Annotated in this window: 107 protein-coding genes (1 of these 107 cut by a window edge); 48 read left to right on the top strand and 59 right to left on the bottom strand. The window is 62.1% G+C overall.

Annotated features, from left to right (window positions below; translation table 11 throughout):
* Positions 1-112 precede the first annotated feature (112 nt).
* The 5 genes from VVD49_RS01425 to VVD49_RS01405 all read left to right on the top strand — a co-directional run bounded on the left by VVD49_RS01425 (position 113) and on the right by VVD49_RS01405 (position 5,444).
* A complete protein-coding gene (locus VVD49_RS01425; RefSeq protein WP_327597340.1) occupies positions 113-1,126 on the top strand; it encodes a trypsin-like peptidase domain-containing protein in 1,014 nt (337 codons plus the stop codon).
* A 52-nt stretch (positions 1,127-1,178) separates the two neighbouring features.
* The gene (locus VVD49_RS01420) at positions 1,179-2,189 is read left to right on the top strand and encodes an AAA family ATPase (RefSeq protein ID WP_327597339.1); all 1,011 of its coding nucleotides are present in this window, start codon (positions 1,179-1,181) and stop codon (positions 2,187-2,189) included.
* Complete coding sequence (locus VVD49_RS01415; protein WP_327597338.1) at positions 2,164-3,156, top strand: DUF58 domain-containing protein; 993 nt, start codon at positions 2,164-2,166, stop codon at positions 3,154-3,156. Before VVD49_RS01420 ends, VVD49_RS01415 begins: the two co-directional genes overlap by 26 nt.
* A complete protein-coding gene (locus VVD49_RS01410) occupies positions 3,153-4,232 on the top strand; it encodes a VWA domain-containing protein (protein ID WP_327597337.1) in 1,080 nt (359 codons plus the stop codon). The genes VVD49_RS01415 and VVD49_RS01410 overlap by 4 nt, the downstream gene beginning before the upstream one ends.
* A 150-nt stretch (positions 4,233-4,382) precedes the next feature.
* Entirely contained in the window at positions 4,383-5,444 is a 1,062-nt protein-coding gene (locus VVD49_RS01405) for an NAD(P)-dependent alcohol dehydrogenase (protein WP_327597336.1), read from the top strand.
* Between the two features lie 57 nt (positions 5,445-5,501).
* Here VVD49_RS01405 and VVD49_RS01400 read toward each other — a convergent pair whose 3' ends face one another.
* From VVD49_RS01400 to atzD, 6 genes are all read right to left on the bottom strand, one after another.
* Positions 5,502-7,532, bottom strand: coding sequence for a BCCT family transporter (locus tag VVD49_RS01400; protein ID WP_327597335.1), 2,031 nt, complete (start codon positions 7,530-7,532; stop codon positions 5,502-5,504).
* Between the two features lie 135 nt (positions 7,533-7,667).
* Positions 7,668-7,961: a hypothetical protein gene (locus VVD49_RS01395; protein ID WP_327597334.1), complete on the bottom strand. Its 294-nt coding sequence runs from the start codon at positions 7,959-7,961 to the stop codon at positions 7,668-7,670.
* Positions 7,962-7,979: 18 nt separating this feature from the next.
* Positions 7,980-8,336: a DUF1304 domain-containing protein gene (locus VVD49_RS01390; protein ID WP_327597333.1), complete on the bottom strand. Its 357-nt coding sequence runs from the start codon at positions 8,334-8,336 to the stop codon at positions 7,980-7,982.
* Between the two features lie 205 nt (positions 8,337-8,541).
* Positions 8,542-10,014, bottom strand: coding sequence for an amidohydrolase family protein (locus tag VVD49_RS01385; protein WP_327597332.1), 1,473 nt, complete (start codon positions 10,012-10,014; stop codon positions 8,542-8,544).
* Positions 10,015-10,135: 121 nt separating this feature from the next.
* Positions 10,136-11,170, bottom strand: coding sequence for an ABC transporter substrate-binding protein (locus VVD49_RS01380; RefSeq protein WP_327597331.1), 1,035 nt, complete (start codon positions 11,168-11,170; stop codon positions 10,136-10,138).
* Positions 11,171-11,220: 50 nt separating this feature from the next.
* Positions 11,221-12,330: a cyanuric acid amidohydrolase gene (gene atzD / locus VVD49_RS01375; protein ID WP_327597330.1), complete on the bottom strand. Its 1,110-nt coding sequence runs from the start codon at positions 12,328-12,330 to the stop codon at positions 11,221-11,223.
* 151 nt (positions 12,331-12,481) lie between these two features.
* On the opposite strand from atzD, the gene VVD49_RS01370 reads away from it, so the two are divergent.
* From VVD49_RS01370 to VVD49_RS01330, 9 genes are all read left to right on the top strand, one after another.
* Entirely contained in the window at positions 12,482-13,390 is a 909-nt protein-coding gene (locus VVD49_RS01370) for a LysR family transcriptional regulator (protein ID WP_327597329.1), read from the top strand.
* Between the two features lie 128 nt (positions 13,391-13,518).
* The gene (locus tag VVD49_RS01365) at positions 13,519-14,358 is read left to right on the top strand and encodes a cysteine hydrolase family protein (protein WP_327597328.1); all 840 of its coding nucleotides are present in this window, start codon (positions 13,519-13,521) and stop codon (positions 14,356-14,358) included.
* 11 nt (positions 14,359-14,369) lie between these two features.
* Positions 14,370-15,401, top strand: coding sequence for an ABC transporter substrate-binding protein (locus tag VVD49_RS01360; protein WP_327597327.1), 1,032 nt, complete (start codon positions 14,370-14,372; stop codon positions 15,399-15,401).
* 35 nt (positions 15,402-15,436) lie between these two features.
* Positions 15,437-16,228, top strand: a complete 792-nt coding sequence (locus tag VVD49_RS01355; RefSeq protein ID WP_327597326.1) for an SDR family NAD(P)-dependent oxidoreductase — start codon at positions 15,437-15,439, stop codon at positions 16,226-16,228.
* A gap of 127 nt (positions 16,229-16,355) precedes the next feature.
* The gene (locus tag VVD49_RS01350; RefSeq protein WP_327597325.1) at positions 16,356-17,831 is read left to right on the top strand and encodes a dihydroorotase; all 1,476 of its coding nucleotides are present in this window, start codon (positions 16,356-16,358) and stop codon (positions 17,829-17,831) included.
* A 20-nt stretch (positions 17,832-17,851) separates the two neighbouring features.
* Positions 17,852-18,712 carry an ABC transporter ATP-binding protein gene (locus VVD49_RS01345; RefSeq protein WP_327597324.1) on the top strand — a complete coding sequence of 287 codons (861 nt, stop codon included), beginning with the start codon at positions 17,852-17,854 and terminating at the stop codon, positions 18,710-18,712.
* The gene (locus VVD49_RS01340) at positions 18,712-19,506 is read left to right on the top strand and encodes an ABC transporter permease (protein ID WP_327597323.1); all 795 of its coding nucleotides are present in this window, start codon (positions 18,712-18,714) and stop codon (positions 19,504-19,506) included. The genes VVD49_RS01345 and VVD49_RS01340 overlap by 1 nt, the downstream gene beginning before the upstream one ends.
* A 63-nt stretch (positions 19,507-19,569) precedes the next feature.
* Positions 19,570-20,166, top strand: a complete 597-nt coding sequence (locus VVD49_RS01335) for an LOG family protein (RefSeq protein WP_327597322.1) — start codon at positions 19,570-19,572, stop codon at positions 20,164-20,166.
* Positions 20,167-20,294: 128 nt separating this feature from the next.
* On the top strand, positions 20,295-20,705 hold the full coding sequence (locus VVD49_RS01330) for a DUF3830 family protein (RefSeq protein WP_327597321.1): 411 nt from the start codon (positions 20,295-20,297) through the stop codon (positions 20,703-20,705).
* Between the two features lie 167 nt (positions 20,706-20,872).
* On the opposite strand, the gene VVD49_RS01325 is transcribed toward VVD49_RS01330, so the two are convergent.
* The 5 genes from VVD49_RS01325 to VVD49_RS01305 all read right to left on the bottom strand — a co-directional run bounded on the left by VVD49_RS01325 (position 20,873) and on the right by VVD49_RS01305 (position 24,726).
* Positions 20,873-21,619, bottom strand: coding sequence for an amino acid ABC transporter ATP-binding protein (locus tag VVD49_RS01325; protein WP_327597320.1), 747 nt, complete (start codon positions 21,617-21,619; stop codon positions 20,873-20,875).
* Positions 21,620-21,646: 27 nt separating this feature from the next.
* Positions 21,647-22,300, bottom strand: coding sequence for an amino acid ABC transporter permease (locus VVD49_RS01320; protein WP_327597319.1), 654 nt, complete (start codon positions 22,298-22,300; stop codon positions 21,647-21,649).
* Positions 22,297-22,980 carry an amino acid ABC transporter permease gene (locus VVD49_RS01315; RefSeq protein WP_327597318.1) on the bottom strand — a complete coding sequence of 228 codons (684 nt, stop codon included), beginning with the start codon at positions 22,978-22,980 and terminating at the stop codon, positions 22,297-22,299. Before VVD49_RS01315 ends, VVD49_RS01320 begins: the two co-directional genes overlap by 4 nt.
* 268 nt (positions 22,981-23,248) lie before the next feature.
* A complete protein-coding gene (locus VVD49_RS01310; RefSeq protein ID WP_327597317.1) occupies positions 23,249-24,025 on the bottom strand; it encodes a transporter substrate-binding domain-containing protein in 777 nt (258 codons plus the stop codon).
* 26 nt (positions 24,026-24,051) lie between these two features.
* A complete protein-coding gene (locus tag VVD49_RS01305) occupies positions 24,052-24,726 on the bottom strand; it encodes a FadR/GntR family transcriptional regulator (RefSeq protein WP_327597316.1) in 675 nt (224 codons plus the stop codon).
* Between the two features lie 800 nt (positions 24,727-25,526).
* Here VVD49_RS01305 and VVD49_RS01300 point away from each other — a divergent pair.
* From VVD49_RS01300 to VVD49_RS01275, 6 genes are read left to right on the top strand one after another with little or no spacing between them, the layout of a single operon-like run.
* Positions 25,527-26,018 (top strand): GspH/FimT family protein, encoded by a 492-nt coding sequence (locus tag VVD49_RS01300; RefSeq protein WP_327597315.1) that lies wholly within the window; start codon positions 25,527-25,529, stop codon positions 26,016-26,018.
* A complete protein-coding gene (gene pilV / locus VVD49_RS01295; protein ID WP_327597314.1) occupies positions 26,008-26,514 on the top strand; it encodes a type IV pilus modification protein PilV in 507 nt (168 codons plus the stop codon). Before VVD49_RS01300 ends, pilV begins: the two co-directional genes overlap by 11 nt.
* 14 nt (positions 26,515-26,528) lie before the next feature.
* Positions 26,529-27,605: a PilW family protein gene (locus VVD49_RS01290; RefSeq protein WP_327597313.1), complete on the top strand. Its 1,077-nt coding sequence runs from the start codon at positions 26,529-26,531 to the stop codon at positions 27,603-27,605.
* A 59-nt stretch (positions 27,606-27,664) separates the two neighbouring features.
* Positions 27,665-28,201 (top strand): pilus assembly PilX family protein, encoded by a 537-nt coding sequence (locus tag VVD49_RS01285; RefSeq protein WP_327597312.1) that lies wholly within the window; start codon positions 27,665-27,667, stop codon positions 28,199-28,201.
* A gap of 12 nt (positions 28,202-28,213) precedes the next feature.
* Positions 28,214-30,994 (top strand): hypothetical protein, encoded by a 2,781-nt coding sequence (locus tag VVD49_RS01280; RefSeq protein ID WP_327597311.1) that lies wholly within the window; start codon positions 28,214-28,216, stop codon positions 30,992-30,994.
* A gap of 8 nt (positions 30,995-31,002) precedes the next feature.
* Positions 31,003-31,431 (top strand): type IV pilin protein, encoded by a 429-nt coding sequence (locus VVD49_RS01275; RefSeq protein WP_327597310.1) that lies wholly within the window; start codon positions 31,003-31,005, stop codon positions 31,429-31,431.
* 1 nt (position 31,432) lies between these two features.
* On the opposite strand, the gene VVD49_RS01270 is transcribed toward VVD49_RS01275, so the two are convergent.
* Positions 31,433-31,834: a hypothetical protein gene (locus VVD49_RS01270; RefSeq protein ID WP_327597309.1), complete on the bottom strand. Its 402-nt coding sequence runs from the start codon at positions 31,832-31,834 to the stop codon at positions 31,433-31,435.
* A gap of 186 nt (positions 31,835-32,020) precedes the next feature.
* Between VVD49_RS01270 and VVD49_RS01265 the strand changes: the two genes are divergently transcribed.
* Positions 32,021-33,469 carry an aminotransferase-like domain-containing protein gene (locus VVD49_RS01265; protein WP_327597308.1) on the top strand — a complete coding sequence of 483 codons (1,449 nt, stop codon included), beginning with the start codon at positions 32,021-32,023 and terminating at the stop codon, positions 33,467-33,469.
* A 110-nt stretch (positions 33,470-33,579) separates the two neighbouring features.
* Here the strand turns inward: VVD49_RS01265 and VVD49_RS01260 are convergent, their stop codons facing one another.
* Positions 33,580-35,022, bottom strand: coding sequence for an MFS transporter (locus tag VVD49_RS01260; protein WP_327597307.1), 1,443 nt, complete (start codon positions 35,020-35,022; stop codon positions 33,580-33,582).
* Between the two features lie 476 nt (positions 35,023-35,498).
* Here VVD49_RS01260 and VVD49_RS01255 point away from each other — a divergent pair, with 476 nt between their 5' ends.
* On the top strand, positions 35,499-36,491 hold the full coding sequence (locus VVD49_RS01255; RefSeq protein WP_327597306.1) for a PDR/VanB family oxidoreductase: 993 nt from the start codon (positions 35,499-35,501) through the stop codon (positions 36,489-36,491).
* A 331-nt stretch (positions 36,492-36,822) separates the two neighbouring features.
* Here the strand turns inward: VVD49_RS01255 and VVD49_RS01250 are convergent, their stop codons facing one another.
* The 6 genes from VVD49_RS01250 to VVD49_RS01225 all read right to left on the bottom strand — a co-directional run bounded on the left by VVD49_RS01250 (position 36,823) and on the right by VVD49_RS01225 (position 41,755).
* Entirely contained in the window at positions 36,823-37,347 is a 525-nt protein-coding gene (locus tag VVD49_RS01250; protein WP_327597305.1) for a tetratricopeptide repeat protein, read from the bottom strand.
* A gap of 158 nt (positions 37,348-37,505) precedes the next feature.
* Entirely contained in the window at positions 37,506-38,084 is a 579-nt protein-coding gene (locus VVD49_RS01245; RefSeq protein WP_327597304.1) for a hypothetical protein, read from the bottom strand.
* A gap of 109 nt (positions 38,085-38,193) precedes the next feature.
* Entirely contained in the window at positions 38,194-38,574 is a 381-nt protein-coding gene (locus VVD49_RS01240) for a tetratricopeptide repeat protein (RefSeq protein WP_327597303.1), read from the bottom strand.
* A 612-nt stretch (positions 38,575-39,186) separates the two neighbouring features.
* Complete coding sequence (locus tag VVD49_RS01235; protein WP_327597302.1) at positions 39,187-39,699, bottom strand: hypothetical protein; 513 nt, start codon at positions 39,697-39,699, stop codon at positions 39,187-39,189.
* Between the two features lie 177 nt (positions 39,700-39,876).
* Entirely contained in the window at positions 39,877-40,263 is a 387-nt protein-coding gene (locus tag VVD49_RS01230; protein ID WP_327597301.1) for a VOC family protein, read from the bottom strand.
* Positions 40,264-40,456: 193 nt separating this feature from the next.
* Positions 40,457-41,755 (bottom strand): alginate lyase family protein, encoded by a 1,299-nt coding sequence (locus VVD49_RS01225; RefSeq protein WP_327597300.1) that lies wholly within the window; start codon positions 41,753-41,755, stop codon positions 40,457-40,459.
* Positions 41,756-41,989: 234 nt separating this feature from the next.
* On the opposite strand from VVD49_RS01225, the gene VVD49_RS01220 reads away from it, so the two are divergent.
* Positions 41,990-43,936, top strand: a complete 1,947-nt coding sequence (locus tag VVD49_RS01220) for an ABC transporter substrate-binding protein (protein ID WP_327597299.1) — start codon at positions 41,990-41,992, stop codon at positions 43,934-43,936.
* A 108-nt stretch (positions 43,937-44,044) separates the two neighbouring features.
* Entirely contained in the window at positions 44,045-45,841 is a 1,797-nt protein-coding gene (locus VVD49_RS01215) for a hypothetical protein (RefSeq protein WP_327597298.1), read from the top strand.
* Between the two features lie 15 nt (positions 45,842-45,856).
* Here VVD49_RS01215 and VVD49_RS01210 read toward each other — a convergent pair whose 3' ends face one another.
* Positions 45,857-46,549 carry a MarC family protein gene (locus VVD49_RS01210; protein WP_327597297.1) on the bottom strand — a complete coding sequence of 231 codons (693 nt, stop codon included), beginning with the start codon at positions 46,547-46,549 and terminating at the stop codon, positions 45,857-45,859.
* Positions 46,550-46,705: 156 nt separating this feature from the next.
* Between VVD49_RS01210 and VVD49_RS01205 the strand changes: the two genes are divergently transcribed.
* Positions 46,706-47,329 (top strand): HAD hydrolase-like protein, encoded by a 624-nt coding sequence (locus VVD49_RS01205; protein WP_327597296.1) that lies wholly within the window; start codon positions 46,706-46,708, stop codon positions 47,327-47,329.
* A 4-nt stretch (positions 47,330-47,333) separates the two neighbouring features.
* Here VVD49_RS01205 and VVD49_RS01200 read toward each other — a convergent pair whose 3' ends face one another.
* From VVD49_RS01200 to VVD49_RS01190, 3 genes are all read right to left on the bottom strand, one after another.
* Positions 47,334-47,681 (bottom strand): hypothetical protein, encoded by a 348-nt coding sequence (locus VVD49_RS01200; protein WP_327597295.1) that lies wholly within the window; start codon positions 47,679-47,681, stop codon positions 47,334-47,336.
* Between the two features lie 55 nt (positions 47,682-47,736).
* Positions 47,737-48,252, bottom strand: a complete 516-nt coding sequence (locus VVD49_RS01195; protein ID WP_327597294.1) for a TspO/MBR family protein — start codon at positions 48,250-48,252, stop codon at positions 47,737-47,739.
* A gap of 63 nt (positions 48,253-48,315) precedes the next feature.
* Positions 48,316-48,891: a type 1 glutamine amidotransferase domain-containing protein gene (locus VVD49_RS01190; protein WP_327597293.1), complete on the bottom strand. Its 576-nt coding sequence runs from the start codon at positions 48,889-48,891 to the stop codon at positions 48,316-48,318.
* Between the two features lie 136 nt (positions 48,892-49,027).
* Between VVD49_RS01190 and VVD49_RS01185 the strand changes: the two genes are divergently transcribed.
* Complete coding sequence (locus tag VVD49_RS01185; RefSeq protein WP_327597292.1) at positions 49,028-49,897, top strand: helix-turn-helix transcriptional regulator; 870 nt, start codon at positions 49,028-49,030, stop codon at positions 49,895-49,897.
* Between the two features lie 210 nt (positions 49,898-50,107).
* The gene (locus VVD49_RS01180; protein ID WP_327597291.1) at positions 50,108-50,959 is read left to right on the top strand and encodes an N-acyl homoserine lactonase family protein; all 852 of its coding nucleotides are present in this window, start codon (positions 50,108-50,110) and stop codon (positions 50,957-50,959) included.
* Between the two features lie 52 nt (positions 50,960-51,011).
* On the opposite strand, the gene VVD49_RS01175 is transcribed toward VVD49_RS01180, so the two are convergent.
* The 3 genes from VVD49_RS01175 to VVD49_RS01165 all read right to left on the bottom strand — a co-directional run bounded on the left by VVD49_RS01175 (position 51,012) and on the right by VVD49_RS01165 (position 52,797).
* A complete protein-coding gene (locus VVD49_RS01175) occupies positions 51,012-51,392 on the bottom strand; it encodes a glyoxalase superfamily protein (RefSeq protein ID WP_327597290.1) in 381 nt (126 codons plus the stop codon).
* A 40-nt stretch (positions 51,393-51,432) separates the two neighbouring features.
* Positions 51,433-51,891 carry a PaaI family thioesterase gene (locus VVD49_RS01170; protein WP_327597289.1) on the bottom strand — a complete coding sequence of 153 codons (459 nt, stop codon included), beginning with the start codon at positions 51,889-51,891 and terminating at the stop codon, positions 51,433-51,435.
* A gap of 84 nt (positions 51,892-51,975) precedes the next feature.
* Positions 51,976-52,797, bottom strand: coding sequence for a M90 family metallopeptidase (locus VVD49_RS01165; RefSeq protein WP_327597288.1), 822 nt, complete (start codon positions 52,795-52,797; stop codon positions 51,976-51,978).
* Positions 52,798-53,032: 235 nt separating this feature from the next.
* Here VVD49_RS01165 and glgX point away from each other — a divergent pair, with 235 nt between their 5' ends.
* A complete protein-coding gene (gene glgX, locus VVD49_RS01160) occupies positions 53,033-55,219 on the top strand; it encodes a glycogen debranching protein GlgX (protein ID WP_327597287.1) in 2,187 nt (728 codons plus the stop codon).
* A 22-nt stretch (positions 55,220-55,241) separates the two neighbouring features.
* Here the strand turns inward: glgX and tam are convergent, their stop codons facing one another.
* The 10 genes from tam to VVD49_RS01110 all read right to left on the bottom strand — a co-directional run bounded on the left by tam (position 55,242) and on the right by VVD49_RS01110 (position 64,916).
* Complete coding sequence (tam, locus tag VVD49_RS01155) at positions 55,242-56,003, bottom strand: trans-aconitate 2-methyltransferase (RefSeq protein WP_327597286.1); 762 nt, start codon at positions 56,001-56,003, stop codon at positions 55,242-55,244.
* Positions 56,004-56,066: 63 nt separating this feature from the next.
* Positions 56,067-56,987: an allantoinase PuuE gene (gene puuE, locus VVD49_RS01150; protein WP_327597285.1), complete on the bottom strand. Its 921-nt coding sequence runs from the start codon at positions 56,985-56,987 to the stop codon at positions 56,067-56,069.
* 247 nt (positions 56,988-57,234) lie between these two features.
* Positions 57,235-58,437 (bottom strand): urate hydroxylase PuuD, encoded by a 1,203-nt coding sequence (locus tag VVD49_RS01145; RefSeq protein WP_327597284.1) that lies wholly within the window; start codon positions 58,435-58,437, stop codon positions 57,235-57,237.
* A gap of 120 nt (positions 58,438-58,557) precedes the next feature.
* Positions 58,558-58,905 (bottom strand): hydroxyisourate hydrolase, encoded by a 348-nt coding sequence (gene uraH, locus VVD49_RS01140; RefSeq protein WP_327597283.1) that lies wholly within the window; start codon positions 58,903-58,905, stop codon positions 58,558-58,560.
* Positions 58,906-59,043: 138 nt separating this feature from the next.
* Complete coding sequence (locus VVD49_RS01135; protein ID WP_327597282.1) at positions 59,044-59,787, bottom strand: aspartate/glutamate racemase family protein; 744 nt, start codon at positions 59,785-59,787, stop codon at positions 59,044-59,046.
* Between the two features lie 6 nt (positions 59,788-59,793).
* Complete coding sequence (locus VVD49_RS01130) at positions 59,794-60,501, bottom strand: GntR family transcriptional regulator (RefSeq protein ID WP_327597281.1); 708 nt, start codon at positions 60,499-60,501, stop codon at positions 59,794-59,796.
* A gap of 50 nt (positions 60,502-60,551) precedes the next feature.
* Positions 60,552-61,436: an ABC transporter permease gene (locus VVD49_RS01125; RefSeq protein ID WP_327597280.1), complete on the bottom strand. Its 885-nt coding sequence runs from the start codon at positions 61,434-61,436 to the stop codon at positions 60,552-60,554.
* 3 nt (positions 61,437-61,439) lie between these two features.
* Positions 61,440-62,369: an ABC transporter permease gene (locus VVD49_RS01120; protein ID WP_327597279.1), complete on the bottom strand. Its 930-nt coding sequence runs from the start codon at positions 62,367-62,369 to the stop codon at positions 61,440-61,442.
* 119 nt (positions 62,370-62,488) lie between these two features.
* Positions 62,489-63,799, bottom strand: a complete 1,311-nt coding sequence (locus tag VVD49_RS01115; protein WP_327597278.1) for an ABC transporter substrate-binding protein — start codon at positions 63,797-63,799, stop codon at positions 62,489-62,491.
* Between the two features lie 112 nt (positions 63,800-63,911).
* On the bottom strand, positions 63,912-64,916 hold the full coding sequence (locus tag VVD49_RS01110; RefSeq protein ID WP_327597277.1) for an ABC transporter ATP-binding protein: 1,005 nt from the start codon (positions 64,914-64,916) through the stop codon (positions 63,912-63,914).
* Between the two features lie 489 nt (positions 64,917-65,405).
* Here VVD49_RS01110 and uraD point away from each other — a divergent pair, with 489 nt between their 5' ends.
* Positions 65,406-65,936: a 2-oxo-4-hydroxy-4-carboxy-5-ureidoimidazoline decarboxylase gene (uraD, locus tag VVD49_RS01105; RefSeq protein ID WP_327597276.1), complete on the top strand. Its 531-nt coding sequence runs from the start codon at positions 65,406-65,408 to the stop codon at positions 65,934-65,936.
* 23 nt (positions 65,937-65,959) lie between these two features.
* Here uraD and VVD49_RS01100 read toward each other — a convergent pair whose 3' ends face one another.
* Positions 65,960-66,949 carry a LysR substrate-binding domain-containing protein gene (locus VVD49_RS01100; RefSeq protein ID WP_327597275.1) on the bottom strand — a complete coding sequence of 330 codons (990 nt, stop codon included), beginning with the start codon at positions 66,947-66,949 and terminating at the stop codon, positions 65,960-65,962.
* Between the two features lie 190 nt (positions 66,950-67,139).
* On the opposite strand from VVD49_RS01100, the gene grxD reads away from it, so the two are divergent.
* Positions 67,140-67,457, top strand: a complete 318-nt coding sequence (grxD, locus tag VVD49_RS01095; protein ID WP_327597274.1) for a Grx4 family monothiol glutaredoxin — start codon at positions 67,140-67,142, stop codon at positions 67,455-67,457.
* Between the two features lie 74 nt (positions 67,458-67,531).
* Here the strand turns inward: grxD and VVD49_RS01090 are convergent, their stop codons facing one another.
* From VVD49_RS01090 to argH, 6 genes are all read right to left on the bottom strand, one after another.
* Positions 67,532-68,641 (bottom strand): nucleotidyltransferase domain-containing protein, encoded by a 1,110-nt coding sequence (locus tag VVD49_RS01090; RefSeq protein ID WP_327597273.1) that lies wholly within the window; start codon positions 68,639-68,641, stop codon positions 67,532-67,534.
* Entirely contained in the window at positions 68,638-69,636 is a 999-nt protein-coding gene (locus VVD49_RS01085; protein ID WP_327597272.1) for an HprK-related kinase A, read from the bottom strand. Before VVD49_RS01085 ends, VVD49_RS01090 begins: the two co-directional genes overlap by 4 nt.
* Positions 69,633-69,887, bottom strand: coding sequence for a hypothetical protein (locus tag VVD49_RS01080; RefSeq protein ID WP_327597271.1), 255 nt, complete (start codon positions 69,885-69,887; stop codon positions 69,633-69,635). The genes VVD49_RS01085 and VVD49_RS01080 overlap by 4 nt, the downstream gene beginning before the upstream one ends.
* 13 nt (positions 69,888-69,900) lie before the next feature.
* Positions 69,901-70,542 carry a hypothetical protein gene (locus VVD49_RS01075; protein ID WP_327597270.1) on the bottom strand — a complete coding sequence of 214 codons (642 nt, stop codon included), beginning with the start codon at positions 70,540-70,542 and terminating at the stop codon, positions 69,901-69,903.
* A gap of 272 nt (positions 70,543-70,814) precedes the next feature.
* Positions 70,815-72,095, bottom strand: coding sequence for a protein kinase domain-containing protein (locus VVD49_RS01070; RefSeq protein ID WP_327597269.1), 1,281 nt, complete (start codon positions 72,093-72,095; stop codon positions 70,815-70,817).
* A 165-nt stretch (positions 72,096-72,260) separates the two neighbouring features.
* Positions 72,261-73,688, bottom strand: coding sequence for an argininosuccinate lyase (gene argH / locus VVD49_RS01065; protein WP_327597268.1), 1,428 nt, complete (start codon positions 73,686-73,688; stop codon positions 72,261-72,263).
* Positions 73,689-73,906: 218 nt separating this feature from the next.
* Here argH and VVD49_RS01060 point away from each other — a divergent pair, with 218 nt between their 5' ends.
* From VVD49_RS01060 to VVD49_RS01030, 7 genes are all read left to right on the top strand, one after another.
* Positions 73,907-75,001 carry a sensor histidine kinase gene (locus VVD49_RS01060; protein ID WP_327597267.1) on the top strand — a complete coding sequence of 365 codons (1,095 nt, stop codon included), beginning with the start codon at positions 73,907-73,909 and terminating at the stop codon, positions 74,999-75,001.
* Entirely contained in the window at positions 75,001-75,765 is a 765-nt protein-coding gene (locus tag VVD49_RS01055; protein WP_327597266.1) for a LytR/AlgR family response regulator transcription factor, read from the top strand. Before VVD49_RS01060 ends, VVD49_RS01055 begins: the two co-directional genes overlap by 1 nt.
* Before the next feature lie 82 nt (positions 75,766-75,847).
* Positions 75,848-76,117, top strand: coding sequence for a hypothetical protein (locus tag VVD49_RS01050; protein WP_327597265.1), 270 nt, complete (start codon positions 75,848-75,850; stop codon positions 76,115-76,117).
* Between the two features lie 111 nt (positions 76,118-76,228).
* Entirely contained in the window at positions 76,229-76,531 is a 303-nt protein-coding gene (locus VVD49_RS01045) for an antibiotic biosynthesis monooxygenase family protein (protein ID WP_327597264.1), read from the top strand.
* 12 nt (positions 76,532-76,543) lie between these two features.
* Positions 76,544-76,933, top strand: coding sequence for a hypothetical protein (locus VVD49_RS01040; protein ID WP_327597263.1), 390 nt, complete (start codon positions 76,544-76,546; stop codon positions 76,931-76,933).
* A gap of 17 nt (positions 76,934-76,950) precedes the next feature.
* Entirely contained in the window at positions 76,951-79,293 is a 2,343-nt protein-coding gene (locus tag VVD49_RS01035) for an NB-ARC domain-containing protein (RefSeq protein ID WP_327597262.1), read from the top strand.
* Between the two features lie 37 nt (positions 79,294-79,330).
* Positions 79,331-80,116 carry a glycosyltransferase family 25 protein gene (locus VVD49_RS01030; RefSeq protein ID WP_327597261.1) on the top strand — a complete coding sequence of 262 codons (786 nt, stop codon included), beginning with the start codon at positions 79,331-79,333 and terminating at the stop codon, positions 80,114-80,116.
* A gap of 26 nt (positions 80,117-80,142) precedes the next feature.
* Here VVD49_RS01030 and VVD49_RS01025 read toward each other — a convergent pair whose 3' ends face one another.
* A complete protein-coding gene (locus VVD49_RS01025) occupies positions 80,143-81,153 on the bottom strand; it encodes a transporter (RefSeq protein ID WP_327597260.1) in 1,011 nt (336 codons plus the stop codon).
* A 135-nt stretch (positions 81,154-81,288) separates the two neighbouring features.
* Positions 81,289-84,075: a phosphoenolpyruvate carboxylase gene (gene ppc / locus VVD49_RS01020; RefSeq protein ID WP_327597259.1), complete on the bottom strand. Its 2,787-nt coding sequence runs from the start codon at positions 84,073-84,075 to the stop codon at positions 81,289-81,291.
* A gap of 355 nt (positions 84,076-84,430) precedes the next feature.
* On the opposite strand from ppc, the gene hemC reads away from it, so the two are divergent.
* The 8 genes from hemC to VVD49_RS00980 all read left to right on the top strand — a co-directional run bounded on the left by hemC (position 84,431) and on the right by VVD49_RS00980 (position 92,247).
* Positions 84,431-85,369 carry a hydroxymethylbilane synthase gene (gene hemC, locus VVD49_RS01015; protein WP_327597258.1) on the top strand — a complete coding sequence of 313 codons (939 nt, stop codon included), beginning with the start codon at positions 84,431-84,433 and terminating at the stop codon, positions 85,367-85,369.
* On the top strand, positions 85,362-86,168 hold the full coding sequence (locus VVD49_RS01010; RefSeq protein ID WP_327597257.1) for a uroporphyrinogen-III synthase: 807 nt from the start codon (positions 85,362-85,364) through the stop codon (positions 86,166-86,168). The genes hemC and VVD49_RS01010 overlap by 8 nt, the downstream gene beginning before the upstream one ends.
* Positions 86,169-86,254: 86 nt before the next feature.
* Positions 86,255-87,409: a uroporphyrinogen-III C-methyltransferase gene (locus VVD49_RS01005; RefSeq protein WP_327597256.1), complete on the top strand. Its 1,155-nt coding sequence runs from the start codon at positions 86,255-86,257 to the stop codon at positions 87,407-87,409.
* An 8-nt stretch (positions 87,410-87,417) separates the two neighbouring features.
* Complete coding sequence (locus VVD49_RS01000; RefSeq protein WP_327597255.1) at positions 87,418-88,593, top strand: heme biosynthesis HemY N-terminal domain-containing protein; 1,176 nt, start codon at positions 87,418-87,420, stop codon at positions 88,591-88,593.
* Between the two features lie 130 nt (positions 88,594-88,723).
* Positions 88,724-89,335, top strand: coding sequence for a hypothetical protein (locus VVD49_RS00995; protein ID WP_327597254.1), 612 nt, complete (start codon positions 88,724-88,726; stop codon positions 89,333-89,335).
* Entirely contained in the window at positions 89,332-90,018 is a 687-nt protein-coding gene (locus tag VVD49_RS00990; RefSeq protein ID WP_327597253.1) for a S1C family serine protease, read from the top strand. Before VVD49_RS00995 ends, VVD49_RS00990 begins: the two co-directional genes overlap by 4 nt.
* A gap of 116 nt (positions 90,019-90,134) precedes the next feature.
* On the top strand, positions 90,135-91,220 hold the full coding sequence (locus VVD49_RS00985; RefSeq protein WP_327597252.1) for a YjgN family protein: 1,086 nt from the start codon (positions 90,135-90,137) through the stop codon (positions 91,218-91,220).
* Positions 91,210-92,247, top strand: a complete 1,038-nt coding sequence (locus tag VVD49_RS00980) for a M48 family metallopeptidase (protein ID WP_327597251.1) — start codon at positions 91,210-91,212, stop codon at positions 92,245-92,247. Before VVD49_RS00985 ends, VVD49_RS00980 begins: the two co-directional genes overlap by 11 nt.
* 26 nt (positions 92,248-92,273) lie before the next feature.
* On the opposite strand, the gene hemF is transcribed toward VVD49_RS00980, so the two are convergent.
* The 12 genes from hemF to VVD49_RS00920 form a co-directional block, all read right to left on the bottom strand.
* Entirely contained in the window at positions 92,274-93,287 is a 1,014-nt protein-coding gene (hemF, locus tag VVD49_RS00975) for an oxygen-dependent coproporphyrinogen oxidase (RefSeq protein ID WP_327597250.1), read from the bottom strand.
* A 131-nt stretch (positions 93,288-93,418) separates the two neighbouring features.
* Positions 93,419-94,699, bottom strand: a complete 1,281-nt coding sequence (purD, locus tag VVD49_RS00970) for a phosphoribosylamine--glycine ligase (protein WP_327597249.1) — start codon at positions 94,697-94,699, stop codon at positions 93,419-93,421.
* 15 nt (positions 94,700-94,714) lie between these two features.
* The gene (locus VVD49_RS00965; protein ID WP_327597248.1) at positions 94,715-95,296 is read right to left on the bottom strand and encodes a hypothetical protein; all 582 of its coding nucleotides are present in this window, start codon (positions 95,294-95,296) and stop codon (positions 94,715-94,717) included.
* Between the two features lie 50 nt (positions 95,297-95,346).
* Positions 95,347-96,942: a bifunctional phosphoribosylaminoimidazolecarboxamide formyltransferase/IMP cyclohydrolase gene (purH, locus tag VVD49_RS00960; protein WP_327597247.1), complete on the bottom strand. Its 1,596-nt coding sequence runs from the start codon at positions 96,940-96,942 to the stop codon at positions 95,347-95,349.
* 92 nt (positions 96,943-97,034) lie between these two features.
* Positions 97,035-97,295, bottom strand: a complete 261-nt coding sequence (locus VVD49_RS00955) for a helix-turn-helix domain-containing protein (protein ID WP_327597246.1) — start codon at positions 97,293-97,295, stop codon at positions 97,035-97,037.
* On the bottom strand, positions 97,292-98,317 hold the full coding sequence (gene dusB / locus VVD49_RS00950; protein ID WP_327597245.1) for a tRNA dihydrouridine synthase DusB: 1,026 nt from the start codon (positions 98,315-98,317) through the stop codon (positions 97,292-97,294). Before dusB ends, VVD49_RS00955 begins: the two co-directional genes overlap by 4 nt.
* Before the next feature lie 247 nt (positions 98,318-98,564).
* The gene (locus tag VVD49_RS00945; protein ID WP_327597244.1) at positions 98,565-104,936 is read right to left on the bottom strand and encodes a hybrid sensor histidine kinase/response regulator; all 6,372 of its coding nucleotides are present in this window, start codon (positions 104,934-104,936) and stop codon (positions 98,565-98,567) included.
* Between the two features lie 100 nt (positions 104,937-105,036).
* Entirely contained in the window at positions 105,037-107,250 is a 2,214-nt protein-coding gene (locus VVD49_RS00940; RefSeq protein ID WP_327597243.1) for a methyl-accepting chemotaxis protein, read from the bottom strand.
* A gap of 136 nt (positions 107,251-107,386) precedes the next feature.
* The gene (locus tag VVD49_RS00935) at positions 107,387-107,911 is read right to left on the bottom strand and encodes a chemotaxis protein CheW (RefSeq protein WP_327597242.1); all 525 of its coding nucleotides are present in this window, start codon (positions 107,909-107,911) and stop codon (positions 107,387-107,389) included.
* Positions 107,912-107,955: 44 nt separating this feature from the next.
* The gene (locus tag VVD49_RS00930) at positions 107,956-108,321 is read right to left on the bottom strand and encodes a response regulator transcription factor (protein ID WP_327597241.1); all 366 of its coding nucleotides are present in this window, start codon (positions 108,319-108,321) and stop codon (positions 107,956-107,958) included.
* Between the two features lie 29 nt (positions 108,322-108,350).
* Positions 108,351-108,716 carry a twitching motility response regulator PilG gene (pilG, locus tag VVD49_RS00925; protein WP_327598927.1) on the bottom strand — a complete coding sequence of 122 codons (366 nt, stop codon included), beginning with the start codon at positions 108,714-108,716 and terminating at the stop codon, positions 108,351-108,353.
* A gap of 219 nt (positions 108,717-108,935) precedes the next feature.
* The gene (locus VVD49_RS00920) at positions 108,936-109,088 is read right to left on the bottom strand and encodes a rubredoxin (protein WP_416384888.1); all 153 of its coding nucleotides are present in this window, start codon (positions 109,086-109,088) and stop codon (positions 108,936-108,938) included.
* A 197-nt stretch (positions 109,089-109,285) separates the two neighbouring features.
* On the opposite strand from VVD49_RS00920, the gene thiD reads away from it, so the two are divergent.
* The 3 genes from thiD (at position 109,286) to hemL (ending at position 112,134) form a co-directional block, all read left to right on the top strand.
* On the top strand, positions 109,286-110,113 hold the full coding sequence (thiD, locus tag VVD49_RS00915) for a bifunctional hydroxymethylpyrimidine kinase/phosphomethylpyrimidine kinase (protein WP_327597239.1): 828 nt from the start codon (positions 109,286-109,288) through the stop codon (positions 110,111-110,113).
* A 12-nt stretch (positions 110,114-110,125) separates the two neighbouring features.
* Positions 110,126-110,749, top strand: coding sequence for a thiamine phosphate synthase (gene thiE, locus VVD49_RS00910; protein WP_327597238.1), 624 nt, complete (start codon positions 110,126-110,128; stop codon positions 110,747-110,749).
* 104 nt (positions 110,750-110,853) lie between these two features.
* On the top strand, positions 110,854-112,134 hold the full coding sequence (hemL, locus tag VVD49_RS00905) for a glutamate-1-semialdehyde 2,1-aminomutase (RefSeq protein WP_327597237.1): 1,281 nt from the start codon (positions 110,854-110,856) through the stop codon (positions 112,132-112,134).
* Between the two features lie 84 nt (positions 112,135-112,218).
* Here hemL and VVD49_RS00900 read toward each other — a convergent pair whose 3' ends face one another.
* The gene (locus VVD49_RS00900) at positions 112,219-113,406 is read right to left on the bottom strand and encodes an SdiA-regulated domain-containing protein (RefSeq protein ID WP_327597236.1); all 1,188 of its coding nucleotides are present in this window, start codon (positions 113,404-113,406) and stop codon (positions 112,219-112,221) included.
* A 163-nt stretch (positions 113,407-113,569) separates the two neighbouring features.
* Positions 113,570-113,943 carry the 3' portion of a magnesium transporter gene (gene mgtE / locus VVD49_RS00895; RefSeq protein WP_327597235.1) on the bottom strand. The gene runs 1,081 nt beyond the window's last position, so the window shows 374 of its 1,455 coding nt (coding positions 1,082-1,455); its start codon lies beyond the right edge, outside the window; it ends in the stop codon at positions 113,570-113,572.

Raw genomic sequence — 113,943 nt, 5'->3', positions numbered from 1 at the left:
GCTGGTCGTACCGCCCGGGCTTGCCCACCCGGCGGCGCAGGAGGAAACTAGCCAAAACTCATCGGGCCTGATCCTGCTTGTGCGGGATTGCAGCAGCGACAGGGGGTGCGGCATGAAGCGAGTGACGCTCTACAGCAGTTCCGGCCGGTCGCGTGCGACCGCGGGTTCTGCGCAGGCAACAGGTTCGCGGGGTGGGGCGCATGCGCCTGCCAGCCCGACCGCTCCATCGCCCGAGCCACCGGAATCGCGGGCCGCTGCGGCCAATCCCGCCGATCCTTCTCTTGTTCCCTCCCCCTCCCCGCGCAAGACACGCCGCCTGTCCGCGCTGTATCACCGTCATCCAACGATTTCCCTGCTGACCCTGAGTGCCGTGATCGCCCTGTGCGTGGTGCTGGCGCATGCGCACTGGACGCCCGCGCCGCAGCTGCTGACGCAGGGCGATATCGATACCGCCGTGCGGCGTTCGCTGGAGAAGAAGCCACTGCCCTCGAATGCCGCGCGGGCGTACGAGAAGGTTCGTCCCTCGGTCGTGCGTGTCCGCGGTTACGCGCGCGGCAAGAACCCCAAGACCGGTGAGGTGGGCGAGTTCGAGCGCGGTGTCGGTACGGGCGTGGTGGTGGTGGACAAGGGGCTCATCCTGACCAATCTGCACGTGGTGTCCGGCAATGAGCGCATCAACCTCGTCTTCGCCGATGGCACTGAGTCCGACGCGATTGTCGTAGGCCTGCAACCGCAGCATGACCTCGCCGTACTGCAGGCGAAGACGGTTCCAGACGATCTGGTTGCGGCCACGCTCAGATCGACGGCCGATCTCAAGCCCGGTGACGACGTCGTCGCTGTCGGCTTCCCCTTCGGCTTCGGTCCGTCGGCCTCGGCCGGCGTCATCTCCGGACTCAAGCGCGAATTCCGCACGCCCAAGGGCGAGCGTCCGCTGAGCAACCTGATCCAGTTCGATGCGGCGGCCAATCCGGGTAATTCCGGTGGGCCGCTGGTGAATCTGCGGGGCGAGGTCGTCGGCATCGTCACGGCCATCCTGAACCCGCACAACGAGGGCTTCTTTGTCGGGCTGGGTTTCGCCGTACCGATCGAGGAGGCAGCGGGCGCCGTGGGGGTTTCACCGTTCTAGCTTGTGGGTAGCAGGGCCATGTTTGCAGTTCCACTGTGAGGAGGCGAAGTGCATGAGCAACGAGATCGACGCTGAAGTGAAATCGCTCATGGAGCGCATCCTCTACGAAGTGAAAAAGGTCGTCGTCGGCCAGGATCACTTTCTCGAACGCGTGCTGGTGGCGATTCTCGCCAAGGGCCATCTGCTTGTTGAAGGCATGCCGGGCCTGGCCAAGACGCTGACCGTCAAGACGCTGGCCAATACCATTCGCGGCGATTTCAAGCGCATCCAGTTCACGCCCGACCTCGTGCCAGCCGATCTGGTCGGCACGCGCATCTACAACCAGCGCACGGGCGATTTCTCCACGGTGCTCGGGCCGGTGTTCACCAATCTACTGCTGGCCGATGAAATCAATCGCGCGCCAGCGAAAGTACAGAGCGCGCTGCTCGAAGTGATGCAGGAAGGGCAGGTCACGATTGCTGGCGAAACGCACAAGGTGCCGTCGCCTTTCCTTGTCATGGCGACGCAGAACCCCATCGAAACCGAGGGCACCTATCCGCTGCCCGAGGCGCAGGTCGACCGCTTCATGATGAAGGTGCTGGTCGGCTATCCGACGGACGAGGAGGAGTTCGTCATCGTGCAGCGCGTGACCGGCGCTGCCACGCTGGTCGCTGCCGTGGCATCGACCGGGCAACTCGCTGAATTGCAACAGGTGTGTCGCGCAAGCTTCGTCGAACCGGCGCTCATGCAGTATGCCGTGCGGCTGGTATCGGCCACGCGTGATCCGGCGCGACATGGCCTGGCTGATCTCGCGCCGTACATCTCTTTCGGTGCCAGCCCGCGCGCCACCATTCACCTCGTCGAAGGCGCGCGTGCGCTGGCCTTCCTGCGCGGGCGTGATTACGCCTTGCCGGAGGACATGCAGGACATCGTGCCCGACGTGCTGCGCCACCGCCTCGTGCTGTCGTATCAGGCGCTCTCGGAAGGGCTCAGCGCCGATCAGATCATCCTCAAGGTCATGCAGAAGATCCCCGCGCCGGACAAACCTCTGGAGAGCCATGTCAGTGTCCCTGCAAAAGCCTGAGCGCGCTGCTGCGGGGCCGGGTGAGGTCGCGCAGAGCGCCGAGACCATCCTGCGGCGTCTGGAGTGGACCGTCATCCGGCGGCTCGACGGGCTGCTGCACGGCGACTACCGCACGCTGTTCCGTGGCTTCGGGCTGGACCTCGCCGACCTGCGCGAGTACCAGTACCACGACGATGTGCGCCACATCGACTGGAACGTCACCGCGCGGCTGCAGACGCCCTACGTGCGCGACTTCCATGAAGATCGCGAAGTCACCGCCTGGTTCCTGCTCGACCTCAGCCCCTCGGTGGATTTCGGCTCGCAGGACACGCACAAGCGCGCCGTCTCTGCCGAGTTCGTCACGGTGCTGGCGCGCCTGCTGACGCGACATGGCAATCGCATAGGCGCGCTGCTCTATGGCAGCGAGGTCGACACGGTCATTCCGGCGGGGGCGGGGCGGCGCCACATCCTGCATATCCTGCACAGCATGCTCAATCGTCCCAAGGCCAAGCCCTCGGCGGCTACCGACCTGCAGACCCTGCTGCGCAGTGCGGCACAGATCATCCCGCGGCGCTCGCTGGTTTTCGTGGTGTCCGACTTCATCAGTACGCCTGGCTGGGACAAGCCGCTGGCGCAGCTCGTCCAGCGGCACGAAGTCGTCGCGGTACGTCTCTACGATCCGCTGGAGATGGACATGCCTGATCTTGGCATGGTCGTCATGCAGGACGCCGAGACCGGGGAGCAGCTCTTCGTCGATACCAGTGATGCCGGCTTCCGCAGACGTTTCGCCGCTGCCGCCGAGCGGCGCGAGAACACGCTGCGCGACAACTTCGCCAAGGTCGGCGTGGACGCGCTGGAGCTATGCACCGACGACGATCTGGCCGACGCCCTGCTGCGCTTTGCCGACCTGCGCAAACGCCGCAGCCAGCTTGCTGCGGGCGGCAGCCTGCCTGCACACCTCACAGCGACCCGGGGGGTACGTCAATGAAATTCATGTGGCCCGAAGCCCTGTGGCTGATGCTGCTCGTGCCCGCTCTGATCGCGCTGTACGTCTTCCTGCTACGGCGAAAGAAGAAGGTCGCGCTGCGCTACGCCAGCCTGAGCATGGTCAGGGAAGTCATCGGTGTCGGCAGCAAAGTCCGTCGGCATATTCCGCCCGTGCTGTTCCTGCTGGCGATCGCACTCATGATCTTCGCCATCTCGCGGCCGACGGCCGTGGTGCGCATGCCCTCACAACAGGAGACCATCATCCTGGCGATGGATGTCTCGGGCAGCATGCGCGCGCCCGACGTCAAGCCGACGCGCATCGTTGCCGCGCAGGAAGCGGCACGCGCCTTCGTCAATGCGCAGCCGGCACGCACGCGCATCGGCATCGTTTCCTTCGCCGCCACCGCCTCGGTCGTGCAGGCCCCCACGCAGAATCGTGAAGACCTGCTCGCCGCCATCGACCGTTTCCAGCTGCAGCGCGGCACCGCCATTGGCAGCGGCCTCATCCTGTCGCTGGCAACCCTGTTTCCGGAAGAAGGTATCGACGTCAGCGCACTGAGCTATGGGCGCGACACTGATCCCAATATCGACCACAACGAAAACAATGAAGGGCAGAACACGCCGCTTGGTCAGCGCCCCGGCGGCGCAGGGAAGAAGGAGTTCAAGCCTGTGCCGCCAGGCTCCTTTACCTCGGCAGCCATCATCCTGCTGTCTGATGGCCAGCGCACCGTCGGCCCCGATCCGCTCGATGCTGCCAAGATGGCTGCCGACCGTGGCGTGCGTGTCTTCACGGTAGGGGTGGGAACCGTTGAAGGCGAGACCATCGGCATAGAGGGTTGGTCGATGCGCGTGCGCCTCGACGAGGAAACCCTCAAGGCTGTCGCCAAGAAAACCGAGGCGGAGTACTTCTATGCGGGCAATGCAGTCGACCTGAAGAAGATCTACGAATCGCTCAACGCGCGCTTCGTGCTGCAGACCAAGGAGATGGAGATCACCGCTTTCTTCTCCGCTGCAGCCGCGCTGCTGTCAGTGCTCTCTGCGGTGCTGAGCTTGTTGTGGTTCAACCGGATACTGTAGGTTTTCCGCCATTGGGCAATCTGCGTGGCATGACCGGCGGCGCGACGGGCGCCCGGTTCAGGGATGAACTTTTTGCGACGACATCTATCTTCAAGAGTCGTAGCGTATCTTCATGCCTTCCTTCTCCCACCCTCTTGATCGGAGTTCATCATGACCCAGTACAAGCCCCAGACCCGTGCCTACGCTGCCTTGAAAGCAACCGATCCGCTTGCGCCATACAGTTTCGAGCGCCGCATGCCGGGAGCCAGCGATGTCGCCATCGAGATCCTCTTCTGCGGTGTGTGTCACTCCGACCTGCACACCGCGCGTAACGAGTGGCATAACACGATCTATCCCTCGGTGCCTGGCCACGAGATCGTTGGCAAGGTCGTTGCCGTCGGTTCGGCCGTCAAGAAATTCAAGGAAGGCGACACGGTTGGTGTCGGCTGCATGGTCGACAGTTGCCAGACCTGCGCATCGTGTGCCGAAGGCCTCGAGCAGTATTGCGAGAAGGGCTTCACCGGCACTTACAACGGGCCGCTGTATGGCGGCGGCGAGAACACTTACGGCGGTTATTCCAGCAGCATCGTGGTGGACGAGAAATTCGTGCTTAGCGTCTCGCACAAGGATCAACTCGCCGCCGTGGCGCCCTTGCTGTGTGCAGGCATCACCACCTACTCGCCACTGCACCAGTGGAAAGTCGGCAAGGGGCACAAGGTCGGCATCGTCGGCCTCGGCGGACTCGGCCATATGGGCGTGAAGATCGCTGCGGCCATGGGCGCGCACGTGGTGTTGTTCACCACGTCGCCCGGCAAGAAAGAAGATGCCTTGCGCCTCGGTGCCCACGAAGTCGTGATCTCGAAGAACGAAGCCGAGATGGCCGCGCATGCCAGCAGCTTCGACTTCATCCTCAATACGGTCGCAGCGCCACACAACCTGGATGCCTTCATCGCTTTGCTCAAGCGTGATGGCACGATGACCCTGGTGGGGGCGCCGGATTCGCCACACCCTTCACCGAACGTCTTCGGTCTCATCATGGGGCGTCGCCGTCTTGCCGGTTCGCTGATCGGTGGCATTGCCGAGACGCAGGAGATGCTCGACTTCTGTGCGAAGCACGGCATCGTCTCCGATATCGAGATGATCCGCATGGACGAGATCAATGGCGCCTACGAGCGCATGTTGAAGAGCGATGTGAAGTATCGCTTCGTCATTGACATGGCGTCGCTGGCGTAATTTCCGGACACGAAAAAGGCGGCCTGCGGGCCGCCTTTTTTCATTCACGGGCAGGGTTCAGGCGCTGTCGCCATCCGGCGCGCGACGATGGGCGGGCGCGGTGTTGAGCAGGTGCGTCTGCAAGCCGTGACTGAGCGAGAGGTAGCGCTCGTACTGGCCCAGCACGTCGGCAATGATTTCTTCGCTGCGCAGATAGTCGATGGCGTAGCCGCCACGCCCGTCGGCGAAGAAGCTCATTGCCTCCCAGGTGTGGTGGCGTTCGCTGGCGGGCAGCTGCACCTCATTGAGGGCGAAGGCGGGCAACTGGCGTGCACGCGGCCGGACACCGTAGATGAAATCGCGCAGATTGGGCTGCGGGATCACCAGCAAGATGGCGCCATCTGCCTCCTGCCGTACCTCGGCCGATACGGATTTCTGGCGCATTGCCAGGGCTACCTCGTCGAGCGCCGGCCTGACCGTGGTCGCGATGAAACTGCGCACCTCGGATTCAGTGGGCTGTTGCAGGATGTTCTCCAGCCGCTCGCGCCAGTGCTGACCCGACCAGAAGCGCGTGGCAGGGGCGAGCATGCGTTGCGAGTGGCGCTTGTCGGCCGCCAGCCCGCGACATAGCGAGAAGATCAGCAACACCATGATGAGCGAGAACGGCAGGGCTGCGACGAGGGCCATGGTCATCAGCGCACTCTGCCCGCCGGTGGCCAGCAGCACGGCCGCCGTCACGCCCAGTAGCGCAGCCCAGAAGATGCGTTGCCAGAGCGGCGAGGGCTGGTCATCGCGCGACGCGAGCAGGTCCAGCATCAGCGAGCCGGAGTCCGCAGAAGTCACGAAGAACACGGCGATCAGCAAGACGGAGACACCCGCCATGAGGCTGGAGAACGGCAGGAAGTCGAAGAAGCGGAACAGCAGCGCATCGACATTGCTGGCCATGCTGGAGAGCGCACCCTGCGCCGTGTGCAGATCGAGCCAGATGACGGTGTTGCCGAAGACGGTCATCCACAGGAAGGTGAACAGGCTGGGCACGAGGATCACGCCCGTGACGAACTCGCGGATCGTGCGGCCGCGCGAGATGCGCGCGATGAACAAGCCCACGAAAGGCGACCACGAAATCCACCATGCCCAGTAGAGAATCGTCCAGCCGGAGAACCAGCTGGCAGTGCGCTCGGGGGTGTAGGTGAAGTTGCGCAGCGTCAGCATCGGGAACTGCGCGAGATAGCTGCCGAGGTTGTCCGCGAATGCACCGAGCAGATAACGCGTCGGACCCGCGAACAGCACGAACAGCATCAGCAACACGGCGAGTGACAGGTTCAATTCGGAGAGGCGCCGCACGCCCTTGCCGACGCCCGTTGCGGCGGAGATCGCCGCCAGCGAGATCACGACGAAGATGAGCCCCAGCTGCACGGAGAGGCTGCTGGTGTCCCACCCCGTCAGGCGCTGGATGCCCGCCGCCAGCTGCACCACCCCCAGCCCGACCGAAGGCGCCAGGCCGAACAAGGTGCAGCACAGGGCGAACACATCCACCGCATGGCCCCAGGGGCCTTTGATGCGTTCGCGCAAGATGGGGTAGAGGCCCGAGCGCAAGGACAGCGGCAGGTTGTAGCGATAACCGAAATAGGCAAGCACGAGGCCGACGACGCCATAGATCGCCCAGGGCTGGAAGCCCCAGTGCAGAAAGGTGCTGGTCATTGCCTCGCCGGCCGCGGCGAGGGTGCGCCCCTCCGTCAGCGGGGGTGACACGAAGTGCTGCAGCGGTTCGCCCACGCCGTAGTACATGAGGCCGATGCCCATGCCGGCTGCAAACAGCATCGCCAGCCAGGAGAGCACGCTGAACTCCGGCTCGGCATCGTCGGCGCCAAGCCGGATCTTGCCGTAGCTGCTGCACGCCAGCCCGATCAGGAACACCAGGAACACCGATACGACCAGCGTGTAGTACCAAGAGAAGTTCTCGGAGATTACGTGCTGCAATGACTTCAGGGATTTGCCCGCCGCAGTGGGATCGCTGGCGCAGAAAATGATCAGCACGCAGATGATGGCGAGACTGGGGATCAGCACCGGCAGGCGGAAGGTGTGCAGGGCTTTCTTCTGTTCGGACATGGGCTTCCCGGATCGAAGATGGTGAAACTGCGATCAGCAAAAGCCCCGAGCTGCTGCAGGCCGTCGCTCTGTGCGTGAATGCTTCCCGGCGCGCCCGGCAAGCCCCTCTACATCATATGACGCACGCCGCCACAATCAAGAGGGGTCCAGCGGGGCGTCCCAGTCATTGCTGGTGAGGCCGTCCTGCAGTGCCTCCATCGTCTCAACCGGCTCGATGTCTTCCGCATATCCGCCGGCGGAAGGGGCCGGCTTGTCATGGGTCAGGTGCAGGACAAGCAGCGTACCCAGCAAGGGTAGTGTCCACACCAGAAGGGTCTGGCCGAGCTTCTCGGCCGGCAAGGCCAGAGGGTCATGCCTAATCCGCCAGGTGACCCATGCGTTCATCGCGAACAGTGCAAGCAGCAACGCCGCTGCAATGACGATGTGCATCGCGTCTCTTCCTCCGGTTCAGGCGAGCAGCGACAGGATGAGGGCGATGGCGCCCGGCAAGCCCTGCACCCACAGGATCTTGCGACTTGCCGTCAGAGCACCGAACACACCCGCGACGAGCACACAGGCGCTGAAGAAGATCGCAATCGCACGCCCCTCCGCGCCGAGCCGCAAGGCCCACAACAGCCCTGCGGCGAGAAAGCCGTTGTAGAGCCCCTGGTTCATCGCAAGCGTCTTCGTTGCCCGTGCCTGCTCCGGGCTCATGCGGAAGGCTTTCAGGCCAGGGGGCTTGTCCCACATGAACATCTCCAGCACGAGGATGTAGACATGCAGCAGGGCGAGGAGTGCGATGGCGATGCTGGCGACGGTGCTCATGATGCAGGCCTCCGGTGTGCGATGCCCGCATCATACGCGTGCAGCGGCCCGTCGTTCCTGCGAGCGTAGGTCGGAAAAGCAAAGCGCCTTCCGACATTCCGGTCATACGCGAATGCTCGTGCTTCGTTTGACGCCCTGATGTCGGAAGGCGCTTTGCTTTTCCGACCTGCACGCACCCCATCATCATGGCGCAGAAAATGACGCATCAACAACACATCGGCCCACCATGCTGGTGATAAAGCTGCGCCAGTTCGCCATCGAGGGCGCGCACGCTGGCGCGCCACTTGTCAGCGGGGTCGAGGGCGGAGCGCAGCCTTGCCATCAGGTCTGTCATCAGGGCAGGGTAGTCGACGCCGAGCACGTGGCCGTTGTCGACGATGGTCTTGCCGCTGACGATGACGCGCTTGATGTGGGTGGCCGTGGCGCGCGCGAGAACGTAATCCAGAATCTCTACGTCGTCGAAGAGGCGGTCTTCCATCAGGCTGTGGCCGTCGAGCACGAGCATGTCAGCAAGGCCGCCGACGCTGATCGCATCGCTGGTCTCGACGCCGCTGATGGAATGCCTGCCTTGCTCGCTGGCGATGCGCCAAGCCTGCGCATGCGAGAGTTTCGTTTCATAGCCCCAGCCTTTGTGCAGGTGATGCAGCAGGCGCAGTTCGCGCAGCGCGTCGTCGTCTTCGTCGAGCGACAGGCCGTCGAGCCCCATCGCTACATTGCAGCCCGCGGAGAGCATCTGCGCGACCGGTGCGATGCCGGAACGCAGGCCGAGGTTGGAGCCGGTGTTGACGGCGATGCGTGCGCCGCTTTGCGCGATGAGATCCAGCTCTTCTGGCGTGCAGTAGGTGCAGTGCGCCAGCGTGAGGCGCGGCGAGAGCAGGCCGATGTCATGCAGGTAGCGGATGATGCCTTGCGGCAGATGATGGTCCGCCCACTCGCGCTGGTAGCGGGTCTCCAGCATGTGCATGTGCACCTGGCGATTGTGTTGCGCCGAGGCTTCGGCGATGGCACGCAGCAGGGCGTCGCTGCACCACTGCACGCCAGTCGGGCCGTATTGCACGTTGAAGCCGGGGCCGTGACAGGACTCGGCAATGGCGTCGGCAAGCGCGAGCTGTTCAGCCGCGGGCAGCGGCGGCTTGCCGAAGCGCGGGCTGACGCGTGCGCGCAGATCGGCGGGGAGTGCGGCGAGCACGCTTGCGTCGTCGCCGTAGGCGATGTTGTTGCGGTCGCGCATGGCGACGGCAAAGCCGACCTGCACGCCGACATCGCGTGCAGCCTTCGCGACCTGTTGTGCTTCCATGAGTGGATCGACGAGGCCTTGCTGGCGCGTGTAGTGGACCATTACGCGACCGGCACCGCGCAGGGCCGAGCGTGCCAGTGACGAGGCGGCGCAGACGTAGGCATCCACGCCTGGAATGACGCCCAGATAGGCGAGCCAGGATTCGAGCGGCTTGTCGAAGCCGCCCAATGCCGTGGCGCGTACGGCGCGTGCATGGTCGTGCGCGTTGCAGAGGCCGGGCAGGGCGATGAGGCCGTTGCCGGTCGGCGTTGTCGACGCCAGTGATGCGATGCGTTCGCCGGCAATGGCGATGTGCGCGCTGTGTTGCGTGGGCTGCACACCGGGTTGGGCGAGTAGCCAGTCGACTTCGAAAGCATGACTGTCTGCATTGACGGTGCTCATGAGCCGACGTTCCTTCGAGTAGATGTGTTGAGCCAATAACCAAACATCGTCATCCCGGCGAAGGCCGGGATCCAGACAGTCGCGTGGAGCTGGATCCCGGCCTTCGCTGGGATGACAAAAGTTAAAACGGTGACTTCACGATACGCTCGCTCTTCGCAGGCAGGAAGCTGCGATTGAACACTTCGCCCGGCGCCGGGCTGCGTGGCAGGCCGTAGCTTTCGTCGAGCTGGGTGATGGCGCGTGCCATGCGGTCGTCCTTGATGTCCCCCAGTCCGATTTCGGCGACTTCCGGCGTCAGCATCAACGACTTCACCGTATAGATCAGACGGCGTTTTTCGATGTCTTTGTTGATGAGCGGTTCGTTCTTCGCGAGGTTGTCGATGCAGGCATCAGGTGTGGCAATGCATTCCTTCACCGCGCGGTTGATGGCGCGCACTAGGCCGCTGACAGCTTGCGGTTTCTCCTTCACGAGTTGCTGCGAGACGAGCACGCCGTTGCTGTAGAGGTCCAGCCCGTGATCGTTGTAGAAGATCCAGCGGATGTCCTTGTCCGGATCGATTTGCATCGCGGCGAGGTTCATGTAGCTGGTGGCGGAGAAGACGGCAGAAGCATCGACCTGCCCACGCAACAGCATCTGCTCCTGCAGGTTGGGCGCCATGTTGAGCCATTCGACTTTCTTCTCATCGACGCCGTTCTTCTTCGCCAGTGCGGTGAATACCTTCAGCGCCGCAGCGCCAGCTGGCGAGCCGAGCTTCTTGCCTTCGACATCTTTCAGCGTCTTGATCGGGCTGTCGGCCTTGGTGATGAGTGCGAAGGGCGCGCGGTTGTAGAACATGTAGACCATGACCGGCGTTTCGGCGGGGCGTGTCGCTGCATTCTGGACGATGGCGTTGATGTCGCCGAAGCCTGCCTGATATACACCTGCCATCACGCGGGTGACGCTGGCAGCAGAGCCTTCGCCCTGGTCGATGGTGACGTCGAGCTTCTCGTTCTTGAAGTAGCCCTTGTCTTGTGCCCAGTAGAACCAGGCGTGCACGCCCTGAATCTTCCAGTCCAGCGTGAATTTGATCTTCGTGGCTTCCTGCGCCATGGCAGGCGTTGCGCACAGGCTGAGTGTTGCCATGCAGGCGGCGGTGAGGCGTTTCAGGGTGTTCATGTTGGGGTACCGGTGGTGTTGTGAGTGGGGTTACGTGCCTGCTTGCAAATTCATGCACGCAGGATGAGAGCGAAGGGGCCGCCGCCTGCCGGCCCCTGGTGTTCGGCGCCACCTGACACGTACAGCGCGGTGTCGCCAAGTACGGAGGCGAGCGCTGCGCCGACAGCTGCGCGTGCGTGGCGGGTGGAGTTGATGTCGGAGTCGTTGAGCATGGTGTGGCGTGCGCCGCGCACCTTGCCGTCGGGTGCGGCCTCTGCCTTGGCGAGCACGTTCACCACACGCTGGCGAAGGGCCTCGCTCTGCGTGTCGGGGTCGATGCCGAAGTCCTCGCGCAGGCATCTGCGCACGCCGGCCACGTCGATGGCGTCGCGCATCACGCCGTGGGCGATCAGGTAGTCGCTGTCGGCCTGTGCGCTCATGCCCATGACGATGATGACGTTATGGTCGAGCTCGATGCCGGCCGAGGTGGAGGCCACGCTGGAGTAGAGCGACCAGTCGCTGCGGATGTCTTCGTCCTGCACTTGTGCCGTGTCGATCTCGCCAAGCGCGACGGCCACGCCGAGGGCCGATGCGCCGCGTGACGCGCCCATCGATTCATAGGTGTCGTGCGTCACGGGTGGCGCGCCGCGCTGTAGGGCTTCGTCGATCTTCTGCGCGGTCAGCAGCGGGCATTTGATCTGCACGAAATGCACGTCGCCGGCGTCGTCGATGCCGGCGTCGCGCATCGCCTGCGTCACCGCTTCGGCCGTGGCATTCACCTGCGCGCGGCGGCCGAGCTCTTCGGGCTTGAATTCACGCGTGAAGGCGATGCCGATGGCGAGGCGTTTGTCGGTGCGCGGGGCGTCTGTCGTCGACGCCCGCCGGGCGAACACGGTGAAGTGCGGCGACAGCACTCCTTCGGTGCCGCCCGACATGACGAGCGCCACGCGCGCATGCACCGCTTCGGGCGTCGTGCCCAGAAGTGGCGCCAGCAGATCGCACCAGGCGCGGCTCGCCAGCTCACGTGTGAAGTCATTGACGCAGCCGTTTCCCTCGGTCTTGCCCATCACGGCCACGATGTCCTGCGCGCGCAACGCGCCCGATTGCAGCAGGGCTTTGGCGGCGCGCAGGTCGGCCGGGCCGCCGCAGGGAATCTTGAAGACATCGACGATCTGGTTCATCGGCTGGGCCCATGAAAGCGAGGAAGAGGCACCAATCTTGCCTTGGCGGAGTGATGCATTTCCATTGCCAAGTTCGCATGTGTCCGTTCGATTTTTTGCAACGCTCAGCGCACTGGCTTCGCACCGACCCCGTGTTCGATAAAGGGCTTCCATGTCTTCGCTTCAATACCTGCGCATCTTCAGCTACATCGACGCCATCGCCCGCAGCGGCTCCATCCGCAAGGCTGCGGAATCGCTCTACATCACCGCCTCGGCACTAGACCGGCGCCTGCAGGACCTCGAGGAGGACATGGGCGCTGAGCTGTTCGAGCGCCACGCGCGCGGCATGCGGCCGACGGCGGCGGGCGAGTTGTTCCTGCAGCACGCGCGCGCGCAGCAGGCCGACTTCGACCGCCTGCGTGGCGACATCGCCCAGCTCAAGGGCATGCATCGCGGCAAGGTCAGCATCGCGGCCAGCCAGGCGCTGGTGTTCTCGGTGTTCCCCGAGGTCATTGCGAAATTCCGCATGGCCAATCCGGGCATCTCCTTCTCCGTGCTGATCTGCGACCACAACAGCGTGCTGCGTTCGCTGCGCGAGTTCGAGGCCGATCTGGGGCTCGTCTACAACGTACAGCCGTCGGCCGACATCACGCCGATGCTGGAGGTGGAGCAGCGCCTGTGCGCGGTGATGGCAGCCGACCACCCGCTGGCGCAGGCAGGCAGTCTGCGCATGCGCGACTGCCTCAACTACCCGCTGGCCCTGCCCGACGCCAGCCTCGGCGGCCGCGTGCTGCTCGATTCTTTTTTCGCGCGCAGCTCGCTGGCGCCCAACGTGGTGTTGGAGTCCAACTCCTTCGAGATGCTGCGCAACTTCGTGCGTGGCACCGACGCGATCTCCTTCCAGATCCAGGTGGGCGCCGCGCTCGGCCGCGAGCAGGACGGCGTGACCGCCCGCGCCATCGAAGACCGTGGCCTCGCTTCACGTGCGCTCACGCTGGCCCAGCTCAAGGGTCGCCACTTGCCCATGCCGGCGATGCGCTTTGCGGAAGCCCTGCGCGAGGCGCTGACGCTTGCCGAGTGAGCTTGAGTAGCGCGTTGCCCGCGGTTATGCGGCTCGCCATTCGAGCGTTGCGTTTTTCGCAACGCCTCATTGAAAAATGACCGGCAGACAGGATCAGTCTGCCTGCTTACGCTGAGGACATGTCGAACATGAACACACCCTTCGAACCAGGCTCTACCGCCACCCAGGCCGATGCGCGCTTCGGCGCGCCCTGCAACGCCTGGCAAGGCAATCCGCAACAGGTGAGCCTCGTGCGTCGCACGCCGGAACCCGTTGTCTGCACGCTCGCCGCCGAGCCCGCTCGGGTCGAAATCGATCTGACGCGCAGCGCATTGGTCGTGATCGATATGCAGAACGACTTCTGCCACCCGCAGGGCTGGTTCGGCCAGCGCGGTCTCGACATCGCGCCCTGCCGCCAGCCGATTCCCGTCATATCCGAGCTGCTGCCGGCATGGCGCGCTGCGGGTGGCCGCGTGCTGTGGCTCAACTGGGGCATCCGCGCCGATGGCGCCAACCTGCCACCGTCGATCCACTACAAAGCCAAAGGCGGCAACGCACACGCCGTCGGTTACGGCGAGGTCTCGCCGGAAGATCACGGCCCGTCGCTGGTGCGCGGCAGCTGGGGCGCGGCCCTCGTCGATGAGTTGCAAGCGGCTTCAAACGACCTGCTGGTCGACAAGCATCGCCTGTCCGGCTTCTTCGACAGCGAGCTCGACGGCGTGTTGCGCGCGCAGGGCATCACCACCTTGTTGTTTGCCGGCATCAATACCGACCGCTGCGTGTTCTCGACGCTGCAGGACGCGGGCTTCCTCGGCTACGACTGCCTGCTGGTCGGCGATGCCTGCAGCACGCCTTCGCCAGTACATGTCAGCGACGCCATCCATTTTCTCGTGCGCCTGCTGCACGGTTTCGTCACCACCAGTGCGGCCGTGCATGCCGCGCTCACTACCACTCACTCACCAGATCCCTCCCCAACGCCTCAACCTTGAAGGAATCCATCATGAAGCTCGCCCGCTCCTGTTCCGTATTGTTGTTCGCGCTCGTCGCCGCCACTGCCTTGCTACCCGTCGGCGCCCAGGCGCAGACCAAGCTCAAGATGGTGCTCAACTGGAAGTTCGAAGGCCCACAGGCCTGGTTCTTTCTGGCGCAGGAAAAGGGCTACTTCAAGGCCGAGGGTCTCGACGTGACGATCGACCAGGGCGAAGGCTCGGCCGCTTCGATTCCAAAAGTGGCTAGCGGCACGTATGACGTTGGCTTCGGCGACATGTCGGCCCTCATCGACATGGCGGCCAAGTATCCGGACTCGGCGCCGGTCGCCGCTTACATGATGTACAACGTCACGCCCTTCGTCATCGCCGTGAAGAAGGACAGCCCCATCAAGACCATGAAGGACCTGGCCGGCAAGACCATCGGCGGCCCCGTGAATGACGGCGCGCTAAAGCTCTTCCCCGATGCAGCGAAGGCGGCTGGCATCGATGCCAGCAAGGTCAGCATCACCAATATGGCTCCCAACCTGCGTGAGCAGATGCTCACCCGCGGCCAGGTCGACGGCGTGTTCGGTTACATGCTCACCGTGGCCTTCAGCGCCAAGGCCATCGGCATGAATCCCGACAAGGATCTGCGCTTCATCCCTTACTCGGACTACGGCGTCGATTCCTATTCGAACACCGTGTTCTTCTCGCGCAAGCTGGTGAAGGAGAACCCCAAGGTGGTGGAAGGCTTCGTGCGCGCCCTCAATCGCGCCGTGAAGGAAGTCGTGGCGAATCCCGATGCCGGTCTCGAATACGTCATGAAGCGTGAGCCGCTGCTCAACCGCGAGATCGAACGCGAACGCCTGATCGCCACTTTCAGCACGCAGATGAGCAACCCCGAGATCGGCAAGATCGGCTTCGGCGACGTGGATGATGTCCGCATGAAACGCAACATCGATCTCGTCGTCGATGGCGACGCCTCGGCGCGCAAGCCCGCTGTGTCGGACGTATTCGACCGCCGCTTCCTGCCACCGCGTGCCGATCGTCTCTCGAAGATGTAAGCGCAAAACCAGACTGAGAACAAACAGGAAACATCATGGATCTCGCACTCAAAGACAAAGTCGTCCTCATCACCGGCCCGGCCAAGGGCATGGGGCGCGCCGTGAGCCTGGCCTTCGCCAAGGAAGGCGCGAAACTGGTGCTGACCGGACGCGACACGGCGGCCATCGAACCGGTGGCCGAGGAAGCGCGCACTCTCGGCGTCGATGCCATCGTGCTGGCCTGCGACATCACGAAGGACACGCAGGTGGCGACGATGGCGCGCCACGCCCTCGAGCACTTCGGCCACATCGACGTGCTGGTGAATGTCGCCGGTGGTTCCGGCACGGTCGGCAAGCCGGGCTGGGAAAACACCCAGGCCGAGTTCGAGGAGATCGTGCAGCTCAACATGACCGGCTGCTTCAACACCATGCAGGCCGTGCTGCCGGGAATGATCGAGCGGCGTAGCGGCAAAGTGGTGAATGTCGGCGGTACCTTCGGCATGCGCGGTCGTGCCGGACGCATGGCGTACTCCGCCAGCAAGTGGGGCCTGCGCGGCATCACCAAGAGCTTCGCGCTCGAAGCCGGCCCGCACGGCATAAATGTCAACTGCGTGGCGCCCGGCATGGTCGACGGCCCGCGCTTTCGCGACAAGGTCTGCGCCACGATGGCGAAGCAACATGGCATCAGCATCGAGGAAGCCATGCAGCGCCATGCCGAGGACTACGCGCTGCGCCGCGTATCCACCGACGAAGACGTCGCCAACGCCTGCCTGTTCCTCGCCAGCGATGTGTCGCGCCAGATCACCGGAGTAGACCTGCCAGTCGATGGTGGTTGGGCCATGTTGTAGAGGCTGACCGCACATACCAACGCTCGTCATCCCGGCGAAGGCCGGGATCCAGAGACTCTCATCGCACATACCCAAGACGCTGGATCCCGGCCTTCGCCGGGATGACGGCCAGAAAAGAGAATTGAACATGCCTACAGTTGATCTCGTCATTCGCGGCGGCAAAGTCGTCTCGCCGGATGCCATCATCGAAGCCTCCGTCGCTATCGATGGCGGCAAGATCGTCGCCGTCGGTCACGACGACATCATGCCAACCGGTCGCGAAGAATTCCGCGTCGACGGCCAGTACATCCTGCCCGGCGCCATCGACAGCCACGTGCATTTCCGCGACCCCGGCTATCCGCACAAGGAAACCTGGAAGACCGGCTCCGCTGCCGCGGCGATGGGTGGCGTCACCACCGTCTTCGACATGCCGAACACCAAGCCCGCCACCGGCACGGTCGAAGCGCTGCAGATAAAGCTGCGTGCGGCTGAAGCCTCCTACGTCGATTTCGGCATACACGCGCTGCTCGGTGACGACACGGTGGATGTGCTGGAAGACCTGCTCGACAACGGCGCTACCAGCTTCAAGGCCTTCGTCGGCAATACCTTCGGCAATCTGCCGGCGCCTTCCGACGGCGCGCTGCTGGAGGCTTTCGAGATCCTCGCGCCGCTGGGCATCCGCACGGTCGTGCATGCCGAGAATTCATCCATCATGGCGCGCCGCCAGCAGCGCATGCAGGCCGCTGGCCGCATCGACACGCAGGCGCATCTCGCCGCACGCCCCGAGGTGTGCGAGATCGAGGCGGTGAGCCGCATCATCCACTTCTCGGAATGGACCGGCGCACGGGTGCATATCGCGCACAAGAGCTCGGCCGATGCACTGTGGCTGGTGCGCGACGCCAAGGCGCGCGGTGTCGACATCACAGTTGAGACCTGCCCGCAGTACGTGCTGCTCAACACGGCCGACATGATCCGCATGGGCGGCGTGCTGCGCGTCAATCCGCCTGTGCGCGATGCACGCCACAACCAGCCACTGTGGGACGCGCTGCTCGACGGCACGGTGGACATGATCGCCACCGATCACGCACCGCACTCCATCGAAGAAAACACGCGCGCCAATATCTGGGAATGCGATTGCGGCTTCCCCGGCGTCGAAACACAGATGGCATTGATGCTGACCGAAGTGAACAAGGGCCGCGCCACGCTGATGGACTACGTGCGCTGGAGTGCCGTCGCACCGGCCAAGGCCTGGGGGCTGTATGGCACGAAGGGTGTCATCGCGGCTGGCGCGCATGCCGACATCGTCATCGTCGACATGAACCGGAGCGGCATGCTGTCGCACGGCAAGCTGCAGTCGATCAGCAAGATCTCGCCGTGGAATGGTCGCTCAGTGAAGGGCTACCCGGTGCACACCCTGGTGCGTGGCCGCTTCGTGATGCGCGATGGACGTCTCGTCGAAGACGCAGTGGGCTGGGGCAAGTCGGTGAAGGGCATCCAGAAGATGCCGACGCCGGATGTGCGCAACGACTGGAGCACCATGAAGAACATCGTGAAGGTGCCGGAAGGTTTCCCCAACAACGCGTTGCCACAGGTAGACGTCGTCACGCCTGCCGACGAGCGCTGACCCCCTTTCGAGAGCACATCATGAGCCAGCCATTCATCGACCTCCGCGACGTCACCGTGCGCTTCGGCGCGGCCGACAGCGAGACTTCCACGCTCGCACTGGACCGCACCAACCTGCGTATCGACACGGGTGATTTCGTCGCCCTCGTCGGTCCCAGTGGCTGCGGCAAATCCACCATCCTCAAACTCATCGGCGGACTCTTGTCGCCATGCTCCGGCGGCGTGATCGTCGATGGCCGCGAAGTCGGTGGCCCGCATCGCACGCGCATCGGCCTGGCCTTCCAGAATCCGACCATGCTGCCGTGGCTGACGATTCGCGAGAACGTCATGATGCCGCTCAAGATCGTCGAACCTTTTCGTCAGGACTATCAGGCGAAGAAGAAGGGCGAGTATGCCGAGCGTGCGGATGCGCTGCTCGCGCAGGTCGGCCTCAAGGGCATGGGCGACAAGCGCCCGTGGCAATTGTCGGGCGGCATGTTGCAACGTGCTTCGCTGTGCCGGGCACTGATCCACGAACCGCAACTGCTGCTGCTCGACGAGCCTTTCGGCGCGCTCGACCAATTCACCCGTGAAGAGCTGTGGGCCACGATGCAGAACCTGTGGATGACGCAACGACCTACGGTGTTGCTGGTCACACATGACTTGCGCGAGGCCGCTTATCTCGCCACGCGCATCTGCGTGATGAGTGCGCGCCCGGGCCGCATCCTCGAAGAGCGCAGCGTGGATTTCGCCCGCCCGCGCACCGTCGAGATGAGCTACGCGCCCGACTGTTCCGAACTCGTGCAGGCGCTGCGTCTGCGCATTGCCGAAGCGCGCAGCGATCTCGCCTCGGCGGAGCGCACCGGACAGGCAGAAACCGATTCCATGATGGAGACCGTGTGATGAAAACCGCATCCCCGCGCCTGTCGCGCCAGACCCGCCAACGGCTGATGTCCGGCCTCGCCATCGCTGCCATGTTCCTGCTGTGGGAGCTGGCCTGTGTGGCCTTCAACATCTCCGGCCTCGTGCTGCCACGGCCCAGTGCCGTGTTCACGACCTTGCTGCTGAAGATGCCACTGCTGTGGCCGCATGCGCTGCAGACGCTCTACACCACGCTGGTCGGTTTCGCACTCGGCGTGCTCGGTGGTGTCCTGCTCGGCATGCTGATCGGCGCGAGCCGTCTCGCCTATGACGTGGCTTATCCCATCCTCGTCGGCTTCTCGTCGATTCCCAAGGTGGCAGTGGTGCCGATCTTCGTCGTGTGGTTCGGCGCGGGCACGGTGCCAGCCGTGCTCACCTCGATGGTGATCTGCATGTTCCCGGTGGTCGTGAATGTCGCGACGGGCCTGGCGCACACCGAGCCCGAGCTGCAGGACGTGCTCAAGGTGCTCGGTGCACGCAAGCTCGACATCCTGTGGAACGTCGGCCTGCCACGCGCACTGCCGTATCTCTTCGCATCGCTGAAGATCGCCATCACGCTGGCCTTCGTCGGCACGGTGCTGGCCGAGACGATCGCGGCCAACAAGGGCATCGGTAATGTGATGATCATCGCCAGCGGCAATTTCGACGTGCCGCTCGTGTTCGCCGGCCTGTTCATTCTTGCGGCGATGGGCGTGGTGCTCTACGTCGTTTCCTCGCTGATCGAACAGCGCGTGACGGGCTGGGCGACGCGTAGCAATGAGGCCATCACGACCTGAGAGCAGGTCTAACTGCAGACGTAAAATGATTGCCATCGGATTCTCAATGAAAGTACTCAAATCATGAGCAGTGAAATCAAAAGCATCGCCGTCTTCTGCGGCTCCAACTTCGGCATCTCCGATGCCTACGCCGAAGGCGCACGTGCGCTCGGCCGAACCCTGGCCGAACGCAAGATCACGCTGGTGTATGGCGGTACGCACAAGGGCCTGATGGGCGTCGTTGCCGATGCGGTGCTGGCAGCAGGCGGCACCGCGCACGGCATCATCAGCCAGCGCCTTTTCGATCGTGGCCACCTGCATGCCTCGCTGACGCTCCACGAGATCACACCCGACATGAAGAGCCGCAAGGCGCGCATGGCCGAGCTGGCCGATGCCTTTGTTGCCTTGCCCGGGGGACTGGGGACGTATGAAGAGTTGTTCGAGGTCGCGACGCTCACGCAGTTAGGCGATCACGTGAAAGCCTGCGGCGCGCTCAACATCCGCAACTTCTTCGAACCGATGCGCGCGATGTTGCAGAACGCAGTGAACGAGGAGTTCATGAAGCAGGAGCACTGTGACTCGATGATCATCGAGGCCGAGCCGGATGCCCTGATCGACAAGCTCACCGCCTGGCGCATGCCGACCGTGGAGAAGTGGTTTGCGCCACGCACTCCCAGCTAGAAAAAATAGACCGTCATTCCCGCGAAAGCGGGAATCCACTTCTACGCGACAAGCCAGATTTGTGGGGCACGTGGATTCCCGCTTTCGCGGGAATGACGATGTGTAAGATTTTTGATTGGAAAGAAATCATGGCTCGCATACTCATCACCGCCGGCGGCTTCCGCTTCGTCGCCGAAACACACCCAGACGCACCACTCACTGTCGCCGCGTTCGAGAAATTATTGCCGTACCGTCAGAAGCTCATCCACGTGCGCTGGAGCGGCGAGGGCTGCTGGATTCCGATGGGTGACTTCAAGCTCGGCGTCGACTTCGAGAATCACACCAGTCACCCCTCGGTCGGCGACGTGCTGTTCTACCCCGGCCCGTACAGCGAGACAGAAATCATCATGGCCTATGGCGCGTGCTCGTTCTCGAGCAAGCTGGGGCAGCTCGCGGGCAATCACTTCCTGACGATTGTGGAGGGCAAGGAGAATCTGCGAGCGCTGGGTGTGAAATGCCTTTGGGAAGGTGCGCAGGAAATTTCGTTCGAGGCGATGTAGTACGAGAGCCAGAATGAACCGTCATCCCGGCGAAGGCCGGGAGGAGGGGCCGGATGTAGGTCGGAAAAGCAAAGCGCCTTCCGACATCGTGGCGTCAAACAAGGCTCGAACCTCGATTCAAGGCCAGGATGTCGGAAGGCGCTTTGCTTTTCCGACCTACAACGGCGTCAGTTGATTGCGCCGATGAAGCTCTGCAACTCCGGTGTCTGCGGATTCGCAAACAATTCCTTCGGATCGCCGCTCTCATGCACCTTGCCCTGGTACATGAACACCAGCTTGTTGCCGACGTCGCGGGCGAAGCGCATTTCGTGCGTGACCATGATCAGTGTCATGCCCTCTGCTGCCAGTTGCTTCACGACGGCGAGCACTTCATTGACCAGCTCCGGGTCGAGCGCCGATGTGATCTCGTCACACAACAGGACTTTCGGTTGCATGGCGAGTGCGCGCGCGATCGCCACGCGTTGCTGCTGGCCGCCTGACAACTGGTCGGGATAGGCATCGAACTTCTCTGCGAGGCCAACCTTCGCCAGCATGGCGCGGGCAATGGGTTCGCAATCGATCTTGCTCATCTTCTTCACGACCTGTGGTGCGAGCATGACGTTCTCGCCTACCTTCAGATGCGGGAAGAGATTGAACTGCTGGAACACCATGCCGACTTTCTGGCGCAGCGCGCGCAGATCGGTCTGGCCAGCGTGCAGCTTTTCGCCGTCGACTTCGATGAGACCGTCATCGATTGTTTCGAGCCCGTTGATGGAGCGCAGCAGGGTGCTCTTGCCCGAACCGCTGCGGCCGATGATGGCAACCACTTCGCCCGCGCCGATGCGCATGTCGATGCCCTTGAGCACGTGGTTGCTACCGAAGTGTTTGTGTACCGCGTCGATGCGGACGAGGGAAGTTGTAGTGACGTCGTTCATGGCAGGGCCTCGGGAAGCAGTTGAATATCAGTGCGCGCTGCCATGGAACTTGCGTTCCAGCCGTGCTGCGAAATGCGACAGCGGATAGCAGAGAATGAAATAGCCGATGGCGACGAGGCCAAAGACGAGGAAGGGTTTGAAGGTTGCGTTGGCGAGCATGCCGCCGGTCTTGGTGAGCTCGGCGAAGCCGATGATGGAAGCGACCGACGTGCCCTTCACCACTTGCACGGAGAAGCCCACCGTCGGTGCAATGGCGATGCGCAACGCTTGCGGCAGCACCACGTAGCGCATTTGCTCCACCCAGGTCATGGCGAGACTCGATGAGGCTTCCCACTGGCCTTTCGGAATCGCTTCGACACAGCCGCGCCAGATCTCGGCGAGATAGGCGCTGGTGAATAGCGTCAGACCGATGGCCGCGGCGAGCCAGGCAGGTACGTCGACGCCCAGCAGCGAGATGCCGAAGAACACGAGGAACAGTTGCATCAGCAGCGGCGTGCCCTGGAACAGCTCGATGTAGCCCTTCATTGCTTTCTGTAGCCACGGGAAGCGACCGATACGCGCCGCCAGTACGAGCAGGCCGACGATGCCGCCGAGCAGGAAGGCGGTGAGCGACAGGCCAACCGTCCACTGCAGGCCGGTGATGAGGTTGCGGACGATGTCCCACAGGGAGAACTCCATCATGATGCTGTCCTTTCCTGCCTGCGTACGACGACGAAGCGGTTGCCGAACCTGTTGAGCAGCCAGCGCACACCGAAGGCCAGCAGCAGGTACATCAGCGCGACGGTGATGTAGGTCTCGAAGGCGCGGAAGTTGCGAGACTGGATGAAGTTGGCCGCGTAGGTCAGCTCCGTCGCCGAGATCTGCGAACACACTGACGAGCCGAGCATGACGATGACTACCTGACTGGTCAGCGCTGGCCACACCTTCTGCAGGGCAGGGCGCAGCACGATGTGGCGGAAGATCTGCGTGCGCGTCATGGCCAGCGAAGACGCAGCCTCGATCTGCCCGCGTGGAATTGCCTGGATGCCGGAGCGGATGATCTCGGTGGAGTACGCGCCGAGGTTTACCACCATGGCGATGATCGCCGCCGTCCATTCATCCAGCTTCACGCCGAGTGCCGGCAGACCGAAGAAGATGAAGAACAGCTGCACCAGAAAGGGCGTGTTGCGTATGAGTTCGACATAGACCGTGAACTGCTTGTCGAAGGGCTTGATCTTCCAGGCGCGCGATACCGCGCCCAGCGTGCCGAGGCTCAAGCCAAGGCTGGCGCCGACGGTGATCAGGCCAAGCGTGTGCAGCGCACCGGTAGCGAGTTGCTCGCGGTACTCCCAGACTGCTGCGAAGTCGAATGTGTAGGCCATGGTTTCTCCCTGATGGCTTTGCTTGTGTTGCGGGTGAAAAACTTATTTCGCGTGACGCTCGCAGCAGTTCCCTCTCCCTAAGGGAGAGGGTGCCCCGTCAGGGGCGGGAGAGGGGGAAGGGTGCAATCGTTGACTATCCACGACTCCCCCTCTCCCGCCGCACTGCGGCACCCTCCCCCTCAGGGGGAGGGAACTGCAACGTACGGCGGGCTTGCGACCAACCCTCTCCCCCAGCCCCTCTCCCGCAAGCGGGAGAGGGGAGCGAAAATCACAACCCCGCCGTCAGCGGATGCTTCAGCCACTTCACCGAAACCTTGTTCAGGTCACCACTCTTCTTGGCCTTGCCGATGATTTCATTCACCTTGGCGAGCAGCGCTGCCTCACCCTTGTTAACACCCACATAGCATGGCGAATTCTTGATGATGAATTTCGTCAGCACGTCGCGCTTGTCGGTGCGCTCATCCACGGCCGAGGCGACGACGTTGCCTGTAGCGATCAATTGCGTCTGGCCCGACAGGTAAGCGGAGATCGTCGAGTTGTTGTCTTCGAAGCGCTTCAGCACGGCGGTGGGCGGCGCGATCTTGGTCAGTTCGAGGTCTTCCACTGAGCCGCGCGTCACGGCGATGGTCTTGCCAGCCAGGTCGGCAGCGGCTTCGACCTTGATGTCAGCCGGGCCGAACACGCCGTTGAAGAACGGTGCGTAGGCTTCGGAGAAGTCGATGACCTTCTCGCGATCCGGATTCTTGCCGAGGCTGGAGATCACCAGATCGGCCTTGCCGGTGGTGATGTAGGGGATGCGGTTGGTGCTGGTGACGGGGATCAGTTCCAGCTTCACGCCGAGGTCCTTGGCGATCAGTGCTGCTGTGTCGATGTCATAACCCTGCGGCTTCATGTCGGTGCCGACCGTGCCGAATGGCGGGAAGTCTTGCGGTACGGCGACGCGGATGACGCCGCTTTTCTTGATGTTTTCCAGTACGTCGGCGTGGGCGGCCGAGGCGAGCAGGCCGAGCGACAGGATGGCGGTGGAAAGCGTGCGGATGATCATTTGAAAAACTCCTTGCAACGGTGCCCTCAGGGCGTTTCGAAGTCGATGCTGATGCGCGCGGCCGCCCGCACCAGGTGAGTACGCATCGCGGCGTGGGCCGCGTCGGGATCGCGTCGGGTGATGGCGTCGAGTACGACGCGGTGTTCGTCGGCCGGCTCCCAGATCTCCGCGGGGTTCGCAAAGGGCAGGCGCAGGCTGTAGCCGATCGGCGCTTCGAGCGCGGTGATGGCTGCGGTGAGCATCGGATTGGCCGAGGACTCCGCAATGGCCAGATGGAATTCGAGATCGGCATCGGCCGCCGTGACGAGATCCATCTCGTGCAACGCGGTCTGCATGCGGTCCTGGGTGGCCTGCAATGCGGCGATTTCCGCGTCGCCTGCATTGCGTGCCATGAGGGCGGCGGCAGCCGGCTCGATGATGCTGCGGAACTGGAAGACGGCATGCGGCGGCATGTCGAGCGGCCCCATCGGCAATTCGCCATTCGATGAGCGACCGGTCGTGACGAAGACGCCCTTGCCGGGTTGCGAGTGCACCAGGCCCAGTGCTTCCAGCATCGACACCGCTTCGCGCAGCACGGTGCGGCTGATGCCCAGTGCCGATGACAACTCGCGCTGTCCCGGCAGGGACGAGCCCGGCTGGTACTGGCCTTCGTGGATCTGCCGCTGCAGCGTCTGCGCGGCGAAACTGGAGAGTCGTGTCATCTGTGCACCAGGCGCATCGTTGCGCTTGCTTGCGGCTCGCCAGCATTGGCGGGCCGCGACTGGCTGGTCTAGCCGGTCAGACCAGCTAGAGCGAGATGCATGCCATGCCGTAAGAGCAGATCGATAAATTCATGCAATTCGAAGCAGGGCGCGGCTTCGCGCGGAGCTGAAATGCCGAGGGGGTAAGGCGGGCGTGGCGAGTGCGCACGCCGTGGGTGCGTGTGCGGACGACGGCGGGGCCGTCACGACCGTGGCAAGCACTTTCCTTGTGCTTGCGCTGATCGGGCTGGGAGCTCACTTCTGTAAATCAAGGTGACATGCCCGAAGAATAGCAATTTCGATCAAACGCCGAGGTCGATCAGCCTCTATGCTGCGCCCCGCTTGCAGTGAGAACGGGAAGATTCAAACCGACAGGCAGTGGGGGAGTGGAACCCCGGCGGCGGCCCCGAGAAGAACGCAGTAGATGGCGCGCGATGCGCAGCGGGACCTCGAGTGGACGGCACTAGAACGATGTGACCAGGCCTGATGCCTGGTCTTTTTTTGTGCTGCGCGCTTGCGGCGCATGTGTCTGCCATCAATCCGCATGGCCCGGCATGATTCTATAATTTTGTTGGTTGTGACATTTTTGTCATTGCTGGGCTTGATTTTGAGTGCAACATGCCGATAGCAGGAATGATGTCCAATGCGGGCCATCGAACGGCGTCCGACTGATCGCGCGCCGCAGGCTCAATTTTCATGACGTGCATGTCAGAAGCGCTCTTCGGGGCCGGCTCAATGACGCGCTGGCAAGGTCTGGTGGTATGGGTAGCAAGATTTCAGGGAAGTTTGCCCAACATGGTTTGACATTGATCGAGTTGTTGACGGCTCTGGTGGTGTTGGCAGTGCTTCTTGCGATTGCCGTACCCAGCTTTTCGTCGCAGATCCAGTCGGGCAGGGCGCAAATGGCAGCGGACGGTCTGAAAAGAGCTGCTTCCAATGCCCGTTCGATTGCCGTGCAGACCGGACGGCGCACGGTTCTGACCGTGAATGGCGATGCAGCGAGCGGTTGCGATGGCGCTGCCTGGGCCATCACACAGGCTCAGGGGACCGATACGACAGTCCTGGGCTGCCTCACCCAGACTGATTTTTCCAAGCGTTATGAAGGCGCCGCCCTGAGTGGAAATGCGCTGCAGCTCACTTTTCTTCCTAACGGGATCGGCAATAACACGGCAGCGGAGACGTACACGCTGTCTTCGGGCGACACCAGCAAGAGTGTCCGTGTCAACGCTGGCGGGTCGGTAGATGTCCTGTAAATCCGTTCAAGGCGTCTCGCTGATCGAAGTGCTGATCGCCGTGCTGGTGCTCTCGCTGGGGCTGCTGGGGGCTTTCAAGCTACAGGCAGAGGGCGTCCGGCAAAACGCCGATTCCAAATACACCGTGTTTGCTTCCGCGCTGGCGCATGACGCGCTGGATGCCATTGCTTACGACCGCTTTGCGGACAGGGCCAGCTGGGTGCTGATAGACAGCATCACCAGCAAGGAGAATTGCCCGTCGTCATCGTCATCGGCTGCGGCGTCGTCCTCATCCAGCGCCACGCCAAGCCGCTCATCGGCATGGATCAGGAGGGTGGCCTGTGATCTGCCGGACGGTGGAGCCAAAATCAGTTGCGGCTCTGCGGCCTCGGGCACTTTCAACGCTTGTGAAGTCCGCATGCAATGGACGCCACCGGGGCGAGACACCGTGAGCGCCAGTTACAAGATGTATGACGCTGCCACGGCAGCAGCCTCTTCCGCAGCATCTTCCCATTGAGAGGCAGGATAGGCATGCGACACGCTTTACTCGATACTCGTCGATTTGCTTCCGGCTTCAGCCTCGTGGAGCTGATGATTGCGATGGTGCTAGGGCTGATCGTGGTCGGCGGCGCGCTGGCTGTCTTCGTGGGTCAGCGAGTAACGAACAACCTCTCGGTGCAGATGGTTGACGTGCAGTCCGAAGGGCGCATTGCCATGGACGCGCTTGCGCGTGACTTGCGTGCTGCAGGCGACTTCGGATGCTGGCCGGTGTCGAATCCCATCGACAAGAGGCTCAACAATGAGCAAGCGCTCAGTGCAGACGATGGCGGGATTGTGGGCTTCGATTCGCAATCAGGTTTGCCAGCGGATTCAGGCTCCAGATACGGCCTGGCCAAACTCAAGACATCCTTGCCGGATGCAAATCCGGCGAGTCTCGCCAATCAGTCCAGCATCCTCGCAGTCGTGGGCGTATCGGGAACGCTGACATCGCTCAAGGATGCGATGTCCAGCCAGGCTGCCGCACTCGTCGTGAACAGGCCGCTGGAGTCTTTCAAGGCGGACGATATCGCCGTCATCACCGATTGCATCAATTGGGCCAAATTCCAGGTCACGACAGTTACAGATGGTTCGTCTTCGCAGACGCTGGCGCACTCGGCGGGGGCACAAGGTGACGCGAGCTACGGCAAGGGCAACAAGGACGGGAGTATCGGCGAACTGTTTTCCGCTGGAGCTTCCGTCGGCAGGCTGGACACGACCTGGTGGTTCATGGGGAAGGTCGGTGGGAAAAGCGGGCTGTACCGGATGAGCGCGCGTGATAACACACCGGTGTTGGTCTCTGACAAGGTCGTCGGCCTGGCCGTGCGCTACGACCAGGCCACCGGTTCGACGGGGGCCATTACCCAGCGCGATCAGAGCGCCTCGTCCGTCACCGCCTCCGCAACAAAGTGGACGAGTGTGCGCTCGGCAACCGTTCAGATGTTGCTGCGTTCGGAAAAGGTGGGCAACGCGGGTCAGCAGACGGTCAGCAGCTTCAACGGTGTGTCGATTGATGCTGACAGCCATGTCTACCTGCCCTTGCAGATGACCGTCGCCTTACGCAATCAATGAGGCAACCAATGAGGCAACCCATGAGGCAACCCATGAGGCAAACAATGAGGAAAGGCCGGATGGATGTTCTCGTGCGCCGTCAGCGGCAACAAGGTGCGGCACTACTGGTGGCCTTGGTCATGTTGATTCTTGTCTCTCTGCTGGCTGCTGCCGGCTACACGATGGCGACAGGCGAGGCGCGCGGTGCCGCCGGATGGAGCGACCGGCAGCGTGCCATGTTCATGGCCGAAGGTGCGCTCAAGGAGGCGGAAGACAAGACCCGCGCGCTCGTTGCAGCCAGCCCGGACGTCGAGGCTGCCGTACGGACAAAGCGCAGCGCCAGCGCTGGCTACTACGTGCGCAAGGACGGCGACATGCCGGCACTCGATCCGTGGCCCACGACAGGCATCGAGGCTGCCAGCAATGCTGAAAGCCGCTCAGACGCGCCTTCTTACATCATCGTCTTCGAAGGCAAAGCCATCGGGAGTAATGACGGCATGCTGTCCAACGGGCGAGTAAATCAGGCTGCGGGCAAGCCGCGTTTCACTTTGTACGCGAAGGCGGGCGGCATCAAGGAAGGCAGCTATGTCGTGCTGTCGACCGCCAAGGAATTCTGAACGGGGAACATCATGACAGGCAACCTTATCAAACGTGCTGGTGCAGGCTCCCTGATTGCGCTGCACGTGGCCAGTTTTCCAGCATGGGCCGCCGTCTGCTCGGCTAACAGCGGCTTGGGCGCGGTTTTCTCCGTCATGGGGGATGGTCAGATCAACCTCAAGAATGATGGCGAGAACGGGCAGTGCAATCCGACTTTCTATAACGCCAGCCAGGTCAATGCCAAGCCCGGCAAGCTGGTCATGTCCGGGACGGATGCGAACAAGAAAAACTGCCAGTCCTATGCCTCTGCGGGCGACATTACATCCAACACGTCCAAGTCCTTGTCGCTCTCCGGATCCTCTGTCGATCCGCGGGTTTTGCCGACCTATGTGGAAAGCAGTTCGGCGTTCGACATCAGCTTTCCGAATAGTGGTCAGATCCAGTACGGCAATACGCTTGGCGGTAATGCCAATGCGAATGGCAACGGTCCCTACACGCTGACGCTTGACGGTAGAACAGTGGCGATCACCAAAGCCGGCAGCGTGTATACCTTGCCCGGCGGTGAGTACGACCAGATATCGATTTCCAACGGCATCAGCGTTGTGTTCAGCGCTCCGGTCAGGATCAAGCGTCTGTCGATGAATGGTTGCAATGGCGCCGGAGTCACCTTTGCGCAGGACGTCGAGGCCGCCCTGATTTCCCAGACCAACGTGAATCAGATCGACTGGGCGGCTGGATGCAATGTCAGCACCGCAGGCCCCGGTCAGACGACGCTCAATGTTCTCGGCAAGAGCACCGTCTCTTCCACGACAGCATTCGGCCTGACGCTGAACGGCGGGCCGACCTGCGTCAATTACACGGACTGCGCGGCTGAAAAGACCTGGTCCAATATGGACTCCCAGCACCCTGAGCGCCTGCAGATCAACGTCTATAACGGATCCCTGACCACTCAGGGGAATTTCAGTCTGTCTGCCGGCGTGTATGTCGCAGAGGGTGACTTCAATATGGGTAACGGCTCGCCCGTAACCATCGTGGGTGAAATCCTGGCGAAGAACGTCATCGCCCAGAATAACTCTCAAACCAAATTCTTCTCGAAGAACACGTCTGTCGCGACACCCCGCACCGGGGCGTACTCGCTGACGCCGCCTATCACCGAGCAGGTCACGCAAAAGGACTCCCTCGTTTACCGGGCGTTGCAGAAAGATCTGCCGGGAACGTCCGGGCATCTGCAAGCCTTCCGGCTCAAGGATGACAGCTCGCAGGAAACCACCGCAGACTGGGATGCCGCTGATGTTTCCGCAAGCAAGATGAGCTCAGAGAACCGTTTGTCCAAGCTGCGCACAGAGGCGAGCAACTGGGCAAGTGCCTCGACAGGTTTTGTCGCGCTGAGCAACACTGCATCGGGCGCGACGCTGGCACAGGCGTGTGCCGTGAACCCCACCCAGGACGCATGCCGGCTCACGGGAGACAAGCGTTCTGCCACCTCGATGGTGGGCGTGCCATGGCGGGTCACGCCGATGCTCCTGGGTGACTCCGTTCTGTTCGCAACGGACGACGGCATCCTGTACTCCGTCGACAAAACCAACGGTAATCTGAACTGGGGCTGGATTCCGGGCGCCGTGCTGGCGGAAAGCCAGGCTGCCCTGACTTCAGTGCCGAAGAAGTTGATGGAAGCTCACCCCTGGGGGCAGATCGCTTCTGTGCAGGTGCTGGAAGACGACCCGACATCTTCCACTGGTGGAAAGCTGCTCAAGACCTATGTGACGGGCACGGCACTGGGCGGCAAGCTGCACTTCTCGATCGAGGTGGCTAACGACGGTAAATCCCTTAACAGGGTGGTCTGGCTCGATAGCCGCAGCGACGAGTATTCGCCCGGCTCTGCGGGAAACACCAATGATGGAGAAGCGGGCTGGGCCAACGGCGTCTATGGCCGCCCATATGGCGGAGCGGCTCCGCTGCCCGCCGTGATGGGGGGCAACAAGGTGGCCTATGTTGTCGGCGGAAAACTGGTGACGCGTGCAGTCAACGCCGCGGCAACGCCTACCGAGAACACCTTCAGCACGGGCGTTGACGCGCCGACGGCATTCAACGTGACACCCACCAGCAACCTGCTGTACGTGGATGACAACGCCATCTATTTTGGTGCTGGGGACGGCCATGTTTACAAGACCACCAGCGCAGGTCGCATCGAACAGGCAACCGAAGGGGTCGAAGACCTTGCCACGCAACCAGCTGCAGTAGCTGCCAGTGCGGTCTGGTATGTGAACGGTACGCGGATTGCATCCGCGAGCGGGAACGGTCTGGTATTGCTGGCGCAAACGAAGTACTACGTGACGGCGATGAGGTATTTTTCAGACAAATGGGCCGTGGCCTGGCGAACGGGCATCAACCCTGGCACGAAGCTGGGAGAGTCCAGCTCCGACACCAACCCGACGATCAGTGTGCTGGCGACTGACAATGCGTACCTGTCCGCGCCGGCCGACATCATCAATGGCGCCGTGGTGCTGTACTACACCAAGAAGCCCAGCGAATGCGACATCCAGGGCTACGTCTTTGGTCCGCTCAATGTTCTCGACGGTACGGATGCCAAAGGTAATTCCCAATTCCGCCTGTCCGACATGACCAGCCTGAACAATTACGTCGGCAAGGGCGACGCCACGGGCGGAGCATTCACACAATTCAAGGGCAAGCGTGCCATTCTGGCCGGGACCGGAGGAGACCCGGGCAATCTGGGCGACACTGCGGCGATTGCTCCGCCTGCGAGCGCCTACCGGGAACGCCTGAACTGGCGGGAACTGACCAATTTCTTCTGACAGGAAACATGATGAAGCGCACGAGCCGCGGATTTACGCTCATCGAGTTGATGGTGACGGTGGCGGTGATTGCCATTCTTGCGGCGATCGCATATCCCTCGTACATGCAATATGTAGGCAAGACGCGCTATGCCCAGGCTAAAGAGGCTGCAATGCAGGTCGGTAGTGCTCTCGAGCGCAAGGTGGCGCAGGCGGACAAGTACGAGTCCAGTATCGACGGGCTGAAGGTGTATGAGGATCAGCTGAGCTACACCTATGCGCTCACAAGCACGCAGCGCGGTTTTTATCTGAAGGTGACCGAGAAAACCGCGCGGTTCAATATCTGGGCCGTACTCAATTCCAAGGGTACCCGCTGCGCCTGTTTCGGAAGTAGTTGCTCCGAGCCCACCTTTGCGGCCGATACCAATTCATGCCCTACCGGCACTACGGCTTTTTGAATTAATGCCGCTGCATAGCGGCTTTCTCAAGATGATTCGGAATTGGCGCAGCGCCTTGTCGTGCCTGCACCGCCCGGCCGAGCACACCGCGCAGACCGGCAAGCACCCGGGACCACAAAGGCATCGGCGCAAGCACATACAGCATGGCGCCGCTGCGTCCTGCGCTCACTGTCATCCATCCAGCGTGCGTCTGCACGCTTTGCGCGCCCTCATGAAGGCGTTCCACGCAGGCACGCAGGGTCTCCCCAATCCAGACGGCAGGTGTTTGCAGGCGCAGCGCGCCGGCGACGCAGACCAGTTGCGTGTCGGGGGTCACGTACAGGCTCTGGCAGGCGTGGGCCGCCAGGGCAATGCTGGTCGTTGCGCGGGATGACTCTGGGCGACTGGAAGCAAGGAGCGACATGATGGGTTTCCGGCGTGGCTTGATCGAGGCTCCAGCGTAGGCGCCCGCCGTTGTCGCCAACAGACACAGGCCAGTGCTTTGTGCAGCGGATCAGGCCGGCGTGTGCCAAGCTGTTATGGTCGAATATCGCGATGTCTGTATCTGTTCCGTATTGCGGCAGCAGACAATCATCCGGCCATGCATGCCATGAACGAAACCCTGAGCGATACCTCGCACCTCTACCTGCAGCTTGCCTCGCACTACCAGGGCGCCATCGAATCCGGGTCGCTGACGCCGGGCGATCGCATGCCTTCCGTGCGCAACCTCACGCGCCTGCACAAGGTCAGCCTGTCGACGGCCCTGCAGGCGTGCCACTACCTGGAAGACAAGGGCTGGCTGGAAGCGCGGCCACGCTCCGGCTACTTCGTGCGCCGGCCGCGACGCATCGGCCTGCAGCCGAGCAGCGAGCCGGATCTGGCCGTCGACGCAGCGCAGTACCTCGGCATCCACGAGCGCGTTTCCGAATTCATCGCGCGCTGCGAGCTGCATCCGCTCAAGATCAATTTCGCTCAAGCCTTCGGCTCGCCCGATGCCTACCCCGGCGAAGCATTGAAGAACGCCGCTACGCGCGCCCTGCGCAACAAGCCGGAGGTGCTGGTGAGCCCTGTGCCTTCGCACGGCGAACCGGGCTTTCGCAGCGTGCTGGCGAGGCGCGCGCTGGACAGCGGCATGCGCCTTACTGCGGACGAGATCGTCGTCACGCATGGCTGTACCGAGGCGGTGAATCTCGCGCTGCGTGCCGTGACGCAACCGGGCGACACCATCGCGGTGGAGTCGCCGTGTTATTTCGGCTTGCTGCAGATCGTGCAGAGCCTCGGCTTGCGCAGCATCGAGATACCGACCAGCCCGCAGACCGGCATGTCGATCGAAGCGCTCGAGCTGGCCTTGCAGACGCAGCCCTCGATCCGCGCCGTGGTGGTCATTCCCAACTTCCAGAATCCGCTCGGCAGCGTGATGCCCGACGCGCACAAGGAGCGCCTCGTCGCACTATGCGCACAGCATCAACTGGCGCTGATCGAAGACGACACCTATGGGCCACTCAGCAACGACGATCAGCCGCTGCGTGCGCTCAAATCGTGGGACAGGGAAGGCGGCGTCATCCACTGTGCCTCGCTGCACAAGACACTGGCACCCGGCATGCGTCTCGGCTGGCTCAGCGGCGGGCGCTGGCACGCGCGCATCAAGATGCTGAAGTTCGCGCAGAGCCGGCCGAACGACGCGTTTGCCCAGCTTGCCGTGAGCGAATTCATGGCCAGCAGCGCCTACGACAGACACATCGCGCGCTTGCGCAAGGTGATGCGCGAACGGCGCGAGCGCACGGCCGAAGCCATCGCCACGCACTTCCCGGAAGGCACGCGCCTGAGCGTGCCGCAAGGTGGCATGTTGCTGTGGGTGCAATTGCCGCCGCTGCGTTCCTCGCGCGTCGTGTTCGACACGGCGCTGCGTGAAGGCATACGCGTCGCGCCGGGCTGGATCTTTTCGAACTCGAACCGCTACGACAACTACCTGCGCATCAACTGCGGCATCCGTTTCTCGGCGGAGGTCGATGCGGCGATAGAGCGGCTGGCGCAGATCGTGGAAAGCCAGCTGGCCTGATTGGCCAGATCAACGATCTCCGGAAAGCGCCGTTATCCCGGCCTGCGCCAGGATGACGGTGCTGTTTGGCGGGTTTGATTCAAATCAGCTTCAGGTGCGCGCTGGAAGTCTCATGCTGCAGCAGGCCGATGCCCCGACACTTCCGCGCCGGCATGGCGCTCCAGCTTGAGGAAGCTGCAGGCCGACACCAGGGCGATGAGGCCGATTACGATGAAGGCTGCGCGGAAATCCACGAGCGTCAGAACCGGTGTCGCATGCAGGCTTTGCGACGCGTTCAGCACTGCCGCCGCGACGGCTACGCCGAGCAGCATCGATACCTGCTGCAGCATGCTCGACAGGGTCGATGCCGAGCTGCGTTGCGCAGCCGTGACGTCGGCAAACGCCAGCGTGTTCAGTGCGGTGAATTGCATCGAACGCGTCAGGCCGGCAAAGACGAGCACGGCCGTGATGAGGTACTCCGGCGTGCTGGGCGTGAAGGCCGCACAGGCCATGATGGACAGCGCGGCGAGCACGCCGTTGACGAACAGCACCTTGCGGAAACCGAAGCGGCGCAGCGTCGGCGTAGTGATGGTTTTCATGCCGAGGTTGCCTGCGAAGTACGCGAGCACATACGCGCCGGCGGCCAGCGCCGTCATGCCGAAGCCCACCTGGAACAGCAGCGGCAGCAGGAAGGGCGTGGCATTGATCGACATGCGGAAATAGGTGCCTGCCGACAGCGTCGAGATGGCAAATGTGGGCGCGCGAAAAGCTGTCAGGTCGAGCAGCGGCCGCGCTGCACGACGCAGGTGGCGCACGGCGAATAGTCCGATCAGGCTGCCCGTGACGACCAGCGTCAGCGGCATCAGGTAATGGCCGCCTGCATGCACGAAGGATTCGAGCCCGTACAGCAGGCCGGACATGCCCAGCGCTGACAATACGAAGCCGCGTACATCCAACGGCGGGCTGTCCACATCGCGATGATTCGGCACGAAGCGCGACACGAGGAACAGGCCGAGCGCACCCAGCGGCACGTTGATGAAGAAGTTCCAGCGCCACGACGCATAGGTGGTGATGAAGCCACCCACCAGCGGGCCGATGACCGGCGCGAACAGGGCCGGCCAGGAGATCAGCGCGATGGCGTGCACCAGCTCGGTCTTCTTCGCCTGGCGCAGTACGACGATGCGCCCGACCGGCGTCATCATCGCGCCGCCGAGGCCTTGCACGGCACGCGCCAGCACGAACTGCGTGAGGTTCTGCGACAGGCCACAGGCGAGCGAAGCCAGCGTGAACACGAGGATGGCGAGCAGGAAGATGTTGCGCGCACCGAAGCGATCTGCCATCCAGCCGGAGAGCGGCATGAACACGGCAACGGTGAGCATGTAGACCGTGATGCCGACACTCATCTCCAGCGGCTGAATGCCGAAGGAGTGCGCCATCTGCGGCAGCGAGGTGGCGATGATGGCGCCGTCGAGCAACTGCATGAAGAAGGCACTGGCGACGATCAGGGCGACGAGACGTGAATCTTTGCTGAGCGTGCGGACGGGGGCTGTTGCTTCGTTTGTTGCGGTCGACATTGTCAGGGGTGTGCCGCGTAGCGCGCGGCGTGTCCGGGAGTGCGAAGGGATGCAAAGGGGCCAGGAGTGGAGTCGGATTTGCGCTCCAGGTTCCGGCAGCGGGAGCGAAGTGTGAGCAGCTCCCATGCCATTGTGGGCCGCAACGGGCGAGGGCGACGCAAAATGGTGTGACGAGGCCCATCGACGCGCGAATCCGCCATCGCGCGCCCTGCGTAGTCTCTGATGCCGGTCAGTGAAACGCGATCAGTTTTGCTGGAATCGAGGCACTGATTGCGGAGATATGTCGATTTTCCAGCAGACGCAGCCTTGTCGCGCATGCCGGTTTCGAGCTGCGCAATGACCGCCAAAGCCTTGCGCCACGGGGCTGACAAGATATCGTAAGGACGCCGTAACGCCGCTTGAGGCAAAATAGCGGACTAAGTCACGAAATTGAAGCTCGGGGTTGCGGCAGGCGCGCCCGCGAGCGATGGAGATTTATGAGCCAAGCCAACCCGTCCAAGGACACCCTGATCCCCGCTCGCGTCGCCAGCATCACCCTAGAGGCGGAAGGCGTGCGCAGCATCGACCTCGTGCCGGTCGAAGGCAGCCTGCCAGCCTGGACACCGGGTGCGCATATCGAGGCAGTCCTGCCGGGCGGCCTGGTGCGCCACTACTCCCTGTTCAATGGCCCGGAAGAGATCGACCGCTACCGCATCGCCGTCAAGCTCGAGCCCGGCTCGCGCGGCGGCTCCTCGGCCCTGCACGACCTGGCTGTCGGCGACGTGCTGCAGATCCGCGCGCCGCGTAATCTCTTCCCGCTCGACGCCAAGGCCAAGCGCCACACGCTGATCGCCGGCGGCATCGGCATCACCCCTATCCTGTCGATGTTCCGCGAACTCGTCGCGAAAGACATTCCGGCGACGCTGCACTACTTCGCGCGCGGACGCGGCTACGCGGCTTTTGCCGAGCTGCTCGAAACGCATCCGGCGCGCAGCAGCGTGCACTTCCATTTCGGCCTTGACGAGGCCGGCACCCAGGCACGCATGCACGAAGTGCTCGCCGCCGAACCCGTCGCCGCCACCGACTCGCTCTACGTCTGTGGCCCGACGCCACTGATGGAACTGGCCACCACCGAAGCGCTGAGCTGTGGCTGGCCGAGCGAGGCGGTGTTCCGCGAATCCTTCGGCGCACCTGCGGTGTCCGAAGAACAGCACGAAACCGAAAAGTCCTTCGAAGTCGTTTTCCAGCGCAGCGGCAAGAGCTGCATCGTCGCTCCCGGTCAGACCATCGTCGCCGCGGCCGCGCATATCGGCATCAGCTTCAGCACGTCTTGCGAGCAGGGCTTTTGTGGCACCTGCATCACAGACGTGGTCGAAGGCGAGTGCGATCATCGCGACGGCTACCTCACCAAGAAAGAGCAGGCCGCCGGCAAGCAGATGATGCCGTGCATCTCGCGCTGCAAGAGCAAGAAGCTGGTACTTGACGCGTGATGTTGTGGTGATTGGCTTGAAAGAAAAAGGCGCCGCAAGGCGCCTTTTGTTTTTCAACTCCGGAGTTCAGTGGCCGCCAGATTGACGAGTCATGCTGCCGCCACCTGAGCCGCTCCACTACCAACAAGAGGGGATATCTGGAGCACCAGTGAAGCCAATATGACAGCCACCGGCACGGCGTTCCACGCTCTACTCATGCTCGTTCTCGCCAGGTGCCACGGGCCGTTATGCAGCCAACGTGGAAGTGAGAGGGCGCCAGAGCGCGTAGCGCGGAGGGAATCAACAAGCGCAGATTGGTGGCGGTCCCGCTTGAATACAGGGCTAGACGTTTCTACCACTTGCCGCTCGCCGGTGGTTTCAAGACGGTCTTCAGAAACGCAAAGTACTTTGGATCTTCTGTTTTGAAGATTTCCGCTCCTGCACCCATGTATGCGCGCGCCAGCTCATCGGCGGCCCTCTTCTTGTTTCCCAGCTCAAATTGAGACTGCCCTAGCCTCAGGTGAATGAACGGGTTGCCAATAGCATTCGGGCAATGCATTGCATCGGACAGCGCGCGCTGAGCATACTCATAGTGCTTTGACAGGAAATTGGCGTCACCGATCGCCACAAGCAACCAGGTGCATGCCTCCCATTGTGTCTTGGGTTCGGGCAACAGGTCGAATGCAGCGATGTACTTCTCTATTGCCTCTCGATACTTCGTCTTGTCTGCGAGAGCATCGCCTTCCTTCGATAAGGCAGTAATTCTCTCGTGCACGGATTGTGGAAGCATCATCGGCCTGGACTCCGCAGAATTGACGACTGTGCTGTTCAGAAAGCCGAACAAAACAACCCAGATGAATAGCAAAAATTCTCTCATCAACCTGTTTCTTGAACTTAACCGGTAAGGTCTGACCTGGACGTGAGGGGCGACCGGAGCGAAGCGGACGAACCGCAAGCGTAGCTTGTGGCCGTCCTGTTCGACTGCCGGGTTAGCCTTGTAGGGACACGAAGAGCCTGACAGTAGATTGTTCTCTGTTACCTAGGCTGCTGAAGCAACACCTCTCCATAGTATGGAAAGACAATATTCACAAAATCTCCGATGCGGAGGCTATCGAACTGCTCTTGCGTATAGGGGAATTCATAAGTCTTCGAACGAACCCCGGTTAGCTCGTAAAAGGAGCCGCGCTTATCACTGTCACTTGACATGAACTTGAGCTTGGTGAGTTCAACCGTGAACGAAAAAAATCTCTCACTATTCTTCGTATGGATGGAATGTGAGGTCTTCAGGATGTTCTGACACCGACTTCTTGCGATTCCCGATGAAATCGCCCGGCTTCTCTCTTCATCAGAAACACCGACAGGTACATGAAGTCGAGATGACTTCAGCTCATTAGTGTTGATGATCTCCTCGAAAGAGTCGCCAATTGCTTTTGTGATTCTGTTCCACTGTTGATTGAATTGCGGGTCCGTGCTGTATGTCCCGATTCCGCTGATGACAAGCGTGCAATTCACCAGTGTCGGGGGGCTCTCTTTCTGAATTTTCTGAGGCTCCGCGCAACCTATCAATACGGTTAAGGTAAGAAAAATCGTGGATGCCTTGAAGAGATTGGTCATTGTCGTAATCTGAAACAGCTAACGTTTGATGTGATGGACTGCCGGAGCGGCGTAGCCGCGAAGGGAGCTCGCAAGAGTAGCGTGTGGGTGGTCCTTCTTGATGGAACGGCTAGGGCTCTCCGGTCATTCTCTTCTCGGCCAACGCGATGTTGTTTGCGGCAGAGCGAGCGATGTGATGACCTTTGGGTACGCGGCGGTACTCCGCAATGGCTGCGTCGTACTTACCCTGATCAAAGAGGGCGTTGCCCAGGTTGAAAAGCAAGTTTGGCAACTCCTCCACGGCTGCAAGCTGGAGGGCCGCCTTGAATTGTTCCTCGGCTTTGCGCGGTTTCTTCAATTCGGTGAAGCAGTTCCCAAGCGCCCACATTGCCTGCCAATCCTGTGGCCACTCCTCAATTGCAAGCTGGAACTGCGCACCTGCGTCGACGAACCTTCCCTGCTTGAAAAGCTTGTTACCTTTCAGATACGCAGCGTGATTCGGGTCGCGCATTGAAGTGAGCCTAACGTGGAAGTGAGGGGCTGTCGGAGCGAAGCGCAGGGAACCACAGGCGTAGCTTGTGGATGTCACGCTCAACTGTAGAGTTAGGTGTCATGCGCATGACCAAGGCTCTCCCGGATGCTCGCGCTCCCAATGATATTTAAAGCAAACAGCGTGCTCCCAAGGGGATGGCCTGTAGACCCAGTTGAGGTTACTCACAAAGTTCATTGCACGCGGAGCTCCATGAGAACCACCCCTGGAATCAAACCACGCGTTGATAGCCCTCTGTACCTCTGGGAATTGAAGCTCCCGCATACAGTAGAGAACAACCCAATCGCAATGTTGCCCACCACCCGTTGCTACTGCAATGAAGAGCCTTTCGAATAGGGCCCTATGGTCGCTCTCTGTCTTTACGAACTGAAGCAGTTGAAATAGTTCGGGCTCTAGATCGGGGATATCTGCTCCGATGTCGTCGAGTGCTGTGACGGCATTTGCATGACTCCAGAATCGGGCCTCTGCTTCTTGTGGGCTCATGGAGGACACCTAACGTGGAAGTGAGGGGCGGCCGGAGCGCAGTGTAGGGAACCACAAGCGCAGCCGTGGCCGTCCTGCTCGACTGCCGGGTTAGCCGATGTTGAGGATGCCGACTGTGTCACCTGTGACCTCTTGAAGCCAAGCCTTCAAACACGATACAGCGTCCCTTAGTGGTCCCACGAATTCGGGATATTCCTCCCCACGGCCCTCGCCCTCAAGAAAGGTCTGAATTCTCGGTTCTGAGAGATCGGCGTCCTCCAGGAGGCGTATCGCAGATTTTGCAGTCTCCGACGAGTACGTCACGAATGATGAGCCCGTTATTTTCGCTAGACGCGATGCTAGTTTCTCTGTGTCGTCGCCTGCTAGAGCTTCCTTAATCATGAGGTCGACATCAAGCAATAGGTAGCCTGAGTAAGGAAATTCGGCCAACTCTCGGGCTTGCGAAGAGAGAAAACTCCAAAACGGATCTGGATTTAAGGGGAGCTTGGGCTTAAAAATCCCCCACTTTTTCTTGGTCAAAGCTGCTGTCTGCGCCTGTGCCGCAGCAACGAGCTGTTGAGACTTGACGCTGGGTAGCAGATAGAAACTAGCAATCGCGCTCATAGATGCTGTTTGGCTAACGTGATATAGACACCAAAATGTCCGAATGTTGGAATATTGGTCAAAGCCTGCTTGGCCGGAATCCGTTGAAAGCATTCGCTTTGTTCGACGGAGCTCTAGTCATATTGATCAATAAAAATGCCGATGGCAAGACGCTGGAGCACCGCGCCTGCCGCTGCCTTACGCTGGCGCGTGGCAGACCGCTTCGATGTTGTGCCCGTCCGGATCGAGCACGAAGGCGCCGTAATAATCTGCGTGGTAATGCGGGCGTGGCCCCGGTGGGCCGTTGTCGCGGCCGCCTGCTGCAATGGCGGCGGTGTAGAAGGCGTCGACGGCTGCACGATTTGCGGCGCGGAAGGCGATGTGGAGTGGTGGCTGGTTGGGTGTGCCGTTGCTGATCCAGAAATCCGGTTTGGGGGCTTCGCCAAATCCGGCGACGCCTCTTCCTCCGGTGATCGCGACAGGTATCTCCATGAGCAGCGAATAGCCGATGGGGGCCAGCGCTGCGCTGTAGAACTGCTTGCTCTTTGCGTAGTCACTGACGACGAGGCCGGTGTGGTCGATCATCTGGATCTCCTGGGGTTGGGTTGTGACACTGGGCGTGAAGCCTGTGACCATTCTGCGCTATCTATTGATCATGATCGAACCTCACTTCAGGAGTACTGATCTGTGCGCGTCGCGGCCGATGCCTCCGCGTAAACGAGCAAGGCCCCGCAACGTCGTCGGAACGTTGCGGGGCCTTGCCGGATCTTGCGGGGCCTTACTTCACCGGCCAGATCAATCGATCCACCGTGTTGAGCGTGGTCGGCGCCGGGGTGTTGATCGTCTTTGCGTACGCGATGATTTCCTGCGTGTTGAGCGTCGTCACGGGCAGGGCTGCGGCGGCGCTTGCGTAGGCTCCGCCGCCGTAGGCGCGTTCGGCGCGCAGCAGTACGGGCAGCATCAGCTCGGTCTCGGCGTTGTCCTTGAGTTCCTTCCATGGCCAGGTCTGTGGCTTCAATGCGAAGGGCATCATGTAGTGGATGCCGTTGCGCAGGCCGCGGCCCTTGTCGCGGATATTCCAGACGTTCACTTTGACCTGCTCGCCGTAGCGCGCGATGTTGGTCATGGCGTCGAGGTTGAAGGCGCTGTAGTGGAAGGGTGTGGTGCGTTCGAGTTCGGCGTATTGCTTGCCTTCGATGGAGATCTGGCTGGCGATGCGCAGGTCGACGCCGCGTTGCACGGTGCGTTTGGCGAGTGCGGTGTCGCCGAAGAACAACGCGTAGTTGGCAACCTGCATGTCATAGAAGGTGCCGTGGTTGTTGTGGGCGATGAACTCCTCGATGCCGAGGTCGCTGTTGAGCATCCAGCCAGTGAAGTCCTTGAACCATTGCTTCATGTCGGCGACTTCTTTCGCCGAGAGCTCGCCGGAGGCCTGCAGGAGCTGTACGGCGTCGATGACCATCCACATGTTGCGCGTGTCGATGAGGCCGATGCCGCGACCATTCGTGCGCCCCATGACGGCCTGGCCGAAGTTCAGGTTGGGGTTCATGCGCGTGGCCGGGTCGAGGAACCAGGCGCGGATGAATTCAGCGCCTTTCTTCGCGTACTTCTGTTCACCGGTGAAGTACCAGGCGAGCGACATGGTCTGCGTGCCAAGGCACATCAGCTGCATGCGTACGGAGTCGGTATCGCTGTTCTTGGAGGATGGGTTGAACTCGCCATCGCGCTGGATGTAGGGCAGGCCATCGGCCTTGCTCGGATCCGGCCACCAGTAGGGGGCGAGGCTGAGGTAGTCGTGCTTGTCGCCGCTGGGCGGGGTGATCTTCTTGCGCGTGACGGCCTCGGGTTCCATGCCGAGGACGGCATTGGCGTCCTGCAGCAGCTTGTCGTAGGCGGGCTTGAGTGTCGGCTCGCTGGCGGCGATGCGCTGCCTGGCGAGTTCGAGGTAGGCGCCGTCCATGGTGATGACGGCAGGTGCGGCGGCGAGGGCGGGCAGGCTGCACAGGCTGCCGACAATGGCGGCGGCTGCAAGGATGCCCTTGGTGCCATGGGCCAGTCTTGTCCTTGTCTTGTTCATTGCGGTGTCTCCGTTTTTTCGTGCGCGGTGTGCGCTGGTTGCAGGCAGTGCCGCTTCCTGTATCGCCCGATTCGCAGGCGGCAGGTACAGGAAAGCCATGCCTTGACAATGCAGGTTAAACGTTTTACTTTAAATTAACAACCGGGATTGACAACCCGGCCGGACAGCCCTAGTTGGCTTGTCCAGAGCCCCCCAGCACGCTCTAAAAGCTGCGATCGTTTCAGGAGACACCGCATGAAATTCCGACTTGCCAGGTCGAGCCAGTACTTGTCATCAGCTTGGTCATCGCCCCTGGTCCTTGCCATCAGCGCACTGCTCGCGCTTGGCGCTACATCTGCCGCTGCCTTCACCCAGGCGCCGGCTCTCGACAAGCCGGTGAAGGACAAGCAGCTCGATCCGGTCGACAAGCGTCTGCCCGAGAAACCCGAAGTCGTCAGGCCGCTGAACAAGGTGGGCTCCTATGGCGGCACCTTGCGCACGGCAATGCGCAGCAGCGCCGACAACAACAGCATCCTGCGCATGGTTGGCAGCCAGGGCCTGTCGCGCTGGGCCATGGACTTCAACAAGGCGGTGCCGAACGTGGCCGAGAGCTGGACGCTCAACGCCGATGCGACGGAGTACATCTTCAAGCTGCGCAAGGGTATGCGCTGGTCCGACGGTTCGCCCTTCACGGCGGATGACGTGCTCTTCGCGATGAACGATCTGGTCTACAACAAGCAGTTCTTCGGTCTTACGCCTGACCAGTACGTATCGAAGGACAAGCCTGCGACGGTGACCAAGGTGGATGACTACACCGTCAAGTTCGTCTTCGCGGCCTCCAATCTTTCGTTCATCGAGCAACTGGCAACGCCGCTGGGCCAGCACCCGGTGCTCTACCAGAAGAAGTACTGCTCGCAGTTCCACCCGACCTACAACCCGAAACTCGATGAAGTGCTGGCGCGCGAGAGCGTCAAGGACTGGCCAGCGCTGATGCGCACCAAGTGTGGCGATATCGAGGTGCCCGCACGCTGGGGGAATCCAGAGCGGCCAACGCTGGACCCATGGGTCATCAAGGAGCCCTACAAGGGCAATGCCACGCGCGTGGTGCTCGAGCGCAATCGGTACTTCTGGCAGGTCGACACGGCAGGGCAGCAGCTGCCTTATCTCGACCGCGTGCAGCTGCAGGTGATCTCGGACGTCGAGACGATCACGCTGGCGGCGATCAGCGGCCAGCTGGACTACCAGCATCGTCACATCTTCGGCATCCAGAACCGTCCGGTGCTGGCAGAGAATGCCGCCAAGGGTGGCTACAAGATGATGGCCTTGCCGGGCACCGGTGCAAACTCGGTCGGCCTGTGGCTCAACCAGTCGACCAAGAACGAGAAGCTGCGCAAGCTGATGCGCAACAAGGATTTCCGCATCGCGCTGTCGCTCGCCGCCGACCGCAAGGAGATCAACGACATCGTCTATCTGGGGCAGGGCACGCCCTGGCAGATCGGGCCGCTGAAGCAGTCCCGCTGGTACAACGAAAAGCTCGCCACGCAGTACATCGGCCATGACGCAAAACGCGCCGCAGAGCTGTTCGACCAGGTGGGTCTGTCGAAGCGCGATGCGGATGGTTTCCGCCTGTATCCCGAGGGCGGGCGTGTAACGCTCAACGTCATCGTGTCGGTGGCGCAAACCCAGCAGGTCGATGCCATCGATCTGTTGCGCAAGCAGTTGGCCAAAGCGGGCATCGAGGTGCTGATCCAGTCGTCGGAGCGTTCGCTGTTCTACGACCGCGCGCAGAACAATGACTATGACATCAGCGTCGATATCGTACCGGGCGGCATGGACATCACCATGAACCCACGCGCGGTGGTTGCCGTGCATCCGCTCGAGTCGCGCATGAGCCTGCCCTGGGTGAAGTGGTTCCTCTCCAATGGCAAGCAGGGCGAGGAGCCGCCAGCGAGCATGAAGAAGCGCATGGATCTCTTCGAGAAGTGGCAGAGCGCCAAATCGGCACCGGAAGCCGATGCCTTGTTCAAGGAAATCATCGCCATCGCGGCCGACGAGTTCGAAGTGATCGGCCTGATCCGTTCGCCGAGCGACAACGCCATCCGCAGCCAGAAACTGCAGAACGTGTATGAGCAGATGCTGGTGAGCTGGACCTACCCGAACCCGGGCCCGGCCTTGCCGCAGCAATGGTTCCTCTCGAAATAAGCCCTGCGGCATGTCATTTCGCGCAGTCGCCGGCCTGGATGCCGGTGCTGCGGAATGGCATGCCGCGTGTTGCACCTGATGCCCCGCGCCGATACCTGACTCATTCCCATGCCTCTTGCTGAATACGCTTCACCCTCGCTGCACGATCTACCGCTCAATACTCTCGTCGAGCGCGAGCTACTACCCCAGCTGCGCTACTTCTTCGATCAGCTGATTGCCGAAGGCAAGTCACTGCGCATCGACGGCGTGCCGGTCTTCAATGGCAAGGATCCGTTCCTCTTCGGCAAGATTGCCAATGGCATGAGCTGGCTGCTCACCAACACGCCGCAGAGCGACCCGGACTTCGCGCGCTACCTCGCCGGGTATCGTGAGATCGCGACGCTGACCATTGACGAGCACAACACGAGCTGGGGCATTTACTACTATGTCTGCGCGCTCAACCGCCTGCGCGAAGCGGACCTGCTGACGCAAGCTGTCAGCCCCGAGACGCTCGAGCGCCTGCGCACCAAGCTCGACTGGCGCGGCTTTGTGCGCCAGCCCGGCTTCACGCTGATCGACCTGCCGACGAATTACTACGGCGTGGCTTTCAGCATTGCCCGCCTGCGCCACCTGCTCGGCTGGGAAGATGCGAGCGCCAGCGAGGTGCTGCTCGAATGCATGGTCACGCACTATCGCACCTACTCCGGCGAGTACGGCTTCTCCGACGAGACCGATGGCGACGGGCGCTTCGATCGTTACAGCATCCTGCTCATCGGCGAGATCTGCCAGCGTTTCATCGAGACCGACATGCCTGTGCCGGCGCAGCTCAAGGAGTGGTTGCGCAAGGCGGTCGATGTCATCCTCGTGCGGCTCAATGCGCATGGCGATGGTTTCGAATTCGGTCGCTCCATCGGGCCTTACGGCGACACCGCTTTCCTCGAGGTGCTGTCGGCAGCTGCCCGTCTTGATGTGCTGAACGCCGAAGAGCGCGACATGGCCTATGCCTTTGCGGTGCGCGCGACCGCCAAGTACGTGAACTTCTGGTTCGACCGCGAGACCCATTCGGTGAACCTGTGGGACAAGGGGCGTCGCACTGACGCTTACCGCGGCAAGCATCGAATTCTCGGCGAGAACCTCAGCCTCCTGCACCAGCACATCTACACGAGCAATCTGTGGCGTGGCTTGGGCTACCGCGACGCCGTGCCATCGCCGGCTTTCGATGCCTGGCTGAAGAAGTTGCCGCGCTTCACGCTGACCTGGTTTGCGCGTGGTGAGTACGACCGTGCCTTGCTGACCTTCCGCGACGGCGAGCGCATTGTCAGCCTGCCGCTGGTCAACGGCGGCGCAACGCAGCACATGCACAATCCCTACTTCCCCATCCCGTTCTGCAACGATGTCGTGCAGGGCGCGGCAGATGCCGGCTTCGCGCAATTGCTGCCGCGCATTACCCTCGCGAGCGAGGCCGTGCTCATCCCGACGGCATTCATGCGCAACGTGCGCGTGGCAGAGCAGGGCACGGCACTCGAGCTGACCTATATGCAGGATGCGCTCGACCGGCTGGGCGAGATCGCGCCGGTCCGCGATGTGCGCCTGAGTGTCGCCACGCGCTACACGCTTGATAGTGGCGTGATCACGCGCACCGATGTATTCACACCGCTGGCGCCCCTGGAGAATGTCGGCCTGTCGCTCGAGTTTGCGAGCTTCGGCGAGGACGCCCGAGTGGATGGCAGTACCGTGCACTTCGGTAGCGGGGCGGTGAAGGAGTTCAGTGTCACCGGGCTCGCTGGCTGCCATGTCGACAGCGTGGCGGCAGACTCCTTGTACGGCGCGCCGATGGGGCAGCTGAAGACGCGCGTGGTGTTCAGCGCGACGGCGCTGACGCTCGATGCGCCTTTCAGCATCAGCTGGACGCTCAAGTATCGCTAGCGCTGGCGCCGCAGCTCATGACCCGATGTGATTGAGCTCGGCCCAGCCGGTCCACATGATCTCGATGCCGACGCACAGCAGGATGAAGGCCATCAGGCGCATCATCACCAGCGTGCCGACGTCACCGAGGCGTTGCAGCAGTCGCGCCGCATTGCTATAGACGAGGTAGACCACGGCCACGGTCAGGGATGCTCCGACCGTGGCGATGATGACGCCGTGCAGAAAGCGCAGAGGGGTGTCCGGAAAATTCGCGCCCAGCGCGATCGCCGCCGCAATGGAGCCCGGACCCACGGTCAGCGGAAACGTCATCGGGAAGATGCTGCGCCGCTTGATCTCCAGCACCGACATGTCTGAGGCCTGTTGCGCAACGGCATCCTGTACGGCGTCCTGCACGGCATCGGCGCCGTGGTCGTTGAGCATGCGCCAGCCCGCTGCGGCGACCAGCAGGCCGCCGCCAATGCGCACGATGGGCAGCGAGATGCCGAAGACCTCCAGCACGTAGCTGCCGATCAGCATCGAGCCCACGAGGATGAACCAGCCGTTGATGGCAACCTGGCGCGCCATCAATGTCACGACATACGGATTGTTGCCCGCGGTCTGCGCGAAGATCGGTGCGCCGCTCAGCGGGTTGATGATGGGCAGCAAGGTCAGCGGTATCAGCGCCAGCGCTTTCAGGAAGGTGGCCACATAGGGCAGCAGGGATGACATGGAACCTCCGTGGGGGATGTCGGTCCTTCATGAGGCGCCCGACTGAAGCGGCAATGTTGCGCAGCCATGATTCTACGATGTCATGCCGGACAAGCCATCGGTTTGTCACCGTGACTACGATACATTGCCGCCTTCTTCGCTGCGGAAGCTCCGATCTTGAAATACCGACTCATCGCGTTTGATTTCGACGGCACGCTGGCCGATTCATTCCCGTTCTTCATCGACGTGTTTGGTTCGCTGGCTGACGCCCATGGATTCTCCCGCATCGATCACGCGGACATCGAACGCCTGCGTGGCTATGACGCCCGTGCGCTGATGCGCCATGTCGGCCTGCCGCTGTGGAAGTTCCCGCAGGTGGGGGCTCACTTCAAGCGACTGATGGCGGCCGATATCGGTCGCATCCCGCTCTTCGACGGTATTGCACCAGCCTTGCAGCAACTGTCGGCGGCAGGCATCGAACTGGCCGTGGTCAGTTCCAACTCGGCGGACAACGTGCGCGCGGTGCTCGGCGAGGACGCTGCACTGATTACCCATTTTGAATGCGGTGTCGATCTGTTCGGCAAGCGACACAAGCTGCAACAGCTGCTCAAGCGCAGCGCTCTGCCGCAGCAGGCAATGCTTTACATCGGCGACGAACTGCGCGACCACGAGGCCGCGCGTGCCAGCAGGATCGCGTTCGGTGCCGTGGCCTGGGGCTATTCGCGTTTCGATGTATTGCAGGCGCAAGCGCCGGAGGAATGCTTCAACTCGGTCGGGGAGCTGGTCACGCGCTTGTTGTGAGGGCTCAACGCAGGAGCGCCGCAATCGCGATCGCAAGGGTGATGGCGACGATGACGGCGAGCCCGAGCGTGCGGCGTCTCATGGTTTCCACGCGTTTGATCAGCTGCGTGTTCTGTTCTGCGAGCGCCTTGATCAGCTCTGAGGATGCAAGCATCTGTTCGTGCAGTTGCGCGACCTGTGCCTGCAGCGAGGGCGCGCTGCTGGTGTCGGGTGCGGCAGGCGGCTTCTTCGCGACCTTGCCCCAGAAATTCTTCGCGGCGTCGGCGAGCTTCGGGGCGTTGGCAATGACCTCTCCCCAAGGCACGAGTTGCAGTACGGAAATCCAGCCGGCGGGCATGCGTAGGCCTTTCATGCGTTGTGTTGTCTCATGGACAGGCTGTGCGCGCGATGGTTTCGGCGAGCCCTCTCTAGCCGAGCAGCTGCGGATTCTGTTGCCAGCAGGCCCAGGTCAGCGCGCTCGCGAAGCTCACCCAGGCGAGATACGGCAACTGCAAGGCGCCAGCGCGTGGCGAGATGCGCCAGAAAGCGACGACCATTGCGACGATCAGGCCCCACAGGATGATGATGTCGAGCATGGCCAGCGCGCCACGCTGCCAGGCGAAGAACAGCCATGACCAGAGGGCATTGACGACAAGCTGCGCAACGAACAGTGTCAGCGCAACACGCGTACTACGCGCACCATGCAGGCCACGTTCTCGCCACACCAGCCAGGCTGACACGCCCATGAGCAGGTAGAGGGCGGACCACACCGGCGCAAACAACCATGCCGGTGGTGCCCAGCCGGGTAGCACAAGCTGCCGGTAGAAGGACGCTGCATTGGCCGAGGCGATGCTGCCCACCGCGGCGGCGGCGAAGGCCAGCGCGAGCCAGCCAAAAAGGGCGACAAGCGAGGCGCTACGTCGCGGAGCGAGGATGTCGTGCATGTTGTCTCCTGCAGTGTGATTGCGCACCGTACCGGCAGGTCCGGCACGGTGCGATTGCTGATGTCATGCAGCCTGCGTCAGTTTGCGCAGGATCGCGTCGGAGAAAGCCGGGATGTCGGCAGGCTTGCGACTGGTGACGAGCTTGCCGTCGACGACGACGGCCTCGTCGCTCCATTCCGCACCGGCGTTGCACAGGTCTTCCTTGAGGCTCGGCCAACTGGTCATGCGCTTGCCCTGGGTGAGGCCGGCGTCGATCAACGTCCACGGTCCGTGGCAGATGGCTGCAATCGGTTTGTTCTCGCGCGCGAACTCGCGGATGAAGGTGATGGCGGTGACGTTGGTGCGCAGCTGGTCGGGGTTGGCCACGCCTCCCGGTAGCACCAGCGCGTCGAAGTCTTCGGGGCGTGCGTCGCGCAGGTCCATCTCGACCTCGAACTGGTCGCCGGGCGAGAGGTGGTTGAAGCCTTGTATCGAGTCGCCGCGAAACTTCGGCGAGATCAGCGTGACACGGGCGCCATGTGCTTCAAGGAATTTGCGTGGGTCGGTGTATTCCACCTGTTCTACGCCATCTGTCAGCAGCATGGCGATCTGGCGGCCGCTCAGGGCTGTGCCTTGTGCGGGCTGGGTCTGGTTCGGCATGGGAGGTCTCCTCTTCGTATGCGAGCGTCTGTGCTCGCATTTCTCCCCTTCCGGTCAGCATGCAGTGATCCCGGCTGTCGCGACTGCGCCCTGTGCAACACGCTGCAGGCGAGGGTGCGCGTGCTATCTTGAGTCAATGAGCCCCGTCACCGCATTGCGTTCCGTCCCCGCTGTACCCGACCTGTCCCGCGAGAGCGAAGTGCTCGCGCGGCTGGCGCGCGTGGTCAGTGAAGGCCCGTCTTCCTGCGTCTGCGTGCGTTCGCGCAGCCAGCATCAGCTCAACGCGATGGACATCGACAGCGGCTTGCTGGCGATCCCCCTGCAGGGGCTCAAGCGTGTTCGCGAGGGTGAAGGCTGGAGCACTTTCGTGCCGGGCGAAATCATTCTGGTGCCGAATGCGCGCAAGATCGACATGCAGAATGTCCCTGATGAGCGCACGGGTAACTATGTCGCCGTAGCCATCGCGCTGTGCGCCGAAGCCGTGACGGCAGCGCGGGGCCTGGTGCCACCGCAGCTGCATGGCAAGGGCGAGCCCGGTGCGATCGGCCGCGTAACCTTAGCTGACATGGCGCAGGAGCTGCTCGATTGGTGCGAGGCGATGGCACGCGGCGACGAGGTGCGCGCGCGCTACGTGCTCGTCGGCATCCTGCTCAAACTGCATGCCAGCGGGCACACCGGCGTGCTGGCTGAACCGGTGGCGACCTTGGCGGCGCGCATCCGCATCATGATCGCGGCAAACCCGGCGCGCGAATGGAGCTCCAGCGATGTCGAGACGGAGTTGGCCACGAGTGGCGCAACGCTGCGTCGTCGCCTTGCAGAAGAAGGCACGAGCTTGCGACAGGTGCTGGCGGATGCGCGCCTGTCATATGCGCTGAACCTGTTGCTGACCACGCGCTTGCCGATCAAGTCAGTCGCTGCACGCGTCGGCTACGCCTCGCCGTCGAGTTTCGTGAAGCGCTTTGCCGAGCGCTATGGTGTAGAGCCGTCGAACGTCGGCGGCACCTGAGATCCCGGCTGCAGCGGGCAAGCGGTCGAGCCGGGTAAGCAACGCCGCTGGAGGCCCGCGTCCGCGGGCATGACGGGGTCTGGTGCCGGGAGGCTCTGAGTGCGCCGTGAGCAGTTCGCGCGCGATTTCGAGCGTTTCGCGCAAGCTGCTTCTCCTATGCTCGTGTCTTCGCAGCCGGCTTCTGTGCTGCGTCTTTCTCAAGGAGCTTTCATGCTACGCAAGATATTCTCTGCGACGGGTCTCGTCGCATCCCTCATGCTCGCCGGCGTGGGCAGCACCCACGCGGCCGAACCCGTGCAACAGCTGCGCCTGTATGCCATCGACTGCGGGCGCATCGACATCAAGGACATGGGCATGTTCGCCGACACGGGCGAGTACGACGGCAAGTCCGGCAAGGTGGTCACGCCGTGCTTCCTGATCCGCCATCCCAAAGGGACTTTGTTGTGGGATACCGGCCTGGGCGACAAGCTGGCCGGCAACAAGGATGGCGTCGACAACGGGGGCTTCCTGCTCCACGTCGATACCAGCCTGCAATCACAATTGCAGGGTATTGGCGTGGCACCTGGCGACGTTGGCTACGTGGCTTTCTCGCACATGCATTTCGATCACATGGGCAATGCCAATGCCTTCCCGGCGGCGACCTGGATCCTGAACTCTGCCGAGCTGGCCTGGGCACAGTCAACCCCGCCGCCTTTTGGCGTCGATCCCTCAGCCTTCGCGGGCTACAAGTCGGCCAAGACGCAGATGATCGATAGCGACCTCGACCTCTTCGGCGATGGCTCCGTGCGCATCCTCAAGACGCCCGGCCACACGCCGGGTCACCAGGTGCTGGTGCTGAAGTTGAAGAAGGCCGGTACGGTGGTGTTGTCCGGCGATCTGTATCACACGCGCGAGAACCGCAAGTTCCACCGTGTGCCGAGCTTCAACGTCGAGCGCGCCGACACGCTGGCCTCCATCGACCGCGTGGAGGCCATCGTCAAGAACAGCAAGGGCAAGCTGTTCGTCCAGCATGACCCGCTCGACTTCAAGCTGCTGCCGAAATTCCCGGCTTATCTGGATTGATGGAGCGGGATGGTTATTTGAAGCCACACAGCGCCGATTGCCGGCGCTGTTTTCATTTCTGCGGGTGCAGATCGAGATCCTGGTTGAACATCAGCTTGTTGCCGAAGGGGTCGATCACTTCCATGAGTCTGGCATTCCACGGCGCAACTTCGACGCCTGGGCGCATGCGCGGGTTGGGCCGTGTCGCCAGTTCGGCATGCAGTGCGTCGACGTCGTCCGTGTGGATGAGCAGCTTCGCGCCGGGTGAGCCATCCCCGTAATGCTCGCTCAGGTGCAGGATCAGCGCACCGCGCGATACCTGCAGATACTTCGGGAAAGTCGGGTCGTACTGGTGCGTCCAGTCGAGCGTGAAGCCCAGCCAGTCAACATAGAAAGCCCGGGCGATATCGGCATCGAAGATGCGCAGGATGGGAATGGCGGGCTGCAAGGTCATCGTGATTGCCCGCAGTGCGTAATCTGTATGTCATGCGGATTCATGATGCGCGTTGTTCCATCAGGATCAGCGTCGAAGTGGCCGAGGCATAGACCTTGCCCTCTGCATCGGTGAGTTTCCCTTCGGTGAAGGCCACGCGCTTGCCGATGGTGATCACCCGGGCTTCCGCGCGGACGACGCCGGTCTCCACCGTCATCGCACGGTGATAGGCGATCTTCAGTTCCAGTGTGGTGTAGGCCTGACCTGCCTTGAGGCATGAGTGCACGGCGCAGCCGCAGGCCGAATCGAGCAAGGTGGCAGCATAGCCGCCATGCACGCTGCCCAGCGGGTTGTAGGCATGACGCCCGGGAGTGGCCTCGAACACCGCGCGACCTTCCTCGACTTCAACGAGGTTGAAGTCCAGCGTGTCGGCAATCGGCGGGCGTCGCCCTTTGGCGATCAGCGCCTGCAACTGTTGCAGGCCGCTGAGCTGGCCCTGGCTTTCTTCAAAGACATTCATCGTGATCCTCCGTTGCACACTTACGCACGGACAGAGGCTACCGCTGTGGCGAAGCTATGGCCAGCAATGACCAGCAATGACCAGCTATGACCAGCTCAGTGGATTGACGCGATAGAACTCGCTGAGCTCGCGGTAAAGCTCGGGATAGTGCGCGGCCATTTCCTGCGGGCGCTCGAAGAATACTTCCGAGGTGACGGCGAAGAACTCGGCCGGATTGGTAGCGCCGTAGTAGCTGAACAGGGAAGGCTCGCCGCTGTCTGCCTGCGCCTGCAGTTTTTCGAACTCGGTATTGAGCACTTGCGCCCAGCGCTTGTAGCGGCTGCGATGCGAGAGGTAGGGCGCGCCGTTGGCGTGGCCCTTTTCCTGATCGAGTTGATGGGCGAATTCGTGAATGACCACGTTGCGACCGTCGTCGATGACGGCTGCGCCATCCAGCGTGTCATCCCACGACAGGATGACCTGGCCTTGCGTCCAGGATTCGCCCGCAAGTACCTGGCGCTGGTCCTGCAGCACGCCGTTGCCATCGGTCTGCACGCGGTCGACGATGAATGCGCCGGGGTAGATGAGGATCTGCCGCAGATTACGGAAGTAACCGGCACGGCGGTTGAGCAGCAGCAGGCAGGCCTGCGCGGCGACGGTGACGCGCATTTCCATCGTCACCTCCAGCCCGGCGCAACCGATGAAAGTCTTCTCGGCAAGAAAGACCTGCATGTGTTTCTTCAGCTGCAGTTGCAGGTCGGCAGGCAGCACGCGGAAGTAGGGTACGCGGGCGCGCAGGATCTCGCGCCATTCGGCCGGAAAGGGCTCGCGGCGGATGCGTCTGCGGCGCAGCTCGACGAGCAGAGGCTCACTCGCCAGCCACAGCACGATGAGCAAGGCCACGCTGGTAATGATGATCATGGGCATCGTATTGCCTTTGCGGACCGTGCCGGCCGTTTCGGAAGTAGCTCCTATCTTGTGCTGCCGCGCGCCTTTTCAATAGCCCGTTGTGGCCGCGCCCGGCAGTGCGGCACGCGGCGTGCTCTGTCAGCGCTGTACGGCATGCCTGCTGTAACAAATTCGTCGTAACGGGCCGGAAGACGGCCTTGTGCGATAGCTGCCGTGTAAGAACTACACGGTCCGTGAGACAAGGGAGTTTCTGATGGCCGCTACCTACAAGATTTCCGAAGGCTGCCCGTTTCCGCTGGGCGCAACCTGGGACGGCTCCGGCGTCAACTTTGCGCTGTTTTCAGCGCACGCCACTGCAGTGGATCTGTGCCTGTTCGATGCAGACGGCAAGCGTGAGCTGGAGCGTATCCGCTTGCCGGAGTTCACCGACGAGGTCTGGCACGTCTACATCAAAGGCCTGACGCCTGGGGCGGTGTACGGTTATCGCGTGCATGGCCCGTACGAACCCGATGCGGGCCACCGTTTCAACCCCAACAAGCTGTTGATGGACCCCTACGCCAAGGAGCACGTCGGCCGGCTGAAGTGGGGGCCCGAGCTGTTCGGTTACGAGGTCGGCCACGCTGACGCCGATCTCTCCTATGACGAGCGCGACAGCGCCGCTCTGGTACCGAAGTGCCGCGTTGTCGACACCTCGTTCAGCTGGAATGTGGACCACAAGATCCGCGTGCCATGGGACCACACCATTTTCTACGAGACCCACGTGCGCGGCTTCACGAAGTTGCACCCGGAGGTGCCGGAGCACGAGCGTGGCACCTTCGCCGGCATGGCGCATCCCGCGGCGCTGGACTACATCAAGTCGCTCGGTGTGACCTCGGTCGAGCTGATGCCGATCCAGACCTTCGTCAACGACAGCTACCTGCTCGAGAAGGGCATGAAGAACTATTGGGGCTACAACACCATCGGCTTCTTCTCCGCTGACCCGACCTACTTTGCGCGGCCTGACATCCGCGAGCTCAAGCGCATGGTCGACGCTTTTCATGCACGCGAGCTCGGCGTGATTCTCGACGTGGTCTATAACCACACGCCGGAAGGCAACGAGCTGGGCCCGACGCTGTCCTTCAAGGGCATCGACAATGCCTCCTACTACCGCTTGCTGCCCGACAACAAGCGCTACTACATCAACGACACCGGCACGGGAAATACCATCAACATGTCCAGCCCGCGCGTGTTGCAGATGGTGATGGACAGCCTGCGCTACTGGGTGACCGAGATGAAGGTCGACGGTTTCCGTTTCGACCTGGCGACCATTCTCGGGCGTGAAGATCACGGCTTCGATGAGGGCGGGGGGTTCCTCGACAGCTGTCGCCAGGATCCGGTGCTGGCCAGCGTCAAGCTCATTGCCGAGCCTTGGGATTGCGGACCTGGCGGCTACCAGGTGGGCGGCTTTCCGCCAGGTTGGGCAGAGTGGAACGATCGCTTCCGCGATACCGTGCGCGCTTTCTGGAAGGGCGACGAAGGGCAGGTGCCGGAACTGGCCACGCGTCTGACCGCTTCAGGCGATCGCTTCAACAAGCGCGGGCGCAGGCCGTGGGCCAGCGTCAATTTCATCACTGCGCACGACGGCTACACGCTCAACGACCTGGTCTCGTACAACGACAAACACAACGAGGCCAATGGCGAAGACAACCGTGACGGACACAGCGACAACAAGTCCTGGAACATGGGCGCAGAGGGGCCCACGAATGATGCGGACATCATCGAACAGCGTGAGCGGCAGAAGCGCAACTTCCTGACGACCTTGTTGCTGTCTCAGGGCACGCCGATGTTGCTGGCGGGTGACGAGTTCGGCCGCACCCAGCGGGGCAACAACAATGCCTATTGCCAGGATAACGAAGTCAGCTGGGTGGACTGGGATATCGACGAGCGCGGTCGTGCGCTGATGGTCTTCACCCGCAAGCTCATCTATCTGCGCGAAGCGTTGCCCGTGTTGCGGCGTGGGCGTTTCCTCAGCGGCGAGCAGAACGAGGAGCTGGGTGCGCATGAGATGCGCTGGCTCGCGCCTGATGGCTCCGACCTCGATCAGGCGCAATGGGACGACGCCAATATGCGTTGCTTCGGCATGGTGCTCGATGGCCGCGCGCAGGTCAGCGGCATCCGCAAGACTGGCTCCGATGCGACGCTCCTGATGGTATTCAATGCGTATCACGACGTGGTCGACTTCACCTTGCCGGATATTCCAGGCGACACGGTGTGGATCAATCTCATCGACACCAACCAGCCGACCCGCGACGAGCTGCCGCAGTTCGAGACCGGTGATGTGTATCAGGTGACCGGGCGCTCGACCCTGCTGTTCGCCTTGCGCGCCAAGGGGGCGATGGCGCGCGTCTATCGCGATCTGGCGGAGCTGCTGACGACCAACGACGCGCTGATCGAGCAATAGCGGCTGATGCCGGCGTCTTGCCTCAGCGTTGCGCGACGAAGAAGAGACGCGGGAACGAGAACAGTCGGCGACCATCCGCGCGTGGCGGGTACGCCTGTTCGATGGCTGCGAGATAGGCCTGCTGGTAGCTGTCGCGCTGGGCGGCGGGTAGCGCCTCGAGGTAGGGGCGCAAGCCCGTACCCTTGACCCATTCGACAATGGCCGCGGCGTCGGTCATGACGTGCTCATAGCGCGTGCCCCAGATGTCCACCGTGCTGGCAAGTGGCGCCAGCAGGTCGTAGTAATGCCCCGCGCGCAGCACGCGTGGCCCTTGTCGCACGCTCGCCAGCGTTTCGCTCCATGACCCCGGCAGGCTGCGCATCCAGACATGGCTGGGCTCGTCGAAATTGTCCGGCACCTGCACGGCCAGCACGCCACCCGGGGCCAGCAGGTCGAACAGGCGCGGCAGCAGGGCGGGGTGATCGGGGAGCCACTGCATCACCGCATTGGCGAAGATCAGGTCGGGCGCAGTGCCGGGTTGCCACTGCGCAAGGTCGGCCTGCACCCACTCCAGCCCAGGCAGATCCAGGCGAGCACGCGCCAGCATTTCGGCCGAGCTGTCCACGCCGGTGATGCGCGCCTCGGGCCAGCGCTCGGCCAGCAGTGCGGTGGAGTTGCCCGGCCCGCAGCCGAGGTCGACGACGTAGCGCGGCGCAGCCAGCGGCACGCGGCCCAGCAACTCACGCGCGGGGCGTGTGCGCTCGTCGGCAAACTTCAGGTACTGCTTCTCGTCCCAGGTCGGCATGGCGGAGTCCTTCTGGCGAAAACCGCCAGTCTACGCCGTGCGCGATGTTCGGGGCATGGGGCTTCAGGGAGCCGGAAACTTCTCCCGCCAGTGACGCGCGATGTCGACGCGGCGGCATACCCATACGCGATCGTGCTGTTCGATGTAGTCGAGGAATTTCTGTAGCGACCTCATGCGGCCGGGGCGGCCGAGCAGGCGGCAGTGCATGCCGATGCTGAGCATCTTCGGCGCCTCTTCGCCTTCGGCGTAGAGCACGTCGAAGCTGTCGCGCAGGTAGGTGAAGAAGTCCTCGCCCTGGCTGAAGCCTTGCGGCAAGGAAAACCGCATGTCATTCGTGTCCAGCGTGTAGGGCACGATGAGCTGTTGCACCGTGCCGCCGTCGCTCTTCTGCACAGGCATCCAGAACGGCAGATCGTCGCCGTAGTAGTCGCTGTCGTAGAGGAAGCCGCCGTAGTCGGCAACGAGACGGCGCGTGTTCGGTGAGTCGCGACCGGTGTACCAGCCGAGTGCGCGTTCGCCGGTGAGGCGCTCGATGATCTCCATGCCGATGCGCATGTGTTCGCGCTCGGTGGCTTCGTCGAGGTTCTGGTAGTGGATCCAGCGCCAGCCGTGGCAGGCGATCTCGTGGCCGAGCGCCTTGAACGCTGCGGTGAGTTCGAGGTGTCGCTCGAGTGCCATCGATACGCCGAACACCGTAAGGGGCAGGCCGCGCTTCTCGAACTCGCGCAGGATGCGCCACACGCCGGCACGCGAGCCGTACTCGTAGATGCCTTCCATCGACATGTGACGATCCGGGAAGGCTGGCGGGTTGAACATCTCGGAGAGAAATTGCTCGCTGCCGGCATCGCCATGCAGCACCGAGTTCTCGGCGCCCTCTTCGTAATTGAGCACGAACTGCACGGCGATCTTTGCCTTGCCAGGCCAGTTGGCGTGAGGTGGGTTCTGGCCGTAGCCGACGAGGTCGCGAGGGTAGGTGTTTGGCATATCAGGTTGCTCTTGGGTGGCTTGCTTCAAGGGTAGTGGAATTGAGCGAGGCGCGCTATTTCGCATCGCGATTCAGGGACGATTTCCCCTCTCCCGGCCTCCGGCCACCCTCCCCCGAGGGGGAGGGAACTGCCTCGCGCAGTCGGGATCGTTGCAGTTCCCTCTCCATTAGGGAGAGGGTGGCCCGTCAGGGCCGGGAGAGGGGAAAGGGCGCAACAACAACCAGACTCTGCCGAAAGTGCCTGGGCTACTTCGCCCCCGCCAGATACCAGGCTCCCACCTTCACCCGCTCCTCATCCGTCATGTGCGTCATATTGCCCAGCGGCATGTTCTTCAACTGCACCGAGCGCTCATAAATCCGTTGCGCATACTGCTTTACCCGTTCCGGCGTATCCAGCTTCACGCCTGCCTGTGCGACCGGCAGGATCGTCGTCTTGTCCGCGTGACATGCGGCGCAGCGTTCCTGCGCGATGACGCTGATCTCGGCCAGTGTCGGTGCGGCGACTGCTGGTGCGTCACTGCTGGCGGTTGCGACAGGGTGCTTCGGCGCGATCCACACCAGCACCGCGAGAATGATCGCCATGCCGACCACCGGAAACTCGTAGCGCACGATGCCGAAGTGGCGCAGGTTGAAGAAGTGGCGGATCAGCACCGAGCCGATCATGATCAGGATCAGCACCAGCCAGGCATGCGGATGCGTGTAGGTGCTGGCGTAGTGGTTGCTGATCATCGCGAAGATGACCGGCAGGGTGAGGTAGTTGTTGTGATAGCTGCGTTGCTTGGCCTTCTTGCCCAGCGAAGGGTCGGGCACTTCGCCACGTTTCATGGCTGCGATCTGCTTGCGCTGGTTAGGCAGGATGATGAAGAACACATTGCCGCTCATCGTCGTGGCAATCATCGCGCCGACATGGATGAAGGCCGCACGACCTGCCAGCAGATGACACAGCACGTATGCGACGAGGGCCACCCACGCTACGTAAACAATGGCGAATACCAGCTGGCTGCGTTCGATCAGCAGCTTGGCGAGGTTGTCGTACACGATCCAGCCGACGATCAGCGTGGTGAGCCCGATGCCGATGGCGTTGGTGGGCGAGAGCGGCATCACGCTCGGGTCGATCATGTAGGTTGATGCCTGGAAGTAGTACAGCACCGAGATCAGCAGGAAGCCGGTGATCCAGGTCGAGAACGACGGCCAGTAGAAAAGGTGCAGATCATCCGGCAGGTGCTTCGGTGCGCCCGCGTATTTCTGCGGGTTGTAGAAACCGCCGCCATGCATGGCCCACAGCTCGCCGCCCACGCCGTCCTTGATCAGCTTCGGGTCGGTTGGCGGCTTGAGGCTGTTGTCGAGCCACACGAAGTAGAACGAGGCGCCGATCCAGGCAATGGCGACGATGACATGAAGCCAGCGCAGAAGCATGCTGACGGCATCGATGAGATAAGAAAAATCCACTTTCAACTCCCTGTTGGGATGGGGCTGTTTTGGCGCCAGCCCCGTGCGACCCGCCCGTAACGTCGATTTCGTCGCACACGCTTTAAATCCCGTCATTCCCGCGAAAGCGGGAATGACGGTTCAACTACCTCTGTACGTACTGAACGCCCATGGTGAGACCAACAGCGGCACGTGGTAGTGACCTTCCTCATCCGCGATGCCGAAATCCAGCGTTACGACGTCGAGGAACGGTGGGTCCGGCAGCTCGACACCACGCGCGCGGAAGTAGATGGCCACTTCGAAACGCAGTGAGTAAGCGCCTTTCTTCAGGGTGTCGCCTTGCAGCAGCGGCGCGTCGGTACGGCCGTCGGCATTGGTGACGCCGCTGACCAGAGGCGTTGTTTCGCCACGGCGGAACAGCGCGTAGGCCATGCCGCCCGCTGGATGACCATTCGCGGTGTCGAGTACGTGTGTGCTTAGCTTGCCCATGCAATGTCCATTCCGTTCTGTCGCTGCCATCGCGTTGCCGTCAGGACGGCATGGCTGGATTATAGAAAGCCTCGTGTCGGGGCCGGTGAATAGAGCCTATGCGCGAGCTGCGATATGCCTCGTTCGCCGGAGTTCGTCTCAGCCAGTCTTGCGCAGGCGCTGCGCCAGCGCCGGTGAGAGGCCATGGTAATCCACGCCGTCGGGGCCTATGGATGCCGTCGGATTGGCGACTGCTTTCTGCATGGCGCGCGCGGCGGCGCTGACGCTGTCGATCACGGGCAGGCCGAGGTGGTCGGCGAGGAGGTCGCCGATGCCGGCGAGCGCTGCGCCGCCGAGGATGATGGCGTCAGGATGGCTGACTTCCATGGCTTCTTCGCAGGCAGTGGCGAGCAGGCCGATGGCAGCTTCGCGATCGGCCGCCAGTTCGGCGCCCGACTCCTTGAGGATGTAGCTGCGGGCCAGTTGCGCAGCCAGCCCGGCGGCCTGAGCGCGACGCCGCAGGATGGGGGCCCAGCGTGGTCCGCCGGTGACGATGGCGAAGCGCCCGAACTCCGCAGCTTCCTTCATCGCGGCTTCGGCCAGCCCGATAACGGGGACGGGCGATATCTCGCGCAGCGCCTCGAGGCCGGGGTCGCCGAAGCAGCCGATCAGCACTACATCGCCGCTGCCGGGCGCGGTCTGCGCAAAGGCATCGAGGGCTGCATGCGCGGCAATGGCGTAGGCCGTTTCTGAGGCAATGTATTCGGCGCCGAAGCTGGCCGTGACCCCGAGCACCTGCCAGGCCAGCTTGTCCTGCACGCCGAGCATGGCTGTCACGTGTTCGACCAGCATCGTGGTGACGCTGCTCGATGTGTTGGGGTTGAGGATCAGCGCGCGCGGCATGCCGCGTCATCCAGTTGCAAAGATGTCTTCGATGTCATCGCTATGGGCGTCGTCGGGTACGAAACGGATGGCGCGTTCCAGTTGTTTGAGGTGCTGTTTCATGAGGCGTTTGGCGCTGCTTGCGTCGCGCGCGCTCATGGCGTCGAGCAGGGCACGATGATCGTCGCAGCCACACCCGGGCATGTGCGACGACACATTGCCATAGGTCATGAGGATCAAGGAGGTGCGTGACACAAGTTCGCGCAGCATTTTCTCCAGCGTGCGGTTGGCGGCGCGCTCGGCGATGAGCAGGTGGAAGTCGCCAGAGAGGCGAATGGCGACGCGGCGCTTGTCGTTGCGCCGTGCCGCTTCTTCCTCGGAGATGAGGCGCGATAGCACAGACAGGTCGCGCGCATTGGCGACGCCCATGAAGGTTTCGACGAGCGTGGGTTCGATCAGCAGGCGGGCGCCGAAGACTTCGCGTGCTTCTTCCGGCGTGGGACAGGCCACCGAGGCGCCGCGATTCGGTGTGAGGACCACGAGCTGCTCCGACGCCAGCCGCACCAGCACCTGGCGGATGCGTGTGCGCGACACACCGAAGGCGCGGCCGAGCTTCTCTTCGACCAGCTTGGTGCCCGGCGCAAGGCGATGATCCAGTACGGCATCGACGATACGCTCGTAGATATCGCCATCGGTCAGTGACGCCGCTTCGCTATCTGCGCTCTCCGCGTTCATGCCCGTGTGCTCTCCATGTAGTCATGCGCTATCGGCGTCGCGTGCCGTGCTCATCTCTTGAGCTTGCCGCGCGCGCGACGACGCCCCAGGGACATCAGACACAAGGTGACGGCAACGACGATGAAGGAGATGACGGTTGTCAGCGTTCCGAGGGCATAGATCACGGGCGTGGTGACGGTGGTGGTGAGCCCCTGCAGTTCGAGTGGCAGGGTGTTGAGATCGCCGATGGCCTGCGACGAGCGCGCAATCTCGTCCCACGACAGCGTGAAGCCGAACATGCCGACGCCCACGACCGAGGGCAGGATCAAGGGCAGTACGACGTGGCAGAAACTCTGCCAGGGTGTGGCGCCGAGATCGAGCGCGGCTTCCTCGTAGGCGGCATTGAAGCGGTTGAACACGGCGAACATGACCAGCAGGCCGAAAGGCAGGGTCCAGGTCAATTGCGCGCCGAGTGCCGAGGTGTAAAGCCCCATTGTCGTGGCGAAGGATTCGCTCATGCCTTGCCAGCCGGCGACTTCGAAGAACCACTTGAGCGCGGTGTCGAGCAGGCGGAAGGACAGGCCTACGCCGAGCGAGACGATGATGGAAGGCATGATCAGGCTGGCCACCACCACGTAGAACAGCACATTGCCACCCTTGAGTGCCTTGCGGAAAGCCAGTGCCGCACTGACCGACAACAACACCGTCAGCAGGGTGACAACGAGACCGAGCTTGAGCGAACGCACGAAGGCGGAGCCGATGTCGACAACGCCGATGCCTTCCATCAACTTGTGGAACCAGTGCAGCGAGACGCCATTCATGGGAAAGGTCAAACCACCGTCCGGCCCCTGGAAGCTCAGCACGAAAATGGTGATGGTCGGCCCGTAGAGGAACAGCAGGAACAGGCCGAAGAACGTGGCGAGGGCATAGAAGCCGAAAGATCTTTTCTCGTGCATGGCTCACAGCTCCTTGCGGATATCGACGAGGCGCGTCAGCGCCCAGATGATCATCAGCACCACCGCCAGCAGGATCACGGCATTGGCCGCTGCCAGCGGGAACTGCAGGTAGCTGGTCTGCACCTGGATGATCTTGCCGACCGAGGCGATCTGCTGACCGCCCATGACGCCGATGGTGACGAAGTCGCCCATGACGATGGTGATGACGAAGATCGAACCGATGATGATGCCGGTCCGCGACAGCGGCACGATGACATTCCACAGCGTCTGCCAGGGTGTAGCCCCGCAATCCAGCGCTGCTTCGAGCAATGAGCGATCAATGCGCATCATCGAATTGAAGATGGGCACGATCATGAAAATGGTGAAAAGATGGATGAAGGCCAGCACCACCGAGAAGGACGAGAACAGCAGCCACTCCTGCGGTTGTGAGACGAGGCCCGCGCCCATCAGCATGTCATTGATGAGGCCGTTGCGGCCGAGCAGTGGCACCCAAGAGATCATGCGGATGACATTCGAGGTCCAGAACGGGATCGTGCACAGCAGGAACAACACGGTCTGCATGCCGACCGTCTTGACGTGGAAGGCGAGGAAGTAGGCGACGGTGAAGCCGATGAGCAGGGTGCTCAGCCAGGTGAGGAAGCAGAACTTCAGCGTCGACAAGTAAGTCTTGAGCGTGACACACAGATCGCTGGCATTGCTGCAGCCTTCGAAGATCGCGATGTAGTTCTTCGGCGTGAACGCCGGGATCAATTCGTACTCGCTGGCGTCCCAGAAGCTGACAGCCAGGATCAACACGAGGGGCAGGATGAAGAACAGCAGGAACACCAGCCCCAGCGGCCCGGCTTGCACCCAGGGGGCCGGGCCTGCACGTCGCGCCTTCGGTTTTCCTGATGCGGTGACGGTACTGACCGTCGGCGTAGTGGGTGTGCTCATTGTCGGGACGTGTAGGCCATGCGAAAAATCAATCGCATGTTGGTGTCATGGATGCAGAGGACGCTCGGAACCGTCTCCTCGTTGCGTGCTGCAGGCAACGAGGAGCGGGTGTGGCGTGCTCAGGCGGCTACGAACTCATTCCACTTCTTGACCATGTACTCGTTCTCGTCCATGACCGCATTCCAGCAGGCGATGCCGCCCATGCGTTGCTCATAGGAGCCGCCATCACGGATGGAGCCGGCCTTGGCCAGCAGGTCGCCATTCGGAGACTTGATGTCCTGCGTGGCGGCCTTGCCTTCCATCCAGTAAGCCCATTCGTAGGCTTCCATCTTGGCCTTGGCGGTATCGAGCACGGCCGAGTAGTAGCCCTGGCGATTGAGGTAGGCGCCGGCCCAGCCGTCGAGGAACCAGTTGATGAACTCATAGACGCCATCAGCCTTCTTGCCCGTGACGGTCTTCGGCACGCCGAAGCCGGCAGCCCAGGCGCGATAGCCTTCCTTGAGTGGCTGGAAGGTACAGGCGATGCCCTTGGTGCGCACTGCCGTGACGGCCGGTGACCACATCGACTGGATGACGACTTCGCCGGAGGCCATCAGGTTGACCGACTCGTTGAAGTCCTTCCACAGTGCGCGGAACTGGCCGGCCTTCTTCGCCTCGATGAGGGTCTTGATCGTGAGATCGATCTCCGCCTTGGTCATGTTGCCCTTGTCGGCATACTTGTGGATGCCCATGGCTTCCACGACCATCGCCGCATCCATGATGCCGATCGACGGGATGTTGAGAATGGCCGCCTTGCCCTTGAACTCGGGGTTGAGCAGTTCCTTCCACGAGTCGATCGGACGCTTGATCAGGTCGGGACGGATGCCCAGCGTGTCGGCGTTGTAGACCGTTGGAATAAGCGTCATGAACTGCGTCGGCGTGGCCGAGAATTTCTTCGAGCCCGGGCCTTCGACGAAGATCACTTTCTTCGGCGCCGTGCCCTGGTCGCCCACTTTCTTGCCGCCCACTTCACCCTTGGTGAACAACGTGGTGATCTTGTCGGCGTTCTTGATGCGCTTGGTGTCGATGGCCAACAGGTTGCCCGTCGGCAGGATCTTCTTGAGCGAGAAAAACTCGGTGTCGATCAGGTCGAAGGAGTTGGGCGCGGTGACGGCGCGCTTGGTGACTTCGTCGGTCGTCACCGGGATGTACTGGATCTCGATGCCGGTGTCGGCCTTGAATTTCTCGGCGATGGCCTTGTCCTGATTCACTGCGGTGCCGAGGTAGCGCAGCACCAGCTTGTCAGCGGCCTTGACATAGGGGAAGCCGGTGATTGCCGCCGCTGCCACACCCGCCTTGAGCAGGTTGCGGCGCGTCGCGCTCGGCGCTTCGTCTGCGGCTGCGGATTGCACTGGTGCGGGGGCCTGTGAGTCGGAATCGTGCTCTGCCATGTTGATCTCCATGCATCGTTGAATGGGGCACGCCGCACGACTTTGTACGGCCTGCCGTAATAAAACCACTGTTCGCAGCGATGTTCACTGCGGCGAATGACGTACTGCCGGTTCAGGCTTGCAGGCGATGCGCGTCTGCCGTACGCCAGCTCACCTGTACCGCACTTCCCACCTCGACCGGTGAGGTGAAGAACTCGGATTCCTGCACCATGACCGACAGGTCATCGTGTGCTTCGGCGCCCAGTGACACCAGCACATAGGTGCCCTGGTACTCGATATTGCGCACGGTGGCGTTGAGCGCGTCAGCGCCTGTCGCTGAGCCTGTGTTCTTGTGCAGCTGCATGCGATCGGCACGCACTGCAATCGTCTGGTCGTTGCGCTTGAGCACGTTGTGCCCGCCCATGAAGCGTGCGACGAATTCCGATGCTGGTGCATTGAACAGTTCGTGTGGTGTCGCGACCTGTTCGATGCGGCCGCCATTCATCACGACGACCTGGTCGGCGAGCGCCATGGCTTCTTCCTGCGAGTGCGTGACATGCACGAAGGTGAAGCCGAGTTCGAGTTGCCAGCGCTTCAATTCGGCGCGCATGCGGATGCGCAGGAAGGGGTCCAGTGCAGAGAGCGGTTCGTCGAGCAGTAGTACCTTGGGTTCGGTAATCAGTGCTCGCGCCAGGGCCACGCGTTGCTGCTGGCCGCCCGAGAGTTCCGCAGGCTTGCGTTGCGCGTAGCTGCTCATCGCGACGCGTTCCAGCAGGTCGGCGGCGCGCTTGAGGCGCTCGGGCTTTGCGACGCCACGCACCTTCAGGCTGAAGGCGACGTTCTCCTGCGCCGTGAGGTGCGGGAAGAGGGCGTAGCTCTGGAACATCATCGCCGTGCCGCGCTCTGCGGCCGGCAGGATGGTGATGTTGCGGTTACCAAGCAGGATGTCACCGTCGCTGGCCTCTTCGTGGCCGGCGATCATGCGCAGTGTGGAAGTCTTGCCGCAGCCCGAGGGGCCGAGCAGGCAGCAGTAGCTGCCGGAGGGGATGCGCAGGTCGATCGCGTCTACCGCGGTTGTCGTGCCATAGCGCTTGGTGAGCTTGATGAGTTCCAGCTCGGAGTCACGTGTTGGCTGCATGAGCCTTCCCCTTCCTTGAGGATTGCCCAGGCCGACGTTGGCCTGGCGTGTTCGGGGCGTTTCATACGCAAGCGCTCAAACGCAATTGAGACTGGATTGCCCCGGACCGAGATCGCAAAAGCATCGCCCGTGCCAGAACGTAAAAGTGTCGGGTGTGGCGCTCCTCTGATTTTTCGAAGCGCCGGATTGCATACAATCCACAAAAAAAATGCACACAAAAAGTGCCGCGTGCATTGTTTTGATGCGCGCCGGGAAAGGGGGCGGCTCGGGGGTACGTGGATCCGGTTGGGCACATGCGCCACATGCCGGCGCCGATATATTGCTCGTGATGAGTCGCGCCGAAAGTGCTGCGCAGTATCCGACTTGCCTGAACGGCACTATAAGAAGCCCGCTCTAGGCGCCCGGGGGGCGATTGCCTAAGCTTCAAGCCAGAGCACTACAGCCAGATATATAGCGCCTGGGGCGCCCACAGACCTGACGGACTCACTCATGGAATCGCACACAGCGTCTGCACAAGGCTTGTCGCAACTCGATCAACCGGCATTCATCGCTGCGCTCGAAGGCATTTTCGAGCATTCGCCATGGGTCGCGGAGCGTGCGTGGCAACTGCGCCCGTTCGCAACGCGTGACGCCTTGCTTGCAGCACTGTGCGGCGTGGTGGCACAGGCCTCTCATGAGGAGCAGATGCAGCTCGTGTGCGCGCACCCGGAGCTGGCGGGCAAGGCTGCAGTGCGTGGTGAGCTGACGGAAGAATCCACGCGCGAGCAGGCCGGCGCACGTCTCGATGCGTGCTCGCCAGAGGAATTCGAGCGTCTGCAGACGCTCAACGCAGGCTATCGCGAGAAGTTCGGTTTCCCTTTCATCATCGCCGTGCGCGGGTTTGATCGCACGCAGATCATCGAGCAATTCGCTGCGCGTCTTGGCAATGGAAAGGAAGAGGAGTTCCAGGAGGCGCTGCGCCAGATCGACAGGATCGCAGCGCTGCGCTTGCGGGAGCGGGTTGCAGAGTCAGAGTCGTAGCGGGCAAGTGCCCGCCACGGGGTTCAGACCATCATGGGTGTGCCATGGAGACGAATCGGCGTCGAGGGCACGGGCCGGGACGGCGGGCTGGCGTAGTGCCGCACGATGGATACGATCTGCTCGCGGAACCAGCGGCCTTCGTCCGCATAGTGTGTGCGGTCGTGCCACAACAGGTAGAAGCTCATGCTCGGAAAGTCGATGGGCGAGCGCGAGATCGTGACTGGCAGCAGCTTGGCGTAATGCTCGGCAAGCATGCGCGGGCAGGTGAAGATCATGTCCGATTCCAGCAGCATGTACGGCGCAAGATTGAAGTAGGGCACGTAGGCCACGACATTGCGCTTCAGGCGCTCGCGCGCCAGATGCATGTCGATCACACCGCGACGGCCGACCGAGTAAGGCGTGGGCGCCACGTGCTCGGCATCGAGATAGTTCTTCATGGTCAGCGGGCGGCCTGCCAGCGGATGGTCGCTGCGCATGACGCACACCACCTCGTCTTCGAACAGCGGCGTGATGCGGAGCTGTTCAGGCGGCTGTGGCCAGTTGCCGATGACCACGTCCAGCTCGCCGTTTTCCAGCGTGGAGGTGAAATCCTGGTCCGGCCCCAGGGAGTGGAAGACAACCTGGGAGTGCGGCGCCAGCTTGCGCATGCGTGCCACGATGCTGCCCAGCAGAGCGGCATTCAGGTAGTCGGGCGTGGCGATATTGAAGACGCGGCGCGAGCAGGCCGGGTCGAAACGCGTTTGCTGCACCACAATGGACTCGATATTGGCGAGTGCCTGCTTGACCGGTTCCAGCAACGCAGCGCCCCGCTCGGTAGGGGTCATGCCGTTCTTGCTGCGCACCAGCAGGGGGTCACCCGTCAGGTCCCGCAGGCGGCGCAAGGCCGTGCTGACCGCGGGTTGCGACTGATTCAGGCGGCGCGCGGCGCGTGAGACGCTGCAATCCGTCAGCAGTGCATGAAGGACGCGCAGCAGATGCACGTCGATGGATTCCCAGTTGCCAGCATGTGTCATGAATTGCCTCGATGGTTAAACCTGCTTGTACACAAGATGGACAAAAGCAATTGATGTGCCGGTTGTGGAATGCGTCATCGATGGCGTGGACGCGAGGACTTGATATCCGATAAAATTACTCAACTATTGCAACGTGCGTCCGGCTTCTTGCTCGATGCGGATGCAATCGCGATTCCCCTGGAGCCCAAAAATGACCGTTCAAGAGAAAATCCACCAAACCGTTACCAGCAATCCCGTCGTGCTGTTCATGAAGGGAACGCCCCAGTTCCCGCAGTGCGGCTTCTCCTCCACCGTGGCGCAGATCCTCAAGCTGAGCGGTCTCGAAAGCTATGCTTCCGTCAATGTGCTGGCTGACGAGGAAGTCCGCCAGGGCATCAAGGAGTACGCCAACTGGCCCACGATTCCACAGCTCTACATCAATGGCGAATTTGTCGGCGGCTGCGACATCGTCAAGGAGATGTACCAGGCTGGCGAACTGCAGACGCTGCTGGCAGGCGTAGCGAAGTAATCGCCGCCGCATCGCTGTCAAAAAAAGGGCCGCACAGTCGATGACTGTGCGGCCCTTTGTTCGTGCATGCCGGCCTAGTTCCGGGCCGGCAGCTCTTCCTCATTGGTCGGGTATTCCGGCATTCCGGTCCAGCGGAACCACGCCTTGCGCGCGAGGTGCGCTGCAAGCAGATGGGGCGGCATGCGCAGCCAGTGCGCGCGTACATACAGCGCCCAGCGCGCCAGCGCCGTCCAGCGATCGTCGGCCAGCGGGTGATCAGCCCGCAGTGCGCGTTGGTAGAGGGCGTCCATGAAAGGCAAGCGCACACCGCCGAAGCGACGCAGCTCGCGGACGATATCGGGCGGGACCGGTGTGTCGAGCATCTCGGTGCACATGCGGATCGCATAGCACAGCGGGCGTCGCAGATGCAGCAGCCCGGCGCGTTCAGACAGCATTGCCCAGAACCCGTCCTGCTTGCCGAAGTGACGCAACAGGCGGTCGAGATCGGAGAGATCGCGCAGCCCGCTACCGAGCTCGCCTTCGTGGAACAGATGACAAGCGCTGTGCAGCACCATGTCGGCCGGGCATAGCACGAATACGCCTGGCATATCGGGCAGTTCCTGTGCCTGCTCGAGGAGCAGCTTCGCGTCTGGCGGATGGCGTGCGGTGGAGGGCAGGATGTTGTGATGCACATCCAGCACGCTGTGGCGCTTGAGATGGGTCAGCGGCGGGAGTTCGTGCATCCACTCGCGGTAGTAGCGCTGGTCGTAGTCCGATACGGCGCCGCTGTTCCAGCCGTGCAGAATGAGCGTGGACTCCGCTTCCGGCAGGTCCTGGCGCCGGAACAGCAGATCGATGTCGCCAAACATGCGGCCGCGTGACAGCGGTAGATTCGCGGCGAGGTAGGCGCCGCCCTTGAGCAGAACGGTCGGCAGTTTGCTGGCGGCGAGGGCGTCGCGTACGTGTTCGATTTCGGTGAGTCCTGCCATGCGCTGCCGGCGACCCAGCAGGCGCGCAGCGATCAGGTGATCGCGTGGCCCTTGCGGGACCGCTTCGAGCAGGCCGGCGACCGCAAGATCCTCGGCGAGACGCGCCAGTACATTTGCGACACGCGCCAGACGAATGATCTGATCCCAGTCGCCCAGCGTGAGCCGGCTGGCTTCCGAGGTGTCGCGCATCAGGCGCAGCAGCGGATCGGTCTTCATGCCATGTCCGCCTCTACGGCCAGCTCGCTGGCGGCGCTGGCACGCGCAGCCAGTTCATCGAAAATGGCGATGGCATCGTCGAGCTGGCTGTAACGGAAGCTCAGGCAGTCGCTCATGTCGATGACTTCACCCAGCACCTCGAAGCCCTGCCGGCCGAGTGCTGCGTAATTGAAGGCGTTTTCGGCAAGCTGCAGGAAGGCCTCATGCTTCGCCATCGGTGTGAGCACCGGCGCGGAGCCAGCCTCGTATTTCGGAAATACGATCCAGCGAGGCCTGGCTGTTTCGTCGACGCGTCGTACGCTCTCACTCGGCGCGCGCAAGTGGGCGACGGTACCTTTCTTGGTGTCCGGCACCACAGGTCCGAAAATCGCGTCGGGCGCATAGCTGCGCATGATGTCGATCGAGGCGTTCTTCAGGTTGATGGGGCGCGCCAGACCGAGGATGTTGCAGCTTGCCGGATCGATCAGGGTCATCTCGTCAGACAGGAGTCGCCAGCCGCGGTGCACGAGGGCTGCACACAAGGTGCTTTTGCCAGAACCGGGCGGGGCCGGGAGGATCGCTGCGAAGCCATTCTTTTCTACGACGGCAGCGTGTGCCATGAGGTACTGGTGGCAGTAGTTCGCGATACACCAGTTCATGCCCCATTCGAGCAGGGCAAAAGCCTGTGGCTGCGGCAAGGCCAGAAACGGCGCGTGGCCATCGTGTTCGAAGATGATCTGCGGCTTGATCCAGCGGCGTAGCAGATCTGTACCGCGCAGATGTACGTGGAAATCGGCGAAGCCACCTGGTGCTTCGACGGGATATTCCGCGTAAAGACGCCACAGCGCGGTAGCGACGTCGTCACGTGCGCAGCGGATCGCCATGCGGATCGGGCCGCTGCGCAATACCAGTTCGCCGCGCTTGAGGCGGGCGCGCAATTCGCCGCTGCTTAGATCGGCGAGTCTTGCACGTGCTGTGGTTTCGGTAGTCGGAGAGAGGGTTGGCTTGGAGTTCAAGGCGCTTCAAGCTGACGAATACGATCCAGGGCACCTAGGATGGCATGCTCCAGCGTTTCGTCAAGCGGCAGCGCGAGACGCTGTGCCAGATGCTCGGGGAGAAGTTCGTCGCTGACGCCTTGCAGGCGTGAGGCCGTGAGGACTTCCGCTGTAAGGGGGTCGATCGCGTGGGTATTACCATTCACGGCATTCCACGCGACAGCACCCTCATCCCAAGTGCGGAGATGCCAGGCGGAACGGGCGTTCAGCATCGACCGAGGTCGATCAGACCTTGGGGACGAAGTATGTAAGGTAATGGCTTACCTTGCTGCCATCCCAGGCCGAAGCACCGGCATAAGGGGTGTAGGAATTCTTCGTTGCCCATTCACTCCACATGGCCACGACGGCCTGTGCCGTGCCAGCTTGCGAAGCAATGCCATCCACCGGGAACTTGACCTTGCCGGCGCAGACGTTGAGATAAGCCGCAACAAACTGGCGAGCGACCTGGATCCCGGTGGTGCTGTTGCTCAGGGACAGCACCTCATAGAAGCTCATGGGCGCTGCACCGCCGCTTGTGGTCTTGTACATGCGGCAGCCGCTCGCACTGCCTTGTTGGGTGAACACGTTATGAAACAGCGTGTCGCGCCAAACGGCTTCCTGCGCGGAGCAGTTCGTGTTGCCAAGCTTGCTTTTCCAGGTGTCGCAGGAGTCTGCCGTCGAGCAATTGCCAAGCTGGGTCGTGCCGTGGCTTTTTGCGGCCGAAAGCGTTTGCGAGGGCGCAACGCAGTCTGTGGCAAACACCGCAGGGCTAGCGAGAGTGGCAACGACCGGTCCTGACGCCAGACCGGCGCGGATCAGCTTGCGGCGGGCGTCGCTCATCTTGGCTGGCTCGGGGCTTGCAGTTTGCTCGGGCTTTGTCGGGTTCATGGTTGCTTGCTTCCGTAAGGTCTGTTGCGGCGCCGAGGCGTCTTTCGCTGCGATTGTCGCCTGACTGGCGTGCGGGCGAGCAGAACTAAGTCACGCAGCGTCATCCAGCGCTGAATTGACGACATTCAAGCAATTAAGGTGCCCGATTGGTTTGCCGAAAAAATGTGTTTATATTCATGTGGATGGGCCCTTCTTCCAGGCATTCGTAGGGACGGCTGCATGCGAGTGTCAAATCTGTCGACGAAGGATGCGGTGCGGTCCAGCAGGCGGGTTCAGGGGTGGACTGCCCGGACGCTCGTCTGCGCCAGCCGCGCCGCGAGTGTGCCGAGGAAGGCGCGATAAAAGCGTGTCTGGCAATCCGGCGAGGCGCGCTCCAGTGTGGCCTGACGAATCTCTGCAACGAGGCAGTCGGAGTCTGCTATGACGTCCGCTGTGCGCGTGCCGTTACCGCCCGCGAACATGGCCATCTCGCCGAAGCATTCGCCGGGCGAGAGCGTATGCAGGCGCTGGCCTTCAAGGCAGATGCAGGCTTGCCCCGAGGCGAGCAGGGCGAAATAGCCGCCGGGCTCGCTGCGGCGCATGACCAGGCTACCGGCGCTGACCGCACGCCATTCGGTCATGCGCAAGGTTTCCCAGATCTCGACTTCGCTGAAATCCGAGAGGAAACGCATTTCACGCAATATCTGGAAGCGCTGTGTTTCGGACTCGGCAGGGCGTTGCGCGTGGAGACGCAAGCTGCGCGAAGCCTGTGCCAGATCGTGGGAGAACTCGAGCCAACTGGCATAGCGTGCGGAGAGCGATTTATGGGTCGCCCGGGCCACGATGCGGTCGAGCTCCGGCGGAATCTCCGGGCGCACCGAAGAAGGAATCGGCGTTTCGGTGTGATTGATCTGGTAGGCGAGGCTGACTGGATTGGCGCCCGAAAAGGGCAGCTGGCCAGTGAGTAGCTGGAACATCATGATGCCCAGCGAATAGATGTCGGTCTGGTGGGTCAGGGCCTGTTCGCGCACCTGCTCGGGGGACATGTAGGCAGGCGAACCCAGGCCGATGACCATGGTGCGGTCAATATCCTTGAACAGCGCGGCGCCAAAGTCAGAAACCTTGACCTCGCCACCATCTGGTGTGACCAGCAGGATATTGGCGGGTTTGACGTCGCGGTGCGTGACGCCGTGCATGAAGGCGAAATCCAGCGCACGCGTGCACTTGAACAGGATTTCGATGAGACGGTCGAAGCCGAGCAGATTGTCGGGCGTGCAGAAGGCTTCCAGCGTGCCGCCTGCGATGTGCTCCATGACGAGATACGAGCTGTCGTCGTTGATGCTTACGTCATAGACTTCGACGATGTGCGGGTGTTTCAGACGGCCGGCGAGTGCGGCCTCCGTCTGCAGTTGCTGGCGATAGGCCGTACCACGCAAAGGGTCGCGCAGCAGTTCGTTGAAAATGCGCTTGATGGCAACCTGACGCTGGGCGAACGGGTCATAGCCGAGAAAGACGTCACTGGTCGAGCCTTCGCCGATCAGATGCAGTATGTCGTACTTGCCGATCCGTTCCATATGGTTGCTGCAGCCCCCGCCTCATTGCCCGCGAACATGTGGGCACCAGGGTGCATCATACCTTTGCGGGTTGGCTTGTGGCCCGCTTTGGGCGGACGCGTATGGCCCTGCCCAAAAGGGCAATGCAGCATGCCTGGGTCATGCTGCATTGCCGGGGTCGGTGATTCAGGCCAGCCTCTTGCGCGCCCGCACGATTGCTGCGCGGACCTGTTCGGGCGCGGTGCCGCCAATGTGATTGCGCGCACCCAGCGAGCCTTCGATGGTCAGCACACCAGCGATGTCGCTGTCGAGACGTTCACCCGCGCCGTTGACGTGTGCCATGGCTACGCGCAACTCATCGAGAGTGAAGTCCGCCAGATCGCAACCGCGCGTTTCGGCGGCACGTACCGCCAGCGCTACGGCTTCATGCGCGTCACGGAAAGGCAGGCCCTTCTTGACGAGGTAGTCGGCGAGGTCGGTTGCCGTGGCAAAACCCAGGGCCAGGGCGGCACGCATGGCGTCGGCCTTGACGCGAATGCCGAGGATCATGTCGGCATAAATGCGCAGGGTGTCGATCATCGTGTCGGCTGCGTCGAACAGGGGCTCCTTGTCTTCCTGGTTGTCCTTGTTATAGGCCAGCGGCTGGCCTTTCATCAGGGTCAGCAGGGCGACGAGGTGGCCGTTGACGCGGCCGGTCTTGCCGCGCACAAGTTCGGGCACGTCGGGGTTTTTCTTCTGCGGCATGATGGAGCTGCCGGTGCAGAAACGGTCGGCCAGATCGATAAAGCCGAAGCGCGGACTCATCCACAGGATCAGCTCTTCGGACAGTCGCGACAGATGCGTCATGGTGATGGATACGGCCGCACAGAATTCGATGGCGAAATCGCGATCGGACACGGCATCCAGCGAGTTTTCGCAGACGGCCTCGAAGCCCAGTTCCCTGGCGACGAATGCGCGGTCGATCGGGAAGCTGGTTCCGGCCAGCGCGGCCGAGCCGAGTGGCAGGCGGTTGGTACGGCGGCGCGCATCCGTGAAGCGCTCGGCATCCCGTTGCAGCATTTCGAAATAGGCCATCAGGTGATGACCAAACGTTACCGGCTGTGCGACCTGCAGATGGGTGTGGCCAGGCATTGGCGTGGCCGCGTGTTCTTCAGCGAGTTGCAGGACGTTGCGCTGGAAATCGCCGATGAGTGCCAGGATCTGGTCGATTGCGTCGCGCAGCCACAGACGGATGTCGGTCGCGACCTGGTCGTTACGTGAGCGGCCAGTGTGAAGGCGCTTGCCTGCATCGCCCACCAGATTGGTCAGGCGACGCTCGATGTTGAGGTGCACGTCCTCCGCATCGAGACTCCATTCGAACTTGCCGACGCGGATTTCTTCCAGAATCTGTGCCATGCCACGCTGGATGTCGGCAAGGTCCTGCTCGCTGATGATGTATTGCTTGGCGAGCATTGCGGCATGGGCCAATGAGCCGCGAATGTCCTGCTCTGCCATGCGCTGATCGAAGAAAACCGAGGCGGTGTAGCGCTTGACGAGGTCGGAAACGGGCTCCGAAAAGCGGCCTGACCACGCTTTGTTGTGGGCGGAGTCGTCGGTATTGGGGGTGTTTTGCATTGAATCTGTCATGATCCGGGCTGGTCTTTTTGCGCTCAAATGTGGCTTGAATGTGCCGTCGTTCACTTCGGGATGGATTTTGTCTTTGACTTTGCGGGCCTGCTCTGGCCTTGCCGGCTACGTTCAGCCGCGCTTCCGCTCATGCGTGGGGCGCCTGTGTGGTACCACCTGCGACACTACCCGTCAGGCTTTCAAACCAGCCTGCACGCATCCATGAAATGACCGCAAGTATAAATCAACCACCTCCCTCCACCCAGCTTGGCGCCGACCCCCAGACGCGGATGCCGGGCAAGGCCGGTGCGTTGCGTAAACGACCACAGGTCGAGCGCGTGCGTATCGCGGTGCCGGATTTCCGCAACCTCGGCGCCATGATGCGGGTGCTGGTCGTCGTGAACCTGCTCGTGCTGGTGACCTTGCTGATGCGCTATGACAGCACCACCGCGACTTCGCGCGAGCTTCTGTTGCTGGTTGGCCGCATCCAGATTCCGCTGTTCGCTACGGCTCTGATTCTGTATCGACTGGGGTCCTGGCTGACGCGGCTGACCTGGCGGGAGTTGTGCGTGATGACCGTGTGCCTGGCCTTGCTGGCAACGGTCTTTGCGCATGGTTTCGGATTGTTGCCCGGTTCCCGAGAGGCACATCTGCGGCATCTGGCGTGGGCAGCGGCGGCCGCGCTGGTCGTAGTCGGCTATTTTCGCTGGCGCCAGATCGAGCAGACGCCAGCGCTCGATGAGGCGCGCATCCTGGCGCTGACCGCGCGTATCCGCCCGCATTTCTTCTTCAATAGTCTCAACGGCGTTCTCGGCGTCATACGCTCCGATCCGAAGCGTGCAGAGCAGGCGCTCGAATCGCTGGCCGAACTCTTTCGCGAGCTGATGAAGGACAACCGCGACCTGGTCACGCTCTGCGATGAGATCGAGCTGTGCAATCGTTATCTCGAGCTGGAGCGTCTGCGCCTGGGCGACCGTCTGCGCGTCAACTGGGAGCTGAAATACGCACCGCTGAATGCCAAGGTGCCGCCGCTGATGCTGCAGCCGCTCATCGAAAATGCCGTCTACCACGGCATCGAGCCCAGTGCCGAACCGGGTACTATCCGCATCGGCATCGTGCGCAAGGGGCGAATGCTTGAAATCGGCATCAGCAACCCCGTTGCACGCGGCTCGAAGCGATCGAGCGGCAACAAGATGGCGCTGAATAACATCAGGGAGCGGCTGGCCCTGTTTTTTGATCTGGAAGCAGTACTCACCACAGAAGAGCGTGAAGGCGAATTCCGCGTGCGGATCCGCATGCCTTTGCGCAAGGAGGACAAGTGATGGACCAGCTCGAAGCACTCAACGTACTCATCGTCGACGACGAAGCCCCAGCGCGGGAGCGCCTGCGCGACCTGCTCGGTGACATTGCCAACGAGCAGCCGACCAAGCTGATGGGCATGGCGGGCAATGGCATCGAAGCCCTGCGCTTTCTTGAGAGCCAGCGGCCCGATGTGCTGCTGGTCGACATCCGCATGCCGGCCATGGATGGCATTGAATTCGCCCAGCATGCGACGCGCCTCGAGAACCCGCCGCACATCGTCTTCATCACGGCCTACGACGAATACGCGGTGCAGGCCTTCGAGCTCAATGCCATCGACTACCTGCTCAAGCCTGTGCGCGCCGAGCGCTTGGCCTCGGCCCTCGACAAGGTGCGCCGGGTCGCACCGGTCACGCACGACAAGCTTGACCAGTTCGCCGAACCGCGTCGCCACCTGACCTGCAGCGAGCGTGGACGCATCCACCTGATCCCGATCGGTGATGTGGTCTTCCTCAAGGCCGAACTCAAGTACGTCACGGCGCGTTCGACCGAGCGCGAATACCTGCTCGAAGAGTCTCTGGTGCAGCTCGAGCAGGAGTTTCCCGAGCGTTTCGTACGCATTCATCGCAACTGTCTGGTCGCGCGTGCCGCCGTGGTCGGCTTCGAGCGCGCGCTGGGTGAGGATGGCGGCGAAGGACACTGGTCGGTGCGACTCAACAGCGTGCCGGATGCCTTGCCGATCAGTCGTCGCCAGTGGGCGCACGTCCGCTCCGAACTGGGCGGTTGAAACACCGCATGAACCTGCTGCGCGGGCCGATCGCTACGGCTTCTGCGGTATTTTTCTCATGGGATTGTGATTCGAGAATCCAATGATTCATGCTGAGCTGCGCCAGTCCTTGATCGACTACGGCAAGGATGCAACCAGCACCGATGCCTTCGTTGCCTTGTGGCGCAAGCAGGGCGGTGCGCTGTGCGAGCAACTTCCACCGCAGTACCTCAAGGCGCTCGATGACGTGCTCATGCGCATCGAGTCCAGCCGTCTATTCTCAGGCGATAGCTGTTCCTTCAGCCGCGAGAGCCTCACTGACGCGTTGGCACTCTGGCTCGACAAGGCGACCGCTCGGCTCGCCAGCCCCTGACGCTCTGCTTCATCTCCAGTTTCGCTATCCCTCTGTTCGCTAGTACAGCTAGCGTCGCGCCGCTGGCTCGCCTAGGCTCTATTAAGGGCACACAGGCTGGGAGGCAGCGCCATGGTAGTGGTCGTTTTCCGTTCCCGTATTCGAGAGGGTGCCGACTTTGCCGCGCTGGAAGAGGCGGGGGCGCGCATGGCCGAGCTGGCGCGCAGCATGCCGGGTTTCATCAGTTACAAGGATTTTGCGGCGGCGGACGGGGAGTACGTCTCCATCGTCGAGTTCGTCGATACCCAGACTCTGCTCGCCTGGCGTAACCATCCCGAACACCAGGCAGTGCAGGCGCGTGGCCGGCGCGAGTTCATGTCCGAGTATCGCGTTCAGGTGTGCACACCCTTGCGCGATTACCGCTTTCCACCCTGAAAGGAGGCGCTCATGGATCCCGTGTCGATTGCGACCGCCGCCGTTGCGGTTTTGAGTCCTTACCTTGCCAAGGCCGGGGAGAAAATTGCCGGCGCTGCCGGGGATGCGGCCTGGAAGCAGGCGGCGGCCCTGTACGACAAGTTGAAGCGGCTGCCCGTTGCGCAAGCCGCGCTGGATGATCTGGCGAAGGAGCCGACCGATGCCGACACGCAGGCTGCCTTGCGCAAGGAGCTGAAGAAACTGCTGGCCGAGGATGACGAATTGATGCGCGAGTTGAGCGCTACCCTCGTGCACACGCAGGCAGCGGGCATCAGCTTCAGTAACCAGATCACGGGTGATGTCGGCAGCATCAACCAGATCGGCACTGCAGGCGATGTGCATATCGGTAGTGGCAAGCCATGAGCTGCCGTTGAGCCGCCATGCCGCCGGATTTCGACAATCGCCTTGGGCGTGTTGGTAGCCTCAATCAGATCGGGCATGCCGACAAGGTCATCATCGGCCGTGAAGAGGCGACGCCCGCGCCACCGATGATGGCGCCGAGCACGCCCGAGAATTACTCCCTTGTCGGCCGCGATGAAGTCATCCGCGAGATCAAGGCTGCGTTGATCGCCGGGGCGCCGCGGGCGATCGCCATCCAGTTGGCGATGGGCATCGGCAAGACGGCGCTGGCGTGTTTGCTGGCGAACGATGTCGAACTGCAGAAGCGCTTTCCGGATGGCGTGCTGTGGGCCAACCTCGGCAAGGCCCCCGACGTACGTGGTGAGTTGCGAGAGTGGGCGCTGGAGTTGTGTGGCGCCGACACGGTGGACACTGATGCGGCCAACGAGGATTTCGGTACCGAGGCCTATTGGAAGCGCGTCGTCACCAAGGCCCTGGCGCGCAAGCGCGCGCTGTTGGTGGTTGACGATGTGTGGAGCCTGGAAAACGGGCTGGCATTCAAGGTCGGTGGTAACGCCTGCGCATCATTGTTTACGACGCGCTTTCCCAAGCTTGCACACAAGCTCAGCGGCAAGGTCATCACCTTGGGCATGCTGGGTAGTGCCGATGGCATGGCGTTGCTGCAACAGTTTTCGCCGGAAGCAGTCGCGGCTGATCCGGTTGCTGCACGTCAGCTCGTCAAGCGTGTCGATGGCTTGCCACAGGCGCTGATTCCGATCGGCTGCTTCCTGCGTGATGCATCAAGCACCGGGCAGAACCGCCTGCTGCGTGAAGCCATCGAAACCCTCGAGAACGTCGAGCTGGTGTTCGACTTGCAGCAACCACCGGAATACGCCGTAGACCTGCCGCGTTCGCTGCGCAGCGTGATCGAAGCCAGTTATCAGTGGCTGGGCAGCAGTCAGGGTTCGCTGGGTGGCGATCTGCTGCGCGATGCCGTTGCCAGCCTGTCCATCCTTCGCCCCAACCCCTCGATGTTCAGCGAAGCGCTGGCCACCCACATCTCCGGCGCGACCTCAGAGACCTTGAATGCGCTATGCGACTCCGGCCTCATCGAAGCCCGCGGCGAGTGCTACACCATGCATCGCACTTTTGCCGAATACCTGCGTGGCAAGATCGGGCAGGAGCGCGTACGCGAATTGCATCTCCGGGCCACCGCCTTCTATCGAGAGCGCCTCAACGAACTCGAAGAGGAATACCAGCAGGAGGACAGTGGCTACGGTCAGTGGTATCGCTACGAGAACCGTGCCTGGGGCGACGCCAAGGACGACTGGCTGTACCACCTTGGCCGCGCGGGAGAGTTCAAGACCGTCGTGACCGCCTTCCTGCGCGCCTGGTTCGATGGTTTCTGGTGGTGGGGCTGTTTCCTCGAGTTCCACTTCTGCGACCAGCTGCTGCTCGAATGGCAGCAGCGCGACATTCGCCCTGAATCACGTGAAGGCTTGCGCCTGCTGACGCGTTTCAAGGAGGTTTATCCGAAGGAAACGGAAGATCGCCATGCCGGTAATTGGGACGAGGTAAGCAGCATTCTTGTAGAGCTGCGGCGCCGTGCAGGTCTTGCCGACGAGGGCAGCATGCCGACGCGTGGCGATGCACGTCATCTGCATGGCATGACCAGCATCTTCCTTGCCGAGGCGCGACGCTTTGGCGCGCGCGATTACGTTGGCGCAGAGGCTTTCTATCGCGATGCGCTCGACCAGTTCATTGCCAAAAATGACGATTGGGATACGGCCTGGGTCTATTACCATCTCGCGGACATGCTCGTCGAAGCCGGACGCCCTGCCGATGCGCAGTCTTTGTGCCAGCTTGGTCTGCAGCTGGGGGTTTCGGAAGACGATCCGGAAGTGCAGGCCAATCTGTGGCGCGTGCTGGGCGACATTGCCGTGGCGGCGCAAGACCATGCGGCGGCGGCCCAGGCCTGGGGGAGCGCGGTCGAGCACGCTTACCGTTTCCAGGTCGAACCCATCGCGCCCGATCCCTACACCATCCGCTTTTACGCTCAGGTGGTAGAGCAGGTTTGCAAGCGTCTGGTGTGCTTGCACGACAAGACGACCGATGCGGCCCTCACCCTGGCTGTTGCCTTGCGCGATGGCTGGCATTGCAGCGGGCGCGATGCAGCCCCCGCGCAAATAGAGGCGCAGCTGCAAGCAGCTGACAGTGCGGCGCTCATGCCTCTGTTGTTTCCGGCGACACTGCCCGCCGAACAGCTTGGCCCGCAGGGCGCAGCTTATGCTGGCGAGGTGCGGGCACAGCTTGCGGCCCTGCATGCGGTCGACCTGCCTGAGCACATCTTGACCAGGTCAGAGAGCAAGGCGGCGGCCGGGTGACTGTGGCCAGTTGCGTGCAGGATGCGTACGAGAGAAGATGCAGACCCTCTTCTCAATACGATTATTCAGTACGCTTGTTATGTCTAGTGCAACGACCAAAACATATTGCATAAATCTTGATCGCAGCACCCAGCGACTGGAGGAGTTCGAGCGTCACAATTGTTCTGCAATTGCCTACGAACGCTTTCCCGCGGTGGACGGCAAGACTGTTGCGAGGGAAGGGCTGGCATACAGCGGGCTCATGACTCCCGAGATTTTGCAGAAGTACAAGGACGGCGCCGTCGGTGCCGCGTTGTCTCATCGAAGTCTTTGGTTGCAATGCATTGCGGATCAGACGCCCCTTACCGTTTGTGAAGACGATGCGATTTTCCATCCGGAGTTTCGCAGCATCCAGAGCAGGATCCTTGGCACGCTGGATGGCGATTTTGATGTCTTGCTATGGGGTTGGAATTTTGACTCGCCGATGACCCTGAGCCTGCATGGTGGTGTGAATCGTTGTGCAATCCTTGGGGACCAGAACGGGCTGCGGGAGTCGATAGAGGCTTTCAAATCCGCGCCGATTCGTCCTGACGTGTTGAAGCTGCATGCTGCACTCGGTCTGGTGTGCTACACGGTGACACCCAAGGGCGCAAAGAAATTGCTGGAACGCTGCTTTCCGCTAAGGCCAATGTCGGTAGCTTTTCCGGGCTTGAGCTACAGGGTCGCCAATATGGGGCTCGATGTCGTAACCGGCGCGGCATACCCGACCATGGATTCATATGTAGCTTTCCCGCCCCCTGTGATCACCAGGAATGACGAGGCGATTTCAACTATCCAGTCGTAGAGTCTGCCGATGGAAGGTGTGGCGCGTTATCGGTCTTTCAGCGCCCACCACGCAGCGATGCCCGTGAAACTGGCAATCAGTGCCACGATGATCCAGAAGCCTTCCGCATGTTCTGCGAGGGGAATGCCGCCGACATTCATGCCGAGCAGGCCGGCGACGATGTTGATCGGCAGGGCAAGCACGGTGACGATGGTCAGCACGTAGAGGCTGCGATTGTTCTGCTCATTGACGTGGGCGGCGATCTCTTCCTGCAGCAGCTTGATGCGCTCCTGTAGCGCGCTCATGTCACGCAGCACCACGGAAAACTCCTCGGTCGACTGGCGCAATTCCATCGTGTCCGCCTCATCTATCCAGTGCGGTGGTTGCTGCAGCAAGCGGAACAGCGAGGCCGGCTCGGGGGCCAGCAGTCTTTGCAGGCGCACCAGGAGCCGCCGCAGCGAGCCGAGGCCAGCGCGTGTCAGGCCGAGTTTGCCTTCGAGCAACTTGTCCTCGACCTGATCGATGCGTGTGGTGACGCCGCGTACGATGCTGACCAGTACGTCGGCCTGATCACGCAGCAGATGGATCAGTAATTCCAGCGGCGAGCGGATGATCTCCCCGGCTTTTACGGCCGTACGCAGCTTGTCGATGGAGCGCAGCGGGCGACGCCGCGCCGTAATGACGACGCGTTCGCTGACGCATAGCCAGAGCGTCGAGATCTCCGACGGTTCGAAGGAGAAGTCGTAGTGCACATCGTTGACGATGGCGAGCAGGGAAGGCTCGACGAGCTCGATACGCGTGGCGTGCGAGCCTTCGCGCAAGCCGTCGAAGAACTCCTCGGGCAGGTGCGCATGCTGAGCCAGCCACTTCTCGGTGGCAGTGTGGCCGAGGTTGAAGTGTAGCCAGATGAAGTGCTCGCCCGAGTCCTGTGCATGCGAGGCAATCCACTCTGCCGCGGCCGTGGAGTCGAGTGCCGTGGCATGTGCGTCGGGGCTCATCAGGAAACCGCAGATGAGGCCGTTGGCATCGGTGCCGTAGCGGGTGTCGGGAATTGCCATGGGCGATTGCGTTCAGTGCGCAGCGTCGACAGAACGCTGCTCGCCAGAGTTTATGAAGATCCTGTTACAGCACGGTTGCAGCAATAAAAAAGGCCCGTGAATCCACGGGCCTTTTTCTTGATGCGGAGAGCTGGATCAGCCGCTGTTGCGCAGACCGCCCGCAATACCATTGATCGACAACAGCACACCGCGACGCACGCGGTCATCGTCTGCCGAATACGGCTGCGTTGCATTGGCGCCGACTTCGCGGAAGCGGTGCAGCAGTTCGACCTGCACGTGGTTGAGCGGATCGAGGTACGGGAAGCGGTTCTTGATCGAGCGCTTGAGCAGCGGATTGCCGTCGAGCAACTCGGCATTGCCGGTGATGGACAGCAGTGACTGGACCGTCTTTTCCCATTCACCCTTGATGCGCGGGAAGATCTTGTTGCGCAGGGCTTCATCCTTCACCAGTGCCGCATAGCGTGACGCGATGGCCATATCGCTCTTGGCCAGCACCATGTCCATGTTCGACAGCTGGGTGGCGAAGAACGACCACTCCTTGTGCATCGACTGCAGCAACTCGAGACCTTGCTGGCCATGCTTCTCGATGTAGGCGGTAACGGCGGAACCGAAGCCGTACCAGCCCGGCAGCATGACGCGGCTTTGGGCCCACGAGAACACCCACGGAATGGCGCGCAGGTCTTCGATGGCGGTGCTCTTCTTGCGCGAGGCTGGACGCGAACCGATGTTGAGGTTGGCGATTTCCGAGATCACGGTCGACTCCCAGAAGTATTGCTCGAAGCCATCTGTCTCATAGACGAGATTGCGGAAGGCCTTGAAGGCGTGATCCGACAGCTCGTCCATGGCCTGCAGGTACTCGGGGCGCGGTGCGGCTTCAGGATGTGCGAGCAGGGTCGCTTCCATCGTCGCCGCCACCAGCACTTCGAGATTGCGGCGACCGACTTCCGGATTCGAGTACTTGGAAGCGATCACTTCGCCTTGTTCGGTCAGGCGGATCTGCGCCTGCACGGCACCACCTGGCTGCGCCAGGATGGCCTGGTAGCTCGGGCCGCCGCCGCGACCGACGGAGCCGCCGCGACCATGGAACAGGCGCATGCGGATGCCATGCTTCTTGAAGACCTTCACCAGTTCGATCTCTGCCTTGTACAGCTCCCAGCCGGAGGTGAGGAAACCGCCGTCCTTGTTGCTGTCGGAGTAGCCGAGCATGCACTCCTGCGTAAGCTTGCGCGATACGAGCAGCTCCTTGTACATCGGGATCGACATCAGGCGATCCATGATGCCGGCGGCATTCTGCAGGTCTTCGATGGTCTCGAACAACGGCACGATATTGATGGCCAGCGACTTCTCGTGCGGGCTCAGCAGGCCGACTTCTTTCAGCAGCACGGCCAGTTCCAGCATGTCGGAGACGCCATCGGTCTTGGAGATGATGGCTTGCGGAATGCTGGCCGTGCCGAGCTGCTTGTGGCCATCGGCGACGGCGCGGAAGATCGCCATTTCGCCTTCGGTTTCTTCCGAGTAAGTGAGTGCGGGTGAGCTGAGGACGCGCGGCGTGGCCAGCTCTTCGAGCAGGATTGCAATGCGGCCTTCTTCGTCGAGGGCGAGGTAGTCGGTGCCGGGGCGGGCGACAGACAGCAGCTCGGCAACGGTGCGCTCATGCACGTCGGAGTTCTGGCGCACATCCATCGCTGCAAGATAGAAGCCGAATACGCGCACGGCGCGGCGCAGCAGACGCAGGCGGCCATGTGCGAGGTTGGCGGTACCGTTCTCGATCAGCGAGCGGCGGGTGATGTCCAGATCGGCCAGCAACTCGTCGGCGCTGTCGTACGGAGCAGCGGCAAATTCCGGCGGGCGACCCATTGGCGTGCCGAGCAGGCGCGTTGCGGTGGCATGCACGCGCGCATAGACGCCACGCAGGGCGCGACGATACAGCTCGTCGTCGCCGTGCTTGCTGCGTGCGGGATAAGCCTCGCCGAGTGCCTTGAGCTCGTCCGACATGTTCACCAGCGCGGACGACAGCGACATCGATGCGGACAGGGCATACAGCTCGTCAAGGTAGAAACCGAAAACCACCTGCGATTGCATGCGCTGTGTCTTGCGCAGCACGTCGGCCGTCACGAACGGATTGCCATCGCGGTCGCCGCCGATCCAGCTGCCCATGCGCAGGATCTCGGGCAGCTCGGTGTCTTTCCAGCTGTCGTCGTGACGCGCAAGAATGTCTTCGAGGCGCGAATACAGGCGCGGCACTTCGCGCAGGAAGGTGTAATCGTAGAAGGACAGGCCGTTGGCGACTTCATCCGTGACGGACAGCTTGCTCGGGCGCAGCATGCGCGTTTCCCACAGCACCAGCACGGCGCGGCGGATCTGCTCCTCGCTCTCGGCGAGCTCATCGGGCGTCATCTGGATGCGGTCGCGATTGTCGAGCAGTTCGGCAATGCGCAACTGGCAGGTCAGGATGCTCTTGCGCTGCACTTCGGTCGGGTGTGCAGTGAGCACCGGGCTGATCAGCGCGTTTTCGAAGAAATCGCGCACCTTGGCGCGCGGCACCTGGTTCTCGTCGGCAAGCTCCAGTGCATGCGCCACGCTGCCTTCGCGCGGCGCCGAGCCGGCGCGCAGGTGCAGGCGCGAACGGCGGATGTGATGCTGGTCTTCAGCGATATTGGACAGGTGCGAGAAATAGCTGAACGCACGCACCACATGGATGGTGTCTTCACGCGACAAGCCGTCGAGCAGGGCTTCGAGCTCATTGCGCGCTGCAAAATCTTCGTCGCGATGGAACCGGATCGAGGTCTGGCGGATCTTCTCGATCAGGGCGAACACGGCATCGCCTTCCTGTGAGCGCACGGTGTCGCCGAGGACGCGGCCCAGCAGGCGCGTGTCTTCACGCAGTGGAGAGTCTTTGTCTTGCTCGTTCAGAGTGTTCATGTTCCGCTTTGCCTGTCCGTTTTGCGAAAGCCACACCAGTCAGCCGACCGTGTGTAGGGGAAAACCTTGAGTTTACCAGCCGGGCGCCCGCTTCTGGTGCGTGATCTGCAGGCATCCCGAACTGCGGAATGCGCAGGCGGCACCAAAAAGTTGCACCGGCGCTGCGTGATAAGATTCGAAGCTCAACGAACGCAACAACTGTGCCGTTTCATCTGCAAGGCGTCGGGCCGTCGGAGCGTGTCGATATCGCCGATTCCCGACCATTTTTCCTGCTGCTTTCGCCCAGTTTCGTCTCGCGCGTTCTTCCTTCCGCGTTACGCCCCGATCAGTGTCATCTGCCGCAAGAGTGAGTGTCATGTCAGTCTCCCCTCCAAAACGTCTCGTCATTGCCACCCGTGAAAGTCGTCTTGCCCTGTGGCAGGCCGAGCACGTCAAGGCGCGTCTCGAAGCGGCCTGGCCGGGCTGCGAGGTGTCCCTCCTGGGCATGACCACGCGCGGCGACCAGATCCTTGATCGCACGCTGTCCAAGGTGGGGGGCAAGGGCTTGTTCGTGAAGGAGCTGGAAGAGGCGCTGGCGGATGGCCGTGCGGACCTTGCCGTGCATTCGATGAAAGACGTGCCGGCCGAAATGCCCGAGGGTTTCGCACTCATTGCCACGCTGGCGCGCGAGCGTCCGCTCGATGCCTTCGTGTCGAATCGCTACGCAAGCCTCGATGACATGCCCCCGGGGACCGTGGTGGGGACTTCGAGCCTGCGCCGTGAGTCACAGCTGCACGCGGCTCACCCCTATCTCGGCGTTGAGCCCCTGCGCGGTAACCTCGACACGCGCTTGCGCAAGCTGGATGAAGGCAAGTATGACGCAATCATTCTGGCGGCAGCCGGCCTGCAGCGCCTGGGCCTCGGCGATCGCATCCGCGCCGTACTGCCCGCGGAGGTCTGCCTGCCGGCAGCAGGGCAGGGCGCACTGGGCATCGAGGCGCGTGCTGATCGGCATGATGTGGCAGCCTGGTTGGCGCCGCTGGTGGATGCGGACACTGCCGCCTGTGTGCGCGCCGAGCGTGCATTGACGCGCCGCCTGGGAGGCAGTTGCGAAGTGCCGGTGGGTGCCTATTGCGAACTCGTTGACGGCAAGTTGTGGTTGCGCGCCATGGTGGCGTCGCCTGACGGTCAGCAGATCGTCCGGAGCGAAGGACGTGCTGCGCCGGACGAGGCGCAGTCGCTTGGCGAACGTCTGGCCGATGCCTTGCTGGCGGACGGCGCCGATCAAATTCTCGCAAGTCTGTCGCATGGCTGAGTCGCGCGCGCTCGCGGGTCGTTGCGTGGTCGTGACACGACCGGCACAACAGGCGGAGCCGCTGCTGGAGGCGTTGCGCGCGGCAGGGGCGGCGCCCTTGTTCTTTCCGGTCATCGATATCGTGCCATTGGCCGATCTCTCAGAGCTGCAGGCGCTGGCAAATCGCCTTGATCACTACGACATTGCTTTCTTCGTCAGTGCCAATGCTGTCGAGCAGACGCTTGCCGTGATTCCGCGTGCCGCATGGCCGGCTTCCGTGCGTATCGCGACGGTGGGGCCCGGCAGCGCACGTGCATTGCAAGCGCAGGGCTTTGGCGAGATCATGCTGCCGGCATCACGTTTCGACAGCGAAGGCGTGCTCGACTTGCCCGGTATGCAGGCGACGGCGATTGCTGGCAAGCGCGTGCTGGTGTTGCGCGGCAATGGTGGCCGTGAGCTGCTGGCGCAAACCCTGGTTGAGCGCGGCGCGCAGGTGGACGTGGTCAGCACTTACGAGCGTCGTCGTGCCGCAACCGCTCCGGCCGAGCTGCTGACATGCTTCGCGGCGGATGGGTTGGCTGCGATCAGTTTCACCAGCAGCGAAGGCGCGCATAATTTTGTCGAGCACCTGCGTGGCGCCGAAGGCGGAGATGTTTTGGTCGGGGAGCTGTTCCGCACGCTACCGTGTTTCGTCCCGCATCCGCGCATCGCCGAAGTGTTGCGTGCGCTGGGCGTGCAGAACATTGTCCTGACTGGCGCGGGCGACGCTGCCTTGATCGAGGCGCTGGAAAAATACTTCGGGCAAGAACATTGCGCCTGATCGTTTTCTCGTCTTGCGATCGGCGTGGAAATCCGTCATTTTGAATCTTCAAGGAATACCAAGCTGGCTTTGAGTAAAATCCATCCATGACAGAACCTGCACAAGTATTGGTACCTGATGCGCACGTGGCCGAGCGGCGTGCGCCACGCTGGCGTGGCCCGTTGGCCATCGCGGGAGTGATTGCCGTAGCCTTTCTGGGGTGGCAGTTGCTCGATACGCGCAATGAATTACGCGCGCTGCAGACCGATGCCGCGCGGCGCCTGGGCGAAGGTTCGGCGATCAGCAATGAAACGCGAGCGGTCGCTCGAGGCGCGCAAGACACTGCGCAGTCCCTGCAGGGGCGCGTGGCCTCGCTGGAGTCTCGCATCGTCGACGCCGAGAGCCAGCAGTCATCGCTTGAGAAGCTCTACCAGGAGCTCTCCCGTACGCGCGACGAACGCGGCTTGCAGGAGGCCGAGCAGGCTATCTCCATTGCCAGCCAGCAGTTGCAACTGGCAGGCAATGTGCCGGCCGCGCTCACCGCCTTGCAGGCAGCCGATGCCCGACTGGCAAGCATGGATCAGGCGCGCCTGTTGCCACTGCGGCGCCTGGTGACGCGCGACATCGATCGACTGAAGGCCTTGCCTCTCGCGGATGTCAGCGGCATGGCCTTGCAGCTGGAGACGGTGCTGGGGCGCGTCGACAGCCTGCCCTTGGCTTTTGCGCGTAGTCCCGCAGCTGCCGAGTCTGCGCCGGTCGCGAGTGCATCGGCACCTGTGGCCAACAAGCCGGCCGCCGCGAAATCTGCTACCAGGACCACAGGTCAGCGCAAAGGCGCGACGCCATCGACTACGTCCGCGCCCGCTGCGGCACCTGTTGCGGACGAACCTGGCTGGACCGATACGCTGGGTGCCGTCGTGAGTGATTTCATGAATGGATTCCGCGCGCTGGTGCGCATCGAGCGCGTGGACGCGCCGGATGGAGCTTTGCTGGCGCCGGAGCAGGCGGCCTATCTGCGCGAGAACATCCGCATGCGCCTGCTGTCGGCACGGCTGGCCTTGTTGCAGCGTGACGGACGCATTTTCGCCGAGGACACGCAACAGGCTCGCTTGTGGATCGAGCGTTACTTCGACATGAGAGATCGTAGCGTCGCGAGCCTGACCGAAGAGTTGCGGCAGATGGAGTCGGCCCGCCTCGTGGTCGAGCTACCGCAATTGACCGAGACCGAGGCCGCCCTGCGCCGTCTGCGGCTCAGCCGTTAGGAGCCACGATGCTGCGTGCCCTTATCTGGCTGATCGCCCTCTTTGCCGCTGCCGTGGGTCTGGTCCTCGCCTGGCATTACAACCAGGCCTATGCGCTGCTGGTCTTCCCGCCCTGGCGCGTGCAGATCTCGATGGAGCTGCTGGTGCTGCTCCTGCTGGCCAGCTTCTTCCTCCTGTATTCGCTATCGCGCTTTGTCTCCCAGACGATGCGCCTGCCGATCGAAGTGAAGGCCTGGCGTGCGCAGCGCAAGCGTGACAACGCCACGCGTCTGCTCAATGACGCCGAGCGCTTCTTCATGGAGGGGCGTGTAGGTCAGGCCTTGCGGCATGCGGAGATGGCCGTTGAAGTGGGCGCCCCCCAGGGGCTGGGCGCCTTGTTGGCGGCACGCTCTGCTCACGCAATGCGTGAGCACGACAGGCGTGACCACTGGCTGGAGGTGGCGCGCTCGCATGATAAAGACATCCGCATGGCGCGCCTCGTGCTCGAGGCCGAGTTCGCCGTTGCGGATCGCCGTTTTGATGATGCGGCAAATCGTCTCGACGAATTGCGTCTGGCGGGGCACCGGCATATCGCGGTGCAGCGGCTGGCATTGCAAACCGAGCAGGCACGTGGCCGCTGGGATGAGGTCGCGCGAATCGCGAGACAGTTGCGCAAGGTGCGTGCGCTGTCGGCCGAGCAGGCCGCGCCCCTGGTGCGACGCGCCCTGATCGAGCAGATGCGCGAAGCAGAGGGCGAACTCGAGCCGCTGCAACGCGTGTGGAATGGCATTACTACTGAAGAGCGTCGCGATGTCGGCTTGCTGCTGCGTGCTGTGCCATACCTCGTGGCGTCCGGTGATCTGGTGCTGGGCGTAACGGCCATCGAAGAAGCGCTGGAGCGAGACTGGGAGCCCGAGCTGGCCATTCTGTACGGACGCTGCCACACCCTCAATCTGCATCGCCAGCTGGTGACCGCTGAAGGCTGGCTGCGTCAGCATCCGGAAGATTCCGGCTTGCTGCTCACCTTGGCACGCCTGTGTCTGCGAGCGCAGCTTTGGGGCAAGGCGCAGAGCTATCTGGAAGCATCCCTGTCGCTGGCGCCGTCGCGCATTGCACATCTGGAGCTGGCGAAACTTGCGGATTCGCTAGGGCGTCCGGAAGAGGCGCAGCGTCACTACCGTGCTGCGGCGGAACAGGGGGCTTGAAGCCGAGTGATGCGCGGACCGGGGGTTGATGTCCTGGCGGCGCGACCGACAAGCATTCGCTGGGACGTGTTTGTGAGCGTCGTATCGATGGGCCCTCCGGGCATGACCTCGTCAGGAATCTGATCTCGCCATGAAATACCTGGTCTTGCTGTGTTTGGGGGTGTTGGCCGGTTGTGCCGCGCGACCGTCGGTGACCGTACCTGCGACGCTGCCGAATTACATTGCACCGACTGAAGGAGCTGTGGCGAGCTTGCAGATCCGCTCCAACCAGGTTGCTGGCGTCGGCGTGTTCTCGTCCTTCGAAGACCAGCGTGCCTGCAAGGGCATACGCATGATCGCCAACACCAAGACGACGCAGAACCAGCTCAAGGCCAGTACGACGCTGCGTGCAGACGAACCGGCGTCGCTGTGGTTTGCCTACGTCGGGCCTGGCAATCGCCTGTGCAATGTGGCGATGACCTTCAAACCGGTCAAGGGCCGGAACTATCTGGCGCTCGCCAATGCGACCGATGTCGCTTGCGCCATCGCGTTGCAGGATATTTCTGATCCTTCGAATCCGAAGCAGGAACCAACACGTTTTGCGCGTACCGTCGTATTGACGGGTCGGGAGAGCGCGCATTGCGCGGCTGTCGATGTGGATGCGGAGCTCACCAAAGTGCGCAGACCCAATCTGAGTGGCCTCAGGATGGATGATCTCAAGGCGCTGTTGCCGGCGGCGCCGCCTGCAGAGGCCGCCAAATGAGGATGCGCAAACTCGTGGCGCTTCTGTGCCTGCTGGCGTGCTGCGGCGAAGCCGCGGCGCTCGAGCCGGATCAATTGTTCAAGCTCATTTCGCCCAGTGTCTGGCTGGTGCGCACCTTCGATGCTGACGGCTTGCCACGAGGCGCGGGCTCGGCCGTCGTCATTCGCCCGGGCAAGCTCATAACCAACTGCCATGTGCTGGGCAAGGCCAGCGCATTTTCCTTGATCAAGGAGAGGGTCAGCTACAAGGGCAAGCTTGAGGAGGTCGATCTCGAGCGCGACTTCTGTCTGGTGTCTGTAGCCGATGAGCGCTTTGATGCGCCGCTCGTAAAGCTGGCCGATAGCGATCAGCTGGTCGTCGGGCAGCGCGTGGTGACGCTCGGCAATCCGCGTGCGCTGGAGATGACACTGTCGGATGGTCTGATTTCCCGGTTGCAGAGGGATGACGATGGTCAGCTCGAAGCTATTCAGACTTCGGCGCCGTTTTCCCCCGGCTCCAGTGGCGGAGGCTTGTTCGACATGGATGGGCGCTTGATTGGCATCACGCAACGCATCAATGTATCGACCGGTTCGCAGAACTTGAACTTTGCCCTGCCGATCAACTGGCTGCGTGATCTGCCGGCGCGTAGCAAAGCACAGCTCGACGAATACCGTGCAGCGTCGAAGAGCGCCACCGGCAAGTAGTCGCCCGATGCATTCCTGTTGAGGTGCGTATTTGCCTGGGGTGTTGCCAGCCGCTGGCGTGACACGTGCATAATGCCGGAGCGGTGGAAACCACCCACAACATATACGGGGACGCTATGGATAGCACTATGGAGGGCGGCCAGGACGGCGGTCAGGAGAGCGGGCAGCAAGCGCACAGTGTGCGCAATGTGTTTGTATTCACCGGTCGCGGCAGTGAGTACTTCCGCATCTGGATCGTCAATCTCCTCCTGTCCATCATCACGCTGGGAATCTACTCGGCCTGGGCGAAGGTGCGGCGCGAGCAGTACTTTCACCGCAACACCCTGCTCGCCGATTCGGCTTTCGAATACCACGGCAAGCCCCTGTCCATCCTCAAGGGGCGCTTGCTGGTGGTCGGTCTGTTGTTTGCCAACAATATTCTCGGCGGCCTCAACCCGAAGCTCGCCCTGGCCATGGGTGTCGTGTTCCTGATCGTCACCCCGTGGATCATCTGTCAGGCCGTGCGCTTCCGCGCCTGGAACACGAGCTGGCGTGGCGTGCGTCTCGGCTTCACGGGGACTTACGCGGGTGTTGCCAAGGTGTATTTCCTCAACGGCCTGCTGGTGCTGGTGACGCTCGGCCTGGCCGCGCCCTGGTGGCTCAATCGTTTCCAGCGTTACCTGGTCACGCATCTGCGCTTCGGCGGTGAGCAGTTCGATTCTGACGCGCCGACCTGGGACTACTACAAGCCGTTGCTTGTGCTGTTCGCATTCTTCCTGGCTGGGGTTTCTGTCCTTGTCGCACTCTTCGCGTCGACGATCTATATGCGAGGCGCTTCTGCGCCGCATGCGGCGGTGTTGTCATCCCTCATGTTCGGCACGTTCATCTTCTATGCCGGTTTGTATTTCATCGGTGGCAGCTATGTGCGCGCGCGCTTGTCGAACACTTTGTGGAATCACACGCATGCGGGCCCGCATCAGTTCGAGAGCAGCTATCGCGCCCGTCGCTTGTTCTGGCTGATGCTTACCAACACCTTGGCGATCGTGTGCACGCTGGGTCTGTTCGCACCTTTTGCCAAGGTGCGCATGGCCGCCTACCGAGCCGAGACACTGGCGCTTGAAAGCACGGCCTCGCTGGATGAGTTCGTTGCGCATCAGGAGGAATACACGCGTGCCATCGGCGACCAGGCTGCCGAGCTGCTGGACGTAGACCTTGGTTTCTGAGCCCGTCACCGAGGGGATTCGCGGACGCTATTTCGATGGGCGCAGCACGCGCCCTTTGAATGTCATCGTCTCACTCGACGCAGCCAGCCTGCTCATCTCGGGTGAATGCGATGCCCGTTGGACATCGGATAGCGTATCGATAAGCGAACGCCTGGGACGCACCCAGCGCAAGATCCTGCTGCCCGACGCAGGCTTCATCGAGGTTCCCGACTCGCCGCTGTGGGATGCGTTGCCGCAGCAGTGGGGGCGCTCCGGCCTGCATCTGGCCTGGCTGGAGGCTCACTGGCGGCACGTGCTGACTTGCCTGGTCGGTATCGTCGTGGCCTGCGCCGTGTTCTACGTCTATGCCTTGCCATGGGTGGCCACCCGTGTAGCGGAACAGATCCCGGTGGCCTGGGTGAGCCAGCTGTCACAAGGCACGCTGGATCTGCTGGACCGCCTGTATGTTGCGCCGAGCAAGCTGCCCGCGGCGCGCCAGAAACAGCTTGCCGAAGCATTCGCGCAATGGGCTCCGCCAGATGCCGCTGCGCTGCCTTATCGCCTGCACTTCAGGAATGGCGTGGGTATCGGGCCGAATGCCTTTGCCATGCCGTCGGGAGATATTGTCATCACCGATCAGCTCGTCGCGCTGGCCAAGGACGACAAGGAGATTTTGGGTGTGCTGGCACATGAGTTGGGGCACCTGCAGAAGCGCCATGCGATAAGGCAGCTGATGCAGAGCGCGATGCTGGCTGTCGCCGCCAACGTCTTCCTTGGCGACATGGGGGATGTGACGGGCTCGGCGGCTGCATTGATGAATCTGCGTTACTCGCGCGACTTCGAGCGCGAGGCGGATGACTATGCGATCCGCATGATGCGTCTCAATCACACCGATCCGAATCGCCTTGCGGCAATGCTGGAGCGCCTCGATCCCGAAGGCGCAAAAGCCGGGGCGGATGAAAGCAGCTACTTTGCGACGCACCCCATCACTGCGGAGCGTATCAAGCGCTTGCAGGAGCGGGCCTTGGGTGAGGGTGGGCTGGACTGAGCGTCTGCGCCCGACTGCCGTTCTGGTTACGCCCAGTCGCGCGGTGTGAGGAACTCGCTGTAGAGGCGGGCCTCAGGGCTGTCTGGTTCAGGCTGCCAGTCGTAGCGCCAATTGACTACAGGCGGCAGTGACATGAGGATGGATTCGGTGCGCCCACCGGATTGCAGACCGAACAGCGTGCCGCGGTCGTAGACGAGGTTGAACTCCACATAGCGGCCGCGACGATAGGCCTGGAAGTCACGCTCGCGCTGGCCGTAGGGTTGGTCACGATGGCGTTCGATGATGGGCAGGTAGGCGTCGAGGAAAGCATCGCCAACACTCGCGGTCAGGCTGAAGCACTGATCGAAGCCGAGCTCGTTGAAATCGTCGAAGAACAGACCGCCAACGCCGCGCGCTTCGTTGCGGTGTTTGAGGAAGAAGTAACGGTCGCACCACTCCTTGAAGCGCGGGTGCAGTTCGCTGCCAAATGGACTGACGGCCATGCGGCAGGTCTGGTGGAAGTGGCGTACATCTTTTTCGGTGGGGTAGTACGGCGTCAGATCCATGCCGCCACCAAACCACCACGTGGGTTTGACCGGTACCGCCTTGGGCGTGGCATGACGCGCCTGCGCGTCGCCGTTTTCGGTTTTGCGACGCAAGGGTGAAGCAGCGAAGCGCGGGGGCGAGGCGTCGTCCGGCTCGGCTTCAGTGAAGCTCTCACCGCGTGCGGAGAAAAAGCGCACGTTCATGTGCACGGTCGGGCAATGCGGATTGCGTGGGTGCAGCACCAGCGATACGCCCATGGCTTCGAAGGCGGCACCTTCCAGCTCTGGCCGATTGGCACTGGCCGAAGGCGGCAGCCGGTCACCGATGACGTGCGAAAAATTGACGCCACCACGCTCAAAAAAATTGCCGTCTTCGATCACTCGCGTGATGCCGCCACCACCGCCCGGGCGCTCCCAGCTGTCTGTCTGGAAGGATTTGCCGTCGAAGGCTTCGAGCGAAGCGACGATACGGCGTTGCAGGTCGAGCAGATAAGAACGAACAACGTTTGCGGGCATGATCCAGTCTAGTCAGACAGCCGTGCAGGCACGGGCAGGTGCGTGCAGTGTGACGATTGTTTTCGAATTCCGCCGTGACGTATGCCCTATTGAGCACGCGCCCATTGGGGCATCCATCGGCGTCAGACTACTCAGCGTTTGACGGCGCGGTGGCCGATGTCCGTGCGGTACTGCATGCCGTCGAAGTGGATATGGCCGACTGCTTCGTAGGCGCGCATTTGCGCTTCCTTCACCGAGTCGCCCAGTGCGGTCACACACAGCACGCGGCCGCCCGTGCAGACGGTCTGCCCGCCCTGGTTGGCCGTGCCGGCATGGAAGACGTGCGCATCTTCGAGCTTCACGTCGAGACCCGTAATGGCGTCACCCTTGCGCGGGCTTTCCGGATAGCCCGCAGCTGCGAGCACGACACCCAGTGCGACACGGCGATCCCAGTCGGCCTCTGCCGTATCGAGCTTGCCTGCCACGGCAGCTTCGATGAGATCCACCAGGTCGGTCTTGAGACGCATCATGATGGGTTGCGTCTCGGGGTCGCCCATGCGGCAGTTGAATTCCACTACACGTGGGGCACCGCTTTCGTCGATCATCAGGCCGGCATACAGGAAGCCGGTGTAGGGCAGGCCTTCGGCAGCCATCGCGGCCAGCGTCGGGTGGATGATCTCGCGCATGACGCGCGCATGGATCTGCGGCGTCACGACCGGCGCGGGTGAGTACGCGCCCATGCCGCCAGTGTTGGGGCCGCGATCATCGTCGAGCAGGCGCTTGTGGTCCTGGCTGGTGGCCATCGCCAAGGCGTGCTTGCCGTCAGCCATGACGATGAAGCTGGCTTCTTCGCCCTGCATGAATTCTTCAATGACGACGCGCGCGCCGGCATCACCGTAGCTCACGCCGAGCTTGTTATCGAGCAGCATCATGTCGATGGCGGCGTGGGCTTCGTCCAGCGACATGGCGACGACCACGCCCTTGCCCGCAGCCAGACCGTCGGCCTTGATGACGATGGGCGCACCTTCCTGATCGACATAGGCATGCGCCTTTGCTGCATCGGAAAAGGTCTGGTATTTCGCCGTAGGAATACCGTGGCGAATCAGGAAGCGCTTGGCGAAATCCTTGGACGACTCGAGTTGCGCGGCTTCGCGGGTGGGCCCGAAAATGGGCAGGCCCGCGGCGCGGAAGGCATCAACGACGCCAGCGGCGAGTGGGGCTTCCGGCCCTACCACGGTCAGGCCGATCTGCTCGCGACGGACATAGTCGATCAGCTCGGGGATTGCGGTAATGCTTACGTTCTCCAGATCGGGCTCGCGTGCGGTGCCCGCATTGCCGGGCGCGACGAAGACTTTCTGGATGCGTGGGGATTGCGCCAGCTTCCACGCCAGAGCGTGTTCGCGACCACCGGAGCCGATGACGAGGATTTTCATTTTACGAGTGTGCCTTTACTGAATTCTCAGCCAGAAGAACGCGACATTGGCGGTTCCCTTTTTGATGCCGGGAACGTATGAGGCCTCCAGCGAGACGCGCCCCATGCCGACGTGAAACACCGGCAGGATGAATGGCAGCGGCGCGTAATTCGCGTAGTCAGCGCGCATCATCAGGCCGAAGGTTGCGCCCACTCCGTAGCGGATGCCATTTTCTGTCCGCCACAGCCAGTTGTAGTTATAGCCCAGATGCCATTCCGGCTTGTCGTAGGAGTCATGAAACTCAAGGGCATAGATGGCACTGCTGTTGCCGTTTTCCAGGGCGCGGGTACGTCCGATGCCGAAGCCAGGCATGGGATTGTTGTTCTGCTCGTCACGCTGCTCCTTGGTGTAGGCGAATGGCATGTGATAGGTCTGGAGCGGAATGAAAAAGGTCCAGTCGCCATTGCGCAAAGTCTCGGAGGTCGAGCCCACGGTTTCGTCCCAGGCTTCGCGATAGAACGACTTGCCCTGTGTTGCGCTGGTGGACTGGGCAGCGGCCCACAACGGACACGCCAGCAGCAGGAGCGCCAGCCAGTGGCGCAATGATCGGTAAGACATGGAACCCCTGATTTTTTGTTTGTCGTTCTAGTGGCGCGCCGGATTCACGCTCAGTGGCGGAAGTGGCGATAGCCCGTGAATACCATTGCGACGTTCTGTTCATCCGCCGCGGCGATCACTTCAGCATCGCGCATCGAGCCGCCGGGCTGGATCACGGCCGTTGCGCCTGCCTGGGCGAGTACGTCCAGGCCATCACGGAACGGGAAGAAGGCGTCCGAAGCGACCACGCAACCGGGAATGGACAGACCCGCATTCTCGGCCTTGATCTTTGCAATTCGTGCAGAGTCGACACGGCTCATCTGACCTGCGCCGACGCCGACAGTTGTGCCGTCCTTGCAGTAGACGATGGCGTTGGACTTGACGTATTTGGCAACACGCCAGGCGAACAGCAGATCGGCGAGTTCCTTGTCGGACGGCGCACGCTTGGTGACGACCTTCAGATCGGCCGGGGTCAGCACGGCGTCGTCGTAGGTCTGCACCAGCAGGCCGCCCGCAACGCGCTTGTAGTCAGTCTGCGAGATCTTGCCGAGCGCGCAGGTGAGTACGCGCACGTTCTTCTTCGCGGCGAGCAGGGCCAGCGCTTCCGGTGTGTAGGTAGGTGCAATCAGCACCTCCATGAACTGGGCGGAGACGGCTTCAGCCACGACTGCATCGACAATGGTGTTGAAGGCGATGATGCCGCCGAAAGCCGAGGTCGGATCGGTCGAGAAGGCTTTGCGGTAGGCATCCTGCGCATCTGCGCCGAGGGCCACGCCGCAAGGGTTGGCGTGCTTGACGATGACGCAGGCTGGCGTGGCTGCATCGAAGGCCTTGACGCATTCCCAGGCCGCGTCCGAGTCGGCGATGTTGTTGTATGACAACTCCTTGCCCTGCAATTGCGTGTAGCCGGCGATGCCGCCTGCGGGCGCGCTGAGGTCACGGTAGAAGGCGGCCGTCTGATGCGGGTTCTCGCCGTAGCGCAGGTCCTGCACCTTGTCGAAAGCCAGTTGCAGCTTGCCCGGGTAAGCCGCGCGCTCGGGCGCCGCGGTGGGTTCCAGCTTGTCGGCATCGACTGCGGTGAGCCAGTTGGCGATGGCAGAGTCGTAACGTGCTGTGTGGGTGTAAGCCTTGCGGGCCAGTTCGAAGCGCGTCTTGTAGGACAGTGCGCCGTCGTTGGACTTGAGTTCGGTGACGATGGCGGCGTAGTCGGTCGGGTCGGTAACAATGCCGACGCCACCCGCTTCGGAACCATGATTCTTGGCCGCTGAACGGACCATCGCGGGGCCGCCGATGTCGATGTTCTCGATGGCGTCCTGCAGCGTGCAGCCGGGCTTGGCGACGGTTGCTTCGAACGGGTAGAGATTGACGACGACCAGGTCGATGCGCGGGATCTGGTGCTGGTCGATGGTCGCAAGATGCTCTGCCAGATCACGGCGCGCGAGGATGCCTCCATGAACCTTGGGGTGCAGGGTCTTCACGCGGCCATCCAGCATTTCGGGGAAGCCGGTGTAGTCGCCCACGTCAGTCACGGAGAGGCCCGCGTCGCGCAGTGCCTGCGCGGTGCCGCCCGTGGACAGCAGTTTGACGCCAAGCGCAGCCAGCTCGCGGCCGAAGTCGACGACGCCTTGTTTGTCGGAAACGCTGAGAAGGGCCTGGGTGACTTTCATGATGAGTCCTGATCGAAAGGGGGTATTCGGGGAGTTCTGTTGGGCGGGGATGGGCGTGTCATGCGCAGGCGGCTACTTCCGCCCTGGCCTGATCACAGCAATCCGTGCTCGGTGAGTTTGCGGCGCAAGGTGTTGCGCGTCATGCCGAGAATCTCGGCGGCCTGGGTCTGATTGCCACGGGTCTGGCGCAAGACCGATTGCAGCATCGGCTTTTCCACCTCACGAATAACCATGTCATAGATTCCGACGGGTTTCTCGCCATCCAGGTCGGAAAAATAGCGGTCAAGCGCTTGCGTGACGCAGAGCGAGATCTCGTTGTGGCTGCCGTTGTTCTTGTCGTTATTGTGACTCATGCCGCGAGCGCTTCCTGTTCGTCTGATTGCTGGTATTGCAGGCGACTGCCGTGTGCGGCCAATTCACCAAAGAAGCGGTCCACAGCGTCACATTGCTCCGCAACCGTGGGTAGCAGATACATGCTGCTGCGGAAGGCGGCCGAGCCGACCAGGCCTTTGGTGTACCAGGCAATGTGCTTGCGTGCGACGCCCACCCCGGACGCCTCGCCATAGAATTCGTAGAGATCGGCCAGATGCTCGCGGCATACGCGGTGGATCTCGCTGACTTCTGGTGGCGGCAGTTCTTCGCCCGTCAGCAGGAAGTGTTCGATCTCGCGGAAAATCCACGGCCTGCCTTGTGCTGCGCGGCCGATCATGACGCCGTCCGCCCCCGTGTATTGCAGCACGGCCTTGGCCTTCTGCGGCGAGTCTATATCTCCGTTTGCAATGACCGGAATACGGACACGACTTTTTACATCGGCAATCGTGTCGTATTCGGCTTCACCCATGTACTGATCGCAACGTGTGCGGCCGTGGATGGCAATGAGCTGGATGCCGGAGTTTTCTGCGATGTGCGCGATGCTCGGGGCATTGCGCGAGTTGCGATCCCAGCCAGTGCGGAACTTGAGCGTGACCGGCACGTCCGGTACGGCTGCGACGACCGCTTCGAGAATTCGTGCGACGAGAGGCTCATCGCGCATCAGCGCCGAGCCCGCCGCCACGTTGCAGACCTTCTTCGCCGGGCAGCCCATGTTGATGTCGATGATCTGTGCGCCATTGTCGACGTTGAAGCGCGCCGCGCTGGCCATCATCTGCGGATCGGCCCCCGCGATCTGCACGCTGATCGGATCGACTTCGCCCTTGTGATTAGCGCGCCGCTGCGTCTTGGTGCTGCCATAGAGCTGGGCGTTGGAGGTCACCATTTCAGAGACTGCCAGACCCGCGCCCATCTTCTTGCAAAGCTGTCGGAAAGGACGATCCGTTACGCCTGCCATGGGCGCAACAAAGAGCGTGTTTTTCAGACGGATGCCTGCGAATTCCATGGGCAATGAGTGTCAGCGAGCGCGTCACGCAATGGCTGCGGGAGGGCGCACGGTGCGCAATTCGTGAATGGGGAAAGGGCGCAATTCTACCTCGCCGAGAGGCGCTGAGGGAAATCTGCCCGGAAGTTAGGGGAGGGGGCGATGCGACCGCAGGTGGTGATCGATGCGGGAGTCAGGAAGCACAAGGGCCGCAGGGAAAATCGTCAGATTCTCCGTGCGGCCCTCGGGCCAAAACTGATTGTCCCGGCTAGGCCTTGTTGCGCTGGGCAAACACGAACGCGGAGATCAGTTCCAGCAACTGGTCTTCCTGGTAAGGCTTGCCAAGGTAGTGATTGACGCCGATTTCCGCCGCGTAGTTGCGGTGTTTGTCGGCCATGCGCGAGGTGATCATGATGATCGGGATGTCGCGCAGGCGTGCGTCGCCACGGATATTGCGTGCCAGATCGAAGCCGTCCATGCGTGGCATTTCGATGTCGAGCAGCATTACATCCGGAATCAGCTCGGTGAGCTGCTCCAGCGCATCGACGCCGTCCTTGGCAGTCACGGCCTTGTAGCCTTCGCGCTCCAGTAGTCGCGTCGTGATCTTGCGCACCGTGAGCGAGTCGTCCACCACCATGACGGTCGGCACATAGTCCGCTGCAATGCTGGTGTCGACCAGTTCGGTCGGCGCCAGATCGTCCACCACCGTCGCCTGGCGACCTGCCATCACGACCGGGTTGAGGATCAGCGAGACTTCACCGTCCGGCAGGACCGTAGCGCCGGAATAACCTTGCAGACGCACGAATTGCGGGCCCGCATTCTTGACGATAATTTCCTGATTGCCACGCAACGCGTCGATGTAAAGGCCGACCGATGCATTGCCTGCGCGCAGCAGCAAGATCCAGTGGAAGCGCTGCTGGATCGGCTGTGTTTCGTTATCGCCGAGCAGACGAGGCAAATAGCGCAGCGGGTATTGCTGATCCTTCCATTCTGCGTAACCACGCGCGCGGATTTCTTCGAGCTGGCCTTCCTTGACTTCGATGGCCTGTTCGACCATGTTCGAAGGAATCGCGTAGGTGCGTGTGCCAGCGCGCACTAGCAGCGCCTGAGTCACGGCCAATGTCAGTGGCAGGTGGATCAGGAAGCGCGCACCCTGACCTGGCGTGGACGACACGTCAATGCGGCCGCCGACCGCCATGGCTTCGTTCTTCACCACGTCCATGCCGACGCCGCGGCCTGCGATGCCGGACACGGTTTCAGCCGTCGAAAAGCCGGGTTCGAAAATCAGTTGCGTCAGACGGACTTCGGAGACCTCTTCGTGCTCGCCGATCAGCCCGACCTTGCGGCCACGCGCAGCGATGCGCTCGTAGTTGAGGCCCTTGCCGTCGTCAGTCATCTCCAGCGCGATTTCGTTGGAGTGTTGATTCAGGCGCAACAGGATCTGGCCGATTTCGGGCTTGCCGGCAGCCGCACGCTCATCCGGCATCTCGATGCCGTGCGCGATGGCGTTACGCAGCAGATGCTCGAGCGGCGCAATCATCTTGTCCAGCACACCGCGATCGATTTCGATGGCGCCACCCTGGATGTCGAGGTTGGCGCGCTTGCCAAGCTCTTTCGCAGTCTGGCGTACGACGCGATAGAGACGGTCGGAGACCTCGTTGAATGGCACCATGCGCACGCCCATCAGGGCTTGCTGCAGGTCGCGCGAGAGGCGGCCCTGAGCGTGCAAGGCAGCATCGGCACCGTCGAGGTTGCGCAACAGATTCTGCTGGACCGTGGTCACGTCACCGACGGACTCGGCCATCATCCGCGTCAGCTCCTGCAGGCGCGTGAAGCGGTCGAATTCGAGCGGATCAAAATTGTCGTGCTGCGATTCTGCTGCCGCGATACGCGACTGCATCTGCGACTCAGCCTGGATTTCCACTTCGCGCAACTGGTTGCGCAAACGGATCACGTTTTCAGTGAGGTCCAGCAGGGAGCGGCGCACGGTACGCATTTCGCCTTCCACACGCGTACGCGCAATACTGATTTCGCCCGCTTCATTGACGAAGCGGTCGACCATGTCGGCACGCACACGCACCAGGGCGCGGGCGCTTTGCGCCGCTTCAGGCTCCTCCGTAACGGCTGTCTGGCGCAAGACGGCCGGGATCAATGGGCTATCGGCCGGCGCGCTGAAACGTGAAACTGGCGCCGCATCGTCGAGAGTCTGGGCTGACTGCTGGGCCACGGGCGCTACGTAAGAATCTTGTGCCGTTTCCTGTGCCGCGTAATCGTCATCTTCCGCAGGCGTGGGTACGACGACCGGCGCAGGATTGCGCAACGCCTCCAGCAGATTGCCCACCTGGTCGAAACCGTTTTCCAGCTCATCCACGAAGGCTGGCGAAGGCCCTTGATTGCCAGTCTCCTCGAGACGGCCTTCCAGGACGTGCACATACTGACCGACACGCATGGCTCCCGCCATGCGTGCGCTGCCCTTGAGCGTGTGCATCAGGCGAGCCAGGGCATTGCGTGGCTCCGGGCTCTCCGGCTCGCTGCGCATCTGGCGCACGGTGCTGCCAATCTCTGCCATCAGCTCATCTGCTTCTTCGAAGAAGATCGGAAGTAGCTGCTCATCCAGTTCGTCGTGGATGCCGCTCAGGTCCAACTCGTCATGTTGCGCGGCGGGTGGTGGCGCGAAGCTCTCTTCCACAAGGACCGGTGCGATTTCTTCGACAGGCTCGGGCTCCTCAGCCGGTGTAGAAGGTAGCAGGGGGCGCAGATTGTTGAGTTGTTCGCTGAGCTCGGGCGACGGCAACGGCATCTGCTGACGGACGATTTCCGTCTGCATGGCTTCGAGGCGATTCAGGGTTGCGTCGAACAACGCGGCTTGAGCGGGGTCAGGCGGAATCTGCGATTCACGCAGACGATTCTGTGCGTGCTCCAGCGCTTTGGCGAGGCTGTGAACCGATTCGAAACGTGCCGTGCCTGAAATGCCTGCCAGAGTGTGCGCGGCACGCACAGCTTCCATGCTCGGCACATGCAGCGGGTTGCTGTCGATCAGATGCTGATCACCACGCAGGGTTGCCAGATGTTGCGCGGATTCACCGAGATACAGGTAGTACAGGCCGTGTGACAACACGTTGTTGCCGACCGTGATCTCGCTGTCTGGCGTACTGCCGGGCGCGGCTTCAGCGTCGAGCAGCGGATTGCCGTCGGCGAGTTCGGCCGCTGTTTCTTCGTACTGTGGTTCCGCGATCGACGCATGTTCGCTGCCCAGCAACGCAGCTACACGTGGCGCCATATCGCCGGGGGCCGGCTCGCTGGACGACAAGGCTGCGAGATTAATGACAGGCAGGTCGATGTCACCTTCGTCGTCCTCGATGGCGACTTCGACAAGGTGCTCGTTGTTGACCGGCGAGGGGAGTGGGGCGGGCTCAGCTATCGCTGGCACTTCCTCTACCTCTTCTGCTGCGGTCGGTATGACGGGCTCGTCCTGCGGCACAGCCAATGCACTTTCGCCGAAGACCTCCTCAGGCTCGAGCATGTCGACTGCAACTTCAGGCTGAGGCGCAGCTTGCAGGTCGCCCGTTATGAACGGTTCGGAGAAGTCGGTGCCGAGCGCCGTGGCAACCAGATCAAACTCTGCTTCCGGGTGTTCACCGAGATTGAGATCCAGATCGGTGCTGGTCAGGTCGGTAAAGTTGCGGTCGAGTAGCGCTTCGCCGTCGCTGGGGGAGAGGCCTTCAATGAGGGTCGCGGTCAGGTCGAGTTCGGAAAGCTCGGTCTCGCCGCTGGAGAAGCGCTCCAGGTCACCTTCCATCAAGGTGCTGGCAAGGTCGAGTTCTGCCAATGGCTCGTCGCCCAGCGACGTTTGCGTGGCGTCGTCCGGCGTATCGAGATCGGGCAGCAATATTTCGTCGACACCGAGCGAGCCGAGCATGGGCATATCCATGCGCGTCTCTTCGAGCGAGGTCTCGTATTGATGTGTGCCTGTCGACGTAGGGAGATCGAGCTCCGCAAGATCCTGATCGTCCAGCGTGAGATCGATAGGCGTACCTGGGCCCTGCGCGTTAGCAGCCGACGTGTTGGGTTGCTCCGCGATGGGTTCCAGGGCGGGTTCGGGATCCAGATCGTCGAAGTTCAGATCCAGATCAATGCCCTCTGACGCGGTGGCCGGGTCTTCTGCCACCGCCTCCTCAGAGATCGGCGGTCTCGGCTCTGCTGGAACCAGACTGAGGCCACCTGCGGCCAGATCTTCAGGGCTTGCATCCAGTGAGGCCAGAATGCTTTGCGCCTGCTGTGTCAGCGCTGCCGCATCGCGCCACAATCCGCCTCCGGACTGGAGCTGTTCGACCCAGGCCGAGAACAGATTGGTTGCGTTGTCGATGAGGCTGATCAGTTCGGCATTCGCATCTTTCTCAAGTTGCAGCCAGCGATTCATCGTGGCTTCGATGTACTTGGCGGCATCCGAGAAATCGATCAGGCCCACCATGCGACTCGAACCTTTGAGCGTGTGGAAGGCGCGACGGAGCGTCGTCAATGCATCCTGGTTGTGGGGCTCGCGTGCAGCAATTTCGCGATGCTCGCGCAGCGTACCCAGTACTTCGTGAGCCTCTTCAAGGAAGATCTCCAGCAGTTCCGCGTCCACCTCTTCGCTGCTGGCCTGCATCAGGCGAGCAGCTTCCTCGGAAGGTTGTGGTGCGGCAGCCGGGGCGACGTTCGACAGGGCTTCCTGGATCTGTTCGCTCGATACGTCTTCGCCGGCCTTGAGGCTGGCAATGACGTCCTTGGTCTGCTTTTCGAGCGCGCTGTCGGCAACCAGCTGGGCATCTTCGCGGATGGCTTCCAGGCTGTGCACCAATTGATCGCGCAGACCGCTGTCCTGTGGCGACTCTTGCAGGGCATCGGCGAGGTTGCGCGTCTCACGCGATTCGCGCAGAAGTTGGGCTTCGACCGTCTCGCTGACAGCTACTTGCTCCTCTTCCGGTGCGAAAGCACTTTCCGGATTGAGGAAGTGCTCCAGTTTGGCCGGCGCAGTCTTGATGGCTTCGACGTAGAAGCCCAGTGCGGACAGCTTGTGGGCGACGTCGTCGCAGGCCTCCTGGCTTGGTGCGTCCGCGCTCTCGGCGAGTGCAGCGACCTGGCCGGCACTCTCACGCACCAGCGCCGCGGCCGACATTTCGCCCAGCATCGAGAATGCGCCCTCGATCTGCTTGAGCGGGCTGGTCAGCGCAGCGAGCGGCTCGCGTTGTTCCGGATTGCGGAAGAACGTGTCGAGAGTCTGTTCGATCTGGCCAAGGTTGGTGAGGATCTCGCGTGCCAGCTGATTGAACAGCAGCTTCTCCTGGGCGCGCTGCGAGGCTTCACCGAAGAGCGCATCATCCATTTCAGGCGGGTTTCCGCCTTTGCTGCGTACTTCGAAAATCGTGTTGAGCAGCTCGACCTGACGACGCAACAGTTGTTGATCGTAGGCAGGCGACTCGGCTGCCTGTTCGATGACCAGCAGGCCGGTGGCCAGCTCCATCGACAAGGCGTCGCTCTGACGCAGCGGATCGGCACGCAGCCATTCCGTCACCTTGGTCATGCCGCTGAGCAGCGCGTCCAGTTGTGGCACGCGCATCGGCGCGACGCGTTGCACCAGTTCAGCAAGGTGGTCCTGGAACAGCGGCAGTGCCACTGCAGCACCTGCGCAGAAACGGTTCCATGCGTCCTTGGTATTTTCCAGCGACTCGCGCACTTTCAGGACGAGTGGCTGACGCAAGGTGTCTGACAGCTCCTGATCCGGCGCGGGCAGTGCAGCTTCGAGGCGATACACCGAACGCACGGACTGCGCATGCGGTGTAGCGACATTCGCGGTTGCGACGTAATACAACACATCGCGCACGAGGCGGTCGGCGACAACCTGCGAGCCCTCGATGAGACGGCGCATCTGCGTGTCGATGCGTCGGCACAGGCGCTGTGTCGCGCGCTCGACAGGAATGACCTGTTGGGCCAGACCTTCAAAGAAGGCGATTGCCGCCCACCAGAAGGCGCGTGTTGAGGGCTGAGCCTGGATCTGCTCGATGCGCTGTACCGCGCGCAGCATCTCCTGTGCGCCCGACGGGCTTTGTGGTTGGCGGATCCACAGCAGCAGGCCCTTCTCGAAGCGGCCACGCAGCAAACGCAATTCCAGCGCAGCGGCCTGTGGGTCGAGTTGTTCGCCTTGTGGCAGCGAGGGGCGCGCGCGCAGATCAGGGAAAAACAACTCCGATGCGGGTGGCGGCTCTTCACCACGCGCAGCCACCAGTTCGCGATAGGCAGGGTAGAGGCGCAAGGGCTTGTGCGCAGCGCCGGCCAGCAACTCGCTCAGATAATTGGCGAGCACGGCAAGACTGCGACGCGCCAGTGCCAGCGCTTCGCCGGAAGGCGTGTCTTCTGCGCCGGCCAGCGATGACAGCAGTTTGTCGATTGCTTCGGAGAACTGTGAGACACCATCCAGACCGACGACGGACAAAGCGCCGCTGGCCTGGTGGACGTGGCTCTGCGCGAAACGCAGGGGCTCGCGCTGCTCGGGATTGGCTTGCGCCTCACCGAGACTGTCGCTGGCCTTGGCGAGGGCGGCGTCTATCTCCGCCTTCACCCAGGTCAGGGGGCCAATGTCGAAATCAGTCACTTGACTCATCTAATCCTCTCGGGCGATCCAGTCATGCAGGAAGCCGCTGGTGCAAACTGTCTGCGGCTTCTCGTTATTCTTTGGCTCGGGTGTTCGCTGGTTCAGCAGATCAGACCTTGAAGCCGGAAACGGAACCCTTGAGTTCCACGGCAAGGTCGGCAAGCTGACCAATCGACAACGCGGACTGTTGCGTGCCACGGGTGGTCTGTTCGGTAATGGCGAGAATTTCGCGCATGGACTCGGACACGTCCGTAGCGACCGAAGCCTGTTTCTGCGTGTCGGACGAAATGCGTTCAACCAGCGTCGCCATTTCCACCGACACGTCGCCGATTTCGTTCAGCGCCTGACCTGCAGCGTCGGAGAGTTTCGCCCCTTCAACCACACCCCGCGTCGAGTTTTCCATAGCGGCCACGGCGTCTTGCGTGTCGGTCTGAATCGTCTTCACAATCGCGGCGATCTGCTTCGTAGCTTCGGCGGAGCGTTCAGCGAGTCGCTGAACTTCTTCCGCAACCACCGTAAAGCCGCGGCCTGCTTCACCTGCGGTCGCCGCCTGAATGGCGGCGTTCAGTGCCAGCACGTTCGTCTGCTCGGTAATGTCAGAAATCAGTTCCACGATTTCACCGATTTCCTGCGAGCTTTCGCCGAGGCGCTTGATACGTTTCGAGGTTTCCTGGATCTGCTCGCGAATTTCATTCATGCCGGAGATCGAATCCTGCACGGCCGTCGTACCCTTGCGTGCAGCTTCCAGTGAGCGACGTGCAACCTGTGCGGTCTGCAGCGCGCTGCTCGATACCGCGGAGATCTGACGCGCCATGTCCTGAATCTGCGAGCCGGCTTGCTGGATGTTGCGCGACTGGCGCTCGGAAGCGTCGAGCAGTTCGCCCGACATGCGCTGCGCAGACTCCGTTGCTTGCGTCACGCGATTCGCCGCGTCATTGATGCGTCGGACCAGAACCGAGAGTTCTTCAATCGTGTAGTTAACCGAGTCGGCAATGGCGCCCGTCACGTCTTCCGTCACCGTCGCGCGGATCGTCAAGTCACCGTCAGCGAGGTCGCCCATTTCATTCATCAGGCGCAAGATGGCCTGCTGCGTATTGTTCCGGTCGCCTTCAGCAGCAGCCCGCAGCGCTTCAGCTTCATCCCGACGTGTCGAGATGTCATCGCCATACACGAAGACCATGTAGGCCAGAACCAGCACAGCCAGTACGGCGAACAAGATGATGAGGATGGTCAGTACGTTCCAGCCTGTGTAGGCATTGCGATAGCCTTCAGCCAGGGTGTTCGTGCTTTCCAGCAGCGGGATGGAGTCCTTGAAAATCTGCAGACCGGCGCGCTTGGCTTGCACCAGCGGTTGCACGTTGGCCAGGATACCGCCGACGGCCAGCAGGTGACGCGTTGCGAACTTGCGCAGGCCAGCCAGCTTTTCCTGCATTTCGGCGTTGGCACTCATGCCACCCAGATCGTCGAGCAACTGGCTCAGCGTATTCGAGTCCTTGCCCAGCAGGAACACGATTTCCGGATCGACCGATTCGGAGGCGAGCAGCGCATTGGCATTCTTTGCCATGCGCTGCGTCAGCATCACGACCTGGTTCGATGTTGCGATTTCAGCAGAGGGGGCGTTGAGTTGCAGCTTGAGTGCAGCCACTTGCTGTGCGTAGTCGAGCAACTCCGCGTTATTCACGTTGATCGAATCGACCGCAGTACCCAGACGCGTGATGTTGAGTTGCTGACCCGTGAGCTGTTCAGCGTTCTTACTCATCCGCTCCCAAAGCGTCGTGAGATCTTCCAGTTGCTTGCTGACCGAGTTCGGGCTCGCCGGAATCTTCACGCCGTCGATCTCGCCGCCTTCCGTGACCGCTTTCAGCAGCTCGGCCATGCGTTCGCGCGATTCCTTCAATTCCGTAAAACCTGCGCCGCCGCGGCTCAGGCCGGACTGGTTGGAGCGGCCCTCACGTGCGCCGCCCGTCACGGTGATCTGTGCGGCCTTCGCGATAACCTGTGACTGCGTACCCATCTGGGTGGCCGCGGACACGAACGCGGTGCCTTGCGAGCCGGCGCGAATCTGGAAGATCGTCAGGATAACGGCGGTGGCGGCCAGCACCCCGAACACGATACCGAGACCCCGCAGCTGGTCACCCACCGCCCGGCCACCAAGGAATTTCGGCAATTTGCCTTTCAGACCGGCGAGCAGTGGTGCTGGCGCTGGCGCGCCATCCAGTTGCGCAGCGTTGTCCATGACCGTGCTGTCCGCGCCCTCAGCGATCTCGGTACTGGACTTCGCGCGGGGCTTGGGCTTGAAACGATCAAGAAATTTGAGTGCCATGCGTATGCTCCGGTGGTGCAGTCTGATCTGAATTGTTGTCAGCTTGGCTTTCTGGCGCTATGGCCAGAGGCGGCTACCTTTAAGCGGCTACTTGATGCTTGAAACGCTTTGTATCGTCGCGCCTCACGTGCTGTCGTTACACATGCGTCTCGAGGGTCGCATCGAGAAAGTGTGCGTCAGCCAGCAAAGGGCGTACGGTCAGCTTGCGCCACAGGCGATCCTGCGAGTCGCGTACTGCACCGCCCACCCAGGGGCGTGGATCCACGATGCTGTCATCGGCATCGAAGTCTTCGGGGTTGCGCAAACCCAGCGCACGGCTGACCAGCAAGGCCGTGTTCATGCCCTGGCGAGTGCCGACCAGCAAGATGCGCGCATCGCTCGTAAGCTGCGTCGGCGATTCCCCACAGAACGCCGCGAAATCCACCACGCTGTACAGATTGCCGCGCACATTGGCCAGACCGCGAAACCAGTTTCGCGTGAGTGGCACTGGCGTGAGCGATGGCGCTGCAATGATTTCCCCCGCTTCCGACAGGTCCAGCAGCCAGTTTTCCGGCCCGGCATTCACTGCCAGCAAAGCGGCGCGACGTCCCGTCAGCTTCACCTCTGCCAGACGGCGCGTGAGGTCCTGCTGGAATTCTCTCAGGCTCTGTCTTTTTGCCATGTATGTGCCGTGCCCCCGTCAGTGCGCCAGGATCTGAGAGTCGATCAGCCAATGGCTGCGATTTTTTTCATGAGCTCTTCGTGGTCGAGGGGCTTGGTCATGTAGTCGAAAGCGCCCTGACGCATGCCCCAGATCTTGTCCGTCTCCTGGTCCTTGCTCGTTGTCATGATGACCGGGATGTGGCGTGTGCTTTCTTCGCGCGAGATCGTGCGCGTCGCCTGGTAGCCATTGATGCCGGGCATGACAACATCCATCAGGATCAGGTCAGGCAGTTCTGCCTTGGCCTTCACCACGCCGTCTTCGCCATTCTCGGCGGTGACGACCGTGAAGCCACTCTTGGTAAGGAATTCGGTCAGCGCGAAACGCTCGGTAGGAGAGTCATCGACAACCAGTATTTTCTTGATGGGCATGATGGGCTCCTTGAAACTGTGTTTTCCGGTTACTTGCCGATGCGTGCGGCGGTGTGCGCGAGAACGGCCTTGAGCAGACTGTCCTTGGTGAACGGCTTGGTCAGGTATTCGTCCGAGCCAACCATGCGGCCGCGCGCGCGGTCAAACAGGCCGTCCTTGGAGGACAGCATGATGACGGGCGTGCCCGCATAGCGTGGGTTCTTCTTGATGAGTGCACAGGTCTGGTAGCCATCCAGACGCGGCATCATGATGTCGACAAAGATCAGGTCGGGGTGATGGTCGGAGATTTTCGACAGGGCATCGAAACCGTCTTCTGCCAGCAACACCTGATAACCGGCCTGGGCCAGAAATATTTCGGCGCTGCGACGAATCGTGTTGCTGTCGTCGATGACCATCACTTTGACGCCGGTGACGTCAGGTCCTTCTGCCAACGTGATACTCCTCTTGTTTGATCCGCCAGACCACGAAATGCCTATTACGACAGCATCAATCTGGAGGGTTCGATTCCCTTTGAGGTTACCCGGTGTCGTTCCTCTATAGAGCGTTTAACCGGATCATATGTGGCTTGTGCCGTGCATTTTGCCGCAATGTAAGTTCTTTTGTTGGCACGTCCGTCAGATTTCCATCATCTCGAAATCGTCTTTACGTGCGCCACATTCGGGGCATGTCCAGTTCGGAGGAACAGCCTCCCAGCGTGTGCCGGGGACGATGCCTTCTGCGGGACTGCCCGCTTCTTCATCGTAAATCCAGCCGCAAATCAGGCACATCCAAGTCTTGAAAGGGAGATCGCTATCAGCCATGACTACTGTATTCAGTTAAAATCCGAGCGATCTTAGCGCATTTTCAAAATTGTGCTGTGCCTGCAAAACATCGGCATTTACCCCGTGATTCTTGAGCGACTTGTTGATCGGGACCGTGTTCGATGTATCGACCCCTCATCGTTTTTCTTTCGCGGTAGCCTGCCATGACTCTTGGCGAACGCCCTGTCACCCCTCCCGTTGTCCTGACTTTCGCGGCCTCTGACCCGACCGGTGGTGCCGGTCTGCAGGCGGACATCCTGACGATTGCAGCGCTTGGGGCACATCCCCTGTCGGTGTTGACCGGCCTGACCGTGCAGGACACGCGTGGTGTCGAAGGCACGCAAGCGGTGGACGACGACTGGATCGTTGACCAGGCGCGCGTGCTGCTGGAGGACATCAGCGTGCAGGCCTTCAAGATCGGCGTGCTGTGCAGCGTCGAGAACGTCGCGGCCGTTGCCGAGGTGCTGGCCGACTACCCTGATATTCCGGTTGTCTTTGATCCGGTGATCGCTTCGGGGCGTGGTGACCCGTTGGCGGACGAGGAGATGCTGGCTGCGATGAGCGAGTTGTTGTTGCCGCTGACCACGGTGCTGACGCCGAACAGTATCGAAGCGCGCCGCCTGACGCAGGAGGAAGACGATGGCGAAGACGTCGAAGACCTCGCGCTCGCCGATTGCGCCAATTTCCTGATCGAGCTGGGCGCCAAGCATGTGCTGGTGACGGGTACGCACGAGCAGGCGCCGCAGGTTGTGAATACCTTGTACGGACCCGGCGGGATGCTGAGTACCGATGCCTGGGAGCGCCTGCCGGGCAGCTTCCACGGCTCGGGCTGCACCCTGGCATCGGCGATCGCCGTGATGCTGGCGCGTGGCATGGACGTGCGCGAAGCAGTGCAGGCGGCCCAGCGCTACACGTGGAATACATTGGCACATGCCATCAATCCGGGGATGGGGCAGGCCATTCCCGATCGCTTCTTTGCCCATCGTTCCTGATCTGCCTCATATATGAATGCGCCAATCAAACGCGGGCTGTATCTGGTGACGCCGGACTGGGACGACACGCCCAGGCTGATTGCGGCGACGCGTGCTGCAGTGCAAGCGGGTGCCGTCTGCGTGCAGTACCGTCACAAGGGCGGCACGACGTCACAGCGCATGGAGCAGGCGCTCGCACTGTCCGTGCTGCTGAAGCAACAAGGCGTGACTTTCATCGTCAATGACGACGCTGCGCTGGCGGCTGCGGTGGCTGCCGATGGTGTGCACGTCGGGCGCGATGACGGCAATGTGGCGGCCCTGCGCAGCAAATATGGCAGCAAGCTCATCATCGGCGTGTCCTGCTACAACGATTTTGCGCTGGCGCAAAAGGCTGTTGCGGAAGGGGCGAGCTACATTGCATTCGGTGCCATGTTCGCATCGCCGACCAAACCTCAGGCGGTCGCTGCACCGATTGAGCTGGTGTCACGGGCCAAAGCCGAGCTGGAAGTGCCGGTGGCCTGCATCGGCGGCATTACGGCGGACAATGCCTTGCCCCTGGTCGAAGCGGGCGCTGACTGGCTCGCGGTGATCACGGATGTCTATGGTGCCGAAGATCCGGGGGCGCGGGCAGCGCAGCTGGCGGCTCTGTACGCCTAGTTTCCTGGCGAGCGTCATTGGCGCTCGCCTTCTCTCGGCCCTGACGGGCCATCCTCCCGCCGCAAGCGGGGAGGCAACAGCAACCCTTGTTACTGCTCGAACCTATGTCTCGTAACGAAGAACTCTTTGCCCGCGCGCAGCGCAGCATTCCCGGTGGCGTGAATTCGCCTGTGCGTGCTTTCCGCTCGGTGGGGGGCACGCCACGCTTCCTGTCGCGTGCGCAAGGCGCCTATGTCTGGGATGCTGATGGCAAGCGCTACACGGACTATGTCGGCTCCTGGGGGCCGGCGATTCTCGGTCACGCCCATCCGTCCGTCGTCGAGGCCGTGCAGCGTGCGGCGGTCGATGGCTTGTCTTTCGGCGCGCCGACCGAGCGCGAGATCGAGATGGCCGAGCAGCTGATCGGATTGCTGCCGAGTATGGAGATGGTCCGCCTTGTCTCGTCCGGTACCGAGGCGACGATGAGCGCGATCCGTCTGGCGCGTGGCTTTACCGGCCGCGATGCCATCGTCAAATTCGAGGGCTGCTACCACGGCCATGCCGACAGCCTGTTGGTGAAGGCCGGTTCGGGGCTGCTGACTTTCGGCAACCCGTCGTCGGGCGGCGTGCCAGCGGACTTCGCCAAGCACACCATCGTGCTGGACTACAACAATCTCGTGCAGCTCGAAGAGGTGTTTGCTGCGCGTGGCAAGGAGATCGCTGCGGTGATCATCGAACCCGTTGCCGGCAATATGAATCTGGTGCGTCCTTCGCAGGCCTATATGGAGGGCTTGCGTGCGTTGTGCACGAAGCATGGTGCGGTGCTGATCTTCGACGAAGTGATGACGGGCTTCCGCGTCGGGCTCAAGGGTGTGCAGGGCCTCTACAACATCACGCCTGACCTCACGACGCTGGGCAAGATCATCGGCGGCGGCATGCCAGTCGGTGCGTTCGGTGGTCGTCGCGACATCATGCAGTGCATCGCACCGCTGGGCTCCGTGTATCAGGCCGGTACCTTGTCGGGTAGTCCGGTGGCCGTGGCTGCCGGGCTCGAAACATTGCGCCTGATCCAGCAGCCGGGTTTCTATGAAGACCTCTCGGCGCGCACCCAGGGCTTTGCCGATGGCATCGCCGCAGCCGCGCGCAAGCATGGCGTTGCGTTCAGTGCGCAAGCGGTCGGCGCCATGTTCGGGCTCTACTTCAGCGCCACGCCGCCAGCGAGCTTCGCGGATGTGATGAGCAGCGACCGCGAGCGCTTCAACCGTTTCTTCCATCTGATGCTGGATGCGGGGCACTTCCTGGCGCCTTCCGCGTTCGAGGCAGGTTTTGTGTCTGCGGCGCACAGTGCAGAGGACATTGCGGCAAGCATTGCGGCGGCGGATGCGGCATTCGGGCAGCTGGCTTGATGCATCACTAGCTCAAAGCTGGAGCGTGCAAAGTGAAAAGGCCACACCGGTCGCCCGGTGTGGCCTTTTTTCATACGGATACGCTTACTTGAGCGTCAGCACATACAGCTTCGGCGTTTGTGCAATCAGGTAGATCACGCCGTTCTTGTCGACCGTCACACCTTCGATGTCGGTGCTGATCGACTTGAGGTCGAACTTGCTGACCACGGTGCCGGTGCGTGTGACTTCGAGCAGCATGGACGATTCCTGGCTGACGATCAGCAGATTGCTTTTTGCTGCCGTCGTCAGCGACGCCACGCTGGAGAGCACCTGCACGTCCGAAATGTCATCGGTCTTCAGCACGGCCGGATCGAACAGGCTGGAGGTCGTGATGGTCTTGAGCGACCAGTCGATCTTCAAGCCATAGACAGCCTGCGGATCCTTCTCCTTTACCGCCACGTAGTTTTCCGTGAGGCGGTCGTAGGAGATGCCCTCGATGCCGATATTGTCGACCGTCGAACCGATCGAGACGGAGGGAAGGCTGCTGCGGGTTGCCGTGCCGCCGGCCGCGTAGGTCAGCACATAGGCATCCTGCAGGCGCTCTTCGGTGACGACGAACTTGCCGTTGCCGATGTAGGCGATGCCTTCCGTGTCGGCGAAGCCGGACAGCGTCATGCTATCGATCTGCACGCCGGTCTTGCTCACTTGCACGATGGCCTTGCCCTCGTCGCCGATCACGAACAGCGTATCCGTATCCCAGTTCCAACTCGCGCCAGAGGCTTCGGCAGCCTTGCTGGGCAGGCTATACGTACCGGATAGCTTGTACTTCGTCAGATCCAGGCTGGCACCTGCCACGCTCGACGCTGCGCTGGAGGCGCTACTGGAGGCCACGCTGGAAGAGCTTTGCGAAGAAGAGACCGACGAGGCGCTGCTCTTGCTGGATGAGCTGGAGGAGGCGACCGATGACGCAGAAGAGCTGGAGCTGCTGGTGGTGGTTGCGGCGTAAGAGCACCACACGGAATTGCTCGGGGCGCTCGGGAAGTTGGCGAGTGTGCAGGCGACGCTGCTGGTGAACGTGCCGTAGCCGAAGACGCCGGACTTGCCCATGGCGACCTGGCGGGTTCCGCTGAAGCTGCAGGTGCCGCCGGTCTGTACGCATTTGGTGTAGCCGGACGGTGCGTCAGCGGCTGCCATCGCATTGCCCATGAAAACGAGCGAGGCGACGGTACAGGCAATCATGTTGCGAAGCGAGGACGCGGCGGAAGTTCCGCCGAAGCTGGATGTGTGGTGCATCTGTATCTCCGTTTATTGTTGTTGTGCATGCTGACTGATATTTGTTTCAGCCATAAGAACGCTTGTGCCTGAAGTGGAACGTGCGTTCAGAGCGCATCGAGGCGCGGACGGATCGTCGCACAATCGGAGGGAACAGTATTCCGCGCTGCAGCGCGCAGGCGCGCTACATCAGCAGATGCGAGGCGAGGCCAAGGAAGATGAAGAAGCCACCGGAGTCGGTGCAGGCGGTGATCATGACCGATGAGCCGAGCGCGGGGTCGCGGCCAAGGCGCATCAACACCATCGGGATGCAGACGCCCATCAATGCGGCGAGCAGCAGGTTGAGGGTCATCGCCAATGTCATGACAAGGCCGAGCGACATGTTGTGGTACAGCGCTGCCGCGAGGATGCCCAGCAGCCCGCCCCATGCCAGGCCGTTGAGCAAGGCCACGCTCAGCTCCTTGCGCAGCAGGCGCTTGAACATATCGTCCTGCACCTGTCCCATGGCAATGGCGCGCACGATCATGGTGATCGTCTGGTTGCCCGAGTTACCACCGA

It is taken from the genome of Uliginosibacterium silvisoli (assembly GCF_036017035.1).
GTDB classification, from domain to species: Bacteria; Pseudomonadota; Gammaproteobacteria; order Burkholderiales; family Rhodocyclaceae; genus Viridibacterium; species Viridibacterium silvisoli.
Note: the sequence above shows the minus strand (reverse complement) of the source record. Positions and strands in the feature narration are given on the sequence as shown.

Coding starts and splice junctions, on each gene's coding strand:
- VVD49_RS01425 (WP_327597340.1), top strand. CDS start 113: ATGAAGCGAGTGACGCTCTACAGCAGTTCCGGCCGGTCGCGTGCGACC.
- VVD49_RS01420 (WP_327597339.1), top strand. CDS start 1,179: ATGAGCAACGAGATCGACGCTGAAGTGAAATCGCTCATGGAGCGCATC.
- VVD49_RS01415 (WP_327597338.1), top strand. CDS start 2,164: ATGTCAGTGTCCCTGCAAAAGCCTGAGCGCGCTGCTGCGGGGCCGGGT.
- VVD49_RS01410 (WP_327597337.1), top strand. CDS start 3,153: ATGAAATTCATGTGGCCCGAAGCCCTGTGGCTGATGCTGCTCGTGCCC.
- VVD49_RS01405 (WP_327597336.1), top strand. CDS start 4,383: ATGACCCAGTACAAGCCCCAGACCCGTGCCTACGCTGCCTTGAAAGCA.
- VVD49_RS01400 (WP_327597335.1), bottom strand. CDS start 7,532: ATGTCCGAACAGAAGAAAGCCCTGCACACCTTCCGCCTGCCGGTGCTG.
- VVD49_RS01395 (WP_327597334.1), bottom strand. CDS start 7,961: ATGCACATCGTCATTGCAGCGGCGTTGCTGCTTGCACTGTTCGCGATG.
- VVD49_RS01390 (WP_327597333.1), bottom strand. CDS start 8,336: ATGAGCACCGTCGCCAGCATCGCCATCGCACTCCTCGCCCTGCTGCAT.
- VVD49_RS01385 (WP_327597332.1), bottom strand. CDS start 10,014: ATGAGCACCGTCAATGCAGACAGTCATGCTTTCGAAGTCGACTGGCTA.
- VVD49_RS01380 (WP_327597331.1), bottom strand. CDS start 11,170: ATGAACACCCTGAAACGCCTCACCGCCGCCTGCATGGCAACACTCAGC.
- atzD (WP_327597330.1), bottom strand. CDS start 12,330: ATGAACCAGATCGTCGATGTCTTCAAGATTCCCTGCGGCGGCCCGGCC.
- VVD49_RS01370 (WP_327597329.1), top strand. CDS start 12,482: ATGTCTTCGCTTCAATACCTGCGCATCTTCAGCTACATCGACGCCATC.
- VVD49_RS01365 (WP_327597328.1), top strand. CDS start 13,519: ATGAACACACCCTTCGAACCAGGCTCTACCGCCACCCAGGCCGATGCG.
- VVD49_RS01360 (WP_327597327.1), top strand. CDS start 14,370: ATGAAGCTCGCCCGCTCCTGTTCCGTATTGTTGTTCGCGCTCGTCGCC.
- VVD49_RS01355 (WP_327597326.1), top strand. CDS start 15,437: ATGGATCTCGCACTCAAAGACAAAGTCGTCCTCATCACCGGCCCGGCC.
- VVD49_RS01350 (WP_327597325.1), top strand. CDS start 16,356: ATGCCTACAGTTGATCTCGTCATTCGCGGCGGCAAAGTCGTCTCGCCG.
- VVD49_RS01345 (WP_327597324.1), top strand. CDS start 17,852: ATGAGCCAGCCATTCATCGACCTCCGCGACGTCACCGTGCGCTTCGGC.
- VVD49_RS01340 (WP_327597323.1), top strand. CDS start 18,712: ATGAAAACCGCATCCCCGCGCCTGTCGCGCCAGACCCGCCAACGGCTG.
- VVD49_RS01335 (WP_327597322.1), top strand. CDS start 19,570: ATGAGCAGTGAAATCAAAAGCATCGCCGTCTTCTGCGGCTCCAACTTC.
- VVD49_RS01330 (WP_327597321.1), top strand. CDS start 20,295: ATGGCTCGCATACTCATCACCGCCGGCGGCTTCCGCTTCGTCGCCGAA.
- VVD49_RS01325 (WP_327597320.1), bottom strand. CDS start 21,619: ATGAACGACGTCACTACAACTTCCCTCGTCCGCATCGACGCGGTACAC.
- VVD49_RS01320 (WP_327597319.1), bottom strand. CDS start 22,300: ATGATGGAGTTCTCCCTGTGGGACATCGTCCGCAACCTCATCACCGGC.
- VVD49_RS01315 (WP_327597318.1), bottom strand. CDS start 22,980: ATGGCCTACACATTCGACTTCGCAGCAGTCTGGGAGTACCGCGAGCAA.
- VVD49_RS01310 (WP_327597317.1), bottom strand. CDS start 24,025: ATGATCATCCGCACGCTTTCCACCGCCATCCTGTCGCTCGGCCTGCTC.
- VVD49_RS01305 (WP_327597316.1), bottom strand. CDS start 24,726: ATGACACGACTCTCCAGTTTCGCCGCGCAGACGCTGCAGCGGCAGATC.
- VVD49_RS01300 (WP_327597315.1), top strand. CDS start 25,527: ATGGGTAGCAAGATTTCAGGGAAGTTTGCCCAACATGGTTTGACATTG.
- pilV (WP_327597314.1), top strand. CDS start 26,008: ATGTCCTGTAAATCCGTTCAAGGCGTCTCGCTGATCGAAGTGCTGATC.
- VVD49_RS01290 (WP_327597313.1), top strand. CDS start 26,529: ATGCGACACGCTTTACTCGATACTCGTCGATTTGCTTCCGGCTTCAGC.
- VVD49_RS01285 (WP_327597312.1), top strand. CDS start 27,665: ATGGATGTTCTCGTGCGCCGTCAGCGGCAACAAGGTGCGGCACTACTG.
- VVD49_RS01280 (WP_327597311.1), top strand. CDS start 28,214: ATGACAGGCAACCTTATCAAACGTGCTGGTGCAGGCTCCCTGATTGCG.
- VVD49_RS01275 (WP_327597310.1), top strand. CDS start 31,003: ATGATGAAGCGCACGAGCCGCGGATTTACGCTCATCGAGTTGATGGTG.
- VVD49_RS01270 (WP_327597309.1), bottom strand. CDS start 31,834: ATGTCGCTCCTTGCTTCCAGTCGCCCAGAGTCATCCCGCGCAACGACC.
- VVD49_RS01265 (WP_327597308.1), top strand. CDS start 32,021: ATGAACGAAACCCTGAGCGATACCTCGCACCTCTACCTGCAGCTTGCC.
- VVD49_RS01260 (WP_327597307.1), bottom strand. CDS start 35,022: ATGTCGACCGCAACAAACGAAGCAACAGCCCCCGTCCGCACGCTCAGC.
- VVD49_RS01255 (WP_327597306.1), top strand. CDS start 35,499: ATGAGCCAAGCCAACCCGTCCAAGGACACCCTGATCCCCGCTCGCGTC.
- VVD49_RS01250 (WP_327597305.1), bottom strand. CDS start 37,347: ATGAGAGAATTTTTGCTATTCATCTGGGTTGTTTTGTTCGGCTTTCTG.
- VVD49_RS01245 (WP_327597304.1), bottom strand. CDS start 38,084: ATGACCAATCTCTTCAAGGCATCCACGATTTTTCTTACCTTAACCGTA.
- VVD49_RS01240 (WP_327597303.1), bottom strand. CDS start 38,574: ATGCGCGACCCGAATCACGCTGCGTATCTGAAAGGTAACAAGCTTTTC.
- VVD49_RS01235 (WP_327597302.1), bottom strand. CDS start 39,699: ATGAGCGCGATTGCTAGTTTCTATCTGCTACCCAGCGTCAAGTCTCAA.
- VVD49_RS01230 (WP_327597301.1), bottom strand. CDS start 40,263: ATGATCGACCACACCGGCCTCGTCGTCAGTGACTACGCAAAGAGCAAG.
- VVD49_RS01225 (WP_327597300.1), bottom strand. CDS start 41,755: ATGAACAAGACAAGGACAAGACTGGCCCATGGCACCAAGGGCATCCTT.
- VVD49_RS01220 (WP_327597299.1), top strand. CDS start 41,990: ATGAAATTCCGACTTGCCAGGTCGAGCCAGTACTTGTCATCAGCTTGG.
- VVD49_RS01215 (WP_327597298.1), top strand. CDS start 44,045: ATGCCTCTTGCTGAATACGCTTCACCCTCGCTGCACGATCTACCGCTC.
- VVD49_RS01210 (WP_327597297.1), bottom strand. CDS start 46,549: ATGTCATCCCTGCTGCCCTATGTGGCCACCTTCCTGAAAGCGCTGGCG.
- VVD49_RS01200 (WP_327597295.1), bottom strand. CDS start 47,681: ATGAAAGGCCTACGCATGCCCGCCGGCTGGATTTCCGTACTGCAACTC.
- VVD49_RS01195 (WP_327597294.1), bottom strand. CDS start 48,252: ATGCACGACATCCTCGCTCCGCGACGTAGCGCCTCGCTTGTCGCCCTT.
- VVD49_RS01190 (WP_327597293.1), bottom strand. CDS start 48,891: ATGCCGAACCAGACCCAGCCCGCACAAGGCACAGCCCTGAGCGGCCGC.
- VVD49_RS01185 (WP_327597292.1), top strand. CDS start 49,028: ATGAGCCCCGTCACCGCATTGCGTTCCGTCCCCGCTGTACCCGACCTG.
- VVD49_RS01180 (WP_327597291.1), top strand. CDS start 50,108: ATGCTACGCAAGATATTCTCTGCGACGGGTCTCGTCGCATCCCTCATG.
- VVD49_RS01175 (WP_327597290.1), bottom strand. CDS start 51,392: ATGACCTTGCAGCCCGCCATTCCCATCCTGCGCATCTTCGATGCCGAT.
- VVD49_RS01170 (WP_327597289.1), bottom strand. CDS start 51,891: ATGAATGTCTTTGAAGAAAGCCAGGGCCAGCTCAGCGGCCTGCAACAG.
- VVD49_RS01165 (WP_327597288.1), bottom strand. CDS start 52,797: ATGCCCATGATCATCATTACCAGCGTGGCCTTGCTCATCGTGCTGTGG.
- glgX (WP_327597287.1), top strand. CDS start 53,033: ATGGCCGCTACCTACAAGATTTCCGAAGGCTGCCCGTTTCCGCTGGGC.
- tam (WP_327597286.1), bottom strand. CDS start 56,003: ATGCCGACCTGGGACGAGAAGCAGTACCTGAAGTTTGCCGACGAGCGC.
- puuE (WP_327597285.1), bottom strand. CDS start 56,987: ATGCCAAACACCTACCCTCGCGACCTCGTCGGCTACGGCCAGAACCCA.
- uraH (WP_327597283.1), bottom strand. CDS start 58,905: ATGGGCAAGCTAAGCACACACGTACTCGACACCGCGAATGGTCATCCA.
- VVD49_RS01135 (WP_327597282.1), bottom strand. CDS start 59,787: ATGCCGCGCGCGCTGATCCTCAACCCCAACACATCGAGCAGCGTCACC.
- VVD49_RS01130 (WP_327597281.1), bottom strand. CDS start 60,501: ATGAACGCGGAGAGCGCAGATAGCGAAGCGGCGTCACTGACCGATGGC.
- VVD49_RS01125 (WP_327597280.1), bottom strand. CDS start 61,436: ATGCACGAGAAAAGATCTTTCGGCTTCTATGCCCTCGCCACGTTCTTC.
- VVD49_RS01120 (WP_327597279.1), bottom strand. CDS start 62,369: ATGAGCACACCCACTACGCCGACGGTCAGTACCGTCACCGCATCAGGA.
- VVD49_RS01115 (WP_327597278.1), bottom strand. CDS start 63,799: ATGGCAGAGCACGATTCCGACTCACAGGCCCCCGCACCAGTGCAATCC.
- VVD49_RS01110 (WP_327597277.1), bottom strand. CDS start 64,916: ATGCAGCCAACACGTGACTCCGAGCTGGAACTCATCAAGCTCACCAAG.
- uraD (WP_327597276.1), top strand. CDS start 65,406: ATGGAATCGCACACAGCGTCTGCACAAGGCTTGTCGCAACTCGATCAA.
- VVD49_RS01100 (WP_327597275.1), bottom strand. CDS start 66,949: ATGACACATGCTGGCAACTGGGAATCCATCGACGTGCATCTGCTGCGC.
- grxD (WP_327597274.1), top strand. CDS start 67,140: ATGACCGTTCAAGAGAAAATCCACCAAACCGTTACCAGCAATCCCGTC.
- VVD49_RS01090 (WP_327597273.1), bottom strand. CDS start 68,641: ATGAAGACCGATCCGCTGCTGCGCCTGATGCGCGACACCTCGGAAGCC.
- VVD49_RS01080 (WP_327597271.1), bottom strand. CDS start 69,887: ATGCTGAACGCCCGTTCCGCCTGGCATCTCCGCACTTGGGATGAGGGT.
- VVD49_RS01075 (WP_327597270.1), bottom strand. CDS start 70,542: ATGAACCCGACAAAGCCCGAGCAAACTGCAAGCCCCGAGCCAGCCAAG.
- VVD49_RS01070 (WP_327597269.1), bottom strand. CDS start 72,095: ATGGAACGGATCGGCAAGTACGACATACTGCATCTGATCGGCGAAGGC.
- argH (WP_327597268.1), bottom strand. CDS start 73,688: ATGCAAAACACCCCCAATACCGACGACTCCGCCCACAACAAAGCGTGG.
- VVD49_RS01060 (WP_327597267.1), top strand. CDS start 73,907: ATGACCGCAAGTATAAATCAACCACCTCCCTCCACCCAGCTTGGCGCC.
- VVD49_RS01055 (WP_327597266.1), top strand. CDS start 75,001: ATGGACCAGCTCGAAGCACTCAACGTACTCATCGTCGACGACGAAGCC.
- VVD49_RS01050 (WP_327597265.1), top strand. CDS start 75,848: ATGATTCATGCTGAGCTGCGCCAGTCCTTGATCGACTACGGCAAGGAT.
- VVD49_RS01045 (WP_327597264.1), top strand. CDS start 76,229: ATGGTAGTGGTCGTTTTCCGTTCCCGTATTCGAGAGGGTGCCGACTTT.
- VVD49_RS01040 (WP_327597263.1), top strand. CDS start 76,544: ATGGATCCCGTGTCGATTGCGACCGCCGCCGTTGCGGTTTTGAGTCCT.
- VVD49_RS01035 (WP_327597262.1), top strand. CDS start 76,951: ATGCCGCCGGATTTCGACAATCGCCTTGGGCGTGTTGGTAGCCTCAAT.
- VVD49_RS01030 (WP_327597261.1), top strand. CDS start 79,331: ATGCAGACCCTCTTCTCAATACGATTATTCAGTACGCTTGTTATGTCT.
- VVD49_RS01025 (WP_327597260.1), bottom strand. CDS start 81,153: ATGGCAATTCCCGACACCCGCTACGGCACCGATGCCAACGGCCTCATC.
- ppc (WP_327597259.1), bottom strand. CDS start 84,075: ATGAACACTCTGAACGAGCAAGACAAAGACTCTCCACTGCGTGAAGAC.
- hemC (WP_327597258.1), top strand. CDS start 84,431: ATGTCAGTCTCCCCTCCAAAACGTCTCGTCATTGCCACCCGTGAAAGT.
- VVD49_RS01010 (WP_327597257.1), top strand. CDS start 85,362: ATGGCTGAGTCGCGCGCGCTCGCGGGTCGTTGCGTGGTCGTGACACGA.
- VVD49_RS01005 (WP_327597256.1), top strand. CDS start 86,255: ATGACAGAACCTGCACAAGTATTGGTACCTGATGCGCACGTGGCCGAG.
- VVD49_RS01000 (WP_327597255.1), top strand. CDS start 87,418: ATGCTGCGTGCCCTTATCTGGCTGATCGCCCTCTTTGCCGCTGCCGTG.
- VVD49_RS00995 (WP_327597254.1), top strand. CDS start 88,724: ATGAAATACCTGGTCTTGCTGTGTTTGGGGGTGTTGGCCGGTTGTGCC.
- VVD49_RS00990 (WP_327597253.1), top strand. CDS start 89,332: ATGAGGATGCGCAAACTCGTGGCGCTTCTGTGCCTGCTGGCGTGCTGC.
- VVD49_RS00985 (WP_327597252.1), top strand. CDS start 90,135: ATGGATAGCACTATGGAGGGCGGCCAGGACGGCGGTCAGGAGAGCGGG.
- hemF (WP_327597250.1), bottom strand. CDS start 93,287: ATGCCCGCAAACGTTGTTCGTTCTTATCTGCTCGACCTGCAACGCCGT.
- purD (WP_327597249.1), bottom strand. CDS start 94,699: ATGAAAATCCTCGTCATCGGCTCCGGTGGTCGCGAACACGCTCTGGCG.
- VVD49_RS00965 (WP_327597248.1), bottom strand. CDS start 95,296: ATGTCTTACCGATCATTGCGCCACTGGCTGGCGCTCCTGCTGCTGGCG.
- purH (WP_327597247.1), bottom strand. CDS start 96,942: ATGAAAGTCACCCAGGCCCTTCTCAGCGTTTCCGACAAACAAGGCGTC.
- VVD49_RS00955 (WP_327597246.1), bottom strand. CDS start 97,295: ATGAGTCACAATAACGACAAGAACAACGGCAGCCACAACGAGATCTCG.
- dusB (WP_327597245.1), bottom strand. CDS start 98,317: ATGGAATTCGCAGGCATCCGTCTGAAAAACACGCTCTTTGTTGCGCCC.
- VVD49_RS00945 (WP_327597244.1), bottom strand. CDS start 104,936: ATGAGTCAAGTGACTGATTTCGACATTGGCCCCCTGACCTGGGTGAAG.
- VVD49_RS00940 (WP_327597243.1), bottom strand. CDS start 107,250: ATGGCACTCAAATTTCTTGATCGTTTCAAGCCCAAGCCCCGCGCGAAG.
- VVD49_RS00935 (WP_327597242.1), bottom strand. CDS start 107,911: ATGGCAAAAAGACAGAGCCTGAGAGAATTCCAGCAGGACCTCACGCGC.
- VVD49_RS00930 (WP_327597241.1), bottom strand. CDS start 108,321: ATGCCCATCAAGAAAATACTGGTTGTCGATGACTCTCCTACCGAGCGT.
- pilG (WP_327598927.1), bottom strand. CDS start 108,716: ATGGTCATCGACGACAGCAACACGATTCGTCGCAGCGCCGAAATATTT.
- VVD49_RS00920 (WP_416384888.1), bottom strand. CDS start 109,088: ATGTGCCTGATTTGCGGCTGGATTTACGATGAAGAAGCGGGCAGTCCC.
- thiD (WP_327597239.1), top strand. CDS start 109,286: ATGACTCTTGGCGAACGCCCTGTCACCCCTCCCGTTGTCCTGACTTTC.
- thiE (WP_327597238.1), top strand. CDS start 110,126: ATGAATGCGCCAATCAAACGCGGGCTGTATCTGGTGACGCCGGACTGG.
- hemL (WP_327597237.1), top strand. CDS start 110,854: ATGTCTCGTAACGAAGAACTCTTTGCCCGCGCGCAGCGCAGCATTCCC.
- VVD49_RS00900 (WP_327597236.1), bottom strand. CDS start 113,406: ATGCACCACACATCCAGCTTCGGCGGAACTTCCGCCGCGTCCTCGCTT.